Source organism: Belliella baltica DSM 15883 (genome assembly GCF_000265405.1).
GTDB classification, from domain to species: Bacteria; Bacteroidota; Bacteroidia; order Cytophagales; family Cyclobacteriaceae; genus Belliella; species Belliella baltica.
The window spans coordinates 285,856-401,198 of record NC_018010.1 but is presented as its reverse complement, the minus strand read 5'-3'; the positions used below and the strand labels follow the sequence as shown (position 1 = coordinate 401,198).

The 115,343-nt window shown below is 36.9% G+C and carries 118 protein-coding genes, 1 tRNA gene and 1 pseudogene (2 of these 120 only partly in view); 69 read left to right on the top strand and 51 right to left on the bottom strand.

Features of this window, described 5'->3' with window-relative positions; translation table 11 throughout:
- On the bottom strand, positions 1–274 hold the 5' end (the start) of the coding sequence (locus BELBA_RS01905; protein ID WP_157466045.1) for a site-specific DNA-methyltransferase. It extends 1,139 nt beyond the left edge of the window; only the first 274 of its 1,413 coding nucleotides appear in the window; it begins with the start codon at positions 272–274; the stop codon falls past the left edge of the window.
- Between the two features lie 232 nt (positions 275–506).
- On the opposite strand from BELBA_RS01905, the pseudogene BELBA_RS18990 reads away from it, so the two are divergent.
- A pseudogene (locus tag BELBA_RS18990) lies at positions 507–794 on the top strand (DUF2237 family protein); the annotation flags it as partial.
- Between the two features lie 64 nt (positions 795–858).
- Here the strand turns inward: BELBA_RS18990 and BELBA_RS01900 are convergent.
- The 3 genes from BELBA_RS01900 to BELBA_RS01890 form a co-directional block, all read right to left on the bottom strand.
- A tRNA-Leu gene (locus BELBA_RS01900) sits at positions 859–940 on the bottom strand.
- A gap of 69 nt (positions 941–1,009) precedes the next feature.
- A complete protein-coding gene (locus tag BELBA_RS01895) occupies positions 1,010–1,285 on the bottom strand; it encodes a putative quinol monooxygenase (protein WP_014771063.1) in 276 nt (91 codons plus the stop codon).
- A 13-nt stretch (positions 1,286–1,298) separates the two neighbouring features.
- Positions 1,299–2,084, bottom strand: a complete 786-nt coding sequence (locus BELBA_RS01890; RefSeq protein WP_014771062.1) for an SAM hydrolase/SAM-dependent halogenase family protein — start codon at positions 2,082–2,084, stop codon at positions 1,299–1,301.
- A gap of 102 nt (positions 2,085–2,186) precedes the next feature.
- Between BELBA_RS01890 and BELBA_RS01885 the strand changes: the two genes are divergently transcribed.
- The 14 genes from BELBA_RS01885 to BELBA_RS01820 all read left to right on the top strand — a co-directional run bounded on the left by BELBA_RS01885 (position 2,187) and on the right by BELBA_RS01820 (position 14,942).
- Entirely contained in the window at positions 2,187–3,188 is a 1,002-nt protein-coding gene (locus BELBA_RS01885) for a PhoH family protein (RefSeq protein WP_014771061.1), read from the top strand.
- Positions 3,145–3,582 carry a GNAT family N-acetyltransferase gene (locus tag BELBA_RS01880; RefSeq protein ID WP_014771060.1) on the top strand — a complete coding sequence of 146 codons (438 nt, stop codon included), beginning with the start codon at positions 3,145–3,147 and terminating at the stop codon, positions 3,580–3,582. Before BELBA_RS01885 ends, BELBA_RS01880 begins: the two co-directional genes overlap by 44 nt.
- An 89-nt stretch (positions 3,583–3,671) precedes the next feature.
- Positions 3,672–4,220, top strand: coding sequence for a hypothetical protein (locus tag BELBA_RS01875; protein WP_014771059.1), 549 nt, complete (start codon positions 3,672–3,674; stop codon positions 4,218–4,220).
- 87 nt (positions 4,221–4,307) lie between these two features.
- On the top strand, positions 4,308–6,260 hold the full coding sequence (locus tag BELBA_RS01870; RefSeq protein ID WP_014771058.1) for a ComEC/Rec2 family competence protein: 1,953 nt from the start codon (positions 4,308–4,310) through the stop codon (positions 6,258–6,260).
- A gap of 82 nt (positions 6,261–6,342) precedes the next feature.
- Positions 6,343–7,122, top strand: a complete 780-nt coding sequence (locus tag BELBA_RS01865; RefSeq protein ID WP_014771057.1) for an enoyl-CoA hydratase/isomerase family protein — start codon at positions 6,343–6,345, stop codon at positions 7,120–7,122.
- Positions 7,123–9,033: a RecQ family ATP-dependent DNA helicase gene (locus BELBA_RS01860; protein WP_014771056.1), complete on the top strand. Its 1,911-nt coding sequence runs from the start codon at positions 7,123–7,125 to the stop codon at positions 9,031–9,033.
- Positions 9,033–9,620, top strand: coding sequence for a hypothetical protein (locus BELBA_RS01855; protein WP_014771055.1), 588 nt, complete (start codon positions 9,033–9,035; stop codon positions 9,618–9,620). Before BELBA_RS01860 ends, BELBA_RS01855 begins: the two co-directional genes overlap by 1 nt.
- A gap of 6 nt (positions 9,621–9,626) precedes the next feature.
- Positions 9,627–10,178 carry an NUDIX hydrolase gene (locus BELBA_RS01850; protein ID WP_014771054.1) on the top strand — a complete coding sequence of 184 codons (552 nt, stop codon included), beginning with the start codon at positions 9,627–9,629 and terminating at the stop codon, positions 10,176–10,178.
- Between the two features lies 1 nt (position 10,179).
- Complete coding sequence (locus tag BELBA_RS01845; protein ID WP_014771053.1) at positions 10,180–10,629, top strand: acyl-CoA thioesterase; 450 nt, start codon at positions 10,180–10,182, stop codon at positions 10,627–10,629.
- A gap of 33 nt (positions 10,630–10,662) precedes the next feature.
- Positions 10,663–11,373, top strand: coding sequence for a tetratricopeptide repeat protein (locus BELBA_RS01840; RefSeq protein ID WP_014771052.1), 711 nt, complete (start codon positions 10,663–10,665; stop codon positions 11,371–11,373).
- Complete coding sequence (locus BELBA_RS01835) at positions 11,373–12,338, top strand: L-threonylcarbamoyladenylate synthase (protein ID WP_014771051.1); 966 nt, start codon at positions 11,373–11,375, stop codon at positions 12,336–12,338. The genes BELBA_RS01840 and BELBA_RS01835 overlap by 1 nt, the downstream gene beginning before the upstream one ends.
- A gap of 40 nt (positions 12,339–12,378) precedes the next feature.
- The gene (locus tag BELBA_RS01830; protein ID WP_014771050.1) at positions 12,379–13,578 is read left to right on the top strand and encodes a phosphoglycerate kinase; all 1,200 of its coding nucleotides are present in this window, start codon (positions 12,379–12,381) and stop codon (positions 13,576–13,578) included.
- 143 nt (positions 13,579–13,721) lie between these two features.
- Complete coding sequence (locus tag BELBA_RS01825; RefSeq protein WP_014771049.1) at positions 13,722–14,090, top strand: hypothetical protein; 369 nt, start codon at positions 13,722–13,724, stop codon at positions 14,088–14,090.
- A gap of 15 nt (positions 14,091–14,105) precedes the next feature.
- Positions 14,106–14,942: an alpha/beta hydrolase gene (locus tag BELBA_RS01820; protein ID WP_014771048.1), complete on the top strand. Its 837-nt coding sequence runs from the start codon at positions 14,106–14,108 to the stop codon at positions 14,940–14,942.
- Positions 14,943–14,992: 50 nt separating this feature from the next.
- Here BELBA_RS01820 and BELBA_RS01815 read toward each other — a convergent pair whose 3' ends face one another.
- On the bottom strand, positions 14,993–15,739 hold the full coding sequence (locus tag BELBA_RS01815; RefSeq protein WP_014771047.1) for an NIPSNAP family protein: 747 nt from the start codon (positions 15,737–15,739) through the stop codon (positions 14,993–14,995).
- A 6-nt stretch (positions 15,740–15,745) separates the two neighbouring features.
- Positions 15,746–16,792, bottom strand: coding sequence for a proline iminopeptidase-family hydrolase (locus tag BELBA_RS01810; RefSeq protein ID WP_014771046.1), 1,047 nt, complete (start codon positions 16,790–16,792; stop codon positions 15,746–15,748).
- 201 nt (positions 16,793–16,993) lie between these two features.
- On the opposite strand from BELBA_RS01810, the gene BELBA_RS01805 reads away from it, so the two are divergent.
- Complete coding sequence (locus BELBA_RS01805) at positions 16,994–18,538, top strand: amidase (RefSeq protein WP_014771045.1); 1,545 nt, start codon at positions 16,994–16,996, stop codon at positions 18,536–18,538.
- 54 nt (positions 18,539–18,592) lie between these two features.
- Here BELBA_RS01805 and BELBA_RS01800 read toward each other — a convergent pair whose 3' ends face one another.
- From BELBA_RS01800 to pruA, 3 genes are all read right to left on the bottom strand, one after another.
- On the bottom strand, positions 18,593–19,708 hold the full coding sequence (locus BELBA_RS01800) for a DUF4221 family protein (protein ID WP_014771044.1): 1,116 nt from the start codon (positions 19,706–19,708) through the stop codon (positions 18,593–18,595).
- A complete protein-coding gene (locus BELBA_RS01795) occupies positions 19,705–20,889 on the bottom strand; it encodes a 6-bladed beta-propeller (protein WP_014771043.1) in 1,185 nt (394 codons plus the stop codon). The genes BELBA_RS01800 and BELBA_RS01795 overlap by 4 nt, the downstream gene beginning before the upstream one ends.
- A gap of 397 nt (positions 20,890–21,286) precedes the next feature.
- Positions 21,287–22,921, bottom strand: a complete 1,635-nt coding sequence (gene pruA, locus BELBA_RS01790; protein ID WP_014771042.1) for an L-glutamate gamma-semialdehyde dehydrogenase — start codon at positions 22,919–22,921, stop codon at positions 21,287–21,289.
- 176 nt (positions 22,922–23,097) lie between these two features.
- On the opposite strand from pruA, the gene BELBA_RS01785 reads away from it, so the two are divergent.
- The gene (locus tag BELBA_RS01785; RefSeq protein WP_014771041.1) at positions 23,098–23,625 is read left to right on the top strand and encodes a hypothetical protein; all 528 of its coding nucleotides are present in this window, start codon (positions 23,098–23,100) and stop codon (positions 23,623–23,625) included.
- On the opposite strand, the gene BELBA_RS01780 is transcribed toward BELBA_RS01785, so the two are convergent.
- The 4 genes from BELBA_RS01780 to BELBA_RS01765 are packed head-to-tail and all read right to left on the bottom strand — an operon-like array spanning position 23,622 to position 25,945.
- Complete coding sequence (locus BELBA_RS01780) at positions 23,622–24,230, bottom strand: hypothetical protein (protein ID WP_014771040.1); 609 nt, start codon at positions 24,228–24,230, stop codon at positions 23,622–23,624. The two genes, BELBA_RS01785 and BELBA_RS01780, sit on opposite strands and share 4 nt — an antisense overlap.
- A gap of 12 nt (positions 24,231–24,242) precedes the next feature.
- Positions 24,243–24,815, bottom strand: coding sequence for a hypothetical protein (locus BELBA_RS01775; protein WP_157466044.1), 573 nt, complete (start codon positions 24,813–24,815; stop codon positions 24,243–24,245).
- A 44-nt stretch (positions 24,816–24,859) separates the two neighbouring features.
- Complete coding sequence (locus BELBA_RS01770) at positions 24,860–25,555, bottom strand: YjjG family noncanonical pyrimidine nucleotidase (protein ID WP_014771038.1); 696 nt, start codon at positions 25,553–25,555, stop codon at positions 24,860–24,862.
- 6 nt (positions 25,556–25,561) lie between these two features.
- Positions 25,562–25,945, bottom strand: a complete 384-nt coding sequence (locus BELBA_RS01765; protein WP_014771037.1) for an ArsR/SmtB family transcription factor — start codon at positions 25,943–25,945, stop codon at positions 25,562–25,564.
- 167 nt (positions 25,946–26,112) lie between these two features.
- Here BELBA_RS01765 and BELBA_RS01760 point away from each other — a divergent pair, with 167 nt between their 5' ends.
- Complete coding sequence (locus BELBA_RS01760; RefSeq protein WP_052307603.1) at positions 26,113–26,712, top strand: carboxypeptidase-like regulatory domain-containing protein; 600 nt, start codon at positions 26,113–26,115, stop codon at positions 26,710–26,712.
- A gap of 247 nt (positions 26,713–26,959) precedes the next feature.
- Here the strand turns inward: BELBA_RS01760 and BELBA_RS01755 are convergent, their stop codons facing one another.
- Positions 26,960–28,366, bottom strand: a complete 1,407-nt coding sequence (locus BELBA_RS01755) for an aminopeptidase P N-terminal domain-containing protein (protein ID WP_014771035.1) — start codon at positions 28,364–28,366, stop codon at positions 26,960–26,962.
- Positions 28,367–28,568: 202 nt separating this feature from the next.
- Here BELBA_RS01755 and pafA point away from each other — a divergent pair, with 202 nt between their 5' ends.
- Positions 28,569–30,200 (top strand): alkaline phosphatase PafA, encoded by a 1,632-nt coding sequence (gene pafA, locus BELBA_RS01750; RefSeq protein WP_014771034.1) that lies wholly within the window; start codon positions 28,569–28,571, stop codon positions 30,198–30,200.
- A gap of 390 nt (positions 30,201–30,590) precedes the next feature.
- Here pafA and BELBA_RS01740 read toward each other — a convergent pair whose 3' ends face one another.
- Together BELBA_RS01740 and BELBA_RS01735 are read right to left on the bottom strand one after the other, a co-directional pair.
- A complete protein-coding gene (locus tag BELBA_RS01740; RefSeq protein ID WP_014771033.1) occupies positions 30,591–31,538 on the bottom strand; it encodes an IS3 family transposase in 948 nt (315 codons plus the stop codon).
- Positions 31,535–31,933 (bottom strand): transposase, encoded by a 399-nt coding sequence (locus BELBA_RS01735; RefSeq protein ID WP_014771032.1) that lies wholly within the window; start codon positions 31,931–31,933, stop codon positions 31,535–31,537. Before BELBA_RS01735 ends, BELBA_RS01740 begins: the two co-directional genes overlap by 4 nt.
- Positions 31,934–32,038: 105 nt before the next feature.
- Here BELBA_RS01735 and BELBA_RS01730 point away from each other — a divergent pair, with 105 nt between their 5' ends.
- From BELBA_RS01730 to BELBA_RS01675, 10 genes are all read left to right on the top strand, one after another.
- Positions 32,039–32,332 carry a transposase gene (locus tag BELBA_RS01730; RefSeq protein WP_014770860.1) on the top strand — a complete coding sequence of 98 codons (294 nt, stop codon included), beginning with the start codon at positions 32,039–32,041 and terminating at the stop codon, positions 32,330–32,332.
- Positions 32,329–33,165, top strand: a complete 837-nt coding sequence (locus BELBA_RS01725; RefSeq protein WP_014771031.1) for an IS3 family transposase — start codon at positions 32,329–32,331, stop codon at positions 33,163–33,165. The genes BELBA_RS01730 and BELBA_RS01725 overlap by 4 nt, the downstream gene beginning before the upstream one ends.
- Before the next feature lie 568 nt (positions 33,166–33,733).
- Positions 33,734–35,176 carry an IS66 family transposase gene (gene tnpC / locus BELBA_RS01720; RefSeq protein WP_245531119.1) on the top strand — a complete coding sequence of 481 codons (1,443 nt, stop codon included), beginning with the start codon at positions 33,734–33,736 and terminating at the stop codon, positions 35,174–35,176.
- A gap of 69 nt (positions 35,177–35,245) precedes the next feature.
- A complete protein-coding gene (locus BELBA_RS01715; RefSeq protein ID WP_014771029.1) occupies positions 35,246–35,677 on the top strand; it encodes a hypothetical protein in 432 nt (143 codons plus the stop codon).
- A gap of 89 nt (positions 35,678–35,766) precedes the next feature.
- The gene (locus BELBA_RS01710) at positions 35,767–37,575 is read left to right on the top strand and encodes a type I restriction-modification system subunit M (protein WP_014771028.1); all 1,809 of its coding nucleotides are present in this window, start codon (positions 35,767–35,769) and stop codon (positions 37,573–37,575) included.
- Positions 37,575–38,573, top strand: coding sequence for a PDDEXK nuclease domain-containing protein (locus BELBA_RS01705; protein ID WP_014771027.1), 999 nt, complete (start codon positions 37,575–37,577; stop codon positions 38,571–38,573). The genes BELBA_RS01710 and BELBA_RS01705 overlap by 1 nt, the downstream gene beginning before the upstream one ends.
- Positions 38,560–39,882 carry a restriction endonuclease subunit S gene (locus BELBA_RS18985; RefSeq protein WP_014771026.1) on the top strand — a complete coding sequence of 441 codons (1,323 nt, stop codon included), beginning with the start codon at positions 38,560–38,562 and terminating at the stop codon, positions 39,880–39,882. The genes BELBA_RS01705 and BELBA_RS18985 overlap by 14 nt, the downstream gene beginning before the upstream one ends.
- Positions 39,879–41,354: an ATP-binding protein gene (locus BELBA_RS01690; protein WP_014771025.1), complete on the top strand. Its 1,476-nt coding sequence runs from the start codon at positions 39,879–39,881 to the stop codon at positions 41,352–41,354. Before BELBA_RS18985 ends, BELBA_RS01690 begins: the two co-directional genes overlap by 4 nt.
- Positions 41,355–41,592: 238 nt before the next feature.
- Positions 41,593–44,616: a type I restriction endonuclease subunit R gene (locus tag BELBA_RS01680; RefSeq protein ID WP_014771023.1), complete on the top strand. Its 3,024-nt coding sequence runs from the start codon at positions 41,593–41,595 to the stop codon at positions 44,614–44,616.
- 78 nt (positions 44,617–44,694) lie between these two features.
- Positions 44,695–44,994: a DUF6804 family protein gene (locus tag BELBA_RS01675; RefSeq protein WP_014771022.1), complete on the top strand. Its 300-nt coding sequence runs from the start codon at positions 44,695–44,697 to the stop codon at positions 44,992–44,994.
- A 117-nt stretch (positions 44,995–45,111) separates the two neighbouring features.
- On the opposite strand, the gene BELBA_RS01670 is transcribed toward BELBA_RS01675, so the two are convergent.
- Entirely contained in the window at positions 45,112–46,011 is a 900-nt protein-coding gene (locus tag BELBA_RS01670; RefSeq protein ID WP_014771021.1) for a helix-turn-helix transcriptional regulator, read from the bottom strand.
- Positions 46,012–46,103: 92 nt separating this feature from the next.
- Between BELBA_RS01670 and BELBA_RS01665 the strand changes: the two genes are divergently transcribed.
- The 8 genes from BELBA_RS01665 (at position 46,104) to BELBA_RS01640 (ending at position 52,508) form a co-directional block, all read left to right on the top strand.
- A complete protein-coding gene (locus BELBA_RS01665) occupies positions 46,104–46,736 on the top strand; it encodes a hypothetical protein (RefSeq protein ID WP_014771020.1) in 633 nt (210 codons plus the stop codon).
- A gap of 36 nt (positions 46,737–46,772) precedes the next feature.
- Positions 46,773–47,342: a hypothetical protein gene (locus BELBA_RS01660; protein ID WP_014771019.1), complete on the top strand. Its 570-nt coding sequence runs from the start codon at positions 46,773–46,775 to the stop codon at positions 47,340–47,342.
- Positions 47,343–47,439: 97 nt separating this feature from the next.
- On the top strand, positions 47,440–48,351 hold the full coding sequence (locus tag BELBA_RS01655) for a metallophosphoesterase (RefSeq protein WP_014771018.1): 912 nt from the start codon (positions 47,440–47,442) through the stop codon (positions 48,349–48,351).
- Between the two features lie 51 nt (positions 48,352–48,402).
- Positions 48,403–49,494 (top strand): ADP-ribosylglycohydrolase family protein, encoded by a 1,092-nt coding sequence (locus tag BELBA_RS01650; RefSeq protein ID WP_014771017.1) that lies wholly within the window; start codon positions 48,403–48,405, stop codon positions 49,492–49,494.
- Positions 49,495–49,608: 114 nt separating this feature from the next.
- Positions 49,609–49,740: a hypothetical protein gene (locus BELBA_RS20305; protein ID WP_014771016.1), complete on the top strand. Its 132-nt coding sequence runs from the start codon at positions 49,609–49,611 to the stop codon at positions 49,738–49,740.
- The gene (locus BELBA_RS19555) at positions 49,737–49,886 is read left to right on the top strand and encodes a hypothetical protein (protein ID WP_157466043.1); all 150 of its coding nucleotides are present in this window, start codon (positions 49,737–49,739) and stop codon (positions 49,884–49,886) included. The genes BELBA_RS20305 and BELBA_RS19555 overlap by 4 nt, the downstream gene beginning before the upstream one ends.
- Before the next feature lie 253 nt (positions 49,887–50,139).
- Positions 50,140–52,077 (top strand): hypothetical protein, encoded by a 1,938-nt coding sequence (locus tag BELBA_RS01645; protein ID WP_014771015.1) that lies wholly within the window; start codon positions 50,140–50,142, stop codon positions 52,075–52,077.
- A 200-nt stretch (positions 52,078–52,277) separates the two neighbouring features.
- Positions 52,278–52,508, top strand: coding sequence for a beta propeller repeat protein (locus tag BELBA_RS01640; protein WP_014771014.1), 231 nt, complete (start codon positions 52,278–52,280; stop codon positions 52,506–52,508).
- Between the two features lie 255 nt (positions 52,509–52,763).
- On the opposite strand, the gene BELBA_RS01635 is transcribed toward BELBA_RS01640, so the two are convergent.
- Together BELBA_RS01635 and BELBA_RS01630 are read right to left on the bottom strand one after the other, a co-directional pair.
- Positions 52,764–53,927 carry a homogentisate 1,2-dioxygenase gene (locus BELBA_RS01635; RefSeq protein ID WP_014771013.1) on the bottom strand — a complete coding sequence of 388 codons (1,164 nt, stop codon included), beginning with the start codon at positions 53,925–53,927 and terminating at the stop codon, positions 52,764–52,766.
- A gap of 153 nt (positions 53,928–54,080) precedes the next feature.
- Positions 54,081–54,284, bottom strand: a complete 204-nt coding sequence (locus tag BELBA_RS01630) for a CsbD family protein (protein ID WP_014771012.1) — start codon at positions 54,282–54,284, stop codon at positions 54,081–54,083.
- A gap of 249 nt (positions 54,285–54,533) precedes the next feature.
- Here BELBA_RS01630 and recQ point away from each other — a divergent pair, with 249 nt between their 5' ends.
- Positions 54,534–56,669 carry a DNA helicase RecQ gene (recQ, locus tag BELBA_RS01625; RefSeq protein WP_014771011.1) on the top strand — a complete coding sequence of 712 codons (2,136 nt, stop codon included), beginning with the start codon at positions 54,534–54,536 and terminating at the stop codon, positions 56,667–56,669.
- Positions 56,670–57,135: 466 nt separating this feature from the next.
- Positions 57,136–57,993, top strand: coding sequence for a geranylgeranylglycerol-phosphate geranylgeranyltransferase (locus tag BELBA_RS01620; protein ID WP_014771010.1), 858 nt, complete (start codon positions 57,136–57,138; stop codon positions 57,991–57,993).
- 137 nt (positions 57,994–58,130) lie between these two features.
- Here BELBA_RS01620 and BELBA_RS20300 read toward each other — a convergent pair whose 3' ends face one another.
- Entirely contained in the window at positions 58,131–58,265 is a 135-nt protein-coding gene (locus BELBA_RS20300) for a hypothetical protein (RefSeq protein ID WP_014771009.1), read from the bottom strand.
- A 128-nt stretch (positions 58,266–58,393) separates the two neighbouring features.
- Complete coding sequence (locus BELBA_RS01615) at positions 58,394–59,170, bottom strand: prohibitin family protein (RefSeq protein ID WP_014771008.1); 777 nt, start codon at positions 59,168–59,170, stop codon at positions 58,394–58,396.
- Positions 59,171–59,303: 133 nt separating this feature from the next.
- Here BELBA_RS01615 and purN point away from each other — a divergent pair, with 133 nt between their 5' ends.
- The 9 genes from purN (at position 59,304) to BELBA_RS01570 (ending at position 68,202) form a co-directional block, all read left to right on the top strand.
- A complete protein-coding gene (gene purN, locus BELBA_RS01610; RefSeq protein ID WP_014771007.1) occupies positions 59,304–59,861 on the top strand; it encodes a phosphoribosylglycinamide formyltransferase in 558 nt (185 codons plus the stop codon).
- 110 nt (positions 59,862–59,971) lie between these two features.
- Positions 59,972–61,498, top strand: coding sequence for a bifunctional phosphoribosylaminoimidazolecarboxamide formyltransferase/IMP cyclohydrolase (gene purH, locus BELBA_RS01605; RefSeq protein ID WP_014771006.1), 1,527 nt, complete (start codon positions 59,972–59,974; stop codon positions 61,496–61,498).
- 216 nt (positions 61,499–61,714) lie between these two features.
- The gene (locus BELBA_RS01600) at positions 61,715–61,915 is read left to right on the top strand and encodes a hypothetical protein (protein ID WP_014771005.1); all 201 of its coding nucleotides are present in this window, start codon (positions 61,715–61,717) and stop codon (positions 61,913–61,915) included.
- A complete protein-coding gene (locus BELBA_RS01595) occupies positions 61,905–62,237 on the top strand; it encodes a type II toxin-antitoxin system RelE/ParE family toxin (RefSeq protein WP_014771004.1) in 333 nt (110 codons plus the stop codon). The genes BELBA_RS01600 and BELBA_RS01595 overlap by 11 nt, the downstream gene beginning before the upstream one ends.
- A 106-nt stretch (positions 62,238–62,343) precedes the next feature.
- On the top strand, positions 62,344–63,849 hold the full coding sequence (gene cysS, locus BELBA_RS01590) for a cysteine--tRNA ligase (protein WP_014771003.1): 1,506 nt from the start codon (positions 62,344–62,346) through the stop codon (positions 63,847–63,849).
- Positions 63,839–64,819 carry a M28 family peptidase gene (locus BELBA_RS01585; protein WP_014771002.1) on the top strand — a complete coding sequence of 327 codons (981 nt, stop codon included), beginning with the start codon at positions 63,839–63,841 and terminating at the stop codon, positions 64,817–64,819. Before cysS ends, BELBA_RS01585 begins: the two co-directional genes overlap by 11 nt.
- Before the next feature lie 19 nt (positions 64,820–64,838).
- The gene (locus tag BELBA_RS01580; protein WP_014771001.1) at positions 64,839–65,864 is read left to right on the top strand and encodes a LacI family DNA-binding transcriptional regulator; all 1,026 of its coding nucleotides are present in this window, start codon (positions 64,839–64,841) and stop codon (positions 65,862–65,864) included.
- Positions 65,865–65,977: 113 nt separating this feature from the next.
- Complete coding sequence (locus BELBA_RS01575; protein ID WP_014771000.1) at positions 65,978–67,051, top strand: aldose epimerase family protein; 1,074 nt, start codon at positions 65,978–65,980, stop codon at positions 67,049–67,051.
- An 11-nt stretch (positions 67,052–67,062) separates the two neighbouring features.
- Complete coding sequence (locus tag BELBA_RS01570; RefSeq protein ID WP_014770999.1) at positions 67,063–68,202, top strand: galactokinase; 1,140 nt, start codon at positions 67,063–67,065, stop codon at positions 68,200–68,202.
- A gap of 56 nt (positions 68,203–68,258) precedes the next feature.
- Here BELBA_RS01570 and BELBA_RS01565 read toward each other — a convergent pair whose 3' ends face one another.
- The 11 genes from BELBA_RS01565 to BELBA_RS01515 all read right to left on the bottom strand — a co-directional run bounded on the left by BELBA_RS01565 (position 68,259) and on the right by BELBA_RS01515 (position 77,595).
- Entirely contained in the window at positions 68,259–68,843 is a 585-nt protein-coding gene (locus BELBA_RS01565) for a porin family protein (RefSeq protein ID WP_014770998.1), read from the bottom strand.
- Positions 68,844–68,938: 95 nt separating this feature from the next.
- Positions 68,939–69,310 carry a response regulator gene (locus BELBA_RS01560; RefSeq protein WP_041779181.1) on the bottom strand — a complete coding sequence of 124 codons (372 nt, stop codon included), beginning with the start codon at positions 69,308–69,310 and terminating at the stop codon, positions 68,939–68,941.
- Positions 69,311–69,445: 135 nt separating this feature from the next.
- Complete coding sequence (locus BELBA_RS01555) at positions 69,446–70,846, bottom strand: sodium-dependent transporter (protein ID WP_014770996.1); 1,401 nt, start codon at positions 70,844–70,846, stop codon at positions 69,446–69,448.
- A gap of 39 nt (positions 70,847–70,885) precedes the next feature.
- The gene (locus tag BELBA_RS01550; RefSeq protein WP_014770995.1) at positions 70,886–71,815 is read right to left on the bottom strand and encodes an SDR family oxidoreductase; all 930 of its coding nucleotides are present in this window, start codon (positions 71,813–71,815) and stop codon (positions 70,886–70,888) included.
- Entirely contained in the window at positions 71,808–72,644 is an 837-nt protein-coding gene (locus BELBA_RS01545) for a peptidylprolyl isomerase (protein WP_014770994.1), read from the bottom strand. The genes BELBA_RS01550 and BELBA_RS01545 overlap by 8 nt, the downstream gene beginning before the upstream one ends.
- On the bottom strand, positions 72,641–73,576 hold the full coding sequence (hemC, locus tag BELBA_RS01540; RefSeq protein ID WP_014770993.1) for a hydroxymethylbilane synthase: 936 nt from the start codon (positions 73,574–73,576) through the stop codon (positions 72,641–72,643). The genes BELBA_RS01545 and hemC overlap by 4 nt, the downstream gene beginning before the upstream one ends.
- The gene (gene rimK / locus BELBA_RS01535; RefSeq protein ID WP_014770992.1) at positions 73,576–74,484 is read right to left on the bottom strand and encodes a 30S ribosomal protein S6--L-glutamate ligase; all 909 of its coding nucleotides are present in this window, start codon (positions 74,482–74,484) and stop codon (positions 73,576–73,578) included. Before rimK ends, hemC begins: the two co-directional genes overlap by 1 nt.
- Positions 74,481–74,912: an ATP-dependent zinc protease family protein gene (locus BELBA_RS01530; RefSeq protein ID WP_014770991.1), complete on the bottom strand. Its 432-nt coding sequence runs from the start codon at positions 74,910–74,912 to the stop codon at positions 74,481–74,483. Before BELBA_RS01530 ends, rimK begins: the two co-directional genes overlap by 4 nt.
- Positions 74,913–74,921: 9 nt before the next feature.
- Positions 74,922–76,067 carry a DNA polymerase III subunit gene (locus BELBA_RS01525; RefSeq protein WP_014770990.1) on the bottom strand — a complete coding sequence of 382 codons (1,146 nt, stop codon included), beginning with the start codon at positions 76,065–76,067 and terminating at the stop codon, positions 74,922–74,924.
- 9 nt (positions 76,068–76,076) lie between these two features.
- A complete protein-coding gene (locus BELBA_RS01520; RefSeq protein ID WP_041779179.1) occupies positions 76,077–77,276 on the bottom strand; it encodes a GlmU family protein in 1,200 nt (399 codons plus the stop codon).
- Positions 77,277–77,349: 73 nt separating this feature from the next.
- Positions 77,350–77,595: a type B 50S ribosomal protein L31 gene (locus tag BELBA_RS01515; RefSeq protein ID WP_014770988.1), complete on the bottom strand. Its 246-nt coding sequence runs from the start codon at positions 77,593–77,595 to the stop codon at positions 77,350–77,352.
- A 214-nt stretch (positions 77,596–77,809) separates the two neighbouring features.
- On the opposite strand from BELBA_RS01515, the gene BELBA_RS01510 reads away from it, so the two are divergent.
- From BELBA_RS01510 to BELBA_RS01495, 4 genes are all read left to right on the top strand, one after another.
- Positions 77,810–79,501 carry a hypothetical protein gene (locus BELBA_RS01510; RefSeq protein ID WP_041779471.1) on the top strand — a complete coding sequence of 564 codons (1,692 nt, stop codon included), beginning with the start codon at positions 77,810–77,812 and terminating at the stop codon, positions 79,499–79,501.
- Positions 79,502–79,600: 99 nt separating this feature from the next.
- Complete coding sequence (locus BELBA_RS01505; RefSeq protein ID WP_014770986.1) at positions 79,601–81,433, top strand: ABC transporter ATP-binding protein; 1,833 nt, start codon at positions 79,601–79,603, stop codon at positions 81,431–81,433.
- A gap of 34 nt (positions 81,434–81,467) precedes the next feature.
- Positions 81,468–81,833, top strand: a complete 366-nt coding sequence (locus tag BELBA_RS01500; RefSeq protein WP_014770985.1) for a hypothetical protein — start codon at positions 81,468–81,470, stop codon at positions 81,831–81,833.
- 81 nt (positions 81,834–81,914) lie between these two features.
- Entirely contained in the window at positions 81,915–83,453 is a 1,539-nt protein-coding gene (locus tag BELBA_RS01495) for a YifB family Mg chelatase-like AAA ATPase (RefSeq protein ID WP_014770984.1), read from the top strand.
- A 45-nt stretch (positions 83,454–83,498) separates the two neighbouring features.
- On the opposite strand, the gene rlmB is transcribed toward BELBA_RS01495, so the two are convergent.
- The gene (gene rlmB / locus BELBA_RS01490; RefSeq protein WP_014770983.1) at positions 83,499–84,272 is read right to left on the bottom strand and encodes a 23S rRNA (guanosine(2251)-2'-O)-methyltransferase RlmB; all 774 of its coding nucleotides are present in this window, start codon (positions 84,270–84,272) and stop codon (positions 83,499–83,501) included.
- Positions 84,245–85,495 (bottom strand): GWxTD domain-containing protein, encoded by a 1,251-nt coding sequence (locus tag BELBA_RS01485; RefSeq protein WP_014770982.1) that lies wholly within the window; start codon positions 85,493–85,495, stop codon positions 84,245–84,247. The genes rlmB and BELBA_RS01485 overlap by 28 nt, the downstream gene beginning before the upstream one ends.
- A gap of 48 nt (positions 85,496–85,543) precedes the next feature.
- On the opposite strand from BELBA_RS01485, the gene BELBA_RS01480 reads away from it, so the two are divergent.
- Positions 85,544–86,323 carry a class I SAM-dependent methyltransferase gene (locus BELBA_RS01480; protein ID WP_014770981.1) on the top strand — a complete coding sequence of 260 codons (780 nt, stop codon included), beginning with the start codon at positions 85,544–85,546 and terminating at the stop codon, positions 86,321–86,323.
- A 24-nt stretch (positions 86,324–86,347) separates the two neighbouring features.
- Here the strand turns inward: BELBA_RS01480 and BELBA_RS18980 are convergent, their stop codons facing one another.
- The 3 genes from BELBA_RS18980 to BELBA_RS01470 form a co-directional block, all read right to left on the bottom strand.
- On the bottom strand, positions 86,348–86,593 hold the full coding sequence (locus BELBA_RS18980) for a hypothetical protein (RefSeq protein ID WP_014770980.1): 246 nt from the start codon (positions 86,591–86,593) through the stop codon (positions 86,348–86,350).
- Positions 86,594–86,747: 154 nt separating this feature from the next.
- Positions 86,748–86,978, bottom strand: a complete 231-nt coding sequence (locus BELBA_RS18975) for a hypothetical protein (RefSeq protein ID WP_014770979.1) — start codon at positions 86,976–86,978, stop codon at positions 86,748–86,750.
- 222 nt (positions 86,979–87,200) lie between these two features.
- Positions 87,201–90,179: a glycosyltransferase family 117 protein gene (locus tag BELBA_RS01470; protein WP_014770978.1), complete on the bottom strand. Its 2,979-nt coding sequence runs from the start codon at positions 90,177–90,179 to the stop codon at positions 87,201–87,203.
- A 147-nt stretch (positions 90,180–90,326) separates the two neighbouring features.
- Here BELBA_RS01470 and trxA point away from each other — a divergent pair, with 147 nt between their 5' ends.
- From trxA to BELBA_RS01400, 14 genes are all read left to right on the top strand, one after another.
- Positions 90,327–90,647, top strand: a complete 321-nt coding sequence (gene trxA, locus BELBA_RS01465; RefSeq protein WP_014770977.1) for a thioredoxin — start codon at positions 90,327–90,329, stop codon at positions 90,645–90,647.
- A gap of 83 nt (positions 90,648–90,730) precedes the next feature.
- Positions 90,731–92,152 (top strand): MBL fold metallo-hydrolase, encoded by a 1,422-nt coding sequence (locus BELBA_RS01460; RefSeq protein WP_014770976.1) that lies wholly within the window; start codon positions 90,731–90,733, stop codon positions 92,150–92,152.
- 131 nt (positions 92,153–92,283) lie between these two features.
- Positions 92,284–93,183, top strand: a complete 900-nt coding sequence (locus BELBA_RS19945; protein WP_052307602.1) for an OprD family outer membrane porin — start codon at positions 92,284–92,286, stop codon at positions 93,181–93,183.
- Positions 93,120–93,677: a hypothetical protein gene (locus BELBA_RS19940; protein ID WP_052307601.1), complete on the top strand. Its 558-nt coding sequence runs from the start codon at positions 93,120–93,122 to the stop codon at positions 93,675–93,677. Before BELBA_RS19945 ends, BELBA_RS19940 begins: the two co-directional genes overlap by 64 nt.
- An 80-nt stretch (positions 93,678–93,757) precedes the next feature.
- Positions 93,758–94,339, top strand: coding sequence for a YeeE/YedE family protein (locus BELBA_RS01450; protein WP_014770975.1), 582 nt, complete (start codon positions 93,758–93,760; stop codon positions 94,337–94,339).
- Between the two features lie 13 nt (positions 94,340–94,352).
- Positions 94,353–94,835: a DUF6691 family protein gene (locus tag BELBA_RS01445; RefSeq protein WP_014770974.1), complete on the top strand. Its 483-nt coding sequence runs from the start codon at positions 94,353–94,355 to the stop codon at positions 94,833–94,835.
- Between the two features lie 306 nt (positions 94,836–95,141).
- Positions 95,142–96,287, top strand: coding sequence for an MFS transporter (locus tag BELBA_RS01435; protein WP_014770972.1), 1,146 nt, complete (start codon positions 95,142–95,144; stop codon positions 96,285–96,287).
- Between the two features lie 152 nt (positions 96,288–96,439).
- On the top strand, positions 96,440–97,009 hold the full coding sequence (locus tag BELBA_RS01430) for a c-type cytochrome (RefSeq protein WP_425358378.1): 570 nt from the start codon (positions 96,440–96,442) through the stop codon (positions 97,007–97,009).
- Positions 97,006–98,376 (top strand): hypothetical protein, encoded by a 1,371-nt coding sequence (locus BELBA_RS01425; protein ID WP_014770971.1) that lies wholly within the window; start codon positions 97,006–97,008, stop codon positions 98,374–98,376. Before BELBA_RS01430 ends, BELBA_RS01425 begins: the two co-directional genes overlap by 4 nt.
- Positions 98,367–98,699, top strand: a complete 333-nt coding sequence (locus tag BELBA_RS01420; protein ID WP_014770970.1) for a thioredoxin family protein — start codon at positions 98,367–98,369, stop codon at positions 98,697–98,699. The genes BELBA_RS01425 and BELBA_RS01420 overlap by 10 nt, the downstream gene beginning before the upstream one ends.
- A gap of 350 nt (positions 98,700–99,049) precedes the next feature.
- Positions 99,050–99,895 (top strand): RteC domain-containing protein, encoded by an 846-nt coding sequence (locus BELBA_RS01415; protein WP_014770969.1) that lies wholly within the window; start codon positions 99,050–99,052, stop codon positions 99,893–99,895.
- A gap of 245 nt (positions 99,896–100,140) precedes the next feature.
- Positions 100,141–100,500 carry a helix-turn-helix domain-containing protein gene (locus BELBA_RS01410; protein WP_014770968.1) on the top strand — a complete coding sequence of 120 codons (360 nt, stop codon included), beginning with the start codon at positions 100,141–100,143 and terminating at the stop codon, positions 100,498–100,500.
- Between the two features lie 20 nt (positions 100,501–100,520).
- The gene (locus BELBA_RS01405; protein ID WP_014770967.1) at positions 100,521–100,814 is read left to right on the top strand and encodes a helix-turn-helix domain-containing protein; all 294 of its coding nucleotides are present in this window, start codon (positions 100,521–100,523) and stop codon (positions 100,812–100,814) included.
- Between the two features lie 100 nt (positions 100,815–100,914).
- Positions 100,915–101,505, top strand: coding sequence for a DUF4099 domain-containing protein (locus BELBA_RS01400; RefSeq protein ID WP_014770966.1), 591 nt, complete (start codon positions 100,915–100,917; stop codon positions 101,503–101,505).
- Positions 101,506–101,694: 189 nt separating this feature from the next.
- On the opposite strand, the gene BELBA_RS01395 is transcribed toward BELBA_RS01400, so the two are convergent.
- A complete protein-coding gene (locus BELBA_RS01395; RefSeq protein WP_014770965.1) occupies positions 101,695–102,567 on the bottom strand; it encodes an IS3 family transposase in 873 nt (290 codons plus the stop codon).
- A 2-nt stretch (positions 102,568–102,569) separates the two neighbouring features.
- Positions 102,570–102,962 (bottom strand): hypothetical protein, encoded by a 393-nt coding sequence (locus BELBA_RS01390; RefSeq protein WP_014770964.1) that lies wholly within the window; start codon positions 102,960–102,962, stop codon positions 102,570–102,572.
- A gap of 35 nt (positions 102,963–102,997) precedes the next feature.
- On the opposite strand from BELBA_RS01390, the gene BELBA_RS01385 reads away from it, so the two are divergent.
- Positions 102,998–103,909, top strand: a complete 912-nt coding sequence (locus tag BELBA_RS01385) for a DUF3945 domain-containing protein (RefSeq protein ID WP_245531118.1) — start codon at positions 102,998–103,000, stop codon at positions 103,907–103,909.
- A 6-nt stretch (positions 103,910–103,915) separates the two neighbouring features.
- Positions 103,916–105,625 (top strand): DNA topoisomerase, encoded by a 1,710-nt coding sequence (locus tag BELBA_RS01380; protein WP_014770962.1) that lies wholly within the window; start codon positions 103,916–103,918, stop codon positions 105,623–105,625.
- On the opposite strand, the gene BELBA_RS01375 is transcribed toward BELBA_RS01380, so the two are convergent.
- The 12 genes from BELBA_RS01375 to BELBA_RS01325 form a co-directional block, all read right to left on the bottom strand.
- Positions 105,555–105,938 carry an RteC domain-containing protein gene (locus BELBA_RS01375; RefSeq protein WP_014770961.1) on the bottom strand — a complete coding sequence of 128 codons (384 nt, stop codon included), beginning with the start codon at positions 105,936–105,938 and terminating at the stop codon, positions 105,555–105,557. The two genes, BELBA_RS01380 and BELBA_RS01375, sit on opposite strands and share 71 nt — an antisense overlap.
- 242 nt (positions 105,939–106,180) lie before the next feature.
- Positions 106,181–106,975, bottom strand: coding sequence for a cation efflux transmembrane domain-containing protein (locus tag BELBA_RS01370; protein WP_014770960.1), 795 nt, complete (start codon positions 106,973–106,975; stop codon positions 106,181–106,183).
- Between the two features lie 5 nt (positions 106,976–106,980).
- Positions 106,981–109,152 carry a TonB-dependent receptor gene (locus BELBA_RS01365; RefSeq protein WP_014770959.1) on the bottom strand — a complete coding sequence of 724 codons (2,172 nt, stop codon included), beginning with the start codon at positions 109,150–109,152 and terminating at the stop codon, positions 106,981–106,983.
- An 87-nt stretch (positions 109,153–109,239) separates the two neighbouring features.
- A complete protein-coding gene (locus tag BELBA_RS19220) occupies positions 109,240–109,551 on the bottom strand; it encodes a hypothetical protein (protein WP_014770958.1) in 312 nt (103 codons plus the stop codon).
- An 81-nt stretch (positions 109,552–109,632) separates the two neighbouring features.
- Complete coding sequence (locus BELBA_RS01360; RefSeq protein ID WP_014770957.1) at positions 109,633–111,669, bottom strand: heavy metal translocating P-type ATPase; 2,037 nt, start codon at positions 111,667–111,669, stop codon at positions 109,633–109,635.
- Between the two features lie 115 nt (positions 111,670–111,784).
- The gene (locus tag BELBA_RS01355) at positions 111,785–112,336 is read right to left on the bottom strand and encodes a ZIP family metal transporter (protein WP_014770956.1); all 552 of its coding nucleotides are present in this window, start codon (positions 112,334–112,336) and stop codon (positions 111,785–111,787) included.
- Positions 112,337–112,351: 15 nt separating this feature from the next.
- Complete coding sequence (locus BELBA_RS01350) at positions 112,352–112,531, bottom strand: hypothetical protein (protein ID WP_014770955.1); 180 nt, start codon at positions 112,529–112,531, stop codon at positions 112,352–112,354.
- A gap of 58 nt (positions 112,532–112,589) precedes the next feature.
- A complete protein-coding gene (locus tag BELBA_RS01345) occupies positions 112,590–112,946 on the bottom strand; it encodes a SpoIIAA family protein (protein WP_014770954.1) in 357 nt (118 codons plus the stop codon).
- Between the two features lie 63 nt (positions 112,947–113,009).
- The gene (locus BELBA_RS01340; protein ID WP_014770953.1) at positions 113,010–113,354 is read right to left on the bottom strand and encodes a four-helix bundle copper-binding protein; all 345 of its coding nucleotides are present in this window, start codon (positions 113,352–113,354) and stop codon (positions 113,010–113,012) included.
- A gap of 294 nt (positions 113,355–113,648) precedes the next feature.
- Positions 113,649–113,987: a P-II family nitrogen regulator gene (locus BELBA_RS01335; protein WP_014770952.1), complete on the bottom strand. Its 339-nt coding sequence runs from the start codon at positions 113,985–113,987 to the stop codon at positions 113,649–113,651.
- A gap of 103 nt (positions 113,988–114,090) precedes the next feature.
- Positions 114,091–115,314: an efflux RND transporter periplasmic adaptor subunit gene (locus BELBA_RS01330; RefSeq protein ID WP_014770951.1), complete on the bottom strand. Its 1,224-nt coding sequence runs from the start codon at positions 115,312–115,314 to the stop codon at positions 114,091–114,093.
- A gap of 16 nt (positions 115,315–115,330) precedes the next feature.
- Positions 115,331–115,343, bottom strand: the final stretch of a protein-coding gene (locus BELBA_RS01325) for a CusA/CzcA family heavy metal efflux RND transporter (RefSeq protein WP_014770950.1). It continues 4,403 nt past the right edge of the window; the window shows 13 of its 4,416 coding nt (coding positions 4,404–4,416); the start codon falls outside the window, past its right edge; it ends in the stop codon at positions 115,331–115,333.

The following is a 115,343-nucleotide window of genomic DNA, read 5'->3' as shown; positions in this document are numbered from 1 at the left end:
TTTCAGAATAATGCTTTTGAAGCAACTTGAGCGCATCTAGATTATCTCCCTCGATGAAAATGTTTTCAGAGGATTCAGAGTCAAGAGACTTTTCTTCATTCAAGATGAGTTTGGAATTAGAAGGTAAATAGGCTTGATTTTTAGCAGCCACTTTACCATTCCATACTAATCCAGATTTATTTTGATTTTCGTATTCAAAAATTTGAATTAATTTTCCTAGATCAAGTTCATTATTTAAAAATACTTGAGGATAATTTTTTTTAAGTATGTTCAAAAGATATTCAATAGATGGTGGAGTCATTTTGATCAAATAAGTAATTTGAAAATTTGAAATTCAATTTGCATAAAAAATCACATAAATTCATGTTATCTCAAAGTTTAAGTAGGTTTGTAAAAATGATGTTTAGAATATTTGTCTAAAGTCTTTTTTAGAAAAATCAATCAATAAGACTCTGGGTTATAAAAGAGAGCATTGAAAAATTTGAGTTACGGCAAAAAATGTATTTGGTGAAGAGTTGATGCTTTGTAGTTCTGAACCCTTAACAGGATATTATAGAAATGGCTGTTGCGAAACAGGCGAAGATGATTTGGGAACTCATACTGTCTACGCAGTCATGTCAGATGAATTATTGAGGTTTAGTTATAACAGAGGGAATGATTTGATTACGCCAAGTCCGGAATACGCATTCTCAGGATTGAAAGCTAGTGATAAATGGTGTCTATCTGCTTCAAGATGGATGGAAGCCTACGTCGCTGGCTGTGCGCCAAAAGTAATATTGAAAAAATATATTTCTACTATAATTTCAGATTGTAGTCTCATAAAAAAGCTCCATCTAATGAAAGAAGGAGCTTTTTTTGTACCCAGGGCCGGAGTCGAACCGGCACGCCCGAAGGCATTGGTGTTTGAGACCAACGCGTCTACCAATTCCGCCACCTGGGCAGGTGAACTAGCCGTTCCTTGCTGAACGGGATGCAAATATGATTACTATTTTTTTTCTGTGCAAGCCACTCAAGGGAGTTCAACCATTTTTTTTGCACTAAAAGCACTCGGTTTCTCTGCAAATAGAGGCTTTGTTACAGCCCATACGGACTTAAACAATTCAGAATCACGATATTGATTTAAAGCGGCCTCATCTTCCCAAAAGCTATATGTCATGAAAATATTTTTAAAATTTTCATCTTGCCACAATTCTAAATGATGGCAACCTGGGAAGTTTCTGATTTTTTCTTTGTTTTGATGAAAGTTTTCTAAAAATGCCTCTACCTTATCTTCTTGAAAGGTCATTCGCACTATACGTTTAAGCATTTTGTTCAGTTGTTTCAAAGTTGATGTAAATTGGGCTGTCTAGTCTTAGCCCCAATAAATCTGAGCCATGGCCATGATTGATTCCAATTTCCAAAAGATCAAGGCTATTGAAGAAAGCGAAGCAATCTCCTGGTTCCACATTATCGTAAGATTTGTTGATTTTGGTCAGACCTTCTCTACTAAATTCGATCACAAATTTGCCAGGATTAAGTTTCTCAAAAACATCCTTTCTGATATTGGTGATTAGGTTTCCATAGTTATCTACACGCACCACATGTCCCACGATTTGCTTGCGAGTGGCCTTAAATTGTCGTGACATCATTTTCTTCATTTGCATCAAAGGACCACCAAAATCATGGATTGCAGCTCCCGAGGCTACTTTCGCCGCTATTGGCGCTAAGATGTCTTTTGCTGGAAAAGTACTGTCCTTGATATGAATATCAGCAAATTGAACGACTATTCCTGGATTATAATCTGCCAAAAGGCTCAAAACACCATTGTTTGGACCAATAAATATATGTTCTTCTAGTTTGATGCCGATAAAGCCATCTGTCATATTGCTCGTTCCGTTGAGTGCTACTAGGTGTACTGTTCCTTTCGGGAATTCCTTGAATACCGCCCTCAAGATAAAAGCTGCATGAGCAATATCATAAGTATCAACTTTATGTGAAATATCAATAATGTTCAACTGGGGGTTGATGGATAACATTTTCGCTTTTACTGCTGGAACATAATAGTCCCCGTCTCCAAAATCTGAAATGAATGTTATCAGTGCCATATAAGCAAGTCGATTAAAATTTATATTTTTGTAATAGGTGTGAACAAAAATAGGGATTTTATCCTTACACCATAAACAAACTCTTAAATCAAATTCAATAGATTGGTAGAAAAAGTAATTACTTTAGAAAATATTTCGCTGCTGGACTTTTTAGGCTCAGAAAACGAGAATATCCGACAGATTGCTGCTGCTTTTCCACAAAGCAAAATTGTATCCCGAGGTAATGAAATCAGGATTCAAGGTCGTGCACCTGAGATTTTGAGGATAAATGATGTGATCAACATGTTGCTTCAACATTTCAATAGATTTGGACATATTACACCTGACCATGTGAAAGAGTACATTACACTTGAAGGTGTTCCATTTGAAGAAAATCAAAGAAATGATGTGATCGTTTATGGAAATAAAGGATTAGTGGTAAAGCCAAAATCTGCTAATCAGCGAAAACTTGTGGAATCAGCTTTTAAAAATGACTTGGTTTTTGCACTTGGACCTGCGGGAACAGGGAAAACGTATATCGCCGTGGCTTTGGCCGTCAGAGCATTGAAAAACCGTGAAGTCAAGAGAATCATAATCACAAGACCTGCTGTAGAGGCAGGTGAAAATCTTGGTTTTTTGCCTGGCGATTTACAGGAGAAATTAGATCCATATTTGAGACCTATTTATGATGCTTTGAGTGATATGGTTCCCTCGGAAAAACTTAAATTTTATCAAGAAACACGTGTAATAGAAATAGCTCCTTTGGCTTATATGAGGGGAAGGACATTGCATGATGCTTTTGTCCTTTTGGATGAGGCACAGAATACGACAAGTGAGCAGATTAAGATGTTTTTGACGAGAATGGGGCCAAATTCTAAGGTAATTATAACTGGAGATCAAACTCAAGTCGATCTTCCAAAAAGACAAAAATCAGGGTTGAGCGAGTCATTACACGTTCTTAAAGATGTAAAAGGAATTGGAGTGGTAAACCTAAGCGGTAAAGATGTGATACGACACAAGTTAGTCAAATCCATCATAGAAGCTTATGAAAAAGATGAAACTGCAAAAATTCAGAAAAGAGATGAGTATAACAGTAGAAAAAGCCAAGACCAAGGAACAGCTTGAGTTGGTTTTTAAAATACGTCGAGAAGTTTTTGTACTTGAACAAGGTGTAGATCCATCTGATGAATCTGATGAATTTGAAGAATCGTCCAATCAATTTTTGGCGCTTTTAAATGAATCTCCTGCTGGGGCGGCTAGGTGGAGGGTCACCAAAAATGGGATCAAACTTGAGCGATTTGCAGTTTTGAATGGAATTAGAGGTCAGGGTGTAGGTCAAGCTCTTGTGAAGGCAGTGCTTGAAGATATTGCTAAAATTGAAGAGAATAAAGGAAAACTGATTTATTTGCATTCTCAATTACCTGCGATTTCACTTTATTTGAAGTTTGGATTCGAAAAAATTGGCGAGATGTTTGAAGAGTGCAATATCAAGCATTATCAAATGGAAAGATACTTGTAATAAAAGAATAGTATATTTGAAACTGAAAGTTTCGCCTTTCGTTTTAGCGTTTTGAAGTTATTTAATAAAGCATCTAAATTTTATAAATCATGAAAAAAATAGTACTATCTACATTAGTTTTTTTTCTAATCGGTGCAACGGTGTTTGCACAAACTGAGATGGAAAGAGATCACAGCATTGGAGAAGTGAAGTTGAATTTTCTTAATACGATCCTTCTAGGGTCGGTAGAATTTGGCTACGAACACTTTATCGCAAAAGATCAATCTATCGGAATTGAAGCTCATTTCAATGATAGATTTGCCTATGTGAGAACGAGCGATAGCAAGGAATTTGATGCAACGTCGATTTTGGCATCTTATAACTTTTATTTCGAAGGAGATGAAACAGGTAAGCTTTATATTTTTCCATTTGTCAAATATAGATTTGGAGAATATACTGAAATTTCAGACGGAATTTTGAACACTGTAAATATGAATAGTTTCTTGCTGGGGCTTGGAGGAGGATACAAATGGGTATTTAATGATAAGTTTGCTTTCGGACCTTATGCTTCAATTGCAAGAGGATTTAGTGAAGAAGTAAACGATCAATTTGCAGCAGTAGAATTTAAAGCTGGATTCTCTGTAGGATATAGATTCTAGAAATAAACGTTTATTATACTCGTAAAGGAGTCATTTATGACTCCTTTTTTATTTTTCTTGACTAAATTGAAGTAAACTTTTAGGTTTATGAAGTTTAGCGAATTTCCATTTTTGAGATATGTTCTCTTCTTTCTGTTAGGTGTATTGTTGTACACCAAATTGAATCTTTTCCCTTTAGAGGTTTTATTACTTATTTTAGGAATTTCTTATTGTCTCTATTGTTTTTTAGTTATTCGAAATAGGATTTTCAAAATATATCAATTCAAATTTTTTATTCCATTTTTAGCTTATATGCAATTAGTTGTTTTGGGCTTAGTTTTTAACTATCAAAGAGATCTTCAGAATCAACAAGATCATTTGATACATCATCAGAGGCACGGGGAGATGTATTTGGCAGCAGCATTGGCTAATGATGAACCCAAGCCTAACTCGATAGCTAATCGTGTTAAGTTATTAGCATTAAAAGATTCTGTCGGTAATATATATAAGAACAAAGGAGAGGTTTTGATTTATCATAAATTGGATGAAAGCATCCTTCCGGGGGATTTGTTAATAATAGGTGGAAATCCTGAGCGAATCCCAGTATCTCAGAATCCAAAAGAATTTGATTATGCGAGCTTTATGGAACGACAACAAGTAACACACAGTCAGTTTGTCAATACTAAAGTTTTGAAAGTTGGGAAGATCGCTATTCAGCCGATTGAAGACTTTTTTCTAGGGTTAAGGGCATCGATAATGAATGGAATGGATCAAATGATTTTAGATACTTATGCCAATCAAGTTGCTAAAGCTCTTTTATTAGGACAAAAGAAAAATCTCGAAAAGGAAGTCAATGATGCTTATGTCACAGCAGGTGCAATGCATATTTTAGCTGTTTCTGGCTTGCATGTAGGGATTATCTATGGATTCTTTTTTCTTTTTGTCAAGCCATTTAGACTCAAGTTAGCTAAAAGGGTGCTTTACCTTTCCATTATTATTCTTTTGATTTGGAGCTATGCTTTGCTAACTGGGTTGTCCCCGTCTGTGATGCGTGCTGCGACCATGTTTTCGATTATGGCCTTGGCACAGATGAAGTCAAGAAGTCCTTCCATTTTCAATGCAATTGCGCTTTCAGCTTTAATTTTATTAGTTTATGACCCTTTGTTAATTTTTGCTGTTGGATTTCAATTATCATATTTGGCACTTATAGGGATTTTGTTGATTCAACCTGTTTTGGTGAAATTATGGATTCCAAAGTCAAAGGTGGTGGAGTACATTTGGCAAATCAGTACTGTGGGTATCGCCGCACAACTGATGACTTTCCCTATTTCTGCTTATTATTTTCATGTTTTCCCATCATACTTTATTCTTTCCAATCTTGTAGCCATCCCTGGAGCATTCTTGATCATGTCTTTTGGTGTTCCTTTTATGATTTTTGCTCAGATCCCATTTCTTGCTAAGCCTCTAGCATGGATTACAGAATGGCTGATAAGAATAGTCAACCAGTTGATTTTTAGTATTCAAGAATTGCCTTTTGCGAAGATTGAGGGGATTTTTTTAAGGCCTGATTTCATGTTGGCGTACTGGCTTATTTTGATTTTAGTATTACTGCTTGTTATTCAGCCAAGAAAGTGGCATTTGTATGGAATTGCTTCAGTTTTATTGCTTTTTGGTTTTATAGGAATAGATAAAATATTCAAAAATGAAAATTCTGATTTGATGATTTATAGCTTGAACAAAGGCTTCTCTATTGATTATAAAGAAAAATATTACTTTGATTATGAAGTTCCAGAGTCTGATTTCAATTATAAGGTCATCCCCAATAGGCTGGCTTCTTTTAGTCGAGAAAAATTTCCTTTAATTGCTTTTTCGGATAAAAGTGACTTGTATATTTTTCTTCCAAATTTAGAAAAACCAATAGTATTGAAGCATATGAATGTATTGGAAATTAATCAAAGCATTCATAATGTGCAAGTCTATAATCAAGGAGAATGGAGACTTCAAGAGTCTTTTCTGGATTATAAGTTGGGTGATAGAGCTCTTAAATTAGTATTTAAGTAATTTGGTTTTGGAAGAGCAAATGTTCTGTGTTATCTTTCTATATAAGCCAGTTTATGATTAACCCTATTTGATTAAAATTATTATGATGAATCAACCTGTTCATAGTTTTGTCCAAGAAAGGATCGGCTATTTGGTACTCAACCGCCCCGAAAAAAGGAATGCACTCAATGCAGAAATGGTCGCAGCAATGAAAACTATACTTAAGGATTTTGAGAGTAATGATTTGGTAAAGATCATTGTGATCAAAGCTGCTGGAAAAGTATTTTGTTCTGGAGCAGACTTATCATCGCTTCAAGATTTACAAACGAATTCCTATGAAGAGAATCTCCAAGATAGTAGGAATCTAAAGGATTTATTCTATCAAATTTATACCTCACACAAAGTAATTATTGCACAAGTTCAAGGTCATGCTTTGGCAGGTGGATGTGGTTTGGCAACAGTCTGTGATTTTGTTTTTTCCGTTCCTGAGGCCAAATTCGGATATACTGAAGTCAAAATTGGATTTATCCCTGCGATCGTAAAAGTGTTTCTTTTGAGAAAAATTGGCGAAGGAAAAGCGAAACAATTACTGCTTGATGCAGATCCAGTATCTGCCAAGGAAGCAAAAGAGTTGGGTCTGATTAATTTTATAGTCGATGAAGAAGATTTGGGAAAGACTGTTTTTGATTATGCACAAAAATTAGCAACACAAAACTCAGGAACAGCTATGGGACTGACCAAGGAAATGATTGCAAGAGTTCAAGAGAGAACACTTGAAGACGGTTTAGAATATGCAGCTTCAATGAATGCCAAAGCTAGAAATTCAGCAGATTGTAAAAGTGGTATTGCAGCTTTTTTGAACAAAGAAAAGCTTAGCTGGTAAATGAAAACACAAGCAATACAAATTCTTCAAAAGTTTTTTGGATACGCCGACTTCCGGCCATCCCAATTGGAAATCGTACTCTCGGCGATGGAAGGGAAGGATTGTGTTGCTTTATTACCAACTGGAGGCGGTAAGTCTATTTGCTTCCAAGTTCCCGCATTAGCACAGGAAGGAATTTGCCTTGTAGTCAGTCCGCTTGTGGCTTTGATGAAAGATCAAGTGGACAATCTTCGAAAAAGGGGAGTGCTTGCTGCAGCAGTTTATTCTGGAATGCAAAAGCGTGAAATCGACACGATTTTGGATAATTGTGTTTACGGAAATTATAAATTTCTTTATGTTTCTCCCGAAAGGTTAAAAACAGATCTGTTCATAGAGCGCTTCAAACGGATGAATGTAAATTTGATTGCTGTTGATGAAGCGCACTGTATTTCACAATGGGGATATGATTTTCGACCGCCTTATTTGGAGATTGCGAAAATCAGAGAATTCCATCCAAATGTCCCTTGTATGGCTTTGACTGCCTCAGCTACATTGAAAGTCAAAGAGGATATTATTTCAAAATTGGAACTCAAAGACCCAAATGTTTTTGTAAGATCTTTTTCTAGGAAAAATCTTAGTTATTCGGTTCGATTGGTTGAAAATAAGATCGAAAAAGCAATACAAATACTTCAAAGAATTCCTGGTTCAGCAATTATTTACTCAAGAAATAGAAAAGGCACTAAGGATATTGCTAAGGAGCTTTATCAACTGGGAGTTTCAGCTACTTTTTATCATGCTGGCTTGGATAGTGCAACCCGTGAACTCAGACAGCAAGAGTGGAAAGCAAACAAAATTCGTGTGATGGTTGCAACCAATGCCTTTGGGATGGGAATTGATAAGCCCGACGTAAGGGTGGTGATTCATTTGGATTTGCCGGAAAATCTAGAGAATTATTATCAAGAAGCGGGTCGTGCAGGACGAGATGAATTGAAGGCTTATGGGGTTTTGTTGACTAACGAACAGGATATTCAAAAGCTTACAGAGCGAGCGGAATTGGCTTATCCACCGATCGATTATCTTAAAAAAGTTTATCAGTCACTAGCCAACCAATATAGGATTGCTGTAGGGAGCAGCTTGTTTGTGAGTTATGATTTTGACCTAACTGACTTTTGCTCTACCTATCAATTAGATGTTTTGATGACTTATAATGCCATGAAGGTACTTCAAGAGGAAGGATTTGTTGAATTGAATGAAAGTTTTTTTGCCCCATCTACTATTCATTTTCTTGTCAATCAATCCAAACTATATGAATTCCAAATTGCTAATGCTAGGCTAGACCCATTGATCAAGGCACTCTTGAGAACTTATGGAGGCGAATTATTTATGGAATATATTAAAATTCAAGAGCCAAAATTAGCGAAAAGTCTAAATCTTCCTGAGGGAGAATTGGTGAAGCAATTGGAATTGCTTGATCAATTTGGAGTCTTGGCATATCATAAGCGAAAAGAAAAACCCCAAGTGACTTTCCTAACCCCGAGACATGATGCAGGAAAATTACCTTTAAACGCCAAAAGAATTACTGAAAGAAGAGATAACTCGATCTCAAAAGCTGCATCTATGGTGACTTATATTCAGAATGCCGTACTTTGTAGGGCTAATCAGATTTCGCAATATTTTGGGGAGGAAAGTGATGACTATTGTGGGATTTGTGATGTATGCGTGGAGCGTAAAAAAAAAGCAGATAATAAAGTGAAGCAACTTAAATCAAAAATCCTTCAAACTTTAAGTGAAGGCAAGACGTTTTCTTTGCAGTCACTTCCCATAGATGCTGGAATTAGTGATGATCAGCAGACCCTTGATGTTTTGAGGGGAATGGAAGACGAAGGTCAGATAGTATCTGAACCGGACGGTACATACAAACTCAATAACTAATGGCTTCATTTATAGATGATATTTTTGGTAAACTTTTCCCTAATAAAAAGACCCCTGTCAAGCATAAAGAGAATTTTATCCAATCAGAAGAGGCTATCGCGTCTACTTCGGCTTGGAAAGAGTCTAGAGAGGGTAAAATATTAATAAACTTAGTTCAAAAAAATTATCATTTCAAAACATCAGGGATGAATGCAAGCCCTGAGGTTCATATTTTAAAATCTCCTTATGCAAATGGATTTGCAATAACTTTTGAAAGTCCCTTTGACAGTAAAAGTTTTTCACAACTTTTCTTTGCTTTTGGGCAGCGAATGTTAGATTTGGGATATCAAAAAATCAGTTTAGACAGAAAAATTGAAGAAATCAATGATAATGTCAAGACTACAGAGAAGCAATATTTTAAACCACCTTTGAGCAACATTGATTTTTCTCAAAAGATCGATCAGCTATATGGAAATGTAAGTATTGAAAAGATTAGCATAAATGAAAAACCGAGCTTTATGAAAGTGTTGGTGACAGTTTATTCGGATCATCTTTATCAGACAGCGAGACCTTTTGAGCAATTTATTGATGACTTATTTGAAAATTAATATCCGATGGATAGAAAACTACTGAGACAAAGTCTCGAGAATTACAGAACACCATTTGAAGAAGAAGCAAGCTTTATCGATGAATTTATTGATTTAACGCATGATGATTCGGCTTTTTTAAGATCAAGGTTAGAGGGACATTTTACAGGTTCGGCTTGGATTGTGAACAAAGGGAGAACGCATACTTTATTGACTTTACATAGAAAACTCAATCGTTGGTTACAGTTGGGAGGACATGCTGATGGTGTCGAGAATCTTTTAGAGGTAGCGATGATGGAAGCAAGAGAAGAAAGTGGTTTGATGTCACTGAGAATTGTTGGAAATGGTATTTTTGATATTGACAAACATATTATTCCGCAAAAAGGAGATATTGCCGAGCACTTTCATTATGATGTAAGGTACCTGATAGAAGCTGAGATTAATGAACCTCTAGTTATCAGCAATGAAAGTAAGGATTTGGCTTGGGTTTCTTTCGAATCCGTGGAAGATTTAGTGGGATATAATCCATCAATTCTACGAATGTTGGAAAAAACAAGTCGATCAGAATACGCCCTTTAATATGAAAAAATATTCGATTGAGGAGGTTAAGGCTTCCTTTTCTTTTTCGGTGCCTCTTCAAGTTAGGTTTTCAGATATTGATGGGTATATGCACGTGAATAATGGGATTTATTTCAATTACTTTGAACATGCCCGTGCACAATATCTTTTTCAGATATGTAATTGGAATATCATGGATGTGGGAACTGTGGTGGCGAATGTGAATTTAGATTATTATAGTCCAATTCATGCATTAGACTTACCTGTAGCTTATGTGAGAGTTTCTAAAATTGGTAATACTTCTTTCACAATGGAACAAGTAATTTTAGGGAAAACAGGACAAGGGGAGGAGATAGTTTTTGCATCAGCTACTGTGACCATGGTGTCTGTAAATATGAAGACAATGAAACCTGTGCCTGTACCTGAGGAGTATGTGTCAAAAATGAAAAAAAGCACCCCTTCAGCAGGATAAATTGTTATCTTTGCTCCTTAAATGAAAAGAAAAGTGAAGCATATTTTCCTAGGAATATTAACGATCATATTGATGGCAGGCTGTGGGGCATCAGAACAAGAATTGTTTGATGAAGGAGTGAAATCCCTTGAATCAGGAGATTTTTCAAAGGCGGTTGAGTATTTTGATCGAGTAATTGAAAAAAATGAATCAAATACCTCAGCTCATAATGCAAGGGGTGTGGCCTTTTTTCAGCAAGGAAAATTCGATGAAGCCATTGTCGCCTTTACTAATTCCATCAGAATTGACTCGACATCTTACAAACCATTCTTTAATAGAGGGAATGCTTATTTGGAAAAAAAGGCCTTCAAAGAAGCCGTTCGGGACTATAATTATGCAAATGGACTAGATCCACAGCAAACTGATATTTATTACAATAGAGGCTTGGCACTTCTTGCAACAGAAGATTACGAGGATGCCATAATTGACTTTGATCAAGCACTTCAAATAAATCCAAATCAAGGCCTCGTTCATTTCAATAAAGCAAAAGCACAATTGGGGAATAATGACCCACTTGGTGGCATTCAATCCTTAATCAACACGGTGAATTTGGATGCGGAAAATGCAGCAGCTTATTACCTTTTGGGAGTGACACAAATGAGTGCTTTGAGCCAAAAAGAAGAGGGTTGTGCCAATCTTAAAATGGCTTTGAGTTTGGGTTATGCAGATGCACAAACTTGGATAGATGATTTCTGTCAAGAATAATGGCTGAAATAGGAAAAGATATTGAGAAGGCTAAGCATATTTTAGAAGCTGGAGATCTGGTTGGGATTCCTACAGAAACCGTGTATGGACTTGCTGGAAATGCATTGAATGCGGATGCAGTTGCCAAAATTTTTGAGACGAAAAATAGACCGAGTTTCGATCCTCTAATTTTACATACTTCTGAAGCAGCTCGCGTTTTAGATTTTGTGATTGAAATTCCCGATGAATTGAAACCTTTGGCTGAAGCTTTTTGGCCAGGTCCTCTTACTTTGTTGCTTCCGAGGAAATCAATCGTCCCCGATCTTGTGACAAGCGGACTAGATACTGTAGCCGTGAGAATTCCTTCTCATCCGCTGACAGGAGATCTTTTGGCGGCTTTGGATTTTCCTTTAGCAGCGCCAAGTGCAAATCCATTTGGGTACATCAGCCCAACCCAAGCGAGCCATGTGAATGATCAACTTGGAGGAAAAATTGACTATATCCTAGATGGCGGACCATGTGAAGTGGGATTGGAAAGTACGATTGTTGGACTTGAAGATAGGCAAGTGACGGTCTATAGACTTGGAGGTTTAGATGTCAAAAAGATAGAAGAAGTGGTAGGGAAAGTGCGAGTAATGACATATTCCTCAAGTAACCCCAAAGCGCCAGGTTTGCTTAAAAGTCATTATGCTCCTTCGAAACCATTTATTCTTGGCAATTTGCATCAGCTAATTCAAGAACACAAAAAAAAAGGGGTTCAGTTTGCAGTATTAAGTTTTAATGAATCTTACAAGAATATTCTTGGAGACAAAAATTTCATTTTGAGTCCAACTTCAGATTTGTTGGAAGCTGCTAAAAATCTTTTTGCAGCAATGAGGATTTTGGATAGCATGGATGTTTCCGTAATTTTAGCAGAGCTTTTGCCTGATACAGGATTGGGAAGAGCGATAAATGATAGACTCAAAAGAGCAGCCGTACGTGAATAAAGTAATAAGAATTAATTGAACCTAATAAACACTATAAATCATGAACAAAAGAATCAAAAACGTAGATAACCTAGATTTTTCAGGCAAAAAGGCCCTAATTCGAGTTGATTTTAATGTCCCTTTAGATGAGCACTTGAACGTAACTGATGGTACAAGAATTAGTGCAGCAATTCCTACTATCAAGAAAATATTGAATGATGGAGGGTCAGCAATTTTGATGTCCCACTTGGGTAGACCTAAAGATGGCCCAACGGATAAGTACTCTTTGAAGCATATTGTTATGGACTTACAAAAACTTGCTGGTACATCAGTCAAATTTGCTCCTGATTGTATTGGTCAAGAAGCTGTGCAGTTAGCTGAAAGCTTAAAGCCAGGGGAGATTTTATTGTTAGAAAATCTTAGGTTTTACAAGGAAGAAGAAAAAGGTGATGACGAGTTTGCTAAGAAACTAGCAGCTTTAGGCGATGTTTATGTCAATGATGCATTTGGAACAGCGCATAGAGCGCACGCTTCTACAGCTGTGATCGCCAAGTTTTTTGACACTAAAGTCAGTGGATATTTGCTTCAGTCTGAATTAGAAAATGCGGACAAAGTAATGGAAAATCCAGAAAGACCTTATACAGCAATCATGGGTGGAGCTAAAATTACTGATAAAATTTTGATTATAGAAAGGTTGTTGGATAAGGTTGACAATATGATCATTGGTGGCGGAATGTCTTATACTTTTGCCAAAGCCCAAGGGGGTTCGATTGGAGACTCCTTATGTGAAATGGATAAATTAGATTATGTATTGGAGTTGATGGAAAAAGCTAAATCCAAAGGAGTGAATTTGATTTTGCCAGTTGATACTGTGATTTCCAAAGCTTTTGCAAATGATGCAGAGCAGGGAATGGCTCAGAGTGGGGAAATTCCAGATGGCTGGATGGGTTTAGATATCGGGCCTGAGACGAGAAAATTATTTGCTGATGTAATCAAGAACTCAAAAACTGTTCTTTGGAATGGACCAATGGGTGTTTTTGAAATGAGCAGCTTTGTTCATGGAACAGTTGCTATCGCGGAAGCAGTGGCAGAAGCTACTGAAGACGGTGCTTTTTCCCTGATTGGCGGAGGTGATTCTGCTGCCGCGGTGAATAAGTTTGGTTTCACAGATAAAGTATCTTATGTCTCCACAGGCGGTGGAGCACTTCTGGAACATATGGAAGGAAAAGTTCTTCCTGGTGTTGCAGCATTGGAGCCATAAAATATTTTATTAATGAATAAAAAGAGGCGGTCCCTTAAACAGGGGCAGCCTCTTTTTTTCTTGCTATAAGAAATAGTTTTTCAATTATATGCTTGATATTCAAGTCATTTTTCTATTTTTGAGTTGAAATGAGCAGATTCTGTATGAGTAGATTTTTAGTATTGATTGGGCTTTTGTTGACTTTCAATGGGTGTAGTTTTCTTCAAGAATTTGAAGAAATAGATGGTCCATGTATAGTCTATTTATCTGAAATAGATGACTCTGGTATGCAAGCCTCCTATGTGATCGATCAAGATTTAAGACGAAATAAAAAAACAGGTGTTTTTACTTATAGAGTATTAGAAGAAGATGGCTCCTCCAAATTGTGGTCTATTTCCAGAGCTTTAGAACCTGAAGAGGATGGGACTTACAAGTATTTTTCCAAAAGCCAAGATGGTACTTCAATAGAAGTTGATAGAATCGAATGTGGAAATCAGGTATATCTGAAGAAAGATGATCCTGACGGAGATTGATTAAATAAAAAGAACATGAAATTATCTAAATCGATACTGTGTCTGTTAATTTTAATTTCTAGTATTACTTCTGTTTTTGCTATAAATCCAGATAGAGAGTACATTCGAACTCCAGATTCTCTTGGTTTAAAATTTGAATCAGTGTCAGTGCAAACTCCAGATGGGTTTGATATCAAAGCTTGGATATACTCAGCCAATGAATCAACAGATAATGGTAGGCTTTTAATTTTAGCTTACCCCGATGCAGGAAATATGTCCTATTTCGTTTATCAATCTGCTATTTTATCTAGTCAAGGATTTACAGTTGTTACATTTGATTACCGTGGCTTTGGAAAAAGTTCTGATTTTGATATTGAGAGAAATATGCTCTATTACGATGAGTTTGTAACTGACTTAATATCGATAGGTGAATTTACTAAACAAAATTTTCCTGATAAGAATATAGGAATTTGGGGGATGTCTATGGGTACGATAATAGCGGTGAAGGCTATGACATCTTTGAAAGGAAAAGTTGATTTTTTAGTTACTGAGGGCTTTATTACAAATACAGAGTTAATAGTTGAAAGGATATTTAAGGATAAGGAATTAAATATTTCTTTACCTAAAAATAGTACTGATTATTTAAAGTGTTTAAATGATTTAAGTGTGCCAATTTTGATTTTTTCGGCTAGTAAAGATAATATCACTCCATTTGAAGATGCTTTGAATTTCAAAAGAAATAGGATATCTGGAATTTGTGAAATTGTTAATTTTGAAGGTGACCGACTCTCCGGATTCAATTTTGGAGACGGTGAATGGGGGACATTTTACATTAATAAAATCAATCAATTCATAGATGCTGCAGAAGCTTAATAATAACTTTAGTGCTTCAATATTTTTCTAATATTAATGATTAAAATAAATCACTTCATTGGTGAAAATGAAAGCGCTTTAAGATATTTCGAATCAACCTTTTTGACAATTGGGCCATCCATTTCTGAAGCATCTCGAATCTTGTTCCAATCTGCATCTTCAGCAAATCTAGAGAAAGCATACTGTGCTCTTTTCTCGTTCTTATGGGCTAGTAGATAAACTAACTTTGGCTGAGAACCATCTTTTTCAACGGTATACCAATACATCACATTGGTCATGTCATATCTTGAAAATAACTCTCGGGTATAGTCTCTGAATCTTGCGTTGATCGCTTCTACTTTTCCTGGATGAAGATGATATGTTCTAAGTTCAAATATTTTCTTTTTTGAATTGAGTTTGCTCACCACCGGACTCAAATCGCCAGCGATTTTCATAAAAATTTGATCCACATTGGCGACCAATTTCCCATTAGCTTCAGAGGCTTTGGCTACTTCTTTCCATTCGGAATCATTGATAAACTTGTTCCACAATTCATCCCTTGATTTTTCATCTGGATAAGCCAAAATAAAAGTCAAAGTATAATCTGTAGGGTCTGTAGGAATAAAATAAGCAATATTTTCTATGCCGTTTTTTTCAAAAAGATCTAAAGTATGATTTTCAAATCTACTGATCAAATCTGACCTTTTGCCCTCGTGGGCAGTATAAGTTCTCATCTCAAAATACCGAGTATCCTGAGCTGATAAAGAAAAAGTAAGTGAGAATAAAAATAGGAGAATGCTGGATTTTAAAATGTTCATAATCTGTTAGTTAGTTAGGTTTTGATCTACTTCTTTGATGAATTTAATCAATCCATCAAAGAATACTTTTTGATCATCGTATTGGGAAAGGTGACTTCCATCTGGGCAGAATAAATATTGACCGTTTTTAACTTCTGTGGACATCCACTCCATATGTTTTGGATCCATGGTGTCGTGACCTGCGCCGATGACCAAGGTTGGAACTTCGATCTTTTTCAAATCATCTTTTCTATCCCAACCTTTTAACGTTGCTCCAGAAGTTATGCCAAACTCTGAATAGCCTTGCATAAAAACATAAACATTTGGATTGACATGTTTCAATGTTCTTAAAATCGCTTCAGGCCATTCTGCAAGTGGTTTGCGAAGAACGTGGTATTGATAATGATGCTCCATCAGCAACTCTTCATAGCGAGGATTTCCAAAATCTCCCTCTTCTTCAATCTTCATTATTTCCTGAAATACCTCTTCCGGCATTTGTGGTCCGAGTACTTCTTTCGCATACTTTTCATAGTCATCCAAACTGGACATCATGTTGGAAATAATTAGCCCTTTTAACTTATCTTGGTGTTTCAAAGCATACTCCATAGCGAGCATTCCGCCCCAAGATTGTCCAAAAAGATAGAAATTATCTTTATCAAGTCCCAAAGCGACCCTCACTTGCTCCACTTCATCTACAAATCTATCGATGGTCCATAATTCCTGATCTTCAGGCTGATCAGAATAGTAAGATCCAAGTTGATCATAATAGATATATTCTATGCCTTCAGCCGGAAAGTACCCATCAAAACATGAGTACAATTCATGTGTCATTCCTGGTCCTCCATGAAGTAAAAGCACCTTCATTTTTGGATTATTTCCTACTCGCTTCGTCCAAACTTTGAATTCGCCTTTTGGAGTGGTGATTGGAATCATTTTTATTCCTCCTTCATACTGATCTTCTCTTTCAGAAAAATCAAGATAGGAGTTTGTTTGAATGGTTTCATTTTGCGGAGAAGAAGTGCATTGCAGAAAGAAAATGGCAACGACTAGGAGTAGAATCGATGATTTTTTCATAAGGATTATTGGTGGTGTTTAAAATTGACTGGGTATTCAAAATAATAGCTGAATGTACTCATAATAGTGCTTTTATCCAATGTCAAAATCTGGACTGCAATTATTTAAGATGTACCAGAAATTTAAATTTCCTTCAAAATAAGTAGGGCATTCATATCTAAATATTAATTTAACGCTTGATTATTCATTCCTCCAAAAAATATGGTTTTACTAAGGTTATTTTTGAGTGTTATTGTGATGCTTTCAGTTCTTGTCTCTTGTCAAGAAAAAAAGGGAAAAGAAATTGATTTGCATGAATTGACTATTTCTGAAATTCTCGCTGCTTATAAAGCACAGGAATATAGCAGTGAGGAACTTGTCAAAGCTTATATCTCACGAATCGAGCAGTTCGATGCCGAGATCAATTCGATTTCAATTATTAATCCTGAAGCTGTCTCGATTGCAAAAGCACTTGACAAGGAATTCGCTAAAATCGGGAAATTGAGACCATTACATGGGATTCCGATCATTGTCAAAGACAACATCAATACCAAAGGTTTGCCGACTTCAGCTGGCGCATTGGCTTTGAAAGACTTTATTCCTGAGGAAGATGCATTTATTATTCAGAAGATAGTAGATGCTGGTGCAATTATTCTTGCCAAATCAAATATGGCTGAATGGGCTTTTAGTGCTATGCATACCGAAAGCTCTACTGTGGGAACTACAAGAAATCCATATAATTTAGATCATGTTCCTGCTGGTTCGAGTGGAGGGACAGCTGCTGCGGTTGCCTCTAATTTCGCCACAATTGGTTTGGGTACAGACACCGGAAATTCCATTCGAGGACCATCTTCGCATAATGCTTTGGTGGGTTTTAGGACTACGCTAGTATTGGTAAGCAGGTCTGCCATTGTGCCATTGTATTTGAGAAATGATGTGGTCGGCCCAATGGGTAGGACGGTAGAAGATGCGACGAGAATTTTGGAAGTAATAGTGGGGATAGATGCTGAAGATCCGATTACGCGATATTCTGAAGGGAAAACTCCAGACAATTACCTTCAATTCTTAGATGCAGATGGGCTAAAAGGAACTCGGATTGGGGTTTTTAGAACGCTAAGCGAGAGAAATGTTGACCCTGAGATCAAGAAGATTTTTGATATGGCGCTTGTCGATATGCAGAGATTGGGAGCAGATATCATCGATGATGTTGAAGTCCCTAACTTTGAAGAATTGAGAAAAGATCAATGGTGCGCTACTTTCAAAGAGGATTTAGAGGATTTTTTGGTGAAATATGTGAAGAACGACACCATAAAAACACTAGAGGATGTGATTAGAATTGGGAGTAAGTCAGAGTTTGCAAAAACAAGGCTCGCTACTTTTCAGGAAAATCTAGGAAGATGGGAGGATGGAGATGTTTCATGCGGAGATGCATTTACAGATCCAAAAAGAATTGCTTTTAGAGAAGCATTCGAAAATACGATGGATTCTTTGAATCTTTCTTTTATGGTCTATCCAACATGGAATCAAAAAGCTGCTCGGATCGAGTTTTTTCAAGAAGAATATAAAGGAGACAACAGTCAGATCATTGCACCACATACCGGAATGCCTGCATTTACTGTCCCAATGGGTTACACAGAAGGGAATCTGCCAGTAGGGATACAGTTGCTAGGGCGGATGTTTGACGAGCCAACATTAATCAAAGCAAGTTTTGCTTACGAGCAAGCTACGCAACATCGAAAATCTCCGAATCAAGATCTAAAGAAATAGAATGGATAAAGAAAAAATTCTTAAGCATTATTTTGAAAGAAAGGTCAAAGAAGTTTAGAAATTAAATCTGACATATCCTTCTCTATCATCTGATTCTTGGCTCCCCATTTTGAGATAAAACCCATTGGGTGTACTGAATCCCAAATTATTGATTTTTCTGTCAGAAAATTTCACTTCTCCGATTTTAGTAAGTGATTCATCGAGGAGGATAAAGCTATTTTTAGAAAAAGTAGTTCTATCATCTTGTCCTTGCTGAATAATAAGGTGTCTTAAAATCAATCCCTGATAAGGGTCGTGCATCATCCACTTGTATCGGCTCGTTTCTACGCTAGGCGAAAACACCGTGTATTCTCCTCTTGCTTCAGTAGTTCCTTTTTTGAATTCGAGGTTTTCATTGCTCCCCGCATAAGCTTTAGTTCTTTGATCAACATGGATCACCAAAAGAGAATCAGAAGCAGGAAACCCGATGAGGTGTTGGTTTTTATCTTTTAGAAACAGATGAAAGTAAATTCCCAATTCAGGATCGTCTAAGAATTCGCTATATGGCTCTGGAAATTTAAACTGCGCTGCAACTTCCTTTTTCTCTTGTTTAAAATCAAACTCCCAAATCCAATCTTGATAATTTAAAATGGGTTCCTTAAGTAAGAAAGGTACATCAGTCACCATCAAGGTCTGACGCGCTGAATTCCAGTACATTTTATTTCCTTGTTGAGCGCTGAAATTAGCTGCCATCCTATTTTCAGTCGTCATCGGAAGTGAGATTCTTTTACTGACTTTGCCATCAAAGTCAATATGAAGGACTTCCTTTTGATTTGAGATAAAGAAAATCCCATCACTGGTGATTAATTTCCCGGAAAAGTAACCCCCAATTCCATCAGGGCCTTCTTTTTCGAAAGTAGTATTTGATATCAGTTTTCCTGATGGATATTCATATTTTAAAAGATTGAAGCCTGACATGCCGTAAAGAAATTCTTTGTCTCCTTCTTTTTGGTAAGTGAATTCCAGCGGAAGAGATTTTGTGGTCAAGTCTTTTTCAAAGTAAATGGTATCTATAGCGTAGTCTGCCAAGTCACCTTCAATGGTTGCTGATTTTAGATTTTCTTCAGAAGAACAGGAAAAAAAGATAATTGAAATAAAAGACAGTAGGGTAAAACTTTTCAATTTTCTCATTTTACTTTGACGTTATATTTTAAGAGAATAGGATCTTCTTCATCTTCAAGGTTTTCCATTGCTGCTTCGAGCTGTGCAGTGTATTTTCCGAAGTAATTGCTCTCAAGATAAGCTAAAATATTTTCAGCGAACAGCACTTCATAAAAGAAGCCATCTTTTGTATAACCTTTTCCTCCAAATGCACCGAAAGCTTTGGTGACTTTATATTCCAAACTTGGGTATTGAATATACAGGTGCTGAATTGGAAATGTGTTTAAATCATCTTGGTTAAGATTTGTTGATTTTTTTATACCAAATATTCCAACTTTTAGAATGTCATTTGCAGCTAAAGCAGTGCCGACATTGAAGCTATAAGTTTGGTTAGCAAATATGTTTTCAAAGAAATTTTCTGGGTCTAATTTCTCATTTTCAGGGGCGTTGTTATCCGCTAGATTGAGTTTGATCCAAGGTCGAAGACTATCGTTTTTATAATGATAGATTGTGTCAGATGCTCCATAATTCAAAATGTAAGACTTATCAGGCATTTCAGCAATTTGACCTTCGATAATGTTTGAAGTTATTACTCTGGCTTTTGGAGAAAATGTTTTTATCTCCTCAGTTTTTTCATCCAAAAGTTGGAAAACTGGGTAATAGCTTTCTTCATCGACTTCTCCGCTGTAATCATCCACCAAAATCCATTTTCCATCACCTAAAGATTGATAAAAGGGAATGAAATCAATGTCGACGCCAGCTAGTTTTTTGACACCTTCAAAGTCAAAGTTTGTTTTATTATAAAGCTTGAAGGTTCCTCGTTGATCCCAAATTGCTAATTTGTCGTCAATCATGTCAATTCCATTGATATAAGGATATTCTTCCGGACCATCACCTTGTTTTTTGAAAGTTTGTTCATACTTCCCATTGAGTTCAAAAACATGAATGGAAGCATCTCTGAAATCACCTACCGAGAAATAAATTTTATTATCAATTTCCAGATGTGGATCGTTTGCTGAGAGTTTCAAAGGGGTGTCTTCTGGAATCACAAATGGAATAAATTCGATTTCATTGACTACTTCTTCAAAAGAAATGATGTCGGACTCTGTGATTTTTATTTCCTGAAAACCTATGTTCTCCTCAGTGGAAGAGTTGCAGGAAAATAATAAACTGACTAAAGAAAATGCTAGAAAATGATAAAAGTACTTCATGATTGATTTTGAATATAATTAAAGATAAAGTCCAATTAAGGTCTTTGGTTAGAAACTAAAAGCCAATTGCCAAGAAAATCAAGGATTTAAAAAGTTTTTCAATCAAAAAAACACCCCAAGAAATTAATCTTAGGGTGTTTTAATTTAATTGATAAAGCTTTTGGCTACTAACCGATAATTAGTTCAACCCCATTTGGGGTTGACCAGTCCATTGCTCACTTTGATCCCCGGGTAGGGCTCCGCCACGGCGAACAAGTTATTCAAGGTTTAACCCTTTCAGGGTTATTATTTTAGGATGCAATACTGGGGTATTGTTTTATCTTTACTTTTTTTCAAATTTAAGTAACGTCTTGTTTCTTGTATCTCGCTTCTCAAATCTATTTTCTCGCTTCTTCAATCAATCTTCCCCAAGGAATGGATATTTGTAATCCACTGGAGATACGAAAGTTTCTTTGATTGTTCTTGGAGAAACCCATCTGAGTAAGTTGATCATGGATCCTGCTTTGTCATTGGTTCCCGAAGCTCTGGCTCCACCAAATGGCTGCTGACCTACTACCGCACCTGTCGGCTTGTCATTGATATAGAAGTTTCCTGCTGCATTTCTCAATTTTTTGGTAGCCAATTCGATAGCATACCTGTCGGTAGAGAAGATTGCGCCAGTCAAGGCATAAGGAGAAGTTTGATCTACTAATTCCAAAGCAGTCTCAAAATGCTCAGCATTGTACACATAGATCGTCAATACAGGACCGAAGATTTCTTCTTTCATGGTCGTGTACATTGGGTCTGTTACGACCAAGACTGTAGGTTCGATGAAGTAGCCTTTTGACTTGTCAAAATTTCCTCCAGCGATAATCTCTACTCCTTCAGCTTTTTTGGCGTCAGTGATGTATTTGCTTATTTTATCAAATGACTTCTCGTCAATGACTGCATTGATGAAGTTGGTGAAATCTTCCGTTGGTCCCATCTTCATGTCAGCAAGATCTTCAAGCAAATATTTTTTCACATCATCCCAAAGGTTGCTCGGGATATAGGCTCTTGAAGCAGCAGAACATTTTTGTCCTTGGAATTCAAATGCTCCTCTGGAAAGTCCTACTGCTACAGCTTTTGGATTGGCAGATTTGTGTGCCAAGACAAAGTCTTTTCCGCCAGTTTCTCCGACGATTCTTGGATAAGACTTGTACTTATAAATGTTCTCTCCAATAGTTTTCCAAATGTGTTGGAACACACCTGTAGAGCCTGTAAAGTGGATTCCTGCGAAATCAGCGTGATTGAAAATGATATTTCCAGCTGTTGGTCCATCGACGTAGATCAAATTGATCACACCATCAGGAACGCCAGCTTCTTTGAAAACATCCATCAAAACTTTTGCTGAGTAAATCTGCGTGTAGGCAGGTTTCCAGACGATGGTGTTTCCCATCATGGCAGCAGAAGTAGGAAGGTTTCCTGCGATCGCTGTAAAGTTGAATGGGGTCAATGCAAAAATAAAACCCTCAAGTGGTCTTTGTTCCAATCTATTCCAAACGCCATCTCCTGAAACAGGTGGCTGCTGTGCATAGATTTCAGTCATGTATTGCACATTGAATCTTAAAAAGTCAATGAATTCGCAAGCGGCGTCGATTTCAGCTTGCATGGCATTCTTAGATTGACCAAGCATGGTTGCCGCATTGATTTTTGCTCTGTATGGTCCAGCAAGAAGGTCAGCAGCTTTCAAGAAGATAGCAGCTCTTTGTTCCCATTCCATGGATTCCCAAGCTTCTTTTGCTCCCAAAGCCGCATTGATTGCCTGCTCAACGTGAGACGCATCGCCTTCATGGAAATAGCCAAGGATGTGCTGATGGTCGTGTGGAGGAGACATTGGTCTTTTCTTGCCTGTTCTTACTTCCTCAGAACCGATATACATCGGTACATCAACTTCTTGGGCTCTAAATTCTTTAAGTGTTTTTTGTAATTCTATTCTTTCCGGAGATCCCGGTGCGTAAGCCTTTACCGGTTCGTTTTTCGGTGTAGGCACATTGAAAAAACCTTTAAGCATATTATTTGGATTTTATTTGATTTCTGAATGTGACAAATATAAGAAACTAGGCTTGGAATGCCTTTTTTATCCTGTTCTTTTATCAATGTTATATATAGGTCAATAGAAAATTGGCTTTATACCCGTTTAAATGAAATGGGATTACTCAGTAATATATTTAATATAAAAATAGGATTATGAAATATTTATTTAGTTTTGCATTCATGTATTTTACGAGGATATTATTTATAGCATCAGTTCTAATTTTGACACTTCCATTCTCAGGCATTAGTCAAAATGAAAACAAAAGAGAGGCGATTTACCTTGAAGGTTTGGGGTCTGGAATTTTTTATTCCTTCAACTATGATTGGAGATTCAAAGATCAGGCAAGTGGCTTGGGAGCGAAAGCAGGGCTGGGCTACACTGCAATAGATGGATTTAGGGTTGCAACCATTCCATTAGGGGTTAATTATCTCTTGGGTAAACAGAGAAACTTTTTAGAATTAGGACTTGGGGCTACAATGATTTTATTGTCTCAGACCAATTCAACAGGAGCAACTTCAGATCCTAGAGTTTCAGGAACTGGTCTGATGCTAAATGGAATTCTCGGATACAGAAGAGTTTCTAAGTCAGGATTTCTTTTGAGAGCAGGCTTAACACCATTTTTCACTTCTGACCCTGCTGAGCTTATTGCTCCTCAAGTATCAATTGGATATTCTTTTTAGAGAAAAATGCCAGCCTTTGGACCAATGAAGATACCTCTTGTGTTTAGATTCTTGTCAAAGAATGCGCCTCCTTCTAAACCTAAATAGACTTTATTAGAAAAGATTTTTTTAAGTGTATAGGAAACTGGAAAATGCAGACCAGCTTCGATATCTCTGTTCCAAGAAACACCTCTATAAAAGTTTCTTTCTTCGTCAAAAGCTACAGCAACTAAGTATTCGTTGTTTTCTACATATCCACCGATCCCCAATCCAAAACTTCCCTCCAGATTGAATGGTAAAGAAATTTTCCTTCGAAGTATGAAATAAAGATGATCGGAATTGACTCTGCCTCCTGTTCCAAAAGTACCTAATGATACAGGAGTTCCAGCAAGTGATTGTCTGTCATAATTAAAGACTGAATGATTGATAGCAGTTCCCATCTCCCATTTATCATTGATTTGGTAAATCAATCCAAAATTCATGTTAAAACCAGCTCTTGGCAATTCATACTTTACTTGATTAGGTACTCTATAACTACCAAAACCTATATTGAAATCAAGTTTTTGTGCTTTCAATGGAGAGTAACCTAGTATGATTATCAAAAATGTCAAAAATATGTTTTTCATAACTAGTGAAATTTAAAATCTATAACTTATTTCTGGACCAAGATGAAATCCTCCAAAAATATAAAATGGAGTGAGAAAGACTCCTGACTTGATTCCAATGACTAAATTTTCATTCACCTGCTTATTAAAATTAACTTCTATGGGCATTGTAAAGTCTCTTTTATATCGTTTTATTCCAGATAAATAATTCTTTTCTCCCTCCCAATGCTCTAAGAAGTAGCCTACTCCTGTTCCTGCATGAAACTCCCAGTTGTTTTTCAATTTGAATTTTCTCAAGAAAACAAAAGACACCGCATTGTAAGTAGCTCTAGACCTCTCTCTTCCAATTCTCTGTCCATTTATTCTTTCCTCTGCGCCAGCTGGTGAAAAGTGAAAATATCCGTGAAAATAATTTGAAGAAAGTGTAAGCTTTTCGTTGAAATGATAATTGAATTTTATCCCTGTACTGGCTCCTATTTCGCCATCTACATAATACCAAAAGTCAATTGGCGTAAATACACCTCCATGGATGCCGATATCATAACTTTGAGCTGAAACCGAAAATGAGGAGATGATAAAAAGTAAGATCAGGATTTGTTTTTTCATGATTTGGATAAATTCCCCTAAAACTAACATCAACTTATTTCTAATCACAGAAATTTCTCCAATTCCTTCAAGTGCTTGATCGTATGGGTTGGTTTCATTTCTATTCCTTTGCTATGTGGATCAAAATAGACTTGATCGATATTGGCATTGATGGCTCCGAGAATGTCTGAATTTGGGTTGTCGCCAATCATGATGACATCCTGATTGTTGATTCCTAAATTATCAAGTGCATATTGGAATATTCTAGGATCAGGCTTCTTGTGACCTGTAGTCTCAGAAGTGACGATCAGATCAAAATAAGGACTCAATCCTGAGGCATTGAGTTTTTTAGCTTGACTTTCGTTGAAACCATTGGTGATGATATGCATCGGATATTTGGGTTTCAGGTACTCCAAAATTTCTATTGCATAAGGAAGAAGGTAATTCTTCGAGGAAGTTCGATGCATAAAGTCAGGCTCAAAAAGTTCAGGTACACTTTCTGGATCAACTCCCGCGTTTTCGAAGACTAACTTAAAACGGGTAGCTCGAAGGCTATCTCTGTCTATTTTACCGACATCATACAATGCCCAAAGCTTGAAATTGACATTATAGAATGCCTGAATTAGCGCTTGAGCGTCTTTTATTCCAAGTCCATTCAGTTGATGAACATCATGCAGTTCAGTGAGTGATTCCTGAACATTGCGGTCATAATCCCAAAGGGTATGATCTAAATCGAAGAAAATGTGTTGATATTTTTTCACTAATTTTTATTTGCGGTAGGGGTTGTTTTGGATTTTGTTGATGGCCAACTCCCGGTTAGAATGTAAAATTTCATAGACCTCCTGATCTTTGATCAAGCTGATGTCTTTTTGTATAAACTTAAAAATCTGATTAATGATTTCGATTGCCTCTTCCAAGATGTAATAAAAAGTCCATTGATCCACTCGTCGGCTACCGACTAATCCTGCATTTTTGAGATAAATCAAATGTCGACTTGTCTTGGTTTGGGTGAAATCAAGAATATGTTCCAAATCGGAGATGGATAACTCTTTGTTTTGAATCAAAAGATGGATAATTCGTACTCTAGGCTCTTCTGAAAGTGCTTTGAAGACCCTCATTCCATAATTCAAACTTATATTTTTGAGTCTCATTAATAACTTTTAACGAATAAATCGGGTTGAATATTGAGTAAATCAGCCGAAAATAGGCTATTATTATACCGTGATTTAAACATAGGCTTTTCTAAGCCGTAATTAAAATAAAAGCAAAAAAATTGACACGCAATAAAAAATATATAGCCTCACTTGTCTTTTCCTTGATGCTCTTGCTATTTTTTCAAAATCTACAAGCGCAAGATCAAAAGGAGAGAAGAGTGATCCAACTTTCTGGGATCATCTTAAATGCTGACAGTACAGATGCTGTGCCTGGAGTGAACGTATACGTTCCCAAAAAGGGTAGGGGGACGAGTTCTGGAAGATTTGGATACTTTTCTATGCCCGTATTAGAAGGTGATTCTGTTGTATTCACTTTTATCGGTTTAAAGAGGCAAACATTTACCATTCCTGAAAATTTGGAAGAAGATAAAGTCAGTCTTATCATCACCATGCAAGAGGATGAAATAGTATTGAAAGAGATAGAAGTGATGCCTTATCCTTCTGAAGAAGAATTTAAGCGTGCTGTGTTGGCAATGAATTATGATGCTCCTAACACACGAGGGAACATGAGTCCAGAAACACTTTTAAGATGGGCTGAGAATATGCCAGCTTCAGGGAATGAAAACTTCCGTGGTGTGCAGCAAGGACAGATGATGCAAATTCAAGATCGTTATGGTCCAAGGCCTTTCAGACTACTTGATCCATTCGCTTGGTCACAGTTCATCCAATCTATCAAGAGAGGGGATTTGAAGAAGAAAGACTGAGGAAAGGATGAATCGCACGCAGATCCTCCCAGAGAGAGGCAGGTGCGTGGATTGCGCAGATTTTGTTCATGAATGATTTTGAATTAATGCCAGTTTGATACCTATCTGTAGAACAATGCTCAAGTTTGGAGTAAAAAAAAACCGCTGAAATTTAAAGATTCAGTGGTTTTTTTATGACTCATTCAAGAGAATTTTAATAAGTAGGTGTCTTGGTACATTGTACATGGTACTTAGTACAATATAATCACTACATCGACTTCATCAACTTCTGCAAAATCCCTTCTTCTTTCATGGTTTTCTCAATATCAGCGATAGTTCGAGGGACGAATTCACTTAGGTTTTCATAGCCATTTTCAGTGATCAAGATATTGTCTTCCACACGAATTCCTATTCCCCACCACTTCGGATCGCAATCTGCACCTTTTGGAATATAAATTCCTGGCTCGATAGTGAAGACCATTCCTGGTTCAAAAGCTCCATATCCACCTCTGTCATGTACATCCAAACCTAAGTGATGACCAATGCCATGAGGGAAATAAGGGTGTCTTGCTCCGGCTTCGATGATTCCTAAATCGGCTAAGCCTTTGTCGATAATTTCTTTGGAAATCGCACCGATTTCTTGGAAACTAGAACCTGGCTTACTTGCTTTTGTACTCTCTTCCAATGCTTTTAGGACGATTTCATATATGGCTTTTTCTTCAGCAGAGAATTTGCCTTTTACAGGTACTGTTCTCGTAATATCTCCTGAATAGCCTCTGTACTCTGCACCTATATCCATCAGCATCACACCTTCTTTTAGGTCTCTAACACTGTTGTAAACATAATGTAGAATCGTACTGTTGTTGCCAGCTCCGGCGATAGAACCATAGCCCACGTATTCTGCACCCATGGCTTTATGCACAAATTCATGGACACCTTGTATGGCTCTTTCAGAAACTCCTGGTTTGATGGATTTGAAGGATTCAATATGTCCATGTCCAGAGATTTCGATTGCTTTTTTCAAAAGAACTAATTCCTCTGATGTTTTAACCGCTCTCATCTGATTCATGATCTGGCTGAGCACCTGATCTGCAGGTCTTGCTGGACTTGTATTTACGGCTTTGAAAGCCTCTGTCATGGCTCTTAATTCTGCATTGTGTCTGCCCCCTTCAATCTCAGGTAAATTGAAAGATAGAATCTGTGTAAATGCTGAAAAATCAAATACTGGGTTTTTTAGAAAATCTGCATTTAAGAAGACTGATTTAAATCCTAACTTTTCTTTAACACCTTCGATTCCCAATCTTTCACCTTCCCACTGTTCTGTTCTTGGATCTCTTTTTTGAACAAAGATCACTTCATTCACTTCTTGCCCATCGATCATTTGAGGAGTTTTGAACACGATCAAAGCCGAATTCGGCTCTCTGAAACCAGTCAGATAGTAAAAGTCTGAATTTGGTCTGTATTCAAAATGGGTATCATTTGATCTGTTTTTGACCGGGTTGTTGAAAAATACAGCTACAGCATTTTCCGGCATTTTTTCTCTGAGCAAATCTCTTCTTCCTTGATGAAATTCAGGACTCAAGCCATCATCAAACCAAGACTGTGCAAAGCTTGGCGAAAAAGCAGTAGAACTGAATAAAATGATGGCAAATAAATAAACAAGCTTTCTTTTCATGATTAGGTATATTTTGACTGAAATGAAAAGGAAAGATACGTTTCATTTCCGAAATTCAGGAAACCATTGGTCAAAATCTAATTCTAATGTTTTTTTAATCATCCAAATAGACTTGTTTAAAAGCAATTTTACGATTTAACACAAAGGTCATTTTGGCTTCATTATGAATCCCTATATTTGTAGCAATAAATAAAAAGAAACAATGAAAAAGACATTTGTACTTTCCTTATTTGCAATGATCATTTGTTTTTCTGCTTTTGCGCAGGAAAAATCAAAACCCAAGCTTGTTGTTGGAATTGTGGTCGATCAGATGAGACAAGAATATTTTTATAAATACCAAGATCGCTTCAGTGAAGGTGGTTTCAAAAGGTTGATGAATGATGGTTTTGTGATGAAAAATGCCCATTACAATTACATTCCAACCTACACAGGACCTGGGCATGCATCTGTTTACACTGGAGCTACTCCTGCCACACATGGTGTGATTGCGAACAATTGGTTTGTAAGAAGTCTGGGAAGAAGTATTTATTGTGCTGAAGACAGTACAGTGATAGCAGTTGGAGGTTCTGAGGGAAATGGTCAGATTTCACCAAGAAATATGCTTTCTACGACGATTTCTGATGAATTGAGATTTTCTACAAATAAGCGTTCAAAAGTAGTTGCCCTTGCGATCAAAGATAGAGGAGCGTCTTTGCCTGCCGGACATTTGGGAGATGCTTATTGGTTTGATAGTAAGACTGGTAATTTCATGACATCGACCTACTATTACAATGAATTGCCAGCATGGGTGAAAGCCTTTAATAATAAAAAATTAGCAGAAAAGTATCTTTCTGACAAGTGGGAGACACTTTTTCCAATTGAGACTTATGTACAAAGTATTGCTGATGACAATGAATTCGAAGGGCCGTTTATTGGAAAAGACAATACAGCATTTCCTTATGATTTGAAATCATTGATGAAAGATAATGGAGGATTTGGCTTGATTTCTACCACTCCTTATGGAAACTCCATTACTTTGGATATGGCCTATGCGGCTTTGGAAGGTGAGCAGTTGGGAAAAAATGGGGAGACAGATCTGCTAGCAGTGAGTTTTTCTTCTCCGGATTATATTGGACACAGGTTTGGACCAACTTCTGTAGAAGTGGAAGATAATTACCTTAGACTAGACAGGGAGTTGGAGAAGTTTTTTGCTTACCTGGATAAAGAATATGGGAAGGATGAATATTTAGTTTTCTTGACAGCAGATCACGCTGTAGCCGATATTGTGGATTATATGAAAAGTGAGCATATTCCTGCTGGTAATTTCAATAATAGATTTATCCTGACACAAATGAGAGGGTTTACTTCGGAGAAATTTGGTGAAGGAAATTGGATCTCGAATTTTTCAAACGAGCAGGTATTTATCAATCATACTTTAGCCAAAGAAAAAGGAGTAGCCGTAGAAGAAATCCAAAGATCCTTGGCTGACTTCCTTCTTGGTTTTGAAGGAATCAAAGAAGTGTATACCGCTACTGATATGAAGAAATTTGAGTATACCCAAGGGAAAAAATCTTTACTTCAAATGGGTTTCAATCACAAAGCTTCAGGAGATTTATTATTGATTTTGGAGCCCGCTTGGTTAAGTAGTTCATATAAAGGTACCACGCACGGAACAGGTTATACTTATGATACCCATGTGCCGATTGTATTTATGGGATGGGGAGTTAAAGCAGGCAGTAGCTCAAGATATGTGACAGTTACCGATATCGCACCGACCTTATCTATTATGCTTGGTACCCGTCTTCCAAATGGAGCCACAGGGCAGCCGATTTTGGAGATTGTGGATGGGAAATGAGACTAATTTAAGAGACAAGAAGCAAGAGTAAAGATACAAGAGATTAAAAACCTCTTTTCCCTATTTAGGGCGTGCTGAAAAACGCCAATTAGAGAATAATCAAATGAAGTCCAATTATTTAGAGTTGTCTTTTTAAGCAGGTTCAAACTTATTAATGGGTCTAGCTTGATTTGCATGCATTTGAAAATTTCAAAGTTCGAAATTTTCAGGCTAGTCTCAGGCATACCATCTTCTTCATTGGGCTCATTTGAAGTATAAACATACATCTTTATTCGCCCGCTTTGAAGCTGGCATACCGATAGGAAGAATAGATAATAGACGTGAGATATGAGACGTGAGATAGAAGAGGCAAGAAGCATGTACTTCCCTAAATAGCGTTGACCGTTTGGTTCAACATTCATTAAGTATTTCCATCGGGCAATCATGAGCCAGAGGTTCTTCTCTTGGGCAAACTTCGTAGGGGCTCGACGCCCCTTCGAAGTTTTTCTTTCCTTCGGTATAAACAATCACCGTCGGTCTTTCTTGGGCAGATAAATGTACTAATTTTTGATAAAATCCCATAGGAGTAAATTTCATTTTGAAAGCTCTGTGTAGTCTTTTTGTATTGTAGTGTTCAACTGCTTTTCCCACTTTTTTCTTCAGGTCTTTTAAGTCCTTAATCTGCCATCTTTTGAGGTATTCATTTTTAATAATTCCGTTGATTCGTTCAGCATAAGGGTTTTCCCATGCAACTGTTCCCATACTGATGTGAATATGGTTTTCTTTTAGTAAACAGGTATATTCCTTACTACTATACTGGGATCCTCTGTCTGAATGATGGATCAAGCCCCAAGACTGGTAATTCATTATCTTGAGAGCCATTTTCATAGCCGCTATATTTCCTTCTGTCCTCAGATTTTCGTTGACTGCATATCCTACTACCAATCTGGTATAAACGTCAATGATAAACACCAAATAATAATGCTCACCGTTTAAGTGAAAATAGGTTATATCGCTTTGGATTACCTGAAATGGCCTTTTTATTCCCATCCCCTCTATCAGGTTGGGATAAATATAAGCCCCGCTATAAGTAGTTCTATGATAATTACTTACACGTTTGACTCCATAACCTAATTCCATGAAAATCTCACAGAACTGATCCCTACCCATAAAGGATGGGCGCAATGTATAATACATCTTTTCAACCCCACAATCAGGGTGTTCTTCCTTGAGCTTATCTGCTAAGATTACCAATTCGGAAACCTCAAGATCAAAGGCTTCCTGTCTTTTCTTAGCCTGATGAACAGCTTGCTTGCTCACGCCTACGACCTCGTAAAGTGAATTGAGTGAATAACTCATAGCTTGTCGGTTGTCTTGGAACCACCAGAGTGTGGGGTGTTGGAGTTTTTTTTAATATCAATCGAATAGTTCTCCTTGGCCAGATCAATCATCTTCTCTAAGTAATCAATCATTATCTGCTTCTGACCTACTGCGCGTTCCAATTCCTTGACCTTTTCTTCCAGTTCCTTTAGCTTGTTTGTCTGACTATCTTTCATCTCAACTATCCTAACATTTTTTTCATTATACGTCGAATACTTATAAATCCAATTGTAGATAAGACCATTTCTAATATTATAAAAACGCTCCATCTGAGCAACAGACATTATCCCTTTCTCATAATCATCAACCAATTTACGTTTAAACTCTTCAGAAAATCTCCTTTGGGAATTAATCCTTTTTCCAGTCTTTAACATCTAATTTAAGGGTTAAAAACGGTCAACCTATTTCAGGGAATGTATAATACTCCCCAAAATTGAGACCAGAGGTTAAGTTAAAAAAAACCGTTTAAATTTAACCTTATGAACAAGCAAACAAGACGAAAGTTTTCTCCTGAGTTCAAGGCAAAAGTGGCCCTTGAAGCAATCAAGAATCAGTTTACATTGGCTGAATTGTCCAAGAAGTTCGATGTTAGCCCTGTGATTATCTCCAAGTGGAAGGGTGAGTTTTTGGATAATATGTCAGCTGTATTTGAAAAGGATCATTCAAAGAAAAAGGAAGAAGGCCCTGCCCTTGAGCAGCTCTATGCCCAGATCGGAGAGCTAAAAGTAGAGAATGACTTTTTAAAAAAAAGCTGCAAGAAACTGGGGATATGAAAGACCGGGCGACATTGGTTTGTTCCGATTATAAGGGGCTTTCTATAAGGAAACAGTGTGAAGTATTGGAGGTTCCCCGAAGCAGTCTATATTACAAACCAAAAGGGGAAAACGAGATCAATCTGAAACTGATGGGAATCATGGACAGGCATCTTACCGATCACCCTACTGAAGGCGTTGTGTCGATGGTCTATCTGTTGACAGGACTGGGCTTCGTTGTCGGCCCAAAGCGCATCAGGAGGCTTTTCAGGCTGATGGGCAGGGAAACCCTTTACAGGAGGAAGAACCTTACCAAATCCGGTTTGCGTGAATATATCAGGCCTTATCTTCTCAGGAACTTAAAGATTGAAAGGCCCAACCAAGTGTGGGTAACCGATATCACCTACATTCCGATGCAGAAGGGGTTTATGTTCCTGACCGCAGTCATGGATGTTTACAGCAGAAGGATACTGTCATGGGGTATATCCAACAGTCAGGACGCCAAATGGTGTAAGCAGGTAATCGAAGAGGCCATCAGAGAAAATGGTAAGCCAGAGATAGTCAATTCCGATCAGGGAAGCCAGTACACATCAGCCTTATGGATCAATTACCTTGAAGGGCTGGATATCAAAGTATCAATGGACGGAAAGGGAAGGGCTTTGGACAATGTATATATTGAAAGGTTCTGGAAGTCGATCAAGTATGATTACATCTATCTGAACCCAAGCGAGGACGGTTATGACCTGCTCAAAGGTGTCAAATGGTATATTGAATATTACAACCAAAAGGTTCATCATACCACTAGGGAGAAGCCTGGGGAAAGATATTATGGGCCAACCCGAAAAGCAGCATAAAGTAAAAGTTAGTTGTCCTATTTCCCAAGGGTACCCTTGGGAAATAGGACAACTAAAGAAGTATTAACAAATAAATAAATTAACTTAGCAACTGATACTTTTGGTCCAACAAATGGGGAGTGTTATAATGACATGGCCACTAATTTCACGAATTGAACGAATTTAGACTTAAGGGATTTGGAAGGTGATTATGTAAAAGTATGGATGAAACGATCAATAGCTTACTGAATCTTAATGGGATTGAGGAAGAAGAAGTGGATTTTGATTGATATTCTGAATATAAAGAATTCTGTCATAAGCCAAACAATAAAGTCGTAACCAATAACAAAACATTGATTGTAGTTTTTCAATGGGATTAATTATTAAGAGTAAAAAACATTGAAACTATAATGCAAAATAGTTTTTCCTTAATATTATTAAATTAATTTTGGTGTAACTACTCAGGTACATTATTTACTGACCGATATTCAAGTATTTGGAGTCTTGTTGCCCTCTGTGGTGTATTGATGCGTATTTGTATGTGAATGTACGAAAATCAGCTTTAAAGTTGGTTTATCCACATTTTTTTGTGGGGAAAAACAGCGTGGATTATTGGTATTCATGGGATTATGTGCTGATATTCAGGAAACATTTCTATAGTATATTGGACCACAGGGATACGCTTATTCAGGAACTGATCAAGATGAACCTCCAGCTTATGGAGCAGGTCAAGTCTTTAAAATCTAGGGTATCCGATTTGGAAAATGAGCTTGCCCGTTACCGTAATCCCAAAAACAGCCGCAACAGCTCGGTTCCCCCTTCAAAAGACGAGAACCGCCCCAAAAAAAATCAGAGTCTCCGTCAGGATACAGGGCGCAAAACCGGCGGTCAGCCTGGACACAAAGGCCATACCCTTGAAATGACATCCTCCCCGGACATAATAGAAAACCACATCCCTTTATTCTGTACCTGCTGTGGTGGTGATCTGTCGGCGGTTCCAGCAGAACTGTCCTCCAAAAGACAGGTCCTGGATCTTCCTGTGATTAAAGTGGTATGTACCGAGCATAGAATCTTTTCCAAAAACTGTTCCTGTGGAGAAAAGATCAGTGGGTCATTCCCTGACAATATCAATGCCCCCATACAGTACGGGAGCGGTGTTGAAACCATTGTCGGTTATCTGCATGCCAGACAGTATGTTCCCTATAGAAGGATGAAAGAACTTCTCAGGGACTGCTTCGGTATTAATCTCAGCGAGGGGAGTATCGATAACATTATCGGTAGGTTTGCCCGCAAGTCTGCACCAATATATGCAAAGATAAAGACGGCAGTCTCTAAAAGTCCTGTGATAGGAGCTGACGAGACTGGGGCTAAAGTGGATGGAAACAAACAGTGGGTCTGGACTTATCAGACCGAGGAACTCACCCTGTTAGCTATATCTGAATCACGTGGACTTAAGGCGATGAATACACATTTTCCCGATGGGTTCGGAAAGGCAGTATTGTGCCACGATGCATGGAGGGCATACTTCAACTATTCGGAAAACCTGCACCAGCTCTGTTGTGCACATCTGCTTAGGGAGCTCAACTACATTGTTGAACGCTATAAATCTAAATGGGCTGACAGCCTTAGGGCCCTGTTCAGGGAAGCTATCTCACTGAAGAGAAAACTCAAAAAACTACCAGATCCAGAGAATAGCAGGAGTATTGCTTCCATTGAAGAGAAGATGGATAACCTACTCGCCCAACCTGTAGAGTCAAAACATAAAGAAGCAGTATCCCTACAAAAAAGACTCCTGAAATACAGAAAGTCACTTTTTACTTTTCTCTATCACCAAAAAGTACCACCGGATAACAATGCCTCTGAAAGAGCCATACGCAACATCAAGGTGAAACAAAAAATATCAGGACAGTTCAAATCCAACAATGGAGCTGAAAACTTCAGTGTTATAAGATCCGTCGTGGATACCCTGATCAAACGTTCGGGAAATATCTTAGAAAATCTAAATCATATAGCTAATTTACAACCTGAGTAGTTACATTTTGGTAAAAGGAAGTATGTGAAAACATTTAATTTGGATTGTAACTTTTGAATCACATCAACTATGGAAATTAAATATAATAAGTTTAACTTCTATGAACCTCCTTATCCAAATAAGGAAGGTTTTATAGAATTAAAAAAGAATATTTTTAATAGCCCAAGACTTGAGTTAGGACCTGAAAATGATTTTATATCAAAGTATGGAATTGAATTTATATTATCCATTGTTTGTCTTTTGTTTGGTATAATAGGATTTTCTGTTTCGCATGAAACTTTTAAGACAGTAACTCTAATCATAGCTGCACTGATCTTTTTACCCTTAGTGATTTCAGGAAGACTCAATACTATGCAATCCTATTTTTGGTTTAATCTTAAAAGAAGCTTCTATTACAACCGACTTAAAAGAAGCATTGTAAAGGCAGAAAAATATGAAGATTTTATAAAACTGATGAAGAAGAGCAGTTTTATGGAAGACTTTTCAGGGATTTTTCAATAAAAAATAAATAATTGACAATACATAAAATACATATTTACATAGAGATTCATTTCTATTGAAATTACATTTAAAAAGAAGCAATAATCAATATGAGTATAAACACACAAAACTTACAATCTATCATCAACTTCATTTGGACAGTTGCGGATGATGTATTAATAAATAAATTTCTTGAAAATCAGTATCAAGATGTTATCCTGCCAATGACCGTTTTAAGGCGTTTGGACTTGGCATTGGAACCGACCAAAGACAAGGTGCTGCAAACGCACAACGAGTTTAAAAGCAAGATTGACAATGTTTCTGGACTATTGACCAGCGAATTGCATGGCAGTGGTTTGGCGTTTTACAACACTTCGCCATACACAATGAAAAAGCTCTTGGATGACCCCAAAAATATTGATGCCAACTTTTTGGATTACCTCAATGGCTTTTCAGAAAATGTACAGGATATTATTTCTAAGTTTAAATTCCGCAACCAGCTAAATACTTTTGAGGAAACAGGTATCACTTTTTCATTAATTGAAAAATTTTGTAACCCTAAAGTTGAACTCAGCCCCGACAAAATATCGCCAATGGCAATGGGCTATATGTTTGAGGACTTGATTCGCAGATTCAATGAAAAAACCAATGCAGCCGCAGGGCGACATTTTACACCAAGAGAAATTATTGAGTTAATGACACATTTGGTCTATTTGCCTGTAAAAGACAAAATCCAAAAAGGCACATTCTTGGTGTATGACCCTTGTGCGGGTTCGGGTGCTATGCTTACCCAATCCAAACTTTTTGCTACCAACCCCGAAGGAGAAATCAAATCAACGGCTACTTTCCATTTGTACGGGCAAGAAAACACAGGAGAAATGTACGCCACTTGTAAATCGGATATGTTGCTGAAAAATGAAGACCCCGACAAAATCAAGTTTGGTTCTACGTTGAGCGAATACGGTTTTGACCCTGATTTGAAATTCAACTTTATGCTTACCAATCCGCCTTACGGCACTACTTGGAAGCAAGACCAAGAAAATTTGAATGTAGGCACAGGCAAAAAAGTAGAGATTAAAGACAGACGTTTCAACCTAAAGATTAAAAACTTTAAAGGTGAATTGGAAGAAACCTGTTTGACTTCCCGAAGCAATGACGGACAGTTGATGTTTATGCTCCATATGCTTTCTAAAATGAAAGACCCTAAAGACGGTGGTAGTCGTATTGCTTCCATTCACAATGGTTCGGCTTTGTTTACCGGAGATGCAGGCAGCAGCGAAAGCGGTATTCGTCAATACATATTGGAAAATGATTTGTTGGAATGCATCATTCAGTTGCCCAATGATATGTTTTACAACACAGGAATCACTACCTATATCTGGCTATTGACCAATGTCAAAGAAGAACGCAGAAAAGGTAAAGTGCAGTTGATTAATGCTTCTTCAGAGGGCTTTTATCAAAAAATGCGAAAAAGTTTGGGTAGTAAACGAGTGGAATTAACTGCTAACCACATCCAAATCATACAGGAAATGTGTTTTGCTTTTGAGGAGAACGAATACAGCAAGATTTTCGACAATGAGGATTTTGGCTTTTATCAAATCACGGTGCATCAACCTGAAAGAGATGAAAAAGGCAATATCATCAAAGACACCAAAGGAAAACCTAAAAGCGATAGCACTTTAAAAGATACAGAGAATGTGCCAATGAAAGAAAGCATAGCTGATTATTTCAAAAGAGAAGTTTTGCCCTTTGCTCCAGGCGCTTGGTATGATAAAACCAAAATGAAAGTTGGTTTTGAGATCCCATTCACAAAGTATTTTTATCAATATGAACCTCTAAGGGCCTTAAGCGATATTGCTGCGGATATTATGACTTTAGAGCAAGAAACAGAAAATCTTCTCAAAGAAATTGTAGAATAATGGAATTACAGCATCAATTTGAACATATAACTCAACTGATTGTAAATGCCCGAAGCAAAGCTTTTAAAACAGTCAATCAAGAATTGGTGATGTTGTATTGGAGCATTGGTCAATATGTGAGCGATCAGGTAGCAAAAAAGGCTTGGGGTGAATCTGTCGTACAAGATTTGGCAAACTATATCCAAAGCCGTGAACAAAACATCAAAGGCTTTTCTGCTCAGAATATCTGGAGGATGAAACAGTTTTATGAAACATATAAAAGCAATGAAAAACTCGCCACATTGTGGCGAGAATTAAGTTGGTCTCACCACAAGCTGATTGTGCCTTGCAAAACTGAAGAGGAACGAGAGTTTTATTTGCGCTTTGCGATAAAAGAAAAATGGAGCGTCAGAGAACTTGAAAGACAAATTAATACTGCTTGTTTTGAAAGAGTGATGTTGGGCAATGCAAAACTCTCGTCACTGCCGAGAGAATTACCCCAAGACATCACCAACACCTTCAAAGACTCTTATGTTTTGGAGTTGCTCAATATCCCAGAAAGCCATCAAGAAAGTGATTTACGGAAAGGGATATCGGAAAATATCACCAAATTCTTATTGGAGTTTGGGCGTGACTTCGCTTTTATGGGTGAGGAATATCCCTTGCAGGTAGGCAATCAAGATTTTGCGGTGGATTTGCTGTTTTACAATAGGAGCTTGAATTGTATGGTGGCAATAGAATTGAAAATAGACCGCTTTAAACCTGAGCATTTGGGGCAACTTAATTTTTATTTGGAAGCCTTAGACTGCGATATTCGCAAACCTCATGAAAACCCCAGTATAGGTATTTTACTTTGCAAAGGCAAAGATGATACGGTTGTAGAATATGCAATGAGCCGCAACCTAAGCCCCGCAATGATAGCTGAGTACCAAACCCAACTACCTAACAAAGCCTTGCTCAAAGCCCGCTGGGAAGAAATTATTGATCATTTAAGCCCTGAGTCAGATGAAGAATTATAACTCCTATGATACATATAGATATAGTAGTATTGCATGGATAGGAGATATTCCGGAGCATTGGGAGGTGAGGAAACTGAAGTATATTTTTCAAATCCAAAAAAGAATTGCAGGTGAATTAGGTTTAAATGTTTTGTCAATAACTCAAAAGGGAATAAAAATAAAAGATATCACTTCTGGAGGCGGACAACTTGCAATGGATTATTCCAAGTACCAAAGAATTTACACTGGTGAATTTGGGATGAATCATATGGACTTACTCACTGGGTATGTTGATATTTCCAAATATGACGGTGTAATTAGCCCAGATTATCGTGTTTTTGCTCAAATAGATAACGAGTCTGATAAAAATTACATGCTTAGACTTTTGCAAATGTGCTACAAGCAGAAAATTTTCTTTGCAGAAGGTCAAGGTGCGGCTCAATTAGGTAGATGGAGAATGCCATCAGATAATTTCAAAAACTTTCTTTTTCCTGTTCCCCCCAAAGAAGAACAAACCGCCATAGCCCGCTTTTTAGATTACAAACTGGCAAAAATCAATCGCTTTATCCAAAAGAAGAAGCAACTACTTGCTTTGTATGCTGAAAGAAGAAAGTCATTAACGAAAGAACTGGTAAATTCCCAAAATGTAAAATATCTGAGACTGTCATCGGTTGCAAATCTTATACATAGACCAATTGAGCGACTTGAAAATGAATTATACACACCAGTTGGATTGTATAATAGAGGTCGAGGATTGTTTCATAAGGAATCTATCCTTGGAAAAGAATTAGGAGATTCTAGTTTCTTCTATATAAAGAAAGGTGACGTGATATTAAGTGGTCAGTTCGCTTGGGAAGGTTCGGTTGCGTTAGTTGATTTAGAAGATGATGGATGTGTTGCTTCTCACAGATATCCAGTTTTAAATTGTGATTTAAATGTAATTATCCCAGAATATCTTTTTTCATTTTTTACAATTTCTGAAGGTCATTTATTATTGGATTATCATTCAAGAGGAGCAGCAGGAAGAAATCGTCCACTAAACCCTAGGTATTTAATTAAAGAAAAAATCCCTGTGCCAGACATTTCGCTACAAAAAGAACTAATTAAATTAATTGAAAGAGAAAATGAGTTAAAAGCAATAATCAAAAAAGAAATTTCTCTAGTTGAAGAATACAAAACGGCTTTGATAGCCGAAGCGGTTACGGGTAAAATTGATGTGAGGGGGTATGATGTGCCTGAAATATCGGAAGAGGAAACTTATGAGGAAATAGAAGAAGAAATCAGTATGGCGGCAGAGGATGGAGAAGAATATCAAACGATAGAAGAATGAGTAAGAAGCAATATACACACAAGGAATTGATGCAATTAGCCATTGACGTAATGAATAAAAGCGTTAATGAACCTAGAGAAGATGGTAAAGTACCACCTAAGGTTGGTGCTGTTTTGCTTTTTCCTGATGGTCGTGTTGAAACAGCCTACAGGGGTGAACTTCGTGAAGGTGACCACGCTGAATTTACTTTGTTAGAAAGAAAATTGGCGAATGAAAATGTAGCAGATTGTATTTTATACACCACCCTTGAACCTTGCGTAGAACGCAATCCACCCAAAGTGCCTTGTTGCCGAAGAGTAACAAATGCAAGAATCAAAAAAGTATTTATTGGTATAGAAGACAAAGACCCAAAAGGCAATGGCATCAGACATTTGGAAAAACACAGTGTAGAATACAAAATGTTTGACCGAGAGTTTCAACGAATTATTGAGGAAGAAAACAAGGTATTTTTGAAACAAGCACTACAACGTAAAATAGAAGCTGAGCAGGAAGAGGATTTACGTACCCCATTTGAACTGCCAGTTGCCAACTATGACAGTAGTAAGTTTTCAGATGAAGCTCTTCGAAAGTTCATCAAAGAAGCCAATTTGGATTTCAAGCCTACAGACGAAGCTTTTCTTGAATACTTATCTGATTTTGGAGCAATGGAGTTGGACAAGGAAAAGAAGAAGTATGTCCCTACAGGCTACGGAATACTCCTTTTTGGTAAAAACCCACGTGCTAAATTCAAAAATGCAGTGTTAAAAGCCCACGTGAGCTACGGCAGTAGTAAAATTGAGCCGAAAGATTTTGATCAGGCATTAGTGCTTTTACCCGACCAAATTGAAGAATGGTTGAAAAAAGTATTACCACTTTCAAAAGACACTAGTGGCTTCAAACGAAAAGATGTTCCGGACTTTCCTATTGAAGTTTTACGAGAAGCTATTGTCAACGCATTAGTGCACAGAGATTATGAAATTGAAGGTGCCAAATGCGAAATCAAAATAGATGAAGATAAAATAATAGTAACGAGTCCAGGCAAACCGCTTCCTGCGATTTCACTAGAAGAACTAAACACCTTTGAAGCTCCTTCATTGAGCAGAAATCATATTATAACCTATGCATTTAGCTTGATGGATTATGTGGAGGAGAAAGGATTTGGAATGAAAACGTTTAAGTCTTTGAACAAAGAGCACGGTTTGCCAATTCCAAAATATACGTTCAAAGAACCATTTTTGACCTTGACCTTTCCAAGAACTATTGAAGGCGTGAAAGAATTGTCGATAGTTGGTGAAATAGAAGAGTTAGATGATCAGGAATTAAGTTTATTTGAACTGTTTAGAAACAAAAAGTATTACTCTAAATCGGAGTTTGTTGAACAAACAGGAATTGCGTCACGTACCGCTGAAAGGATGCTGAAACGATGGGTGGAGTTAAATTTACTTAGGAAAGAAGGTGGTGGGAAATATTTAAAATATGTTATTAATGAATAATCACTCGCCACATACTCGCCAAAGTGGCGAGATAGAATACTGCCAGAGAATAAAATCATTCTTGCTCGCCACTTGCTCGCCATTTTGGCGAGATATAAAAGTGATTAACTTGAATTTTAACTTTATCTCGCCAAATACTCGCCAAAGTGGCGAGATAGCTGACTTGCGTTTGAAATTATGGATTGAGGGAATAACTGATGGAGTAATTGAGGGAATAACAGAGGAATAAATAAGAAATATGACAACAGACACCACAGAAAAAGGATTAGAAACCCACATTGCCCAATACTTGGTCAATGATAATGGCTATTTACTTCGTGAAAATACCGCTTACGATAATGTGGCTTGTTTGGATAGTGCCTTATTGTTTGAATTTTTAGAAGCTACGCAACCTAAATCAGTCGCAAAACTCAAAACCTACCACAAAGACCTTTACGAGCAAAAAATAATCAAACGCTTGAATGACCAAATACAAGCGAAGGGGGTGATAGAAGTATTGCGAAAAGGCATTACCGACGGCTTTACCGATACTAAGCTCCATTTGTTTTATGATAAGCCTGTTTCCAATTATAATGTTTCAGCTAGTATCTTGTATCAAGCCAATTCATTTTCGGTCATGAGGCAAGTTTATTTTTCGCCACAGAATAAGAAGTCTTTAGACTTGATGCTTTTCATCAATGGGATTCCAATTATTTCTTTTGAGTTGAAGAATGAGCTGACCAAACAAAATGTACAGCATGCCATTAAGCAATATAAAACAGATCGAGACCCAAATGAAGAACTGTTTCGCTTAGGTAGGTTAATGGTGAATTTTGCAGTGGATACCGAAGAAGTTTGGATGTGTACCCAACTCAAAAAAGAGAAATCATACTTTTTGCCTTTCAATAAAGGATATAACAATGGAGCAGGAAATCCACCCAACGGAGGCATAAAAACAGATTATTTGTGGAAAGAGGTTTTGACTAAAAGCAGTTTAACGGACGTTATTCAGAATTTTTGTCAACTCATTACCGAAGAAAAGGAGTACTTAGATGAAAAGGGTAAAGTCAGAACCCGAAAGGAAAAGAAACTGATTTTCCCACGCTATCACCAATTGGTCGCTGTTCGCAATTTATTGGCAGATGCACAAGAAAAAGGTTCAGGACAAAAATATTTGATTCAACATTCTGCTGGTTCGGGCAAGTCCAACTCCATTTCTTGGTTGGCTCATCAGTTGGTTGGTTTACACGACAAATCAGGACAAAACAACATTTTTGATACGGTAATTGTAGTAACAGACCGCAGAGTGTTAGATGCTCAAATCAGGGAGAACATCAAACAGTATCAGCAAGTAAAAGGTGTAGTTGAAGCCATTACCGAAGGCAGTAAACAACTGAAACAAGCTCTCGAAGAAGGCAAAAAAATCATCATTACCACCATTCAGAAATTCCCTCACATTGTAGAAGATATAGGGGATTTGCCAGGGAATAATTTTGCCATCATCATAGATGAAGCCCACAGTAGTTTGAGCGGACAAATGGCAAGAAAACTGAACGAAACCCTTTCTTCATCAGTACAGACAGGGCACGCCCTGTCTCAACATCTCAAAGAAGAAGAAGAATTTAAAACCGAGGATGGTGATACCCTAACTGGCGAAGATTTAATTGCAGAACTAATTAAATCTAGAAAGCTATTACCAAATGCCAGTTACTTCGCATTTACTGCCACACCAAAGAATAAAACCTTGGAATTATTCGGTGTTCCGTATCAAGATGACGGCAAAACCAAATTCAGAGCCTTTCATTTGTATTCAATGAAACAAGCCATTGAAGAAGGTTTTATTATGGACGTATTGCAGAATTACACTACCTATCAGAGTTATTATGCCTTACTGAAAAAGATTGAAGATGACCCTGAATATGATAAATTGAAAGCACAAAAGAAACTCAAACATTATGTAGAGAGCCACGAACATGCCATAAAAAAGAAAGCCATTTTAATCATTGAGCATTTTATGGAAAATGTAATACGTAAAAAGCGAATAGGAGGTTTTGCAAAAGCAATGTTGGTAACGAGTTCCAGAGCCAATGCAGTAAAATACAAAAAGGCATTTGACGATTATTTACTGAAAATCAATAGCCCATTTTTATCAGTGGTAGCATTTTCAGGAGAAATTGACGGACAAACAGAAGCCAGTTTAAACGGATTTTCAAGTGCAAATATTCCAAGCGAGTTTAAAAAAAATGAATATCGATTTTTGTTGGTAGCGAATAAATTCCAAACAGGTTTTGATCAACCACTTTTGCATACCATGTATGTAGATAAGAAACTAGGAGGAGTGAATGCTGTACAAACACTTTCGAGGTTGAACAGAAGTCATCCTTTAAAGAAAGATACGTTTGTTTTGGACTTTGCAAATTCCGCAGAAGATATTGAAAATGCATTTAAGCCTTATTTTGAGAGTACGATTTTAGGCGAGGCCACTGATCCCAATAAACTCTTTGATCTTCAGGATGCTTTAGACAATTTTCAAGTCTATACGAATGATCAAGTCTATGAATTTTCGGAGAAGATACTTGCAAATGTTCCAGTTGATCAATTACATGCCATGCTGGATACTTCAACAGAAATATTCAGAAAAGATCTTTCTGAAGAGCAACAAGCTGATTTTAGAGCAAAAGTAAAAACGTATGTTCGACTTTATATTTTTCTTTCTCAAATCGTACCATTTGAAAATCCATACTTGGAACGACTCTATATTTTCCTCAATCATCTGCAAAGTAAATTAGGTGGTGATACGCCGATAGACTTAGCTCAAGGGATTTTAGACAATATTGATATGGATAGTTACCGTTTGCAGTTGGAAGCTACTACCAGTATAGTAATGGAGCAAGGTCAAGATTTGAATCCTATTCCAACCGATATGCGAGGAGGTTCTAGTGATGCTGAAAAGGACAGGTTATCCAATATTCTTAAAACCTTTAATGATCGATATGGAACTCAATTTGAAGATGCTGACAAAGTCCGGCAAATGGCTGAAAACATTGCTACTGATGTTGCTAAAAATAAAGAGCTTATAAGTTCCATTCAACATTCGGACGATCAAAATGCAAGAATTACCAGTGACAAAGTAGTGGGGGAAGAGCTCCTCAAACACATCACTACCAATTTTGACCTTTATAAACTCTATTCCGACAACAAAGAATTCAAAGAGGACTTTACAGCTATGATGTTCGGTGTTGTTAAGGAGTTAATTAATAGAGGGATTAATGCGCAGAAGTAGGTAATAAGTATTGTAAATAAGATTAGGCTTTGATTATTTGCTCAATTTTCAAAAGACTTTTAAAAGAGAGATCTAATAATGAATTTCATAAATACTATAAAAGTTATACTTTCAATTCTATTCCTTTTATGTCTATTAGATATGCCTTATGGTTTTTATCAACTCGTAAGATTTATTGGAATGTTGGGTTTCGCAATACTTGCATTTAATGGTCATGAACAAGGTAAATCGACTGAAATGATTGTTTATGGTGGACTTGCTTTATTATTTCAGCCATTTTTCAAAATCGCACTTGGCAGAGATATTTGGAATATTGTAGATGTGGTTGTAGCAATTGGGCTGATAGTTTCAATATTTTTAAAGCCAAAGGAACGTTAACTCTGAAATAATGTCAGTTGTAAGAATTGATTATTCCATATCGGAATATGGAATAATGTATTCATGGTATATTGAAATGAATGCTAGCGTTCAATCTTAAAATGAATAATTCAGGGCTTACCCAATCTTACCATCAACAATATTCCTCGCCTTCCCTCTCACTATCTCCTTTAATTTCTCTGGAGCATCTACTCTGACCTCGTCACCGTGTGAAAGTATTTCAGCAATAAGTTCATATTCGATTTTTACTTTGAGGCGAATGGTTAAAATATTGTCTTCATCTACCAAGATCTCCTGACTTGCATGCAATGGAAGAGATTTAATATAGCGACCTTTGAATTCTGTGAAAGTTAGGACGACATCTTCAACAGGGTTGCCAGGTGTATTAATAATGCCAAACAGATCCTGGAAATAGACCTCAAAATCAATCTGTCGATTGACTGTAAATCTTTCTTTGGTTAAGCTTATCTCGTGAACCCGATCTAGCGCAAAGACTTTGAATTGATCATTTTCGTCTAAAGTCAGCAAGTACCAACGCTGTTTGAATTCTTTCAGGGCTAGTGGTTTTAGAATTCTTTCTTCTGTTTCCCATTTCCAATATTTACCATAAGTAATCTGAATCTTTTTGCTATGTTCTATGGCCTTGATGATGGTAGAAAAGTGCTCTGTGCCTTTGGCTACTTTCTGCTCCATAAAAACATAAGGAGGTACTTTTCCTCTTTTACTAAAGAGTTGAAGGGTATCAAAAACTTCTAAAAGCTGTATGTTTTGTTCGCTGCTTCCTTCGGTATCGATGGCATATTGGCCGGATTTGAAATCAAATTTGATGGAGATGCCAAAAAACTCATTGATCTCTGCCAAATCCCGGTTGAATGTCCGCTTGGAAATGATCAATTCCCTGTCAAGGTCTTCTTCCTTCCTTGCCAAGTGATTTTCAAGAGTTTCCCAGTCAAAAGCCTTTCTTCTGGCTAATTTGATAATTTCCGCCTGTCTAATTAAAGAATCTAACTTGCTCATGTTTTAAAGATAAGCATAAGCTTCGCCAAAATACGTCGGAGTTATATTTTATTAAGACATATTTTGGCAGAGGTTCAATAGATCTTTGGAATATGAAAAGAAGAGATTTTGTGAAATCGCTGCCAATATTGGCGGTTGCGCCTTCTATTTTGAGTTATACTCAAAAAGAAGAAATCCATTTAGTAGCCTTAGGGACTGCTGCTTCAAAAATGATCGGACGAAGTAGTGATAATCTGAAAGTTGATAGCATCACCTTTATCACTGATAAAAGGCCCCGTACATCAAAGATGAATTGTGAGTTTATCCAATTTACACCACCTCATTCGGCTTACGATTATTATGGTGGTCATAGGTTTTTGAAAAAGGAAGTACCAATGCAGCTGGAGCTATCAGATCAGATCAAACAACAACTGTACAACTTGCAAGGAAGGATTATTCTTGTTGCTGCACTAGGGAGGTTTACAGGGACCTTCATGTACTCGCCAATCACAAATTACTTAGATTCTAAAGGTTTGATAACTGAAGGCTTGTGTTCATTGCCCTTTGAGTTTGAAGGGGATTTTTGGAGAAAAGCCTCAATTAAAACGGCTAACTGCTTTCAAGGCAATCAAAAAGTATTGGACTTTGAACAGCTGAGAAAGCAAAAAGGAAATCTTTCTCTTCGCTCTGCTTTTAAAGAAGCTGATGAATGGTTGATGGGGGAATTGATGGAAAGATTGGGATGATCTGAAGGGAATTATTAAAGATTAAACAGATAAAAAATGAATTATTGGTTACACAGAATTTCACACCATCCTGAATTATCTTATCCGCTACTGGAAAATGGATATCTATCAATCGGTTTTTCTGATATGATAAATAATGAAATCATCGACAAAGTATTGTTAGATGACTGGGACTATTTTAATGAGCTATTTCAAATGACTTGGAGTTCAATTCCCAAAACAAGGTTTAACCTCTGGAATTTTTTAAAAATGGCAAAAGGAGACTTGGTGATTGTTCCAAGCTGGGGAACCTTCTTTGTCTGTCAGATCAAGGAAGAAAGACCAGTGAAAATTGGAGATGCTTTTTTTGATGGATTAAAAACATGGCAAGGGATGCCGGTTACAAGACATGAAGACAGACTCATTTCAGAATCCGGAAATACATTTGATCTTGGTTTTGCTTGGAGTGTAAATGTACTATACAAGCATATCCCAAGAGCTAAGTTTGCCGACTCAAAACTTACTTCAAGGATGAAAATTAGGCAAACAAATGCTAACATCTCAGATTTAAAGGAGAATATTGAAAGTAGTATTAAATCTTGGATTCTATGGAAAGAAATATCCTAGCTAATTTTTTCCTGAGAAAGGAAATAAATTTCTTGACAAAGACACAGTTTGGCGGAGGGTAAGTTTATCTTAGGGATATAGTAAATTTTATAAAAATATGATAGATTTTATTGGTGACATACACGGACATGCAGACAAACTTGAAGCTTTACTTTTAAAATTAGGCTATTCCAAAAGAAACGGAATCTATTCACACCCTGAAAGGAAAGCCTTGTTTGTAGGAGATTATATAGACAGAGGCCCTCAAATTAGAGAGACACTTGAAATCGTGAAGAGTATGGTTGATAGTGGAAACGCCATCGCCTTAATGGGAAATCACGAGTATAATGCCATTTGCTTTCATTTCGAATCACCACAAGGCGGGCACTTAAGAAAGCATTCTCTCAAAAATATGATTCAGCACCAGGCAACAATACAACAATTTCAAAATAGGCAGAGCGAATATGAAATGTATCTTGAATGGTTCAAAACACTGCCAATTTTCTACGAGAATGAACAATTCCGAGCTGTACATGCCTGCTGGGATGAAAAAAGTATCCAATACCTTAAAGAAAATCTCATCAATGGTAGATTAAATGATGAGCTTATTTATCAATCTGTTAAAGAAGATTCTCTGCTTCATCAGGCGATAGAGACAACTTTGAAAGGAAATGAATTGAAAATGCCAGAAGGTTTATTCTTTACCGATAAAGATGGAACCAAGAGAACAGAAATTAGAATAAAATGGTGGGAAGACCCTTCTACCATGACCTATAAATCTATCAGTATAGAACCCTTTGAAAATTTGCCTGATAAGCAAGTTCAAATTGGAGGAATAAACTCATTAAACTATTACCCAGCTGATGACAAAAAAGTGTTTTTTGGGCATTATTGGTTAAAAGGAGAACCTTCTCTTTATAAAGATAATATCTGTTGCTTAGACTACAGTGTTGCAAAAGGTGGGAAACTTGTAGCCTATAGAATGTATGATGAGTTTCCCTTACAGAGGGAAAATCTTCTTTATGTTTAATTTTCTCAATCTTGAAATCAGAATTAATCCACAACTTAAGCATTTTGAACTATGAATAATCTTGATAAAAAAGACAAATACCTAGGCTGCATTTTAGGAGGAGCTATTGGTGATGCTTTGGGTGCGCCAATCGAGTTTTTGAATCACGAATCTATTATCAGCAAGTATGGTGACTCGGGTGTCCAATCTTATGTAGAATATCCAAATGGCAAGGGTGAATTTACAGATGATACGCAGATGCTGCTATTTACAGCGGAAGGACTATTGAGAGCTAAGCACAGGGCTGTTTTAAAAGGCATAGGTGGTGCACAAACTCAAATCACCTATTATTCATACCTGAGGTGGCTGAATACGCAGGGTTTGAAGATTTCTAAAATGAATGATCTTTCCGGTTTTGAGGAAGGCTGGTTGATTAAGAGAAAAGAGCTCTATAAAAGAAGATCTCCAGGAGGCACTTGTATTTCATCTCTTCAAAGTGGGGAAATGGGTACTTTTGAAAAGCCAATCAATGATAGCAAGGGATGCGGCACCGTGATGCGAATTGCTCCCGCTGGATTGATCTTTAGTCATGACCGAGAGGTTGCATTTGAAGAAGGTGCCAAAATATGCGCTATTACTCACGGGCATACATCTGGCTACTTGAGTGGGGGACTTTTATCTGCTATAATAGCAGACATATCTAATGGTTTGGATTTGCAGGCGTCCATTTCAAATGGACTTGAAATCCTAAAAAGATGGAAAGGGCACGAGGAAGTTTACGATAGTATCAAGTTGGCGCTTGATATCCACAGAAGCTATATAAACAAGGATATTTCAAACCTTGAAATTAAAATGATTGGAGAAGGTTGGGTAGCTGAAGAGGCATTGGCTATTTCCTTACTTTGTTCCTTACACTATCAAAACGACTTTAAAAAAGCTGTTGTTACAGCAATCAATCACAGTGGTGATTCAGATAGCACAGGAGCTATTACGGGAAACATCGTAGGACTTATAGTTGGAAAGAATCAAATACCACAGGACTGGAAAGATAATCTGATGTTCAAAGATATTGTTGAAGAGATAGGGGTTGATTTAGCTATTGGCTGTAAGAGTTATTATGATTTCCCTGACGAGAAATGGCATTTGAAATATCCAGGGTATTAAAAGAAAAAACCAGAGGAGCTAGTGATCGATCAACTGTTGGCTATAAATTTTATAATTTTAGTGTCACTAGATCAGGAATTCTTATTAAACGGATACACACATAAATAAAATCTTATGAAACATTATCAAGACGTAGTAGATGAAATATTTGGAAATTTATACAGGCATAGAACTTTGAGGACCTTGTTTGATCCAAATTCATCAGAATGGAATGAGACCACAATCGAAAAAAACATGAAATATTGAAGAGGATTCTAGAGAGTAATAAAATCACTTTTCAACAGCTTATTTCAGGTTACAAAAACTTCTACAAAAATGAACTTGCTAATAAAGGACATGTCTTAAATTCACTTGAAGATGGAATTTTGATTTTACTCCAAGAAGCCTTGTAAGTCAACTATTCCTGACAAAAAGTTTATTTAACTCTGTTTGTGATTCAAAATAGAAAGGGAAGAGAAAGATAATTCAGTATTAATAGAAATTATGTGCAGGCTAATGATTTTTAAAACACTAAAAACTAGTTAAAATATTATTTTTATTACTAAATTTTAGTATATAATTTATAAGTTTAACTTGTGAATAACTTATATCATGATTGAAGATCTTTCATAAGAAAACTATTTTAAAACTTACACTTTACAAATAATGGATATTAAAGAAATTTTAAGAGAAATAGCAGAATTGGAAGGTGCTATTGATGTTTACGTAGATCCAATTTCTGAAAATCTTTTAATAAGCGCCACGAATGAACATCAAATTGATGAAGAAATAGAAGTTTTATTTTTAGGGGAGCATAATAGTGATTCTTTGTTGATGACGATTCATTATATTTCAATAATATCTACTGATTATAATAGGATCATTAAAATATATTGGAGCGATGTAAAAAGGTTTTACTTTGATACCAAAAACTACACGTTTATTTTGTCATTTAATGACGAGGAAATTGAAATTCCCGAAAGAATATTTGGATACTCTCGACTTAATGCACCAAAAGAGAATAGAAGAATTATAGAAAGGTATATTAATCAGATCATTGAGAATTACCTAGAATTAAAATTTACATATTTTTTACAACAGTTAGGGGAAGAACCCGATCTTGAAGAAGACAAGCAATTATGGCTGGAAAATGTTTTATTACTTTGTGACCTTTTTTTGAAAGATGCTGACACAGAAAATGCGTATGTCCGATACATTATTTCATTAGTTTTTATCGAGAAAAATCAGTTTAAGAGAGCAATTAAGGAACTAAACATTATAATTGAAAATAGAATTGATAACGATGAATCAAACTATCATGTATATTATCATTTGAAAGCTCAATGTCTTTTAGAAATAGATGATATTAATGGTGCAATATTAAATTTAAAAGCCGCTATAAATTGCTGTAAAGAAAATTCAAAAATATTGGAGTACACTAAAAAATTAGAGGAAAGTAACAAAAAGTTAGAAAAAGTATTTGTCGATTTACCATATAATAAAAGAAAACTAATTCTTTTTAGTAGGCACGAAGAGAAAATTGATATTTCCCAAACCTTCTTAGTTTTAAATTCAAATAGAATACCTCATTCTCTAAAATTCCCGGTTGGACATCCTAAAGAAGATCAATTGTATGTTGGTCATCCATGTCTTAATAATCAGTATATCCCTTTTTCTGAATACGATAATTTTTTGGTAGAGCATAGATTTCAGGAGTTTAACCAGCTAGTACAAGCATTAGGTGCTAAGTCAATGAAAATCAAAAAAGAGTACGGTAACCAAAAAGATCTAAATAAAAACTCGAAGTTAGATATTGATGCTTCAATTGGAGTAGGAAAAAGTGCAATCAAAAATAAAGGGGAACTTAGTTTAAAAAAAGAAATAAATCATCAAAGGAATGATGATTTATCTGAGTCTCGGACTCTTAAACAGAGTTTTTTACCAAAAAAAGCACCATATATCCCAGAAGACTTAATTTGGTTTGATCACGAATCTTCTTGGCAAATGTTATATAAACAAAGAGCTAACGGTGATTTGTTGTCACATCACGAAATTATTAACTCTAGGAATTCTTTTACTATAAGCGATAATGAAAGAACAAATGTGAAAGCGGCATTCAAAACTTTCTTTGTAGATGCGGGTGTAGGAGTAGATTATCTAGTAGAAAATTCATTTGGTCAGTCTGAGTCAATAAAATATGAAGTTGAGATCGAATTTGAATCTGTAGATAATCTTAAAGAAATCTATAATCCTAAACCTAAAGAGCTTTCTAAAGAAGAACTTCATTATTTGGATGAAGTTAAATTTATGCTTGAGGATGGGGTTATTGATCAAGTAGAAAGGAATGCACTAGAAAGATTGCGCCAAAAACTTGGGCTTTCCATGAATAAAGCAATTGAACTCGAAAATAACTTGATAGGCAACTTCAATCATGACTCTTCTGAATTAGAATATATAAAAGAGTACAATGAAATACTTAAGGATGGTGAATTGTCTGAAAATGGTTTAAGAATCTTGAACCGATTAGCTTCTAGGCTTGGAATATCAAATAATAGAGCCCAAGAAATTCTTGAAGAATTAAATAGTAAAAGGCTAAAAGGTTAAGTAATTAAAGTTCGTATTTCACTGAAAGAGGTGGAATATTAACCCATAACTGTAAATTTTTTAAAGGACTAATTCAAGCCTTTAAAAAATTAGACAAAGATTGTAGAAAGACATATTTTGGCTAAAGGTCAATTGATTTTTGTCAAAAACAGGGATGCTGAAAACTGTAAAGAGTAAGCAAAAATTAAGACTTAGATGAAATGGGATTTATGATTAATAGGGGGAAGGAACTAATTAGAATTAGTCCTACCCAACCCAATAAAATTGAATATTCAACGAGTAGTGGAAGAAGTTGGATGACCCGCTATGTTGGGAGCACTTGTGGCGATTTCTTAGACCTGATAGATAATGGCAGGGAAATATTAGGCACTACAACCAAAGGTTTATATTATTCAACAAGTGATGGCAGAAGCTGGATGAAAAGAAGTTGAAAATCGTCAGCAGTCAACGGCTAACGGTCCACACTTGTGCGCCGCAGCTTAGCAGTCCAAATATAGTATTTACTCCGTTTTTACTGGCGACTGGTGTGAAAGCGGATGTACTGTTGAAATGATTTATTTCTAGCACGGAGTGCCCCCGATTGCAGTTTATACTTGCTTTATAAATAGAAAAAGAAACGTTTTCGGCGTTTCTTTTTCTATTTTAACATCATTTATGTTTCCTGCATCAGCCACAAAATAAGAGTTTTACTCCGTCCAACTCATAGGATAATTTGGATCTACGAATTCTAGGCCTTGGGTGGTGACAAACATGGGTTTGAATGTGTCTAGCATAACTGCAAGTTCTTCGGTGGCTTTTGCTCCGATTGATTTTTCAACTGTTCCAGGATGTGGGCCATGTGGCAATCCTCCCATGTGTAAGGTAAACGAACCTCTGTCGATTCCTTTTCTACTCATAAATTCACCTTCGGCATAATATAAAATCTCGTCAGAGTCTATGTTGCTGTGATTGTATGGTGCTGGAATGGACAGTGGGTGGTAATCAAATAATCTTGGCACAAAAGAGCAAATTACAAATCCCCAGGCTTGGAAAGTCTGATGTACCGGCGGTGGCTGATGAATTCGTCCAGTAATCGGTTCAAAGTCATGGATCGATAGTGCATAAGGGTAGAGATAGCCATCCCAGCCTACGATATCCAAGGGGCTGTGCCCATAGGTGTAGGGGTGAAGCATTCCCTGTTTCTTGATCTGTATGAGATATTCTCCTTTTTCACTTTCTGTGTGCATTTCATGCGGTGGACGGATGTCACGTTCACAATAAGGAGAATGCTCTAACAGTTGTCCGACCTCATTTCTATATCTTTTGACAGTTTCTATAGGTCCTTTTGACTCGATAACCAAAATACGAAGCGGTCCTTCTTCTTTGAATTCAAATCTATAGATGGTCGTCCTTGGAATGACAATATAATCTCCTTGTCGAACTTCCAATTTCCCAAACTGTGAATACATGACCCCTTCACCGTCATGAATGTAAAGCAATTCGTCACCATCTGCATTTTTGAAAAAATAATCCATCTTTCTTTGCTCCGGTGAGCAAATTCCCATCATCACATCATTGTTCATCATCAGCATTTTTCTCGCACTCAGGTAATCTTTCCCTGTAGTTCCTACACCTGCTGTTTTGAGATGCGTTTGATTTAATCCATGTTCTTTGGCTATTTCCCAATCAAATGGAGTGGGTTTACCGATCTTCTGTACATTATTTGGATTGTGGATATGATATAAGTTTGAGTAGATTCCTGAAAATCCCTTTGAGCTCACCAATTCCTCTTTATACAAGCTGCCGTCTGGCTGTCTGAATTGCGTATGTCTTTTGGGAGGGATATTTCCAAGTCTATGATAGTATGCCATTTTCCTTTGGGTTTATATTATATGTATCAAATTTAATGAAATCAAACGAAATTCCACTGAAAGTGATTTTGCTAATTTGAATTCGATAAGAATTAGAAAAATATCAAAAAAAAAGCCCGGGATTAACCGAGCTTCTTAATTTCTAATTTTATTCTATTTAACATCTCCATCTTTGTCGAAGAGGAACTTGCTTAATTCTTCTTTAGCGGCTCCAGTTTTCTTCTGAAGTTTACCTAGCAGTTGATCTTCCTGACCTTCTGCGTAAGCTAAATCATCATCGGTTAACTCTCCGTATTTCTCTTTGAGTTTACCTTTCATTTCATTCCAATTTCCTTTGATTTTCAAGTTTAAAGACATAACAATATATTGGTTTAGTTGAAAATAAATTATATTAATAAGTATGCAATTTCTATTCCAAAGTCCAATAATCTTATATTTAGCCAGTTAAAAAGTATAAATAAGCATATTTTTTATTCAAATAGGTAAAAAATGAAATGAAATATCTTATCCAAGAAGTACTTATTTAACTATGAATAAGCGGAGTTCTTTTTCTTGAATGCTGTAGATTTATTAATTTCAATTTTCATTTTTACTTACCAATAAGCCATGAACCAAGCTGAATCAGTAGTTAAGTCAGAAGGAATACTAAAGGAATTTTTTGGGTATTCTGAATTTAGGGGAAATCAGAAGCAGATTATTCAATCAGTTCTTTCAAAAAAAGACACCATTGTCTTGATGCCGACAGGTGGAGGGAAATCTGTATGTTACCAAGTTCCTGCAATGATTTTTGATGGATTGACATTGGTGATTTCGCCTTTGATCTCTTTGATGAAGGATCAAGTAGATGCTTTAAATGCGAATGGAATTCCTGCCGCTTTTTTAAATTCCTCTCAAAGTCAAAGTGAGCAGCGCTTTATTTCTTCACAGATTCAATCAGGAAAAATCAAGCTTTTATACATTGCTCCGGAGCGCTTGTATAGAGGTGATTATCCATTGATAGACTTTTTGAAAACCGTGAATTTATCTCTCGTCGCTATAGATGAAGCACATTGTGTTTCCCAATGGGGACATGATTTTAGGCCTGAATATTTGAAAATTGGCGAGTTGAGAAAATCATTTCCTCAAATACCCTTTATCGCATTGACGGCTACGGCGGATAAGTTGACTAGAAAGGATATTGCTGATAAGTTGGGGTTAAAAACGCCACAGTGGTTTATTTCCTCTTTTGACAGAAGCAATATCACCTATCGGGTTACTGCGAAAAGAGATGCAATGGGGAAACTGTTGGAATTTTTGGATTTCCATAAAAAAGACTCAGGTGTAATTTATTGTCTTTCTAGAAAAAATGTAGAAGAAACCGCCTCCGAATTGCAAGCCCGAGGATTATCAGCTTTGCCTTATCATGCGGGGTTGCCAAGAGAGGAGCGGGAGAAAAATCAAGAACTTTTCATCAAAGATGAAGTGAAAATCATGGTGGCAACCATAGCTTTTGGAATGGGGATAGATAAATCAAATGTGCGATTTGTTGTTCACATGAATATGCCCCAGAATGTAGAAGGTTACTATCAGGAAACAGGAAGGGCAGGTCGAGATGGCCTGCCGAGTGATGCCTTGCTTTTTTACTCAGGTCAAGATGCCAATACCTTGGGCAGAATGCTGGATCGGGGAGATAATCAGGAGTTTGCCCATGTGATGCAAGAGAAGCTGGAAAAGATGAAATCATTCTGTCAGACGAAAATTTGTCGGAGGAAATTTTTATTGAATTACTTTGGAGAAGACCATACAGGAGATTGTGGCAATTGTGACATTTGCTTCCAAAAAGGGAATAGGCAAGACATGACTATTCCCTCGCAGATGTTGCTATCCACCATTGCAAGATTAGGAGAAAGTTTCGGGATTGGCTATGTGTTGTTGATCCTCCGAGGCTCCAAATCCGCCAAAGTACAAGAAGCACATCAAAGCTTAAGTGTTTATGGGATTGGGAAAGACAGGCCTGAGTCCTTTTGGAAGGATTTGTGCGACAAACTGGTTCAAGAGGATTATTTGGCAGAAGCTGGAGCACAGTTTCCAACCCTGAAACTCACAGAATTCGCTTGGCAAAAGTTAAAGGCTAAAGAGAAAATTTTGCTGCCGATGGAAGAGGCTTTGCCAGAAGTCTCCAATAAACCGAGTACATATCATGAAGAATTGTTAGATGAATTGAAAGCATTGAGATTTTCGATTGCACAGAAAAGTGGCGTACCTCCTTATGTGGTTTTTGCTGACAGTTCCTTGGTTGAGATGGCTACTTATTTGCCGATTGATGAACAATCATTCTTGGAGATTTCTGGTGTTGGACAGGTGAAAGCACAGAGTTATGGAAGTGATTTTATGAAAATAATTGCTGACTATGCGGAGAAAAACAAGCTTACTCCCAAGCGAAAGATTCTAACCCAAAGAACCAAACCACTTCGGAATTCGCAGTCTGAGTTGATGACGATGAAACTTTTCAATGAAGGAAAAAATATTTATCAAATCGCAGAAGCAAGAGGGATGACTTTCAATACTGTGGAAGATCATTTGGTGAATATGGTCAAGAAAAAGGAACTTGATGCGGAGAAATTTCTTTCAAAAGATGATCTTCTCAATATTCGATTGGCTTACAGACGACAGGGGACACATTTTTTGAAGCCATTAAAAGAGCACTTTGGAGAAAGGTATTCTTATTTTCAGTTGAAAGTTGCTTTGGCGGAGGAAAGGTAAAGGGTTCTCGCAAAGGAAGGGGAGGAGCTAAGTTTCGCAAAGATATTTTGTTTGGATTTTTGGCTAAACCCCCTCCTTATCATCATAAATTATTATTTTATCCTCCAGCTAAAGCAGGAGGCAATTCAGAAGGAGGAATCTAGGAAAGACGAGACCTCTCCTAGCGTCGAGGTGACTTGGTTGTCGATAAAGCATAGCTTTGATAGCAGAGAGTTGAAGAATTTGTCCGCTACGCCATAGGCACAGGCGTGTCGGATTGGAAAATTGGAAAACTGTAAGATTAAAAAAAATCAATATTTTAGTGTTTTCAATTGGGATGGTGCTTTAGCCCATCCTTACCAAGCATCTTTATATATTTAAGGTTTTAGCCAAACATTTTTATTTCAGCATCTACAATCTAAATTACCCTTCTTCCTTCCAATGCCAGATTCTTGTCTTATTTTTACATTGTAATCCAACTACATACATGGCTCAATCATTTTCTTTTTGGAGTTTATTCAAAATCAGCCGTCCTGCTAATTTGATCATAGTTGCTTTTGCGCAACTGATGACTGCTTATTTTTTGGTGGAGACAAGTAGGCAGGGTTTGCCTGTGGTTCAGGATGTCAATTTATATTTATTGGTTTTCTCTACGGTGATCATTACCGCTTCTGGATATATGATCAATGATTATTATGATGTGAAAATTGATTATATCAATAAGCCTGATGAGGTGATTATTGGAAAGGGTGTTAAACGTAGGATGGTGATTTTTTTTCATACAGTTTTAAATTTCACGGGTATTGGGATTGCTTGGTATGTAAGTCCTCGGGTAGGAGTGATTACTTTTGTTTCGGCTTTCCTACTTTGGCTTTATAGCAATCAGCTGAAGCGCTTGCCATTTATAGGCAATTTTGTTGTGGCATTATTGACTGGTGTAGCGATATGGATTGTAGGGTATTACTATCAGCAATCGGAATTACTGGTGCTAACCTATGCGATTTTTGCATTTTTCATCAACTTGATCCGTGAGATAATCAAGGATATAGAGGATAGGCAAGGGGACAGGAAGCATGGTTGCAAGACATTACCGATTGTGCTTGGGTTTCGAAATACCAAAAGGGTGATTTTTGTGATCGCAATTGCTTTTGTTTGTGCTATAATGACGGTCACTTTTAAGATTAATAGTGCTTCCCTATTCTATTATTTTGGGGGGATGAGTTTCTTATTCTTTTTATTTATGTACAAGATTTACAATGCGGATCGCAAGGAGCACTTTACACAGTTGAGCATTTTATCCAAGCTGCTGATGTTGACTGGGATTATTAGTATGGGGCTGTTGTAGAACGCTGATAACACAGATTTTCCGGGTGATCACAGATGAAAAGATCGATCATTCTGGTTTCAGCAATTTTCAAAGGCTATGGGATAGGCTATTAAAAAAAAAATGTAAAAGTCATTGCCATCTTGCTTGGCTAAAAATCATGGGAGAAGTTTTCTTTTGTTCAGACCTTTTTCGATTTTCTGAATTACTATCAGTTGTTCAACCAAATCATCAAGTGAAAATTCCTCTGGCAGATTTTTTAATTGCTTTTTAACTTCCGCTTGAGTCAACATAATCAAATTTTTTAATTTAATTTCAATTTGCAGTTTTATCTAAAATAAAACGAAAAATAAGCAAGTCTTTTTGGATGACTCATCACTAAAGATCTGCTTGATCAATTATATTTATTTTTTTTCCGCCCTTAATCCTTCTGACTATTGATCAGATAAGGAGTTTTGCCATCGGTGATGATGATTTTGGTATTGGGTGAGTTGGCAAGTTCACGGAAAGCTTCGATACTTCTTAATTCTATGATCTCTCTGACCAAACCTTCAGCAAGAATCATTTGAGCATTTCGGGTTCCTTCCGCTTCAATGCGTCTTCTTTCTGCTTCCTGTCGTTCTCTATCGAGTACATATTGCATCTGCTGAGCTTCCTGTTCCGCTTGAAGTTTTCTTTCTATAGCACGACTAAGTTCTACAGGAAGTTGGATGCTTTTCATCAATACTTTTTCTATGACAAACCCTCTTTCTAAAAGGGATTCATGCATGCGATCTTTTATTTGATTCTCGATTTGTCCACGCATACCCGAGTGCATGTCTTTAGCCATATATTGAGCGGTCACATCTGCAGCGGCAGATCTGAAAACGTTCATGATCAGTACCCTTTCATAATTTGTGCCCACATCTTCAAGGATAAATGGGACTTTATCCTTTTCGATACTGTAGAGGATTGAAATTTCTGATTCTATTGTCAATCCTTCTTTGCTCGGAAGATTAAGTTTAACTTCTTGATTGACGGTTCTGACAGGGACTTTTATCACTGTAGTGGTGAAGGGATTGTAGCTGATAAGTCCGGCATCAGAAATGTTGCTATTTAATTTACCGAATTTACGTTTGACTCCGACCTCACCTTGTCTTACAACAGTACAGGATGAAATCATTAAAGCAAGGATGGATAAAAACAGGAGATTTCTCATATAATTTAGTATTAGTTTCAGATAGCTTAACGGGGAAAATACCACTAAAGGTTGCCCAATGAATCTGGAAACATTTAAATTCTTCTTGAGAAATCTGTAATTTTACTTTTCCAAATCTAAAAAGCTAATCACCTTGAAAAAAATAGCAATTCTTGCCTCAGGAAGTGGATCCAATGCTGAAAAAATCATGGAGTATTTTTCTAAAACTGAAAAAGCCCAAGTTTCCTTGGTAGCATCAAATAAAAAAGAGGCTTTTGTACTAGAGCGGGCCAAAAAATATAATGTTCCTTCATTTACTTTTTCAAAAAAGGAGTTAGAATCAGGAATGCTGACAGCTAAATTGCTCAGTTTAGAAATAGACTTGGTTGTGTTAGCAGGGTTTTTACTTAAGATTCCTGATGAGTTCATTAAGAATTTTCCGGATAAAATAGTGAATATCCACCCGGCCTTACTTCCAAAGCATGGAGGGAAGGGGATGTACGGGATGTATGTTCATCAAGCAGTAAAAGATGCTGGAGACAAAGAAACAGGAATTACTATTCACTTGGTGAATGAAAATTATGATGAGGGGAAAGTGATTTTTCAGGCTGGAGTGGAGGTTTTGGAAAAAGACTCTCCAGAGGATATAGCCAATAAAGTTCATGAATTGGAGCATAAATACTTTCCAAATGTAATAGAAAGCCTGCTTTAATCCCTTGGTTTTCCTACCTTTGCGACTTGAAAAATTATTCACCAAAAAATATAGCTACAGCAATTAGATTTATCCATTCGTGAAAAATCTCCCTGTAGTAACCAAAAAACATGGCTACCAAAAAAATCCAATCCGCTTTAATTTCAGTCTTTTACAAAGACAATCTTGAACCTATAATCGCTCAGCTTAAAGCTCAGGGAGTAAAAATTTACTCTACAGGAGGCACTCAAAAATTCATTGAAGAGCAAGGTGCTGAGGTGATTCCTGTTGAAGAATTGACAGGATATCCATCTATTTTCGGAGGGAGAGTTAAAACTTTGCATCCAAAAATCTTCGGTGGAATTCTTCACAGAAGAGATCATGATGGCGATATTTCTCAAGCTACGGAATTTGATATACCTGCGATAGATTTGGTAATAGTGGATTTGTATCCTTTTGAAGAAACTGTGGCTTCGGGTGCGTCAGAGGCTGATATAATTGAAAAAATTGATATTGGAGGTATTTCTTTGATTCGTGCAGCCGCTAAGAATTTCAAAGATGTCACCATCATCGCATCCAAAGCGCAATATGGTGAGTTGGAAGAAAGATTGAAAGCGCAAGATGGTGCGACTACTTTGGAAGATAGAAGGTACTTTGCAGCTCAAGCTTTCCAAGTTTCATCAAATTATGACACACATATTTTTAATTACTTCAATAGAGCAGAAGGAATTCCTGCTTTAAAAGTATCCGAATCAAAAGCAAAAGCTTTGAGATATGGAGAAAATCCACATCAGGCAGCACATTTTTATGGTGACTTAGAAGAGTTATTTGATCAATTGAACGGTAAGGATCTTTCTTACAATAATTTGGTAGATGTTGACGCAGCAGTTGCTTTGATCGCTGAATTTAAGGGTGAAACTGCTTTTGCAATCTTGAAGCATACCAATTCCTGTGGCGTTGCGATAGCTGATTCGGTGAAAGTGGCGTACCAAAAAGCATTTGAAGCAGATACGACTTCTGCTTTTGGCGGGGTATTGATTACCAACCAAAATGTAGATTTAGCCGCAGCGGAAGAAATGAATAGCCTTTTCTTTGAAGTGTTGATCGCGCCATCATTTGATGAAGATGCTTTGTCCTTGTTGAAAGGAAAGAAAAACAGAATCCTTTTGAGACAGAAAATCCAGATTGAAGGAACCAAGCAAATCAAAACCTTGCTTAACGGGATCATTGAACAAGACAAAGATTTGCAAACTGAGACCAAAGCTGATTTCAAAGTAGTTACAAAAGTAGTTCCTACTGAAGAAGAGCAAGATGCGTTAGTTTTTGCTGCGAAAGTATGTAAACATACCAAATCGAACACGATTATCTTGAGCAATAGCACGCAACTTTTTGCATCAGGAGTTGGACAGACTTCCCGTGTAGATGCATTGAGGCAAGCGATTGAAAAAGCCAAGTCTTTTGGTTTTGAATTGAAAGGAGCAGTGATGGCATCGGATGCATTTTTCCCATTCCCTGATTGTGTAGAAATCGCTTCCAAAGAAGGAATCTCAGCTGTAGTTCAACCAGGAGGGTCTATCAAAGATCAGGATTCAATTGATTTTTGTGATGCAAATGGAATGAGTATGGTGATGACAGGAGTGAGACATTTCAAGCATTGAGTGAGTTGAAAAGTATAAATAGCTAAATCAAAAAGGTCTGGACAAAATTATGTTCAGACCTTTTTTATGATAAATATTTATTTTTAAGGGTTAATTTAAGAGGAAAGAAACGTTTTTGAAATTGACCTATTATTAATGTAAATTTGTTTACTGAGGAAACAGATTTACAAGAATGAAATCAAATAGGCTCAAGTGTAAATTTATTTTGGAAATAATATGAAACAGCTAACTTTAAATATCTCGGAAAAAAAGTACAATACTTTTCTTGAATTCATCAAAACACTTGATTATGTGAAGGTTGAAGATGTCGACGAAGACACTCTGAATAATCTAAAAGTTAGTCTTGCTGAAGTTAAGCTTATCAGAGAAGGTAAATTACCGAAGCAAACAGCTAAAGACTTTTTAAATGAGCTTTGAAGTAGTAATCACTCCAGTATTCAAAAAGCTTTTTAAAAAATTAACGAAGAAATATCCTTCTTTAAAAAATGAACTTGAAGTACTGATTGAAAAGCTTTCGGAAGAACCTGATTTTGGGATTCCCTTAGGTCAAAATCTTTATAAAATCAGGATTTCAATTTCTTCTAAAAATAGAGGTAAATCTGGTGGTGCTAGAGTGATATCTTTTATGTTGAGAAGAGAAGAGGAAGTCTATTTAGTTTACATCTATGATAAAAGTGAACTTGACAACCTCACAAAAGATGAAATAAATAGTATAATCATTGAATTAGGATTAAAATAAGCTTAAAACTGCCCAGTTTCTTCGCAAGATAAATTCTAAAAGCTAATTTGCAGACTTATTTTATTCTTTATAGTATTTTAGTTTGCTCGTTCAGGTAAACTGCAAGATGATAATTATGACACATCACTCCCAATTGAAAATATACAATACCCTTTCAAGGACAAAGGAAATCTTTGAACCAATCAATCCACCTTTTGTAGGAATGTACGTGTGTGGTCCTACAGTCTATGGTGATGCGCATCTTGGGCATGGAAGACCTGCGATAACATTCGATACTGTATATAGATACCTATCACATTTAGGAATGAAAGTTCGCTACGTCAGGAATATTACGGATGTGGGACATTTACAAGGTGATGCGGATGAGGGGGAAGATAAAATTGCCAAAAAAGCAAAGTTGGAGCAGCTCGAGCCAATGGAGGTAGCGCAACAATATACAGATTCTTATCATAGAGATATGTTGGCTTTGAATACCATCAAGCCAAGTATTGAGCCTAGAGCGACGGGACATATTCCTGAGCAGATTGCGCTTGTTCAAGCGATTTTGGAGGAAGGTCTAGCTTATGAAGTAAATGGATCAGTGTATTTCGATGTCTTAAAGTATAATGAGACGCAAAAATATGGGAAGCTATCAGGGAGAGTTCTTGAAGAGTTAGTTTCTGGTAGTCGGGATTTGGATGGGCAGACCGAAAAAAGAAATGCAGTTGATTTTGCATTGTGGAAAAATGCAGCACCTGAGCATTTGATGAAATGGGAATCACCTTGGGGAGTTGGGTTCCCTGGTTGGCATTTGGAGTGTACTGCGATGAGTTCTAAGTACCTTGGGAAGCATTTTGATATTCACGGAGGAGGGATGGACTTAATGTTTCCACATCATGAATGTGAAATCGCCCAAGGAAATGCCTGCAATCATCAAGATCCTGCCAAATACTGGATGCATAACAATATGATCACGATAAATGGTCAAAAAATGGGTAAGTCTTTAGGAAACTTTATCACTCTTCAAGAGTTATTCACAGGAAAACATGATTTGTTAGAGCAAGCATATAGCCCGATGACTATTCGGTATTTTATTCTGACGGCGCATTACAGATCGACATTGGATTTTTCTAATGATGCTTTGAAAGCTGCTCAAAAGGGATACAAAAAGATTATCAATGGTCTGAAAACTGCAAAAAACCTTGTGTTTGAACTAGACAGTGAAGTGTTAGTTGATGAAAAGCAAGTTCAGCAAATTGAGCAAATCATTAGCAATGCTTACAGAGCAATGGACGATGACTTCAATACAGCTCAAGCAATAGGACATCTTTTCAACTTATTGAAAAAAATCAATTCACTTTATACAGGACAGTTAAAATCAGCCGAATTGGGTAAAGAGGTTTTTGAGAAAATGATTCAGACTTATGTTCTTTTCATTGAAGAGATATTAGGTCTTGAGGAAGAAAAGCCAGACCATCAACAAGGTTTATTGTCTGTTTTATTGAAGCTTTATGCTGATGCAAAATTGGCTAGAGATTATGATAAAGTGGATGAAATTAGAGGAGGGTTAAAAGACATGGGTATTATTGTCAAAGACATGAAAGATAAAATTGATTGGGCTTATGAAGAATAGTATCATTCTTGGATTTTTACTTTTGGTTAGTTTTTGGGCTTGTGATTCCAAGAAATCCTTTGATCAAGTTGTCGAACAAATCACTTACAAAGAAGTTCCTGAATTTAATGCTGATTCAGCCTATCAGTTTATTCAAAAGCAAGTGGATTTTGGTCCACGAGTACCCATGACTATTGGACATCAGCAGACAAAAGAATGGATTATTGCTAAATTTCAAGAATTTGGATTAGAAGTTCAAACTCAAGAATTTCAAGCCAAAACTTATGACAATCAAACTTGGGATTTGACCAATATTATTGCCTCATATAACCCATCTGCCCAAAAACGAATCATGATCTCTGCACATTGGGATACAAGGAGAATAGCAGATAAAGATACTCAAAGAATCGATGAGCCAATTGACGGAGCAAATGATGGAGGTTCGGGTGTTGGTGTAGCTTTAGAGTTAGCAAGGATAATTACTTCTTCGAATTTGAAGCCAGATGTTGGGATAGATTTTATATTGTTTGATGGGGAAGATGATGGAGAACCAGAGCAAACCAACCTGAGAAATAATTCTCAAACATGGTGGTGTTTAGGCTCCCAACATTGGTCAAAAAATCCTCACGAGAATGGTTACAAAGCCTTTTATGGGATCTTACTTGATATGGTAGGTGGAAAAGGAGCTAGATTTTATAGAGAAGGCTACTCCATGTATTTCGCAAAAAACATTGTGAATAAGGTGTGGAATTATGGAATAGAATTAGGATATTCGGACTTATTCATTTTAAAAGATACAGGTGAAATCACCGACGATCATTTCTTTGTCAATAAAGATGCCGGTATCCCAATGATTGATATCATTGAATTTTCTCCCGAAATTGGTTTTGGGAGATATCATCACACCCATGATGACAATATGGATTTGATTGATAAGCGAACTTTGAAGGCAGTTGGACAAACAGTATTATTCACTTTATATCAGGAGTAATTTAAACTAAAGAATTTCAATGAAAAGAGGCCATCAGGTAACAATGAAGGAGATTGCCAAGAAGCTGAATGTTTCTGTCTCCACAGTTTCCAGGGCATTGAAAGACTCCCCCGAGCTGCATCCGGATACAAAAAAGCGTATCGTTGAAATGGCTAAAAGTATGAATTATCAGCCTAATCTTCTAGCTCAAAGTCTCAGGATAAGTAGAAGTAAGGTCTTGGGTGTTATTGTTCCTGAATTAGAGTCCCATTTTTTTTCAAGTAATATATCAGGAATCCAGGATACTGCCTATAAAAGAGGGTATAATGTCATGATTTGTCAGTCCAATGAATCCTATGTTCAGGAAATTTCCAACATCAGAGTTCTTGTAGCTAGTCAAGTTGATGGATTATTGATTTCTCTGAGTAGGGAAACAAAAAACTATCAACATTTACAAGACCTCTATGATAGAGAGATTCCATTTATCATGTTTGATCGTGTTACCGAGGAAATTCCAGTTTCCAGAGTGACTGTCGATGATGAACATGGAGCTTATCAAGTGACTCATCATTTGTTGGAGCAAGGGTGTAGGAAAATTGCTTTTATATCTGGTCCTCAAGACTTATACATCAGTAAGAAACGGAAAGAAGGATATCTCAAAGCTTTGGCAGAATATGGAATTTCTGAAAAGGATAGTCGAGTTTATATTTCTGATCTGAATCAAGAATCAAATCGTCAGATTGCCTACAAAATTCTTGAAGAAGAAGATCGTGCAGATGCTATTTTTGCGATGATCGATCCAGTAGCAGTTGATGTGATGTTGATTTTGAAGGAAAAAGGAATTAGAATTCCAGAAGAAATTGCCTTGGCGGGTTTTACAAATAACCCAACATCGGCGGTTGTAGAACCCGCCTTGACGACTGTCTCCCAGCCAGGTTATGAGATGGGGCAAATCGCTGCTAATCATCTTTTGGATCAATTGGATGATATTGTTTCTGATGAGCCACAGTCTTTTGTATTGGGTACAACTTTGATCCCAAGAAATTCTACTTTGAAGGTGAAGTAAAGTTATTGAAGTTTTTTTCTGGCTGAAAATCAAATATTATCAATCTATTTGATGTAGAATTGGGTAATATGATTTTCAGCTTTTATTTTTAGACTTCAAACCTATTATAACTGATGTCAAGTCAACCCACTATAAAATATGAGCCATTTGGTGTTGCGCCAAATGGTGAAGAAATTCAACTTTATACTTTAGAGATTCCAGGTATCATCAAAGCTTCTGTGATGAATTATGGTGCTACTTTAACCCATCTATATGTTCCTGATAGACATGGAAAAATGGAGGATATCGTTTTAGGTTTCGATGATTTTGAAGGATATCTGTCCGAAGATTATCAAGAAAATTATTGCTATTTAGGTTCTACAATTGGTAGAATAGGGGGTAGAATCAAAGGTAATCAATTTGATTTAGAAGGTATAAGCTACAAGTTGGAGCCAAATCAAGGTTCAACTCACCTTCATGGTGGCAAACATGGGTGGGATAGAAAAGTGTGGAAGGCCAAGCTTATTGAAAACGAAAAGATCCTTGGCATAGAGTTTTCTCTGATAAGTCCCGAAGGAGAGGAAAACTATCCCGGAAATATCAAAATGCAAGTGATTTATATGATTAGTTTTGATGGTGACTTGACTCTTGAATATCATGGAAAAACAGATAAGACAACAATCTTAAATCCTACAAATCATTCCTATTTCAACTTAAGTGGGGATTTTTCTAAAGACATTTTAAATCATCAACTCCAGATTGCAGCAAAGCATTTTTTACCTGTTGATGACAAGAGTTTTCCGACAGGTGAGTTGAAATCTGTGGGAAATACGCCATTTGATTTTCTGGAAGAGAAAGAAATTGGAAAGTCCCTTGAGCAGAATGATAGGCAATTGAAATATGGGAATGGGATAGATCATTCATTTGCATTAGACATTCATGAAGATTGCCTTTCTCTTTACGAGCCAAAAAGTGGAAGAGCCTTGAAACTTTCCACTACAGAGCCTGGCGTTCAGATTTATACTTCAAACTATCTTGACGGAAGTATCAAAGGAAAAAATGAAACCTCGTATAAGAAAAATGCCGCAATCTGTCTAGAAACGCAGCATTTCCCAGACAGTATCAATCAAAAAGCTTTCCCTTCCGTTGTGTTAAGGCCAGAGGAAGACTTCTTTTCAAAAACAACTTTTAAATTCTCTACCCGCTAAACCCTAATATCATGTATCAATCAATAAAAAATACATTTATAGACATTTTCGATCAAGAGCCATTGCTGGTTTATTCTCCAGGAAGGATTAATTTAATCGGAGAACACACAGATTACAATGGTGGATTTGTACTTCCTGCTGCGATAGATAAAAAAATGGTAGTTGCGATTGCAGAGAATGATTCTCAAAAAGCGAGAGTTTACTCTGTTGATTTTGAAGAAGAATTTTCATTTGATATCTATTCATTTTCTCCCAAAATAGGCCATTGGGCAACGTATGTGATGGGAGTGGTTTCTCAGCTTCAGCAAGCTGGCTATACTGTGAAAGGATTTGATATGGTATTTGGTGGAGATATTCCGGTGGGAGCTGGGTTATCCTCATCTGCAGCTCTTGAATGTGCGGTTGGTTTTGCTTTGTCAGAGTTGTTTGGGTTTGATATTCCCAAGAAGTCCTTGGTTCATTATGCACAAAAAGCAGAGCATACCTTTGCAGGAGTTCAATGTGGAATCATGGATCAATTTGCTTCTGCAATGGGAAAAAAAGGTTTTGCTATCAGACTGGACTGTAGAACATTGGATTTTGACTATTTCCCGATCAATCTTGGGGAGTATAAAATACTCCTCGTAGATAGTCAAGTAAAGCATTCTTTAGCAGATAGTGCATATAACAAAAGGAGATTAGAGTGTGAAGAAGGAGTGAAAGCTGCTCAACAAATTCAGGCCGATGTTCGAGATTTGAGAGATGTGAGTATAGATTTATTGGATCAGTTAAACTTAGATGCTGTAGTTTATGACAGATGTAAATTTGTCATTGAAGAGAATCAAAGAGTTTTAGATTCTTGTGAGTTATTAAGTAAAGGAGATTTAGAAGGCTTTGGGAGAAAAGTTTATCAATCACATCAAGGACTGAGCAAACTTTACGAAGTTAGCTGTGAAGAATTAGATTTTTTGGTGGATTTCACCAAAGAAATACCTGAAGTTTTGGGAAGTAGAATGATGGGAGGGGGATTTGGCGGTTGTACTATAAATATTGTACACCAAGATGCAGTAGAAAAATTACAAAATGAGATTTTGGAGGCTTATCAGAAAAAATTTAATAAAACGCCTAAATTTTATATTGTTTCTCCAGAAGATGGGACGGGGTTTTTATAGCGGATTTCAGAGAAAAGGACAAGTTTTGAGAAGCTTTGCCTTTTCTCTTTATTTTTTTAAAACAATCTAAATCCAGCAGAAAGGACAAGCTGGGTTTGCCTTTGGTCAGTTTCAAAACCTGCTACACTACCGGCTATTTTACCTAAAGAGCTTTCATATTTGGCATCTAATATAAGGTTTCCCAAATCCAATCCTATTCCAGCTTGATAACCTATTGTTGAGCTTCTGTAATCGATATTTTGAGTGGCAGCTATTGGATCATCGCCAAAAGATTGGTCTAGTAATATACTTGCAATTGGGCCAGCTTGTAATCTAAAAAATTTTAAAACTTTAAAGCCAACCATCATTGGGATATCTAGTCGATTAATTGTTGTTTCGATTGTTGCATTATTGTTTTCATCTATAATAAAGCCACCAGTACTCGTATAAAGAAACTCAGGTTGAACAAAAATTGATGCGCCGCCCATTCTGACAAACAGCCCAACATGGTAGCCCATTTTATCATCTCCTGCTTTAAATCCATCTCCATTAACCTCAATGTTGGCTTGGGAAACTCCGAATTTTGGGCCAATAGAGAAGTCTTGAGCACTCAATGAACCTGCCATTAGAAAGACAAAGATCAAAATGATGATATTTTTCATAATTCAATTAGTCAAATACTTTTATGTAAGCACCTTTTACTAAGGTAATTTATAACCATTTTATGTATAACGAAATAAAAAGCCCTAATTGTTTATCAATTAAGGCTCTTATTTACAAATCCATGCGCTATGTCATATAATTCATAGAAATCCATTGGTTTTGGTAGTAACCTATCAAAAGCTATTGTACTTATTTGACGAAAGTAATCAATATCTCCAGCTGTAAAACCGATAATTGGGATTCTGCTAATTTTATCATTTAGCTTTATTTCTGCCAAGAGCTGAATACCATCCATCTCAGGCATCATTATATCTGTGATTACAATATTAAAATCACTTTCATCATTCAAAAGCTGCATTGCTTCACAGCCATTTTGTGCTGTCTTTACAGTGTTATTTTCTTTTTCAAAAAGCTTCTGAAGAATTAGTCTATTTATTGCATCATCATCAACAACAAGAACTTTCATATATATTGGTCGGGTGAACTTTGCCAATATCACAAAAAATTATTTAAAAAACATATATTTATATATAAAATTAAAAGGTCATCTCAAAAACACTTTAAGATGACCTTTTAATTCATTGATTTTCAAATTTTTATATTAACCGCCTGTTTCTGGTGCGCCAAACACTCCGAATAAGTTTAATAAAACAAGACCAATTACGATAGGACACACATATCTGATAAAGAAAGCCCAGATATTTCCAGCACTGAGGCCAAAGAATAATTTTTTCTTGAAACTTGGAGAACCGATAGCAATTTCATCTACCAATTCACTCGTCTTAAATGACCATCCTGAGAATATGGCAAACAATAGACAAAGAACTGTAACAGCTAATGTTCCAAATGTCCAATCCATGATGTCAAACCAGCCTGTCTTCGAAATAGAGCCGATTTTCATAGTCACCGTATTGAATACATTGCCATCGATAGAGCTTAGTATTGCAGGAATTGAGATAAGCATTGCAGCTATTCCAACTCCCCAAGCAGCTTTCTTTCTAGAGACTTTCTTTTCATCGATCAAGTATCCAACTGGAACTTCTAGCATAGAGATGGTAGAGGTAAGAGCTGCCACCATCAAAAGTAGGAAGAATGCTGCTCCAACTATCGATCCGCCTGGGATTTGATTGAAGACTTCAGGTAATATTTTGAATACTAATGAAGGACCTTCATCTGGCTTTAAGCCTAATGCAAATACAGCTGGGAAGATCATTAATCCACCAAGAAGAGCCACAAAACTATCGATAGCACCAATCCACAAACCACTACTCACCAAATTGGAGCTTTTAGGAAGGTACGAGCCGTATGTTACCATAAGTCCCCAACCAACACTCATCGAGAAAAAAGCCTGTCCCAAAGCAGCTAAAATTACACCGCCATCGATTTTAGAGAAATCAGGTTGTAAATAATATTTGATGCCTTCACTAGCTCCTTCCAAAGTAACACTTCTTCCAGCGATCAAGATGATGAGAATAAATAAAACTGGCATCAAAAGCTTTGATGCTTTTTCAATTCCTCCTGATACACCTCCTAGGATTACCAAAATAGTGATCACCATAAAAAAGAAGGTCAGAGGAATAATATACTCAGGTGTTCTGATGAAAACTTCAAAATCAACGGGAATATTGATTAACTCTGTGATGATGTAACCAACAGTCCAGCCCGCAATGACAGAATAGTAAGTCAAAACCATGAAACAGATTACAACACTCATGATGCCAGGAATCATCCAAAGTTTATTTTTTGAAGCTATTTTCATAGCTCCGATTGGATTTTTACCAGTGAGGCGCCCGATCGCTAGTTCATTGAATAATAGTGGAATCCCAATAAGAATGACACAAAGTATATAAACAAATACAAACGCGCCACCACCATTTTCTCCAGTGATATATGGGAATCTCCAAATGTTTCCTAATCCGACCGCAGAACCTGCTGCTGCCATAATAAATCCTAGACTAGAGCCCCATTGACCTCTACTTTCAGTATCGGGTTTTACTGCCATACTTATCGAATAATTAGTTTTTGATTGATTATTGAAATGTTAAGAATTGGCTAATTTAAGTTGTTTTGATAAAATACCAATTCCATCCATAAAACTTTTGGGAGAATACCCCAAGTTGTTGATGGCTTTGTCGATGATAAAGCCAGTTTTCATTGGCCTTTTGGCCTTTTGAGTAAATGCCTTAGAGTTAGTTTTCTTAATCTTTGATTTATCTAAATTAAAATAATCTGCGGTAGCAATAGCCATATCATATGGCGTAAGTAGATCTTTTCCTGATATATTAAAGACTCCTTCAGCTTGTTTTTTGATTACTAAAAGGCAACCTTCCGCTAGGTCTTCCGCTAATGTTGGTGTTCTGAATTGGTCATTTACCAGCTGTAAGGTTTCGCCCTTTTCAAGGGAATTCTTCACCCAAAGTATAATATTAGATCTACTCATGTCATTGGCAATTCCATAAACAAGAACAGTTCGGATGATAGACCATTTTATTTTTGCATTCTTTATATTTTCCTCGGCTTTCATTTTTGTCCAGCCATAATAATTTACTGGGTTTGGAGCATCCTCTTCGGAATATGGACCAGCTTCTCCATCAAATATAAAATCCGTAGATAAATGAACCAGATGGCTTTTAAGTGTCTCACAAGCATGAATTAAATTATTTACGCCATAGATATTTAATTTAACACAGGTATTTTTTTCTGCTTCGCAAATGTCCACATTTGTCATAGCAGCTGTATTGATGACAAAATCCGGTTTGAAACTTTCAAAAAGGTCTAAAACTTCATCTCTATTAGTGATGTCCAAAGATTTCCATCTGTCTTTGGCTCGTAAATCTGTAATGCGACAGTCTCCTAGGCCTGTAGGTATGACAATAAATTGATCCTCTTCAAGTATTTGGAGAACTAGTTTTTGTCCTAAAAGTCCATTTGCTCCTGTGATCAGGATGGTTTTTTTACTGGATTCATTCATAAGTGTACCCAAATTCCTTGGTGATTTTCTTTTTGTTGATGTGGGAAACACTCACTTTTATGTAAACAGGCTCTAGGGGTTTGTCTTGCAAGCCAGTTTTCTCTTTTGCTATCGTTTCCATTACATCAAGGCCTTTTATAATTTTGCCAAAAACAGTGTATTCGTTGTCCAAATGTGGCGTCCCTCCATCAGTAGTGTAAGTTTCAATTTGCTGAGGGGTCATTTTTTTATCTAAATTAATATTGTAAAAATCTTCCAAGAGAGTTTTGGTGCTCAGCATTACTTTATTCATCGAATCTAATTCTTGAGCTTGATAAAGTTGGTAATAATTTTCTCTTAATTCTTTATTGCTTTCTAAGCTAATGTACTGATTGAATTTTTGCCCTAATAAGCGCATGTCAGTTACCAGCTCCAACTTATCATAGACTTTTCCTTGTACGATGTAAAATTGAGATCCGCTTGAGGCTCTTTCTGGATTTACATTATTGCCCATTCTAGCAGCAGCAATCATTCCTTTCCCATGGATTAATTCAGGATTGATTTCTTCTGGGATAGTGTACCATTCATCTCTGGGTAGATTTTCTTTTCCAAAAACATCTCCACCCTGAACCATAAAGTTTTCTATCACCCTGTGGAATTGGGTTGAGTCAAATCTTCCATTTTCTGCTAATTCTATAAAATTACTCTTGTGTTTCGGTGTTTCATCAAAAAGTAAAGCATACATATCACCATGACGGGTCTCGATTTTGATCAAATAATCTTTTTCAACAGAACAGCTGGAAAAAGCTAAAATGGATAGTCCAATCAAAAATAGGTTTCTTAGTTTCATTTGTTTAATGTAGATTTTATGTCATTTAATATTTCCAGTCCTCCAGATTGGAACACTTTTTCTGCTAAGGATTTGCCGAGTTGCTCAGCATTTTTAGCTTCACCTGATAGCTGATGAATGATTCTTTTTGAGCCATCTAGGCTTACGATTCCACCTTTGAGTGTAAGTGTGTTTTTTTGAATATCTGCTAAGGCAAATACGGGAATGCTACAGCCACCCTCTAATACTCTCAAATAAGCTCTTTCAGCTTGGAGTCTAAAATTCGTTTCTTGATGATTTGTTGCAGCGATGATTTTAGATTTAATTTCAGGGTTCATCACAGTTGCGGCTTCGATGGCAACACTGCCTTGTCCTACTGCGGGAGTGAATTCATCCAAAGATAATTCATGCCTAATCAAATCATCATAGCCCATTCTATGAGCACCTGCATAAGCAAGTAAAAGGGCATCGCAAACACCTGATTCCATTTTAGCAATTCTTGTTTGCAAGTTACCTCGAACCTCTACTGTTTGAATATGAGGATAATAGTGTTTTAGTGTGGCCACTCTCCTAGTTGAGGAGGTGCCAAGGATTAAAGGTTTTTTTGGGTTTTTATAATCAATATCTGTATGGTGGCTTAGAATTATGTCATTCACTTTTTCACGTTCTGTAAATGCGATTATTTCAAATCCATCAGGTAAAGATGACTGCATGTCTTTGGCACTATGTACAGCAATATCAATTTGTCCGCTAGCTAATTGATCTTCTAGCTCCTCTGTAAATACTCCTTTGCTACCTATTTTAGCAATTGAAACGTCTAGAATTTTGTCACCTTTAGTATCAATAATGACAATTTCACTATTTATACCATTTGATTTCAAAAGATCGGCGACATGATAAGCTTGCCAGAGAGCCAACTTACTTCCTCTAGTCCCTATTTTGATGTTTTGCATTATTCTTTAATTTTTCTTTTCGGTGATTTATTGTTGACAGACTCTTCTATGAATTTGACGATCTCACCTGCGATATTTATTCCCGTTGCTTTTTCTATTCCCTCAAGTCCTGGTGAACTATTCACTTCCAAAATCAATGGGCCTCTTGAAGATTGGAGCATGTCTACACCGGCAATATCCAACCCTAAGACTTTAGCAGCATTCAGGGCTGCTTGTTTTTCGGCACGAGAAAGTTTGATGATTGTAGCCTTTCCACCTCTGTGAAGATTTGATCGGAATTCACCTTCGGCACCTTGCCTTTTCATAGCACCAACCACTTTGCCATTGACAATAAACGCCCGGATATCAGCTCCCTTTGCTTCTTTGATGAATTCTTGGACAATGATCCTCGCTTTTAATCCATGGAAAGCCTCAATTACGGATTGGCCTGCCTTTTTGGTTTCTGCTAAGACCACTCCAAGTCCCTGAGTTCCTTCCAATAGTTTGACAATCAGTGGAGCACCACCTACATGTTCAATCAATGTTTTTTCACCACCTTTTGAAAAGTTTGTAAAAGCAGTTTTAGGCATTCCTAAGCCAGCTTTGGAGAGGATTTGTAAACTTCTTAGCTTATCTCTACTTCTGACTATAGCTTGAGATTCTACTGCGGAAAAGGTACCCATCAATTCAAATTGTCTCACTACTGCGGTGCCATAAAAGGTAACCGAAGCACCAATCCTTGGGATGATTGCATCAACTCCAACTACTTTCTCTCCTTTATATATGATCGACGGACCTTCTTGCTCAATGATGATATCACATAAGGAATGGTCAATGATTTTTGCTTCATGTCCTGCAGCTTGTATTTCCTCTAGGAGTCTCCTTGTAGAGTATAAATGCGAATTTCTCGAAAGTATGACAATTTTCATATTTTTGATTTTTGGGATAAATTGACTTCAGATACATCTACTAAAAATCTCCCTTGAATCATTTTTCTGCCCAAGAGTATGGTATTTCTCATTTTAGATCTATCAGTGAGTGTGAATTCGGCTTCGAATTCTTCATCAAACATAATCACTTTTGTTTTCACTTTATATCTTACTTCAGCTTGACCAAAAGAATTTTTAACCTTTTTTTGTGTGTAGTCATTTGTATGATGAATGATGTCTTTGTATTTCCTGTCTGTAGAGCCTAATACCCTATAAAATAGGATCATTTCACCGTCTATTTTTCGTTCCTCTACAAATGTACAATGAATAGAACTTGTATAAGCACCTGTGTCAACTTTGGCGGGAATCATCCTTAATTTCCAGTCAGGAAGTGTGATTCTTTCTCTCCTTCCGATTATTTTCTTCATAGTCTTTGCTTAATTTTTCTTTCGCATTATTCTAGCAAGTTGAAAAGATAAATCTGTGAAGAGGATTTTTGGGCTTGCATTTCTTTCCAAATGATAGTGGGCTTCATTCATCAGCCGATACATAGACAGGATTTTATCTTCATCAAGGACGTGTACTCCGAGATTTTCTATAAAACCTCTGTCTTCAGGTACACTTCGCATCAGTCCTGTAAGTTGCGATTTGCTTAAAATGACTTCCCTGAGGACATTAATTCCGCTTAACAAAAGTGATTTTTGACCTTCTTTGTCTCTTTTTGCAAAATCCTCAGCTTGAGCTATAATCTCGCCGGTCTTTAAAGAAAAACAGAGTCTGTACCAATCTCGAACCTGAGTAGTGTTTTCATCGACTACTTGATCTACAAGTCTAAAGGCCTCACGCATATTTCCATCTGCTAATGGAGCAATTTGCTCAGATGCTTCTCTGGAGCAAAGCTCTTCCTTAACCAAGTGATCTTTGATTTCTTCATCTGTAAATGCCCTAATCATTACCTTTTGAGTTCGGGAGAGAATTGTTGTCAGCAATTGCTCAGGTTGTGTTGTTAAAAGTAAGAAAAGCGTCTTTGGTGGAGGTTCTTCTAAGACTTTCAAAAGAGAATTTGCAGACTGGATATTCATGTATTCCACTCCCCAAATCAACATGATTTTGTAGCCGCCTTCAAAGGACTTTAGTGAGATGGTGTTCAAAATAGTTTTTGCAGCAGCTCTGGAAATATTCAATTGCTTCTTTTCAATATCATTGTGATAGATCCAATCAGAGATATTTCCATAAGGGGTGTTCAAAGCAAAATTTCTAAATGATGCCGTGAAATCGATTTTAGTTTCTTTTTCTTCATCCTCATCCTCTTTTTTCTTGGTGAGAGATGGGATTGGAAGTGCAAAATTTAGATCAGGGTGAACCAATTTTGCCATTTTAAGACAAGAGGCACATTGCCCACAAGCATCGTCTTCTAGTGGGTTTTGGCAATGTAAAAATGTAGAAAGTGCCAAGGCCATTTTAAGATTTGCAGAGCCTTCTGGGCCATGAAAAAGCAATGCGTGAGCTAAGTGGTTATTCTTAACTGCCTGAAGAATTTTTTCTTTGACATCTTGAAGACCTGGAATCGACGAAAATAGCATAATTACAGATTAAAGTGTTTTGTCCCAAATACGGTAATGCTTGGTCAATTCAAAAACTTTTTGAATGATTTCTTTTTCTACTTCATCATATTCTAGTCCTCGTCTTTTCATAACAGCTTTAGCAACCTCTTCAAATTTATTCACTTGGAAAGTGCTAAATCCAGCAGCACCACCCCACGAAAAAGAGGGAATAAAATTTCTAGGATAACCATCTCCAAACACATTCGCGCCAACTCCCACCACAGTTCCTGTATTGAACATGGTATTGATGCCGGATTTGGAATGGTCTCCCATCATTAAACCGCAAAATTGCAGCCCAGTATTCGAAAAGCCACCTTTGATGTAGTCCCAAACTTTTACAGCAGCATAATTATTTTTTAAATTTGATGTGTTTGTATCTGCTCCCAAATTACACCATTCACCAAGGACAGAATTGCCCATGAATCCATCGTGTCCTTTATTGCTAAATCCAAATATTACGGAATTGGAAACTTCGCCGCCGATTTTGGAATGTGGGCCTACAGTTGTGTCACCTCGCATTTTCGCTCCCATGTTCACTGTGGAGCCTTCGCAAAGAGCAAATGGCCCTCTGATCAAGGCGCCTTCTTGGATTTCTGTATTTTTGCCTATGTAAATAGGCCCATTTTCAGCATTAAGCACAGCTGCTTTGATTTTCGCACCTTCTTCTACGAAGATTTGACTTTCATTGTAGATTATTGTGTTGGGATCGCTAATGCCAGCTGACTTTCTACCTGAGGTAAGTAGATCAAAATCAGCTCTGATTTCTTTTGCATTGAATTCAAAAATGTTCCAGGTTTTTTGGATCAAGGTAAACTCTCCCTCGAACTCAACTCTTTGCTTTTCTTTCGCAATGTCTTGATCAAAGTTGGAAGGATCACCTGATTGAACTGCAATCAAGGTTTGATTAATCCAAAGTGCTTGTTTGTGATCAAGTGCAGAGATTGCTTTCCACAATTGTGGATTAGGGCAAAAGGCGCCATTGATTAGAATTGCTTCGCTTTTCTGATAAGTAAATTTCTTGCTGAGGTAATTTTGTGTTAAAAACCCCGGCTTTATTCCAGCATATTTTTCCCATTTCTCGCTGATTTTCAGAATCCCAACTCGGATGTCTGCGATAGGTCGGGTAAAAGTAAAAGGTAATAATGATCCTCTGATCCCAGAGTCATCGAATAAAATTACATTGTCCATGTCACAAAAATAAAAAAGTCTCTCGGAAAACAACTTCCAAGAGACTTTTAAAACTTTTAATAAATAATGAAGCTTATTTCTTCGCGTATCTTCTGTTGAATTTCTCAACTCTACCAGCAGTATCCAACATCATTTTCTTACCAGTGTAGAATGGGTGAGAGTTAGAGCTCACTTCAATTTTGAAGAGAGGATACTCTTTTCCATCTTCCCACTGAATAGTTTCAGATGTTTCGATAGTAGATTTTGTTATGAACTTATATTCGCTTGAAGTATCATAAAAGACCACTTCTCTGTAGTTTGGATGGATATCTTTTCTCATTGTATTGTTATTTATCTTAAATGCCTTTTTCGAAATAGTTTGCAAAGTTATTCTTTTTTGAAAAACCATCCAAATCAAATGTGTGAATTTATTTGGCTCTCTGAGCAAATCAAGAATAAAACTCGCTTAAAACCTTTAAAAATGAACAAGAGTACATTTTTTATTTGATGGCTTTTTATAGATTTACAAATCTAAGTCTTTTATTTCAATGATTATGAGGAAGTTTTTACTGCTTTTGGTTTTGTGTGGTCTGATCAAGGTGAGTTCTTGGGCTCAAGGTGCATATGCTCCTTATAATAGAGATTATTATCATGCATTAGAACGTTATGAAATTTTGAAAGGAGAGATGAATCCCATTTTTCATACAGGATTCAAACCCTTTCGAAGAGATAAAATCGCAAATTACTTAGAATCTTACTTAATAGATTCTGCATCCGGGATCTTTCAAGGATCAAAAGCCGATCAATTTAATTTCTATTACCTCAAAAATGACAATTGGGAATTTGCTAAAAGTGAAACAGAGGGTTCTAACCGACCTTTTCTAGGCAAACTGTATAGAAAACCTTCTGATTTCTTTCATTATAGAGATGAAACTTTTGATATTCATATTAATCCAGTACTCTATCTCTCAGGTGGGAGGGAACAAGGAGAAGATGCTTTTAGATTTAGAAATTCTCGAGGCTTAGAATTGAGGGGGACTATTGATAGAAAAATCGGATTTTATACTTACTTAACTACGACACAGACAATCTTCCCCTCTTGGATAAGAGATTATATAGAGCAAAACGGGGCTGTTCCTGGAGAAGGATTTTGGAAAGATTACGAATCTGAGGGTTATGGTTATTTTTCAGCGATGGGACATTTGAGTTTCAATGTGAGTAAAAATATCGAGGCACAATTTGGTCACGATCGCAATTTTGTAGGAGAAGGATACCGATCGATGATTCTGTCTGACTTTTCAAATCCCTATGTTTTTTTTAAGTTGAACACAAAAATTTGGAAATTTAACCTGACTAATCTTTGGTCTCAGATGACCGCTGATGTCATTTATAATGGTCGTAGACCGACGGATGGCCGCTATCCTCAAAAATGGTTTTCACATCACCGACTTGGAATCAACATCGGCAAAAATTTGAATATTGGTGTTTTTGAATCCGTTATGGCGAATCAATTTGATTGGAATTACTTGAATCCTGTGATTTTCTACAGATGGATAGAACATCAATTGGGCACACCAGATAAAGTGATGCTGGGATTTGATGGAAAATGGAATTTCACACCTGGCATGCAGCTTTATGGACAATTTGCGCTGGATGAATTTGTGTTTAGCGAGTTTTTTGGAATTGATGGGAAAAATTCAAGCAGAAATAAGCATGCCATTCAGGCAGGTTATAAATATATCAATGCTTTTAAGGTGTCAAACTTGGATTTGCAGTTGGAATATAATCAGGCTAGACCTTACACGTATCAAGAAAAGTTTGAAAACCAAGCGTATACCAACTACAGAACGCCGCTGACGCACCCGAGGGGAGCAAATTTCCGGGAAGCCATTGCTATATTAAGGTATCAGCCTATACCTAGACTGACTGTAAATGCAACTGGATTCTATCAGCTTTTTGGGACTGACCCAAGTGATGAAGTTAATTTTGGAGGAGACCTTTTGAAAAATAGGTTGGTGACAAATACTGGACTAGGTCTTTTCGGACACGAAATTGGTCAAGGAGTAGAGAATAAAGTCTTGATGGGGACATTGAATTTGAGTTACATGCTGAAGCATAATCTGTTTGTTGATCTGAGTCAAAGCTATAGAAGGAGGACTGCTCAAAATCTAAACGCGCCTGATGTCGATAATTTTACACAACTATCTTTGAGGATGAATATCGTAAGGCAGGAATTTAATTATTGATTACTAAGGACAACTTCGTTTAGAATGCGAAGGTGGTTTTTGAATTTAACAGATATTTAAAATTAACTAACTTGCGGATTCGAATTCACAATCGCTTTCATGAATACCTATTTTAGAATACTTTCCTATGCTCGTCCTTTTAGAAGATATATACCGATATATGTGGTATATACACTTTTGGCGATAGTTTTTGGATTATTGAACTTCACTTTACTCAAACCTCTTTTTGATGTGATATTTGAGCAAAGTGGGCCAGTTGATGTATCAAAATATCTCGAAAAGCCAGAATTTGCATTTTCGATAGATTATTTTCTTCATGTTTTTAACTTTTATTTTTTACAAATCTCTGAGGAATTTGGGAAGTTTGGAACTTTAGTTTATGTCTGCATCATCATTGTGATTTCAGTTTTTCTAGCCAATCTTTTCACTTACTTATCTGGAGTAGTTTTGGCAAAAGTAAGGGCTGAAGTCATCAGAAAGATGCGAATGGATATTTTTGAACATGTAGCTCAGATGCATATAGGATACTTTTCAAATGAAAGGAAGGGTGATTTGATGTCCAAAATGACTAACGATATTCAAGAAGTGGAAAACAGTATTGTACAGTCATTGCGTGTTGTTTTCAGAGAGCCTGCTACCATCATTTTATATTTTGCGGTACTCTTTTTCATGTCTGTCAAATTGACTTTATTCACAATTTTAGTCATTCCAATATCTGGAGCGATTATCGGAGGGATCACTAAAAGGTTGAAGAAAAAAGCTGTAGAAAGTCAAGAGTCATTAGGTCGTATAGTCAATATTCTGGATGAAACGATTGGCGGAATGCGTGTGATCAAAGCATTTGGAGCAAAGAAATATATTACAAAGAAGTTTGATGATGAAACTGGATATTATTCCGATGTGAATGTGTCCATGGCTAAGAAAAATGAATTGGCTTCCCCAATCTCTCAGTTTATGGGGGTATCTGTCGTTGCTGGGATTTTAGTATATGGTGGAAGTCTGGTTTTGAACAATACCTCAGATTTGAGTGCCAGTGATTTTATCACCTATATCATCATCTTCACGCAAGTACTCAATCCTGCGAAAGAAATATCAAGGGCAGCAAGTGTAATCCAGAGGGGTTTGGCATCAGCAGAGCGGATTTTCAAAGTGGTAGATACAGAAAGTGAGATTCAAAATATTTCCAATCCGAGATCCCTTACATCTTTTGAAAATCAGGTTTCTTTCGAAAATGTGTCTTTTGGTTATGAAAGAGAGGAGGTTCTGAAGAACATCAATTTCAATCTTCAAAAAGGAAAAACGATTGCTTTGGTAGGTCCTTCAGGTGGAGGGAAATCAACTATTGCAGATCTGGTGCCTCGGTTTTATGATCCTACAAAAGGTCAAATCAGCATAGATGGAATCAATTTAAAAGAATTAGAATTAACACAGTTGAGATCTTTGATGGGGATTGTAACCCAAGAATCCATCTTGTTCAATGACACCGTATTTAATAACATCGCCTTTGGTTTGGAAGGGATTTCTGAAGAGAAGGTGATCGAAGCAGCCAAAATCGCCAATGCACACGAGTTTGTCGTTCAATTAGAAAATGGCTATCAGACCTCTATCGGGGAGCGAGGTTCCAAGCTCTCGGGTGGTCAAAGACAAAGGCTCAGCATCGCACGTGCAGTATTGAAGAATCCACCCATCCTGATTTTGGATGAAGCTACCTCCGCTTTGGATTCTGAGTCAGAATTATTGGTGCAGGAAGCGCTCACTAAGCTAATGACCAATCGAACGACTTTGGTGATCGCGCATAGATTGAGCACTATTCAGCATGCTGATGAGATATTAGTGATTCAAAGTGGTGAAATCGTCCAAAGAGGAACACACCAAGAACTGATGCTTGAAGAAGGTATTTACAAGAAACTTTCCACAATGCAGTCTGTTTAGTATATTTAAACGCTTAACCCAAAAAGAGAAATTTATGAAAAAGTTTAATAGTATCATGCAGTTGCTTTTGGCGCTGTTTTTTGCGCTCAGTTTGGTTTATTTTCTGGCATTTGAAAGTGTCAAAGGAGTATTTGGGGTAACTGAACTGTATTCTGGAACAGTCGTGACCTTTTTACTTGTTGGTTTGATTTTGTTTTTGGCAACATGGGCAACAAGTTCCATGGCTATGAAAAGTTTAGAAAGTAGTCTTTCCAAAAAAGAATTAGAAAAGAATGAATTGAAAGCCAAGCTTTATGATCTGGAGCAGGCTTTGAAGTTGAAAAACATTGACAGGAAAATTGACCAAATAGAAGAAGATAAAGAAAGTTCTGTAATCAAGCCAAGGCAGAATTTTAAGTAGGTAAATTTTCAAAATACTTTTGAATTTGGTTATATTAGGAAATCTTTTAGGTTTCCTTTTTTAATTTCAACGAATCAAATTATGGTAGCAAAGACTTTTGGAAGTGCTGTATCAGGTGTTGATGCAAAGCTCATCACAATAGAAGTAAATGTGGGTCAGGGTACCAGTTTCTTTATGGTGGGTCTTCCCGACAGTGCTGTGAAGGAAAGTCAACAGCGCGTGGAGTCTGCTTTGAAATATTTTGGCTATAGGATGCCACGCCAAAAAGTCGTGATCAACCTTGCCCCTGCAGATATTAGGAAAGAAGGTTCAAGCTATGATTTGCCTATTGCATTAGGGATTTTGAAAGCTTCCGAACAAGTTTTATTTCCTGAATTAGAGAAATATGTAATTATGGGAGAATTATCTCTTGACGGTAAGTTAAGACCAGTCAAGGGTGTGTTACCGATTGCCATTGAAGCAAGAAAACAAGGTTTCAAAGGTTTTATCTTACCGAGAGAAAATGCAGCAGAAGCTTCTATTGTCAATAGTTTGGATATCATAGGAGTAGATTCCTTGGAAGAAGCAATTAACTTCTTAGAAGGGAATTTGGAAATAGAACCTGTGGTAACAGATACTCGGGATATTTTCTACAATTCACTTGAGCATTATGAATTTGATTTCACGGATGTGCAAGGTCAGGAAAATATCAAAAGAGCCATGGAAATCGCCGCGACAGGTGGGCATAATGTGATCATGATAGGCCCTCCCGGAGCAGGAAAGACCATGTTGGCAAAAAGACTTCCATCAATCTTGCCTCCACTTTCTCTGCAGGAAGCATTGGAAACCACAAAGATCCATTCTGTTGCTGGAAGGTTAGGAAGAAATGCATCGCTGATTGCTCAGCGGCCATTCCGATCTCCACATCATACGATTTCTGATGTCGCCTTGGTTGGTGGTGGGGGAAATCCACAGCCAGGAGAAATCTCACTTTCGCATAATGGAGTTTTGTTTTTAGATGAATTGCCTGAGTTCAAAAGAACAGTTCTTGAGGTGATGCGTCAGCCTTTAGAGGAAAGGAAAGTGACGATTTCAAGAGCGAAAATCTCAGTTGATTATCCGGCAAATTTCATGCTGATAGCAAGTATGAACCCATGCCCCTGTGGTTACTACAACCACCCCGAAAAGGAATGTGTTTGTGGTCCGGGAATCGTGCAGCGTTATTTGAATAAGGTCAGCGGGCCACTTTTGGATAGGATTGACTTGCATGTGGAGGTGACGCCTGTGAAATTTGATGAAATGACTTCTAGCAGAAAAACAGAGACGAGTAAAGCGATTAGAGACAGGGTAATCAAAGGAAGAGAACTACAAGTAGAAAGATTCAAGAACTCTCCAGAAGTGTTTTGTAATGCCATGATGCCATCTCACATGGTCAAAGAAGTCTGTCAGATTAATGAAGCGGGAAAAGCACTTCTCAAAACAGCAATGGAAAGATTGGGGTTGTCAGCGAGAGCTTATGATAGGATTTTGAAAGTAGCGCGAACGATCGCTGATCTTGCATTGAGTGAGAATATCAAAGTAGAACACCTGGCTGAGGCCATTCAATATCGAAGTTTGGATCGAGAGGGTTGGGCTGGATAAAAATAGGTGAATCAAAAAAGGCGGTTTTTAAACCGCCTTTTTTGATTATTTCCTCTGTCTGATCGCTTCGTAGATGACTACTCCTGCGGCAACAGATACGTTTAAACTATCGATATTTCCTGAAAGAGGGATTTTGACAAACTCGTCACTGATTCCCATGATCTCTGGAGAGATTCCATCTTCTTCTGATCCTAATACCAAAGCCGTAGGAACGGTGAAATCGGCCTCGTACATGGCTCTTTCTGTTTTTTCCGTAACACTTACTACGCTCAAACCCATTTTCTTCAAGTCTTTCACTGTATAGTAAAGATTTTTCACTCTACAAACTGGAAGAAAATTCAAGGCTCCGGCTGAAGTTTTTACGGCATCAGAATTGATCTGAGCACTTCCTTTTTCAGGAATAACGATCGCATGAACACCAGCACAGTCAGCAGTTCTTGCCATGGCACCAAAGTTTCTCACATCTGTGATTCTATCCAAGACTAAGATAAGTGGAGCAATGCCTTTGCTAAAGCATTCGTCAATTACATTGTCTAAAGAAGCATACTGAATCGCCGAAATATGGGCAATTACACCTTGGTGATTTTTTCTTGTTGTTCTGTTAAGCTTTGCTTCAGGTACACGGACCACGGGAATTTTTTCTTCCTTGGCGAGTGAGAGCAATTCTTTGATAAGCTCGTTGTTGAGGTCCTTATTGACAAGGATTTTATCTATATCTTTTTGAGCATTTATGGCTTCCATCACTGCTCGTGTACCAAAAATAAAATCTTTATCCTGTTCGCCGCGCTCAATTAGAAATCCATCTTTCCGCTTCTCCATAGTGTAATGCTTTTGAACCATTCAGGCTGCAAAGCTCTAGAACGGTTGAGTGTATAATAATTAGGAGTCAAAATATTTTTGACGCGTGCAAAGGTAAAGTTTATTTTGGAATTTGAGTTAAGATCGCCGTAAGTCCATATTTCTGCATTCTGTCTAAAAGTGACACCATTTGGAGGACCCATGACCGTGTAGACCATTCCTTTGTCTGTTTTCCAGCCTTCCTTGAAGTCGGTAAAAAGGATATTAGCGAACTCGATTTGTCTGAAATATTCCCGAATTAAGGTCTTGGCTGTTTCTTCATTTTTTGTCAAACCAATCCAATATTGATCCAAGGCAATTTTTTTATCTTCAGCCTCCAAAAGTGCCTCGTGCTCTCTTCGGGTAGAAATATACACGACCATATCTACCATTTCTTCCCAAGATTCTACTCTTGGAAATGCTTGAGGTGCAGTTTTGATCATCAATCCTTCAGTAGAGTTGGTGTCTGATTGGATGAAATAATACCCTTTTTTTTCAAAATCTTTTGGGATATTTGCCAAGAAATCACCTTCATCGATTACTTCAATCTCGCGGGGCACAGGTGAAGGCTTGATCTCCATAGGAGGATATGGTGCCTCAAAACTTGCTGGATAAAAGTAGCTGTGTAAGCTCGCAGGCCCTTTTGTTTTAAAGAGCAAAGCTTCTTCTTGAATCAAAAATGACTGATCAAAAGGAATGTTGTTACCGAAATATGCGCCAAAATTTGGGTGACCAAGTACAAAAGGGCTAATCAAATCCATGTGGTAATAGTATTCATCACCTTGTCTTGTATCTACTACTTTTAAGAAAGCAATGGCAACTTGCTGCTCATCAGGAACCCTGATTCTTTGCTCAAAATAGAAATGATTTTGAGTATTCAATTTCAAATCTGACTCGCTTAGAGTAGTCAGATTTTCATCTGTAAAAGGTTGATTGTAGGAAGATAAAATCGTGAATGAAAAGGTATAATCAGAAAAAACTGCATTTTCTTCTAATTTCTCAATCGGTATTTGCAGAATAAAATTTCTTGGGCTTTCTTGAACAGGGATGATTTTCAAGGAAAGTCTTGAATATCTCGAGTACCGAAGTGCTTGATTGGTAGATTCTAACGTCTGCTGTCCTACTACTTCTATCGAAGAAAATACACTGAGCAAAAAGATACTCAGAAGGAACGGAATTTTTTTGGTGATTGCTTTTGTTATCATTTGGTTCAAAAATTAACCTTATTTTTGCTCAAATTAATAAAATTTTAAATGGCTACCTATACAACGGAAATTGCATCAGATAAGTTGGTAAGTGATAATCCTATTCACCAACGACTCCTCAAAGCATATATTGCTGCTAGACCCATGGTGAGTGGCGATCTATTGGAAGTGGGTTGTGGCGAAGGACGAGGGGTAGAAGTTTTGTTGGAGAAAGTAGATTCTTATCTTGGATTAGACAAAATCGAAGAAGTTATTACTTCTTTAAGAGCAAAATTTCCAAATGTAGCATTTCAGCAAGCAGTCATTCCACCTTTTAAAAATATCGCTTCAAATACGTATGATACGGTGGTGAGTTTTCAAGTGATCGAGCATATAGAGGATGATAAATTATTTTTGGAAGAAATCTATCGCGTACTCAAGCCGGGAGGGAAAGCAATCATCTCTACTCCGAATATCCGACATACCTTATCGAGAAATCCTTGGCATATCAGAGAATACACCTCCAAAGAATTGATTACACTTTGTGAAGAAATTTTTGATAAAGTAAATGCAATGGGAATAGGTGGAAATGATAAAGTTTGGAGCTACCATGAAGAGAATCGCAAGTCAGTCAATAAGATCATGCGATTTGATGTGCTCAATTTACAGCACAAACTGCCTGCTTCAGTTTTGAGATGGCCTTATGAAGTACTGAATAGAATGAATAGGAATAAACTTCACAAGAAGCAGGGAAATGCTGTGACGGATATCAGCCATGAAGATTATCTTTTGGTAGATCATCCTGATCAGGGGCTAGATCTATTTTATGTATTGGAGAAAAAGAGGTAAAATCATCATTTAATCAGTTTTTCTCTATTTCAAAAATATAGTGAAACCAACCTTAATTCCTATGTTATAAAGTTTGCTAGAGTAAAGATTATCTTCATTTCCATTGAGGGTGAATGAATTATAAGAAGCTAATATATCTAGTGCGCTTCTTTCTCCAATTAAGATTGCTATGCCCAAACCGCCACCAACATTTGTAATTGAATACTTATACCCGATTGTTGATGCACCTACCTCACTTTCTTGATTTCTTACTCCAAATAGAGAATTCACTTCTAAAAATGGCTTGATTTTTTCGCCAGAAAAGTAGTGTCTAGCAAATGGTCCAATTGCGAATAGATTCGTTTTGTTTAATGAAGTATTTCCTATTTGATTATTCTCTCCTTTTGAAAAAAAAGCAGCAAAATCAAGCCCTGCAGCGAAGTTATCAATAAAGAAATAACCAACTTTTGGAGCTAAATATACTTGAGTTCTTCGTTTCTATAGTAGTGCCATCACTTAATACTATAGTGGAAGAAGATCCAAGTGACATATAGCCATTAGACTCTCCAACTGAAAAGCTAGTGCCAGCACCCAATAAAAACTTTCCTTTTTCTGTTTGAGCATTTGAAAAATATCCAAGACTCAATAATGCGATCATTAAAACTAATTTTTTCATAAAATAAAATTAAAAAGTTTTTTTAAATATCAGAGATGTTTCAAAAAGTAGATTTAAATATTTTTTTAGTTTTTGGAATTTGTTAATTCTTGCCATTAATGGTCCACTAGGGTCACAAAGTTTTATTAATTGAATCAAAAGCAAAGAGCTCCATGTTTATACACGGAGCTCTTCGTTTGAATTGTAACATTCGCTTCGTCTATGAAGCTCTTTATTAGCTACTTATCTTCTGTCGAGTCTATTGTCTCTCGAAGTTCCCACGAATCTTTCTAGGTCTCTTTTCAACTCAGCAGCCAAATCATTGTATCCTTTTTCTTCAAGAAGAGGGACAAAGTAGCGAAGCATTTCAAGAGAAATTATTGCTTCTCTGTCATATTCCCGATTTGTTTTGGAGTAGAACTCTAGAAGTTGAATTGACTTCACAGTCATTTTCTCAACGATATCTAGCGCTTTTTCATCTTCACCAACTTCGAAGAACAAAGGAACAGATTGTCCACTTGCTAGATCGTAGGCAATTGCTTCATTTGGCATCTTGGCGATACCAAAATTTAAGATTTCTGCAGCTTTTTCAATTTCATCTTCATCTAGAAGTGCAATAGCGATGCTATTCAAAGCACTCCTGTGATTTGAAGTAAATCTTCTGAATTCATCATCAAAGTAATTGTCTGGATTATCCATTCCTCGGAAGGCAAAATCTTCCATGACATGTTTGTATGATTTTTCAGCATTGACTAACTCTGCTCTGAAATTTTGAGGCTTTCTCACAGGAAGTAATCTATAAGTCAACCCTTCCATTACCACATACTCTTCCAAATCTAATCCGATTGTGGCTAACGAGGTATTGTTGAAGTAGATTGGTCTCTCCCAATTATTGGAAGTGATCAAGTCAAGTAACATCATATTTCCTTTAGTGAGGTATTCTCCTTTTACCCTAAGGTTCATCTGATCTGTTACCAAGGCTTCCATACCTTCTGGAATCAACCCTTGATTATAGACTTTTTCTACATCAATATCCAAAATGATATTTCTGGCAGGAACCATGTTGATGGTTATCTTATTTGAACCTTGAAGTTTGAGTAAATCACTTTGGTTTTTGAGTAATCTCAAATATTCCTTAGCTGAGATTGCCTCAAGTCCTTCTCTTTCATATAAATATAGAACATCATTGGTTCCTTTTCTGTAGTTTTCATAAGTCAAAGAGAAAGGTAAAGCTTCAGAATCGTAAGCTTGACGTGTCATTTGATCTACATACCAGTCTGTATCAAAATAACTCAAAACGACTACTCTGACATCAGTTCTAAAGTTTTCAACAGCTTGAACGTACCAAAGTGGGAAAGTGTCATTGTCACCTCCTGTAAATAGAATTGCATTTGGTTCGCAGGAAGCCAAGAAATTCCTTGCAGAATCTACAGAGAAATATCTTCCTTGTCTATTGTGATCATCCCAGTTTTGGGTCGCCATCAATAAAGGGATAGGGAAAGTGATCAAAGTTGCAAGTATACCCGCAACTGCTAGGTTTTTATTCAGTTTTCCAATCCAATGCGACAGTGCCAAGACTCCAAATCCTACCCAAATGGCAAAAGCATAAAAAGAACCTACGTAGATATAATCTCGCTCTCTAGGTTCCACGGGTGGGGAATTAAGATAAAGAATCAATACCACTCCCATCATCAAGAATAAACCTAAGGTTACGTAGAAGGAATTAGGATCTTTTTTCGCTTGGAAAAACATACCGATCAATCCTAGAATTAAAGGAAGCATCAAATAATTGTTATGCGCCTTATTTTCTTTGATATAATCTGGGAATTTGTCACTGAATGCATCTGCGATTCCTAACCAAGGAGCATCTGAGTAGTCACTTTCTCGGCCAGAGAAATTCCACATAAAATACCTCCAATACATATGTCCCAATTGATGGGTTAGCATAAAGTAGATATTGTCACTGAATGTCGGTTCTTGACCTTGACTCAATCCAAGTTTTGCTCGATAGATTTGTTTGTGTCGTTCTTGTGTAGAGTAAATTCTAGGTAAAATAGTGGTTTTACTCTTTTCATATTTTGTAATAGTATTGTAATCTACGATTTCGTATTTGTCTTTTCCTTTGAGGTAAATTGGAGCTCCATCTTCTTGAGATTCAACTTTAGCAGTGAAATACTGTCCATGAAGAAGCGGTCTGTAGCCATATTGTTCTCTTTTTAGATAGGAGACATAACTGATGATATCGCTGGGATTGTTTTCATTGATTACAGGATCCTGATTTGCTCTGATGACAATCAGCGCATAGGAACTGTATCCTATCAAGACAAAAGTCAATGAAAGCAAAATGGTATTGAGGATGACTTTCTCTTTTTTGATACTGTATAAAATTGCATAAATCAAGGAGCCTAAGAAAACCGCAGAAAAAAAGACAATCCCTGATCCAAACGGCAAACCAATGCTGTTCACAAAGAAAATCTCAATCGACCCAGCAAGACTTGGTAGTCCTGGGATGATCAAGTTATTGATGATAATCAAGGCAACTCCACCACAAAGTAAAGCAATTGCTCCCCCTTTGATATTTGGGTTTTTGTACTTTTTGAAATAATAAATCAAAGCCAATGCAGGCAGCGTAACCAAATTGAGCAAATGGACACCGATCGAAAGGCCAACCAAATAAGCGATAAAAATCAACCACTTGTTTTCTTCCCTTGGATCTTCGATGACATCCCATTTCAGAAATGCCCAAATCACGATGGCGGTAAAGAAAGAAGACATGGCGTACACTTCAGCTTCTACAGCTGAAAACCAAAAGCTATCTGAAAAAGTATAAACTAATGCGCCGATAATACCAGCCCCCATTAAGCTGATTGTCTCTCCTTTACTTTCCTGACCTTTTTTCATCTTGAAAAGTTTTCTTCCAAGCAATGTGATAGACCAGAATAAAAACAAAATTGTAAATCCAGAAAATAAAGCACTTCCCACATTCATCCAATAAGCCACTTGAAGTCCATCGCCCATTGCAAGGAATCCGAACATCCTGTAAATCAGTAAGAAGAAAGGAGCTCCTGGAGGGTGGGGTACCTGAAGTTTGTAAGCAACTGCGATAAATTCTCCTGGATCCCAAAAGCTGGCGGTCTGTTCTACAGTCAAAATGTAAACTAAAGTGGCGACTAGTGCAACCAGCCATCCTGTCAGATTATTGACCTTTTTGTAATCAAGCATTGTTTTTGAAATAATAGTGTCGGGCGAAAATAAACAAATAATCACTAATCTTTGGAATTTTAACACGTTTTAAGCTTCTGTGATAAAAATTACTGTCACTTGAATCGAGGAATTCTAATTTTGTGATGTAATTTAAAGGTAAAGATCATGAGCACACAAGCCAAAACATTCAATGAGTTGATATCTGGAGACCAACCTGTCTTGGTTGATTTCTTTGCCACTTGGTGTGGACCTTGTCAAATGATGCAACCCATTTTACAAGATACAGCTAAGCAAGTCGGTGATAAAGTAAAAATCATCAAAGTAGATGTGGATAAAAATCAATTGGCAGCAAGTAATTTTCAAGTAAGGGGTGTTCCTACTTTAATACTTTTCCAAAAAGGAAAAGTATTGTGGAGGCAGTCTGGAGTGGAACCTGCGCATCAATTGGTGAATATAATAAATCAAAATATTCCTCAAACAGTCTGAATGTGATGAAAGTCATGCTGTAATTTCACGTTGCAACTTATGTTTGTTGCATCTTTAATGTTAGAAATAATTAAAAATTGAATATGAAAATAGAACAAATTTATACCGGCTGTCTAGCTCAAGGTGCATACTACATCGAATCAAATGGTGAGGCGGCAATTATTGATCCATTGAGAGAAGTACAGCCCTATATCGATCAAGCTCAAAAAAATAATTCGAAGATTAAGTATGTCTTCGAAACCCACTTTCATGCTGATTTTGTATCAGGACATCAAGATTTGTCTGCAAAAACAGGTGCGCCAATAGTTTATGGTCCTACGGCAATGAAATTAGGCTTTGATGCAATTATTGCAGAAGATGGACAGGAATTCAAAGTAGGAAACTTAAAAATCAAGCTGATCCACACTCCGGGTCATACGATGGAGAGTTCTTGCTATTTATTATACAATGAAGAGGGTAAAGAAGAAGCTATTTTCACGGGAGACACTTTATTCATTGGAGATGTTGGACGTCCAGATTTAGCCCAAAAGGTAATAGCAGATTTGACTCAAGAGAAACTTGCTGGTCACCTTTATGATTCATTAAGAAATAAAATCATGCCTCTTTCAGATGATTTGATCGTCTATCCAGCTCACGGAGCAGGTTCTGCTTGTGGTAAGAACATGAGTAAGGAGACATCTGACACCTTAGGGAATCAAAAGAAGACAAACTATGCGCTTCAGGAGATGACCAAAGAAGAGTTTATCAAAGAAGTTATTACAGGACTTACACCTCCGCCTGCATATTTCCCACAAAATGTCATGATGAATATCCAAGGATATGACAGCATTGACGAAGTTTTGAAAAGAGGGGTGAATCCACTTTCTCCAGCGGCTTTTGAAGCAGCAGCAAATGAAACTGGTGCAGTTGTTTTGGATACGAGAGATGCTCAATCATTTGCAAAAGGATTTATCCCTAATTCTATCAACATTGGTATAGAAGGAAGTTTTGCTGTGTGGGTAGGTGCAATGATTCCTGACTTAAAGCAAGAGATTCTTGTGGTAGCAGACAAAGGAATGGAAGAAGAAGTCATTACAAGACTTGCTCGTGTTGGCTATGATTATTCCATTGGATATTTAGATGGGGGATTTGACTCTTGGAAAGAAGACGGAAGAGAAGTCGATACACTTACTTCTTTGACAGTAGATGAATTTGCTGAATTACAAAAAAATCAAGGGGATGTAAATATCCTCGATGTTAGGAAAAACAGTGAGTTCCTCAGTGAGCATATTATTGGAGCTGAAAATGCTCCTTTGGATTATATTAATGAAAGCATGCTTCAGGTGGATAAGAACAAGACTTACTATGTTCATTGTGCTGGAGGATACAGATCAATGATTTTTGCATCCATTCTTAAGGCAAGAGGATATGATAACTTGATTGATATCAAAGGTGGATTCAAAGCCTTGAAGGAATCTGAGAAATTCAATGTGAGTGAGTACGTTTGTCCTTCCACTCTATTGTAAAAGAATTTGCTTTATTAGAGTTGATTAAAATCACCAAATGGCAAAGCTTCGGCTTTGCCATTTTCAATTTATAAAAGTGATTAAGTGATTTTTGTCACTTTTTCACAAGCTTGAATTAGTCAATTTTGAATATGAATAGAGTTTTGATAGTGATCTTTCTGTTTATGCAGAATGGGATTGCCTTAGCAAGTTCTTTCAGTAATGATGAGGATAGTATAAAAGTGGAAAAGCCATCTTTAAAAGAAGATTTGAAAAATGGAAAGTTTGATTTTCATTTCAGATCCTATTTGATGTCCACAATGAATAGTGGCGAGATCGTAGATTATGCGACACTTGCTGCTGGCGCAGGTATTGGATACACTAGTCCTGAGTGGAATGGGCTTCAATTTAGATTCAATGGATTCTTTACCTATCAAGTATTTGAAAATAACATTAGAATTGCTGACCCTCTTACTGGTGGAGGAAATAGGTATGAAATATTGCTCTATGACATGAATGATATAAGCAATACCAATAAGTTGGATAGACTTGAAGAGTTCTATTTAGCTTACAGTAAGAATCGTGTCAAGTTTGTTTTAGGTAGGCAAAAAATAATTACGCCGCTTCTTAATATTCAAGACAATCGGATGCGTCCTAATGTATTCCAAGGACTATCAGTTACCTATTCGGGCCTAAAATTAAAAGCTACTGCAATGTGGATCAATCAAGTGACGATCAGAGGTACGGTAGATTGGTATGATGTAGGTGACTCGTTTGGAGTGTATAGCTTTGGTAGAAATCCATTTGGAGAGCCATCCAATTATAAAGGTAAGATTAGTTCAAAAGGAATTGGTTTGTTGGGTTTGCAATATCATGATCAAGGATTGACAGTGCAAACATGGAATTATACTGCCGAAAATGTGTTTAATATGAGCTTTGGACAAGTTGATTATACATTCAACTTACCTCAAAAAGCACAAGATTGCACTTGGGAGTTCAAGGATTCCATCAATTTGCTATTAATGAAGGAGGAAATCCCGATAATCAATTAGCTTATATCCTTCCAGATGAAAAAGCCTCAGGAGTCGGTGCTAAAGTTGGTTTCTTCAAAGGAAGTCATAACCTTTCTTTCAATTATCTTGGGATTAATGATAAAGGGAGGTTTCTTTTCCCACGAGAATGGGGAAGGGAGCAGCTTTTTGCAAGTATGCCTAGGGAGCGGTACGAAGGCGCAGGAGGAATGAATGCTTATGTAATCAAATATGACTTAGTCACGCCGGTAGATGGTTTGTTTGTGCAAATGGGAGCGGGTCTAGTTAATCACTCGTCCATGACTTCGTTTACCACAAATAAATATGGGATTCCATCCTATTATCACTTTACTGGCATGCACGAGTATAGATTTAAAAATTCTTTAGAAGGGCTCAATTTGCAATTTTTAGCAGTCAATAAATCTGCTAAAGAAAGAAATAGCCTTTCAGATATTAATAAGATCAATAGAGTAGACATGTGGAACTTAAACTTCATTGTTGATTATAGGTTTTGATACTTAGGATGATGCAGTAGTTAAGTTCAAATGATAAAAATCAAATAAAAAAAACAAATAACTAAAATTAATAAAGTAAAATGGAACAATTTATTGAATGGATTTCCCAGCCTTGGCCATGGTATGTGGCAGGTCCACTGATCGGGCTGACAGTGCCAATCTTATTGCTAGTAGGTAATAAATCATTTGGGATTTCGTCATCTTTGAGACATGTGTGTGCCATGTGTGTGCCTGCAAATATCCCTTTCTTTACTTACAATTGGAGAAAGGAAATGTGGAATATCGTATTCGTGGTAGGAGTACTTTTGGGTGGTTTTTTTGCAACAACTTTCATTTCAAATCCAGATGCTATCGTAGTAGCGGAATCAACCCAAAGAGATTTAGCTGCTTTAGGAATTACGGATTATTCAAAGTTATTACCTGCTGAAATTTTCTCTTGGGAAAATTTATTGACTGGAAAAGGCCTACTTTTCTTCGTATTCGGAGGCTTTCTAGTAGGTTTTGGAACCCGGTACGCTGATGGATGTACCTCAGGTCATGCAATTATGGGAATTTCATCTTTACAATGGCCATCAGTTGTAGCTACGATCTTCTTTATGGTGGGTGGCTTCTTGATGACTCACGTATTGTTGGAACCTTTGATGAAAATGGTAGGATTTTAAAATTTGAATGAAAATGAAAGTAGCAGAAAATATAAAAAATACACAGCCTGTAGAGTGCGAAGCGCCTAATATGCAGGAAAGTAAAGATGGATTGTTGAAATACTTGATCATTGGTATTCTATTCGGAACTGTATTCGTCAAAGCTGAAATTGTTTCTTGGTTTAGAATTCAAGAGATGTTCAGATTGCAATCATTCTTTATGTATGGAGTGATTGGATCAGCGATCGCAGTTGGAGCCTTATCCATCTTTTTGATCAAAAAATTCAATATCAAAACGATGAAGGGTGAAACCGTAAATATCCCCAAAAAAGAATTTAGAAAAGGTCAGATCATTGGTGGATTCATCTTTGGACTAGGCTGGGCATTGACTGGTGCTTGTCCAGGGCCATTGTTTGCTCAGATAGGTAGTGGGTTCACCGTCATCCTAGTTACCCTTTTAAGTGCGATTGCAGGTACTTGGGTATATGGGAAGTTTTCTGACAAGTTGCCAAACTAAACGATTTTAAGCTTAAACAAATATGTGAAAGCCACTCTAATTTTTGGAGTGGCTTTTTTTAGCCAAACACTCTTTTGATCACTACTCTGATTAATAAAATAGCTGCTAATACGATGCTTCCTGCGATTATAAATTCCATTGTATAGTAACTTTGCTGATTTATTTTTGTTCTTAAAAACCTTCCATCCATGCATTTGCATTTTTTCAATCGATTGAAATACCAAGAGAAAATTAGACAAATTTATTTATCTATTCTCTTAGGATAAAGTAGTAAATTTCAATTGGAAATTCACCCTATCCAGACCTATGACTTTATTGCAGAAGAGAAGAGCCGCTTTGGGCAGTTTATTTTTTTTGGCAGGCCTATGCTTTGCTTCTTGGGCCTCTCGTATTCCCGATGTACAGGCCAAATTCGAACTTTCAGAATCTCAATTAGGTACACTTTTGTTAGGTCTTCCAATCGGATCTTTGATGGCATTGCCTTTAGCGGGGTGGCTCGTGCATCGCTACGGGAGTAAAATGGTGATTGTATTTGGTGCTGTGGGTTATATGATTTTTCTTCCACTGATTGGGTTCAGCACCACCATTTGGACTTTGATCCCTGTTATTGTGGTTTTTGGAATGATAGGAAATTTGATGAACATTTCTTTGAACACTCAAGCTCTTGCCTTGGAAGATATGTATGGGAGGAGTATTTTGGCTTCTTTTCATGGTTTGTGGAGTCTAGCAGGATTTACGGGAGCAGGAATTGGAGCAGGAATGATATATTTTGATATTGTGCCAAAATTCCATTACCTGCTGGTATCATTTATGGTACTGCTTATCATTGTTATTTCTCAAGGTTTCTTGGTCAAAGAAGAAAATCCAAAAGCTGATGGAGGTTTAGTACTGAAGAGACCTGATAGTCTCCTGTTGAGAATTGGTGCAATTGCTTTTCTTGGGATGTTGGCAGAAGGATGTATGTTTGATTGGAGTGGAGTGTATTTCAAGAAAGTAGTCGAAGTTCATCCAAGTTATGTAGCTGTTGGCTATGTTTCATTTATGGCAGCGATGGCTTCAGGAAGGTTTATCTCAGATCGTTTGAATAATAAATTTGGGAGATTAGTGATCCTTCGCGGAAGTGGGATTTTGATCTTCTCAGGATTACTAATTTCTGTTTTTTTTCCAATTACTGGGCCTGCTATCATTGGTTTTCTACTCGTCGGACTTGGTGTAGCCTCTGTGATACCTGTTTCTTACAGTGTTGCGGGAAGGTCTGAATTATATTCACCTGGGGTGGCTTTGGCCATAGTCTCTACCATTTCTTTCTTTGGGTTTTTGATCGGACCTCCGTTGATTGGTTTTATTGCTGAACTATCAAGTTTGAAAACATCATTTATTTTGATTGCTTTGACTGGATTGGGAATTACCTTATTGGTCAGTGTTCGTGTTCAAGTTTTTGCGAAGCTGTAAAGTGATTTATGTTTTGCTTTTGTCCCAATTTGATTTGGAAATATTATCTTAATCAAGTAAAAAATTTTTAACTTCAATGGTTTCATGTGAGAAATATCACATTTTTCGAATCTTGAAAAATGCAATTATGTAAGCATGATAACCTCGAAATTATGAACGAATCATTCCAACCTTTTATTAAGCTAGTCACTTTAATGGTAGCTTATATGGAATGGCTTGGAAAAGGTGTTCCAAAAGGAGAATCTCCTAAAGGTGTTGGGATATATGAGTTAGCATTCCTTGATAGACCAGCAAATCCAATTGCAGGAAAAAGAGTTTATGATAACCAATGTGTTTCTTGCCATATGGAAGATGGTCAGGGTATGCCGAGGTTTGATGGTTTAGGTTATACCTATCCGCCACTTTGGGGAGACCAGAGTTACAATGATGGAGCGGGACTTTATAGAATGTCAAGATTTGCAGGATATGTGAAAGCCAATATGCCGCTAGGTGCTACCTATGAAAGGCCGATGTTGACTGATGAGCAAGCATGGGATGTAGCAGCTTATGTCAACTCCATGGCTAGACCAAAGAAAGATATTACCAATGATTGGCCTGATATCAGTAAGAAACCGATAGATCATCCTTTTGGGCCTTTTTCGGATAAATTTACAGAAGATCAACATAAGTTTGGTCCATTCAAGCCCATCAGAGAAGCTAAAGCTGTGGCTGTTTTGAAATGAAAAAACTTATTTTTTTCATAGGCTTATTGTGGAGTTCGGTATCGATTGGTCAAATTAATTCAGATTCACTTAAATCCAGCCAAAAGCTCAAGTGGACTTTAGGAACGAGAAGTTTCTTTATGTCCACATCGTACTATGATGATTTCAAAAATGACTTTGCTTGGGCACAATCAGCATATGCAAAAGTGCAAACACCAAAATTCAAAGGATTTTCCTTTGCTGGGAGGTATGCTGTTTTTGGGAAAATATTAAGCTCTGATTTGATTGCAAGAGATCCTGTTACAGGTGGTAGGAATAGGTATGAGTCTGGTTTATTAGACGTTACGGACTTAGAGCGTAACTATTTCGGAAGGTTAGAAGAATTTCAATTCAAGTTCAATACCGAGCTTTTATCCATTGCCGCTGGGAGGATGCCAATTAATACAGCCTTAATCAATCCTCAAGATGGTAGATTGTCTCCAACATTTGTTGAGGGGCTTATTATTAATTTTATTCCTGATAAATTTAATACAGCTACGCTAAATTATATTTCTAGGATTTCCCCTAGATCTACTGCATCATGGTTTGGGATAGGAGAGTCGATAGGTTTGTATCCCATAGGATTGGATACTGACGGGAATCCATCGGCATATCAAGGTAAGGTGAGTAGTGATTTTGTGACAGTATTTGATTGGAAACATGTAGTGGAAGAAGATGCTTTTTCTTTTGAATTTAATCATACATATGTACAAAATATTTCAAGTACATTTCTTACTCAATTCCAAAGAGACTGGAAATTGACAGACTCAAAAAAGTTGGTCTCTGGACTTCAAATCATGTTCCAACACGGAATTAAAAATGGGGGGAATGAAAATCCAGCATTAAGATACAAAGATCCTTTTGACGAAAATTGGATTGTAGGTACGCGAATTGGAATGAAAAATCCGAAATCTAGTTGGCATCTTAACTTTACCTATATCGGGGGCAAAGGGAGATATCTCAGTCCAAGAGAGTGGGGTAAAGACCCATTTTTTACCTTTATCCCAAGGGAACGGAATGAAGGATTTAGCGAGGTTACTGCAATGACGGCCTATTACGAGAAGGTATTTAGAGAGAAAGGATTGTTACTTTATGGACATGCTGGAATGCATTTTCTTCCTAGACCCAACACATTTTCAATTAATAAATATGCTTTCCCTTCCTATACCCAAGGAAATATTGGAGCTAAATATACTCCCAAATCATGGGGGGCAGGATTAATTTTTCATGCACTAATTATGACTAAATTAGCATTACATAATGATCAGCTACGCCCAGGATGGGTTTATAATAAAGTTAACCTAGTCCATATCAACTTGATCGCTAACTATACTTTTCAATGGAAATAACAGAAAAAATATCAATGGAAGAATTTCAAGCATTACTTGAAAATCATCCTGCTACGCTAATTTACTTTTATCAAGACAAATGTGGTGTTTGCAAAACCCTTTTCCCAAAGGTCAAGGAATTGCTTGAGCAAGAATTTCCCAAAATGGAGATGCTCGTCCTCGAGGCTGAGCAAAACAGAGCATTAGCGGCACAATTGAGAATGCTTTCTGTGCCAGGAATCATGGTTTATTTTGAAGGGAAAGAGTTTTTTAGATCCAATGGGCTTGTTACTATTGGGGAGCTTGACCATAGATTAAGGAGGCTTTATGAGATGTTTTTTTAATTTAAAAAGATTAATGTCGCAAAAAGTAGCTTAAATAGAGGGGTTTACACTGTTGGAAATCGTTGCAAGTAACGATTTAGTAATGGTGCTCATTGCATTCATTTTTACTTAATTTCCTTGTAAATCACTAGCAAATATAATAAATCTATGTGATTTAAAACTCCTTTTCACGACCTAACTATTATAATTTTTAGGAATTTTGATGGTTCTTTTGTCTTCATCGTTAGAAAAAATTTCTCCCCAGTGGGGTGAAACTGTGGAATTATTATCATTAAATGTTTGAAATTTTGTGAATTAATTAGATGTAAACCAAATCTCAAATTTGGCAAGCATCACAAAATTTATTAGCTATGAAATATTCTTTAGACAAAATCCTTTTAGAAATTCACAATAAGGAGGATAAGATTTTATCACAAAGCAAAAGATTGATTGATGAGGCTTACGAAATGACCCTGTATCTTCAGGATCTTTTAGGTTCAGTTAAGAAATACCTTATTGAGGAAGGGTTTAAAAACGATGAGGAAGAAATCCGTTTTTTTCGTTCTATTAAACCCCAAATACTTGGTAAGCTGATTTACTATAATAAGATATATCGCATTGAAACCACTTGCCCTGTTAGTAACGGTAAAATGTATTATAATTATTTTTCTGGACAGTTGGCAAATCTTAAACGGGAATACACTGAACACCTCTGCAATTCGGATTTTTACAGATATTACCGCTCAGGACGGACAGACCGTGATGATACTTACTTCAAACGTGGAAACATTAACTACCACGATGGGCTTAACAGCATCGTATTTGAAATAGATCCGGAATTCTCGACTTTCTTCGATTATAAAACTGCAAGGATTATCTCCAATGAATTGCTCTACACCTATCTGCTAACAAAAATTAATCCCGATGAAAATCCCGATGTGATATTGCAAAAGCCGGAAAGTTCCAAAGATATATTTTGGACCGACACCAAAAATGCTATAATCGAATTGATATATGCCCTTTATGCTTCGGGTGTAATTTCTCACGGAAAAATCGGTATCCGAAAAATTAGTCTGATGTTTCAAATACTTTTCCGTATTCCTCTCGGCGACCTGCACCACGCTTTCCATAGAATGAAAACCCGAAGTGGTTCCAGAACTTCATTTTTAGACCAGCTTAAGTTTTCTCTTGAAGAATATATGGATAAAGACCTTTAGTTTAATTGAGCTATCATTTCAAAGCAGTACATCATCGTACTGCTTTTTTTTTGCCCATATCAGCCAATTGGTAAAGTTTGCAAAACACTATTGTTAAACAATCAAAATCCCCTAAAATCCTTTACTGATAAGGCTTCCCCTAATTGTAAAAATTTTTAAAAAACCGCCAAACCAATTGGCAAGGCTTGGCAGACAAACTCTGCCACTCTTTTCAACTTTGCATAGTAAACTTTAAAAGTTATGCAATGAAAATAATAACCATTGAAGAAGAAGCTTGGGATCAGCTAAACAATCGTATCACTGCTATTGCTGACTATCTGAAAAGATTGGAAGTGACCAATTATGATGACCTGTGGCTCAACAACCACGAGGTATGCCAATACCTACACATAAGCGAGAAAACCTTATGGCGCATGCGTACCAAAGATGAGATTGCTTATTCAAAAATCTATGGACAATACTTTTACACTATTGGTTCTATCAAAGATATGCTCAATGCCAATGCAGTACAAAGCAGTGATGAGTATGTACACGAACTTATAGCAAAAGGCAAAAGCTATATCGAAAAAGGCAGAAAACTAAAGACAGATAAAAAAATAGGTTAAACCCTTAAAATTATATTCCGATGAATATTGACAGAATGGAATTTTTGGCGTGGATGGAACGCCTAATGGACAGGCTTGATATCCTTGGCGACCATATTGAAGACTTTCAAAAGAAACGAAATAGTATTGATGGCGAGGAATTGCTCGACAATCAGGATTTGCTTCAAATGCTTAAAATCAGCAATCGTTCATTGCAACGTTACCGCTCTAACGGGAAACTGCCTTATTATACCATAAGCGGAAAATTGTATTACAAATTGTCGGATGTTCATCAATTTATAAGAGAGAGTTTTAATCCTCCGACACCTAAATAAAATGCCATTAAACGACAAATACTGCCTTTGAATGCCACTTAGTGCAATGCAGTAGACGCTTCTTTTATTTTCGGCATTGAAATCTTAAAATTTTCAGATTATGAGCGAAGAAACTTCAAATAAGCAAGAAGAGCCCGAACAATTATCGGACATATTGTTGGTGCTGGATAAAGAAAAAATGAAAATCCAAGCTGTAAAAAGCATCGACAAAAACGGAAAAATGGAAACCGTTGATCCCACAAAAAAGAACCAAAGCGAATTTATGCGGGTGGACAAACAGGGTGATTTGATTTCTAATTTCTTCTCAAATTTTTACAGACAGCTAAAAGATCCTACCAAATTTACATTCTTCAAAGTACCAGCCGATAAAGCTTTAGAGAAAGCAAAAGAATTTCAGAAGCAGGTGGATCATCCTACTCCAGAAGGCGAAAAACAAATGAAAAAAGATGAAGTGAAAGTTGAGCCTGAACATAAACAAGAAAATCAAAATAATATGGAAACAACACAAAAAGCACCGGAAAATAACGAATACCGTTACAAGCCGGAACAAATTGATTGGGAAACAATGAACAATCTTGGATTAGGCAAAGAACGCCTTGAAAAAATGAACCTACTTGAGCCTTTATTGAAAGGTTTTAAAACCAATGAATTGGTACCCGTAAGCCTAAATCTCGGCACTGTCTCGTCCTGAAAATGGTTGACACTTTTATTGTTCAAATATAGTTAGTATTTCAATTTCTAAGAAGTTTGGGATAACTTACAATACCACGATGAAGCGGAGGCAAGCTCTGCTGAGGAGCAACTTGCCAAGGAATAGTCGTTTGGTCCGATAGTGTTGCTATTTTCAGACCGGATCTTAACAGGTTCGGTCTTCTTTTTCCTAGCTGTACTTATTCCCAATAACGCGTTCGGTATCATGCCTTAGAAAACCTTCGTCATGTACTTGGTTTGGCGTAAGATTACTCCCCAGTCCTTCGTGCGGTCTCATATCATTATAGATTTTGATGATCTGACTTATATATTTTTGTGCATTGACACCTTGTTCTCTAGCAATATCATCCAACCACTCTTCTTTAAGAATACCGTTTACTCTTTCTGCTATGGCATTTTCATGTGGGGAGGCAGGCTTCGTCATACTGATCCAGACTTTTTTCTTTTTTAAAAGGTCCGTGTAATCATAACTGCAGTACTGTACCCCACGGTCTGAGTGATGAATCAGGGAGTATGGTTCAATGTATTTCTGAGATTGAAAAGCCATTTTTAGGGCATCAAGCGCCGATTCAGCCTTCAGGTCAAAAGAAAGATTCCAGCCCACTATTTTCTGGGAATAAGCATCTGTAATAAGATACAGATACATGACTTCCCTGTTAAGCTCGACATAGGTAATATCGGAGACCCATAACTGGTTGGGTCTTGAGACAACCATATTTTCAACAAGATTATGGTACTTCCTTAGCCAATGATGGCTCTGGGTAGTGAAAAACCTCCTTTTTCTCTTAGTAACTAATAATCCGTTCATACGAAGCAGATCAAACAGTTTATCTCTGCCTATCTTGATTTTATGTAGGGTTAAATCTTTCTTTATCAAAGAATACATTTTTCTCAACCCCCACCTGGATGTTTTAGCCTTCTTCCTGATCTTGAGAACAAAACTTAGCACCAAATCTTCCTCAAATGCCTCTTTACAAACATTATTGATACCTTTATAGTAACCTTGTCTGCTCTTGCCAAACAATCCACAAAGTTGAGCCAAGCTTATCCTTGGCTCTTCTTCTTTGAGTCTTTGAACTGCTTGGCACCAGACTTTTTTTCAAGATCCAGCCCATATTCTTCTTTGGCAATATCGACCATGATCTGATATGCCCTGCCCTTTAACTGGCTAAGCTTCAACTCTTCTTCAAGTTGCTTAATACGAGCTTTTAACTCGTTGTTGGAATCCTGTTTTTCTGACATGTTTCTTAATATCGGAAGAGGGTCCTTAGGAACTCTCCTTTCTAAACCAGCAAAAATCCTCATCCATTCCAAGATAGCGGATTTACTTTTAATTCCATAAACATGCCTTGCTTGTTCTTTAGTCAAAGTACCTGATAGTACTTCCATAACAATTTTTCTCTTTGCCTCCTCAGAGAATTTTTCTGTCTTTCGCATTTTGTCCGATTATAGGTTTACAATTTCTAGTAAAATTGTGTCAACCTATTTCAGTACACGACCGCACTGCCGTTACCCGAATGGATGCCCGTCTTTCCTTGCAACACAATGACGAAGGTAAGGTAGTGGTCGCCATACACGGTATCCGTAAAGAACCTAACTTAAACTTTGAGTTTTTTGGACACAAGTTTACTGATGAAGACAAGAAAAACTTACTCGATGCAGGAAATATGGGACGTGTGGTTGATTTGAAAAACCCCAAAACAGGCGAAACCATTCCGTCAATTATTAGTGTGGATAGGTTAACCAATGAATTGATTGCACTGAAAATAGAATACATAAAAATACCCGATGAAATAAAAGGGGTAAAACTGAATGATGAGCAAAAACAAACTTTAATGGACGGCAAACCACTTCATTTAGAGGGAATGATTTCTAAAAAGGGAACTGATTTTGAAGCTACGGTTCAGTTCAATGCAGACAAACGCTATGTTGAATTTCTGTTCGATAGAGGCAATTCCAATCAGCAAACGCAAAGCAACGGACAAAATAATCAGCAAAATAATTCGCAGGAAGTTCCGAGAACTTTTAGAGGTAAGGAATTGGATAATGAGCAATATGATAAGTTCAAAGACGGTCAGACTATTTACATCAGTGGCTTGACAGACAAGCAAGGTAAGCCGTACCAAGGTTATATCACTTTGAATAAGGAAACCAACAAAACCAATTTTTCTTTTCAAAATCCCGATAAGCTTAAAGAACAGGTGAAACCTACTGAAGCTCATAAAACGCAAACTGCGGTTAATTCGGATGGTAAAACCAATGAAGCAACAAAGAATATCAAAGAGCCTTTGCAACCGAAACAACAAACGCCAAAAGATAAAAAACAGCAAGAGCAACAGGAAAAACCTCAAGCACCTGCTAAATCTAAAGGCAGAAAAATGTAGTAAATTATGAAAGCAATAATTGCAGAAAAACCAAGCGTAGCAAGAGAAATAGCCAGCTTGTTGGGTGCTTCCGAAAAAAAGGATGGATACCTGACAGGCAACGGCTATTGTGTTACGTGGGCATTTGGACACCTAATTGGATTAGGAATGCCCGAAGATTACGGAATATCAGGTTTTCAGAAAGCCTCGCTTCCGATACTTCCCAACCCATTTTTATTAATCGTTCGTAAAGTAAAAAAGGACAAAAGTTATGTAGCTGATACGGGTGCATTAAAGCAATTGAAAATAATTGAGCAAGTATTTAATCAATGTGATAGCATAATTGTAGCTACTGATGCAGGTCGTGAAGGCGAACTCATCTTTCGGTACATTTATGAATACCTCAAATGCAACAAACCTTTTCAAAGATTATGGATAAGTTCACTTACTGAAAAGGCGATTAAACAAGGCTTTGATAACCTGAAAAACGGAAAGGAATTTGTCGGATTGTATCAATCTGCACAAGGCAGAAGCCGTGCCGATTGGCTTGTAGGAATTAATGCTACGCAGGCATTGAGCATTGTTGCAGGAAATGGGATTTATTCGCTCGGAAGAGTACAAACACCAACACTTGCCTTGATTTGCAAACGTTATCTCGACAACAAAAAATTCTCAATAAAGAAATATTATCAGATACAATTGTTGCATCACAAAGAAATGATTGGTTTTAAAAGTCTTTCCACAACCAAATGGGATGATAAAAAGCTGGCAGACGATGCATTGAGAACTATCGAAAGAAACGGAAATACTGCAACGGTTACATCCGTAGAAATCAAAAGCGTAACGGAACAACCGCCTTTGCTTTTTGACTTGACAGGCTTGCAAAAAGAAGCCAATAAAAAGCTGAACCTTTCTGCCGAAGAAACGCTGAACATTGCTCAAAGCCTTTACGAAAAGAAATTCATCACTTATCCTCGTACCGGAAGCAAATATATTCCCGAAGATATGTGGGCTGAAATCCCCAATCTTGTAAGAGCGTTACAAGACAGGGAAAATTGTAAACAAGCCTTGTCTAAAATAAAATGGGGACGTTTCAATAAACGCATCGTGAACGATTTGCGTGTAACCGACCATCACGCATTATTGATTACCGAAAAAATTCCATCAGCATTAAATGCAAAAGAAAATGCAGTTTACGATATGATTGCTTTTCGACTGCTGGAAGCGATTTCTCAAGCTTGTACGAAAGAGATTACCGACGTTGCTTTACAAGCTATACATTATGATTTTACTGCAAAAGGTTGTAAGATAACCGAACCAGGTTGGCGCTCGATAAAAGGAAGTTTCGCAGATGATGACACCGAACCTTTGCAGGATTTACCCGAACTGAAAAAGGGCGATGAACTTAAAATAAAAGAAGCCTCCGTTTTGGAAAAACAAACTAAACCGCCTGCATTATATACTGAAGCTGGGCTTTTATCAGCTATGGAAACTGCCGGAAACGGGATAGAAAATGAAGAAGAACGTAAAGCTTTGCAAAATATTGGTATTGGCACACCTGCAACACGAGCATCAATAATTGAAACACTATTTACTCGAAATTATATCCAACGGGAAAAGAAATCTTTAATCCCGACTGAAAAAGGATTGCAGGTTTATGAATTGGTCAAAGACCAAAAAATTGCTGACGTAGCAATGACTGCCGAATGGGAATTAGCCTTGCAAAATACCTTTTAAGTTTTCTCAATTCATCATTAAGGTATTTTTTAATAGGTTTTGAACCGTAAGGCTTTTTTGTTTCGATTTTATAAATGGTATTATAATAAATTAGTTTTGAAACGATAGTAGGTTTTTGATATTTAAAAAAATGGATTTCTTCCCCAATATTCTTAAATCCTCTGTTTAGAACATATTTCTTTACTTCCGACAAGTATTTTAGAATGATATCTATAAAGGCTTCTATCCGTTGTATAGAGTGATCGGTTTCAATCTCCAAATCGTTGATTTCTGTTTCCAGCTTGTGTAGTGTTTCTGTATAAAATTTGTTCATCTGGCTATTTTGAAGTCTATATTTGAGTTAGTGAAAAAAAATAAACTGTGTAATTTGTAGGCTATATCACATCTAATGATTTTTTTTGAAATTATTATAGAGCCTATTTGCAATAGCTTAGCTTCTTCCATAATCGGTTAAAAGATTTCAGGAATGTTTATTAGAACAATTCCTGAACACTCTTTTTTTATTTCTATTATCTCCTATTCTTCTAAGATAAAGGCAACTATAGATATAGGGATTTACTTCGCTAACTTCAATATTCTGTAAGCTCCCCTTGCTACAATTACAAATACAATAGCCCCAATAATCAAATCAGGATAACTTGAATTGAGCCAATTAACTAAAAGACCAGCAACAATAACTCCCGAATTGATAATGACATCATTTGATGTGAATATCATCGAAGCCTGCATATGCGCTTCTTTACTTTTGTTCTTTTGTAAGAGATAAAGGCAAAATACGTTTGCAATCAATGCTAAAACTGAAACGACAATCATTGTTTTGAAATCGGGCATAGCTTCAATTCCCATAAAACGCCTGATCACTTCAACGAAACCTATAATAGCCAGTAAGACTTGGAAGTATCCTGCAAATCTGGCGATGTTCTTTTTTAGGGCGATTGTTCCACCAACAGCGATTAATGCCAATGCGTAAACGACACTGTCTGCAAGCATATCCAAGCTATCGGCTATCAATCCCATTGAACCTGAAAAAATACCGAATAACATTTCCAATCCAAAGAACAGGAAGTTGATAATCAACACGATCCAAAGTAATTTCCGTTGCTTGTTGCTTGTATCTGTTTCAACAACAAAATTGCTTTTTTCAGTTGAAACCAATGTCGTATTTAGGTTCAGTGTTCCCAAAGCCAAAAAAATTGGCTCTGGGTTTCCATCGTGATAAACGTCTAATTTTCTATTGGCTATATCAAATTCCAATCCTTTTACCGTATCAAAGTCTTGCAGTTTCATACGGATTAATTGCTCCTCGCTTGGGCAATCCATTTTAGTTATATTGAATATGGTTTTTTCCATTTGTTTTAAAGCTTGAATTTTATTCCTCCGTTAATCACAAATCCGTCCAAAGGTGCATAAATGTCTTTAAAAACCGGATTGGTTATTGTTCCTGTATAAATGCTACCAAAGCGTGTTTGTCGGGTGTCAAGGAAGTTTTCAAAGTTGATGTACAGAGAAAATCTTTCCCAAATCTTTTCAGCCATAAATCCGGTAATAAAGTAACCTTCGCCCGTAGTTCCATTATTCAGTTTTTGAGGACTGAAGTAATAGGCTTCCAGACCAACTTTCCATTTGTCTTCTATTTCATACATCAGGATGGAATTAATGCGGTGTTTTGGCGTTAAAGGACTTTCTACAGTCGTTCCATTTTGGTTTAATCGAGCATCTGTATAAGTGTATCCCAAAAATAATTTCAAATCATCGTAACCAATTTTAATATTGGTTTCTGTTCCTTTGGTATGGATGTAGCCCGGAGAATTAACGAACTGATACAGATTTGCCGAGGAATTTTCAAGTAACAAAGGATTATCCAAATAGGTGTAAAAGAATAATTGGTTTATGCTAAATGACCAATCTTCTCCAATATAGGTGCGGTAATTGATGTCTGCATTTGCTCCATAACTTTTTTCCAATTTATTGGTCTTGTCGTCAATAGGCATTACATTTTGATATTGTAAGCGTTCACTTTCTTCTGTAAAAATGGTTGGTGTTTTATACCCAAATCCACCTCCAATACGTGAAGTCAATCCGTTTGCAATCTTAAACAATGCCGATACTCTTGGTAAAAATACAGCTCCGTAATCTATCACGTAATCCGTTCTTAAACCTGCTTCTAATTGAAGCCAATCAGTAGCCTTAAAAGAATTTTGAACGAAAGCTCCGAATGTGTTTTGGCTGTAATCCCTCAACGGAAATGCAGTAATCTGCTTTTCTTTAAAATTGTCCGTCCAAATATTAACCCCTGCTACCCATTCCGATTTTTCTGTACTGTTGGTGTAGTTGGCTTCGGTAAAACTTGCGGTTTGTGTTCCCTCAAACTGATAGCTTGGAATGGTTGTATTTCGATTAAAATAACTCACGCTATTTTTAATTTGAAAAGAACTTTTTTCATTAATTAAGTGGTCGAAAACAAATTGAGTGGAATAGCGTTGTGTTTTATTTTCCTCAAAATATTGGTTTGTATTATCTCCGTTTCCTTTAATGTAAAGCATATCACCTCCCAAACGGTTTTCGATAGTTGTATTGACACCGAAATTCATTTTTGTTTTATCATTGAAATAAACAAACAATTTAGGGTTCAGTACAAAACGTTCAAATTTTGGAATGGCAGAAAAACCAATTTTTGCAGGGTCGTAAGCGCCGTTTCTATTATGCGAAGCAAATATGGTTGTTCCGATTTTCTTAAACTTCTGTCCGTAAAAACCGTTGATGTCTAAACCTCCGCCTGATGTTCCGTTTAAATGAAAACGCAAATCCCTTTCTTCCGTTGGTGTCTTGGAAATCAGGTTTACCAAACCTGCTATTGCTCCACCACCATACAGCGTAGATGTAGAACCTTTGATAACTTCAACCTGCTTTAAGTCAAGCGGTGGAATTTGCAACAAACCTAATCCGCTTGAAGCACCCGAAAAAATAGGGAAGCCGTCTTTCAAGATTTGCGTATATCTTCCGTCAAGTCCTTGAATACGGATACTTGCATTGGCACTGGTAGGCGAAGTGGTTTGTACGTGAATACCTGTACTTTCCGCCAAAAGCATACGAATATCTCCTGGTTTCATATTACCTTTTTCGCCCAATTCTTCACTTCCGATAAATTCAATACGAGTAGGAATATTTTGTATGCTCCTTGTACTTCTTGTAGAAGATATAACCACTTCATCCAACTCCTCTGAACTTTCTTTGAGTAAGATTTCAATAACGCTGGTGTCCTTTAATGGAAATTCCAATGTATCAATACGTTCATTAAAGCCTACGTAACTAAAATGTATTTCCTGTACACCGTCAGGAACATTTACTATTATGATTTGACCGTTTTCGTTTGATGTAGCGGCAAGCGAGGTTCCTTTTATAGATGCCGTCACACCAATCAAAGGATCTTTGTTTTCACTGTTTCTAATAACAGCATTTAAATTGTTTTGTGCAAATACACAGAGATTTAGTGTCATAAAAAATGACATAAAGAGTATTTTTTTCATTATATGAAAAATTATTAATGTTTGAAAAATAAGAATTGACGGTTTGTAGCACCGCAATTTGTTATTGTGCCGAAGGCACTAAAAACATTAATTAATCTTAGGCGGTTGCCAAATGGAAGAGAGGAAGTCTGAAACAGCTGACGTAGTTATTACACTTAATTTCTTTTCAGGTTGTTGGGCAGAATTTGTCGTTAAAGCATAAAAAGAAGTAATTACAAATCCGGTACAAGTATTGCATTTAGAAAAAGGCGAGCAACATTCCATACCGCAACCGTCGCTATCTTCTTCCTGACTATTTGTTGTTTGATGTATGACGTCAAAGCATTTATCTTCCATAAAGCCTGGCAAGGTCGATAAGACCAAGACTATTAATGCTAATATGAATGATAAATGCTTCATTTTACAAATATATTAAAAACTACGTTACAACTTCTCCCTCAATTAAAATCACTCCCTATTTTTCATAAATTGACTTGTCCGTTAAAATTTCATCCGTTGTATGCGTACAGCGTTTAAAATTGCCAATAATGCAACTCCCACATCAGCAAAAACGGCTTCCCACATTGTAGCCAAACCACCTGCTCCCAGAACTAATACAATTCCTTTTACTACAAATGCCAAAGTGATATTCTGCCAAACAATTTTCTTAGTTTGTTTACCGATATTGATTGCCATTGGTATTTTACTCGGCTTATCGTCCTGAATAACCACATCAGCAGTTTCTATGGTGGCATCGCTTCCTAGACCGCCCATTGCAATTCCTACATCGCTCAAAGCTACTACTGGTGCGTCGTTCACTCCATCGCCTACGAATGCTACGGTTTCGTTTTGGGCTTTTATTTCTTTTACTTTATTTACTTTGTCTTCGGGTAATAAATCGCCAAAGGCATTATTAATTCCTAATTTATCGGCAACAAATTTTACTACGGTGCTTTTGTCTCCGCTTAGCATTGTGGTTTTTACGCCTAATGCTTTCAGTTTGTCAATTGTAAGCTGTGCATCTTCTTTGATGCTGTCTGCAATGGTAATATATCCTGCAAATTTTCCATCGTAAGCAATGGCAATTAAGGTATAAACAATTGTGGCTGGGTCTAAATCATATTTGATGTTAAATTGATCCAGCAACTTAAAATTCCCTACCAATAATTCTTTTCCGTTTACATTGGCTTTCAAACCGTGACCTGCAATTTCTTCGGTATTATCTAACCTTATTGAGTTATCAATTTCGCCTACGTATTGATGAATAGCGGTCGCGACCGGATGTGTACTTTGGCTTTCTAAAGCGTTGACCATTTTCAGGATTTCATCTTTATTAAATTCAGATTTTAATACCACTTCTTGTACCTTGAAAACGCCCTCGGTCATTGTACCCGTTTTGTCCATCACTACGTTTTTAATATCGGCAATGGCATCTAAAAAGTTGCTTCCTTTAAACAAAATTCCATTTTTGGAAGCTGCTCCAATTCCACCAAAATAACCCAAAGGAATACTGATAACCAAAGCACAAGGACAAGAAATAACCAAAAACACCAATGCTCTGTACAACCACTGACTAAATACATAATCGCTCACAAAAAAATAAGGAATTATGGTAATTAGCACTGCCAACAATACAACAATCGGTGTGTATATTTTTGCGAATTTTCGAATGAATAATTCTGTTGGTGCTTTTTGTGCAGTGGCATTTTGTACCAATTCCAAAATTTTAGAAAGTTTGCTATCAGTATAAGCAGTCGTTACTTTTACCTGTGCAACGGTCGTTAAATTTATCATTCCCGCCAATACGGTTTCACCTTTGGTTTTGGTGTCGGGCTTACTTTCTCCTGTTAGTGCTGCTGTATTGAATGAAGCGGTTTCGGATAATAATTCTCCATCTAGTCCTAATTTTTCTCCGGGTTTTAATTGAATTATATTGCCAATACTTGCGGTTTCTGCTTTTATGGTCTTAGCTTGATTATTTTCTAAAATAGTTACTTCATCTGGTCTTTGATCGAGCAACGTTTTAATGTTAGCTTTCGCTCTTGTTACTGCCAAAGTCTGGAATACTTCGCCAACGGCATAAAACAACATTACAGCAACACCCTCAGGGTATTCGCCAATGGCAAAAGCTCCGATGGTGGCAATACTCATCAATAAAAATTCTGAAAACACATCGCCTTTTCTGATGCTTTCAAATGCTTCTTTAATTACGGGTAATCCAACAGGTGCATACGCTACTGCATACCAAACAATTCTTACCCAACCTGTAAACCAAGATTGAGGAAACCAATTATCGAAAGCAATGGCTATTATCAATAATACGAAACTGATGATAGCAGGTAAAAACATTTGAAAGGTAGATTTATCGGTACTTCCGTGGTTATGACCGTCATCATCGGTGTGTTCGTGGTTGTGTCCATCATCGTCGTGATGTTTTTCCAATAGCATTTTAGCATCGGCATCGGTATATATTTTTTCTTCTTGAGGTGTGCAACAAAGCTGTTTGCCTTGTGCATCATATTTATGTTTGTGTTCCATTATAGTAATCTTTTAGTAGTTTGTTTATAGGATAAATATTCTTGTCCGTGTTGTTTTTCTAAAAATTCTTCTTCTAATCTTATCTGAATTTGGATAACAATATAAGTGGATAGCATCAGGAAAAATGTAATTGCATTGGGCAGTATGAAAAATATTCCGGTAACGCTATATACGTGAACGTTTTCAATTTGGTGATGCTTTTCTTCCTGAAAGCAGTAGCTGTGGCTAATCCGAGAGAAAATAGCTCAATTCCGATAGCAAGGGTAAGTAATAAACCTTCCTTACTACCAACTGAAAAGGCAATACCCACCAGCAATCCATCTATGAAAATATCAATGGCTACGCCTACAAAAAGGGTAGCCGGAAAGTTATTTTCCTCAGTTCGTTCAGTTTTAGCCGCTAATTTTTTGATGATTGATTTTATAACCAGCATCAAAACCACACCTACAACAAAGCCTGAAATAATTTGAATGGGGCGATGAATTCGGATAACATCTGGCAATAATTCAACGGCTACAACAGAAAACACCACACCTGCGGCAAAATGTAAAACTGTGCTTTCTACGCCCTTGCTAAGCCGAAAGAAAATCGCAGCTAATCCCCCTAATAAAACCAAACCCAGAGGTATCAAGCCAATCAATAAAGAATGTTCTATAGATTTCAACATATTATTTAAATGTTACTATCCTTCTAAATCAAAGAACCATTCCTCTGCTTGTTTAATACCTTCTTTTAAAGCATCTTCTTTGGAAATACTTTTTTCTGTTAATAATTTGCCTGCAATTTCCAATGCTTTTTCCTTGACGGCTGGTTTTAAGTCCGCTAAATTTGACTGGTTATCATCAAATGCATCTTGATTCATATTTTTCGCTTTTTAGGTATCAGATACGGATTAATTGTGGTTTGAACTTATTTAAGTATTATGATTTAATCCACGCTAATGCTGTGTCTCTTTCTTCCGAATCAAAATATTTTATCTCTGCATTGGTAAAAGGCCTCATAAAAATAGCCATCCATTCCTGCCATTTCTTTTCGCCAACCATTGCTATTTTCTCAAAGTCATTTGCATGTTTAAGGTCAAACTTAGCATCCTGCCAAAATGCTTTCAGTTCCCAACCCTTAAAGTTCTCCATTTCAAAATACCACCGAAGCTTGTTATAATTCCCAAGCCTGTTTGTCAAAATAGGAAGAAGGATATTATAATCTGAAGTTGCCAATTTTTCAATGGCTTTCGTGGCAATTACGTTGCCTTCAGTTTGTTCTAATATTTGTATCATCGTGATTTTTCTTATCCGCTTAATAAAAAAGTATGCGCTGTTGCGCATACCCACTATAAGTTCCTAATCAATTTTAACATTACCATGATGCTCATGGCAAGCATCTGCACATTCTTTGCAAGCCTGAGCACATTTTTTGCAATGTTCATGGTCATGCTTTCCACACTCCTCGGCGCACATACGACAAGCTTTTTCGCAGATAGCCAAAAATTCATGCGAAATTTCTGACCCTCTTTGCAATAAGCGGGCACTAAGCATGCAGATATCTGCGCAGTCAATATCCATTGGGATGCATTTTTCCATCATTGCGCCATGTGCTTCTTTAAAACCTTGTGCCGCACAATTTTCACAAGCTAAGGCGCAGTTCAGTAATTTCTGAATTAATGCCTGATGATTTTGATTTTTCATAATTTTATTTATTAGATATATGTAGATTTATTTCTACCAAGGTTAAAAAATGTTTATTCTTCTTCGCTGTTTTCATCTTAGATAGCAAATCATATGTCCTTTTTAAAACAATGTATAGTTCACATACAACTTATTTAGCAGTGTTTGTGGCATCATCGACTTGCCGTACTATGTCTTTTTCTCGAAGGTCTTTCATAGTTTTATTTGAAAGCAATCATGTAAAACTTTTAGAAATATTTCTCAATGCTGACAGGTCTTAAAGCTGATTTCTCCTTAAACGAACTTATCTGTTCCTTAAAAAGAATTAAGTTTTAGCGATTCCCCCGTTTTAATCTGGAAGGCATCTTCCACGTTCGAGATATAAATAATCCCGTCTCCAGGCTCGTTGGTTTTTCCATTTTCCATAATTAGTTCAATTGCAGCTTGCGCTTCTTCGTTTTGGCATACCAGCTCCAATTTAACCACAGGGCTATCTGTAACGTGAAAGTCCAAAGAGGGCTTTGCTCCCTTGGCTTTAAATGCACCTGTGCCTTCCGATTGGGATAAGGTCATGCTTTTAAAGCCGTTGTCGGTAAGAGCCTCAATTATTTTTTGAATTCTATTCGGTTTTACGAACGCTTTTATTTCTTTCATATCTGTATGTTTTTAATTCATTTTAACACTTTGCACCAAGCCCCCGAGAATAACAAAGCCTTCGAATGCAGTATTAGAGGCTGGCATAAAAGTTTTAAGTTTATTAGTGTCCGTGTTCCAATTCGCCTTTTACCATTTCTGATGAAAGTGTGTATGCCCCTTTTGTTACAACTTTAGCGTCCTGTTTTACGTCTGTAGGAAGATTGACTTCAACAAAACCTAAATCAGTAATACCAACCGTTACGGGTATCATTTTGAATTTCATTTTGCCCGCTTCCATTTCTTCATCTTCATCTTCATCCAAAATGAAAATGAAGGATTGCTCGCCTTCTTTTATGATGGCAGCTTCAGGAATAGCGAAACCTTTTTTCTCGCCCTGCACTATTCGCCCTTCCACGTACATACCTGGCAATAGGTTTTTATCCTTGTTTTCTATATCTGCCAAAACTTCCAAAGCTTTTGGGTCGGTGTTGAAAGTTTTGCCTATAGATCGAACAGTTGCTTTAAGCAGTTCATCTGGGTGCGAGGCCGTGGAAAAATATATCTGTTGTCCTTTCTGGATTTGCTTTATGTCCTTTTCATAGACTTTGAAGTTTACATAAATTTTTGAATTATCGCTTATCGAGAACATTTTGGATTGTTGTGCCACGTAATCGCCAAGGCTAATCATTACTTCATCCACATAACCACTTATGGCTGTGGTAATGGGAACAGCAGAATATATCTGTCCTTCCGCCACTTTGTCCGGGTTAATTCCCAACAGTCTCAATTGGGACCGCAAACCATTGACGCTGGATGTGGTAGCACGAAATTTTGATTGAGCCATTTGAAATTCCTTTCCCGAAGAAACGCCTTTGTCATAAAGCGTCTGCTTGCGTTCAAAATCCTGTTTCAAAAAGACCAGTTCATCATTTTTTTCCTGATAATCCTGTTGCATTGCAATGATATCCGGGTGTTCTATATATGCCAGCACTTGACCTTTGCTTACGTTATCTCCGGGTATTACTTTTATGGCACTCACATTTCCACCAATAAACGGGCTTATGTTCGCCTTGTCCTGCGGGAAAAGCTCCACCGTTCCTGTTACCTTAATGTTGTTCCCTAAATTGCGTTCCTCCAAAGGTTTCATTTCCAAACCTATGGTTTCGGCCTGTTGCTTTGTGAGTTCCACCACGCCTTCTTCTTCGCCGTGTGCATCTTCTCCACCTGCTTCGGTTTTTGATACCCCTTCGGCTTCATTATGCCCAAGTTCAGATTTTTGGGCATCATTACAACTCATAAACATAAGTGTAAATAATACGGTACTTACTAATAGTATATTCTTCATTTTTCTTTTTTTAAGGTTATAAATTGCCC

What these genes read in the sequence shown, in the direction of transcription:
- BELBA_RS01895 (WP_014771063.1), bottom strand. Translation starts at nt 1,285, where the DNA reads ATGACCTTTCAAGAAGATAAGGTAGAGGCATTTTTAGAAAACTTTCAT.
- BELBA_RS01890 (WP_014771062.1), bottom strand. Translation starts at nt 2,084, where the DNA reads ATGGCACTGATAACATTCATTTCAGATTTTGGAGACGGGGACTATTAT.
- BELBA_RS01880 (WP_014771060.1), top strand. Translation starts at nt 3,145, where the DNA reads ATGAGTATAACAGTAGAAAAAGCCAAGACCAAGGAACAGCTTGAGTTG.
- BELBA_RS01875 (WP_014771059.1), top strand. Translation starts at nt 3,672, where the DNA reads ATGAAAAAAATAGTACTATCTACATTAGTTTTTTTTCTAATCGGTGCA.
- BELBA_RS01870 (WP_014771058.1), top strand. Translation starts at nt 4,308, where the DNA reads ATGAAGTTTAGCGAATTTCCATTTTTGAGATATGTTCTCTTCTTTCTG.
- BELBA_RS01865 (WP_014771057.1), top strand. Translation starts at nt 6,343, where the DNA reads ATGATGAATCAACCTGTTCATAGTTTTGTCCAAGAAAGGATCGGCTAT.
- BELBA_RS01860 (WP_014771056.1), top strand. Translation starts at nt 7,123, where the DNA reads ATGAAAACACAAGCAATACAAATTCTTCAAAAGTTTTTTGGATACGCC.
- BELBA_RS01855 (WP_014771055.1), top strand. Translation starts at nt 9,033, where the DNA reads ATGGCTTCATTTATAGATGATATTTTTGGTAAACTTTTCCCTAATAAA.
- BELBA_RS01850 (WP_014771054.1), top strand. Translation starts at nt 9,627, where the DNA reads ATGGATAGAAAACTACTGAGACAAAGTCTCGAGAATTACAGAACACCA.
- BELBA_RS01845 (WP_014771053.1), top strand. Translation starts at nt 10,180, where the DNA reads ATGAAAAAATATTCGATTGAGGAGGTTAAGGCTTCCTTTTCTTTTTCG.
- BELBA_RS01835 (WP_014771051.1), top strand. Translation starts at nt 11,373, where the DNA reads ATGGCTGAAATAGGAAAAGATATTGAGAAGGCTAAGCATATTTTAGAA.
- BELBA_RS01830 (WP_014771050.1), top strand. Translation starts at nt 12,379, where the DNA reads ATGAACAAAAGAATCAAAAACGTAGATAACCTAGATTTTTCAGGCAAA.
- BELBA_RS01825 (WP_014771049.1), top strand. Translation starts at nt 13,722, where the DNA reads ATGAGTAGATTTTTAGTATTGATTGGGCTTTTGTTGACTTTCAATGGG.
- BELBA_RS01820 (WP_014771048.1), top strand. Translation starts at nt 14,106, where the DNA reads ATGAAATTATCTAAATCGATACTGTGTCTGTTAATTTTAATTTCTAGT.
- BELBA_RS01815 (WP_014771047.1), bottom strand. Translation starts at nt 15,739, where the DNA reads ATGAACATTTTAAAATCCAGCATTCTCCTATTTTTATTCTCACTTACT.
- BELBA_RS01810 (WP_014771046.1), bottom strand. Translation starts at nt 16,792, where the DNA reads ATGAAAAAATCATCGATTCTACTCCTAGTCGTTGCCATTTTCTTTCTG.
- BELBA_RS01805 (WP_014771045.1), top strand. Translation starts at nt 16,994, where the DNA reads ATGGTTTTACTAAGGTTATTTTTGAGTGTTATTGTGATGCTTTCAGTT.
- BELBA_RS01800 (WP_014771044.1), bottom strand. Translation starts at nt 19,708, where the DNA reads ATGAGAAAATTGAAAAGTTTTACCCTACTGTCTTTTATTTCAATTATC.
- BELBA_RS01795 (WP_014771043.1), bottom strand. Translation starts at nt 20,889, where the DNA reads ATGAAGTACTTTTATCATTTTCTAGCATTTTCTTTAGTCAGTTTATTA.
- pruA (WP_014771042.1), bottom strand. Translation starts at nt 22,921, where the DNA reads ATGCTTAAAGGTTTTTTCAATGTGCCTACACCGAAAAACGAACCGGTA.
- BELBA_RS01785 (WP_014771041.1), top strand. Translation starts at nt 23,098, where the DNA reads ATGAAATATTTATTTAGTTTTGCATTCATGTATTTTACGAGGATATTA.
- BELBA_RS01780 (WP_014771040.1), bottom strand. Translation starts at nt 24,230, where the DNA reads ATGAAAAACATATTTTTGACATTTTTGATAATCATACTAGGTTACTCT.
- BELBA_RS01775 (WP_157466044.1), bottom strand. Translation starts at nt 24,815, where the DNA reads ATGAAAAAACAAATCCTGATCTTACTTTTTATCATCTCCTCATTTTCG.
- BELBA_RS01765 (WP_014771037.1), bottom strand. Translation starts at nt 25,945, where the DNA reads ATGAGACTCAAAAATATAAGTTTGAATTATGGAATGAGGGTCTTCAAA.
- BELBA_RS01760 (WP_052307603.1), top strand. Translation starts at nt 26,113, where the DNA reads ATGCTCTTGCTATTTTTTCAAAATCTACAAGCGCAAGATCAAAAGGAG.
- BELBA_RS01755 (WP_014771035.1), bottom strand. Translation starts at nt 28,366, where the DNA reads ATGAAAAGAAAGCTTGTTTATTTATTTGCCATCATTTTATTCAGTTCT.
- pafA (WP_014771034.1), top strand. Translation starts at nt 28,569, where the DNA reads ATGAAAAAGACATTTGTACTTTCCTTATTTGCAATGATCATTTGTTTT.
- BELBA_RS01740 (WP_014771033.1), bottom strand. Translation starts at nt 31,538, where the DNA reads ATGAGTTATTCACTCAATTCACTTTACGAGGTCGTAGGCGTGAGCAAG.
- BELBA_RS01735 (WP_014771032.1), bottom strand. Translation starts at nt 31,933, where the DNA reads ATGTTAAAGACTGGAAAAAGGATTAATTCCCAAAGGAGATTTTCTGAA.
- BELBA_RS01730 (WP_014770860.1), top strand. Translation starts at nt 32,039, where the DNA reads ATGAACAAGCAAACAAGACGAAAGTTTTCTCCTGAGTTCAAGGCAAAA.
- BELBA_RS01725 (WP_014771031.1), top strand. Translation starts at nt 32,329, where the DNA reads ATGAAAGACCGGGCGACATTGGTTTGTTCCGATTATAAGGGGCTTTCT.
- BELBA_RS01715 (WP_014771029.1), top strand. Translation starts at nt 35,246, where the DNA reads ATGGAAATTAAATATAATAAGTTTAACTTCTATGAACCTCCTTATCCA.
- BELBA_RS01710 (WP_014771028.1), top strand. Translation starts at nt 35,767, where the DNA reads ATGAGTATAAACACACAAAACTTACAATCTATCATCAACTTCATTTGG.
- BELBA_RS01705 (WP_014771027.1), top strand. Translation starts at nt 37,575, where the DNA reads ATGGAATTACAGCATCAATTTGAACATATAACTCAACTGATTGTAAAT.
- BELBA_RS18985 (WP_014771026.1), top strand. Translation starts at nt 38,560, where the DNA reads ATGAAGAATTATAACTCCTATGATACATATAGATATAGTAGTATTGCA.
- BELBA_RS01690 (WP_014771025.1), top strand. Translation starts at nt 39,879, where the DNA reads ATGAGTAAGAAGCAATATACACACAAGGAATTGATGCAATTAGCCATT.
- BELBA_RS01680 (WP_014771023.1), top strand. Translation starts at nt 41,593, where the DNA reads ATGACAACAGACACCACAGAAAAAGGATTAGAAACCCACATTGCCCAA.
- BELBA_RS01675 (WP_014771022.1), top strand. Translation starts at nt 44,695, where the DNA reads ATGAATTTCATAAATACTATAAAAGTTATACTTTCAATTCTATTCCTT.
- BELBA_RS01670 (WP_014771021.1), bottom strand. Translation starts at nt 46,011, where the DNA reads ATGAGCAAGTTAGATTCTTTAATTAGACAGGCGGAAATTATCAAATTA.
- BELBA_RS01665 (WP_014771020.1), top strand. Translation starts at nt 46,104, where the DNA reads ATGAAAAGAAGAGATTTTGTGAAATCGCTGCCAATATTGGCGGTTGCG.
- BELBA_RS01660 (WP_014771019.1), top strand. Translation starts at nt 46,773, where the DNA reads ATGAATTATTGGTTACACAGAATTTCACACCATCCTGAATTATCTTAT.
- BELBA_RS01655 (WP_014771018.1), top strand. Translation starts at nt 47,440, where the DNA reads ATGATAGATTTTATTGGTGACATACACGGACATGCAGACAAACTTGAA.
- BELBA_RS01650 (WP_014771017.1), top strand. Translation starts at nt 48,403, where the DNA reads ATGAATAATCTTGATAAAAAAGACAAATACCTAGGCTGCATTTTAGGA.
- BELBA_RS20305 (WP_014771016.1), top strand. Translation starts at nt 49,609, where the DNA reads ATGAAACATTATCAAGACGTAGTAGATGAAATATTTGGAAATTTATAC.
- BELBA_RS01645 (WP_014771015.1), top strand. Translation starts at nt 50,140, where the DNA reads ATGGATATTAAAGAAATTTTAAGAGAAATAGCAGAATTGGAAGGTGCT.
- BELBA_RS01640 (WP_014771014.1), top strand. Translation starts at nt 52,278, where the DNA reads ATGGGATTTATGATTAATAGGGGGAAGGAACTAATTAGAATTAGTCCT.
- BELBA_RS01635 (WP_014771013.1), bottom strand. Translation starts at nt 53,927, where the DNA reads ATGGCATACTATCATAGACTTGGAAATATCCCTCCCAAAAGACATACG.
- BELBA_RS01630 (WP_014771012.1), bottom strand. Translation starts at nt 54,284, where the DNA reads ATGTCTTTAAACTTGAAAATCAAAGGAAATTGGAATGAAATGAAAGGT.
- recQ (WP_014771011.1), top strand. Translation starts at nt 54,534, where the DNA reads ATGAACCAAGCTGAATCAGTAGTTAAGTCAGAAGGAATACTAAAGGAA.
- BELBA_RS01620 (WP_014771010.1), top strand. Translation starts at nt 57,136, where the DNA reads ATGGCTCAATCATTTTCTTTTTGGAGTTTATTCAAAATCAGCCGTCCT.
- BELBA_RS20300 (WP_014771009.1), bottom strand. Translation starts at nt 58,265, where the DNA reads ATGTTGACTCAAGCGGAAGTTAAAAAGCAATTAAAAAATCTGCCAGAG.
- BELBA_RS01615 (WP_014771008.1), bottom strand. Translation starts at nt 59,170, where the DNA reads ATGAGAAATCTCCTGTTTTTATCCATCCTTGCTTTAATGATTTCATCC.
- purH (WP_014771006.1), top strand. Translation starts at nt 59,972, where the DNA reads ATGGCTACCAAAAAAATCCAATCCGCTTTAATTTCAGTCTTTTACAAA.
- BELBA_RS01600 (WP_014771005.1), top strand. Translation starts at nt 61,715, where the DNA reads ATGAAACAGCTAACTTTAAATATCTCGGAAAAAAAGTACAATACTTTT.
- BELBA_RS01595 (WP_014771004.1), top strand. Translation starts at nt 61,905, where the DNA reads ATGAGCTTTGAAGTAGTAATCACTCCAGTATTCAAAAAGCTTTTTAAA.
- cysS (WP_014771003.1), top strand. Translation starts at nt 62,344, where the DNA reads ATGATAATTATGACACATCACTCCCAATTGAAAATATACAATACCCTT.
- BELBA_RS01585 (WP_014771002.1), top strand. Translation starts at nt 63,839, where the DNA reads ATGAAGAATAGTATCATTCTTGGATTTTTACTTTTGGTTAGTTTTTGG.
- BELBA_RS01580 (WP_014771001.1), top strand. Translation starts at nt 64,839, where the DNA reads ATGAAAAGAGGCCATCAGGTAACAATGAAGGAGATTGCCAAGAAGCTG.
- BELBA_RS01575 (WP_014771000.1), top strand. Translation starts at nt 65,978, where the DNA reads ATGTCAAGTCAACCCACTATAAAATATGAGCCATTTGGTGTTGCGCCA.
- BELBA_RS01570 (WP_014770999.1), top strand. Translation starts at nt 67,063, where the DNA reads ATGTATCAATCAATAAAAAATACATTTATAGACATTTTCGATCAAGAG.
- BELBA_RS01565 (WP_014770998.1), bottom strand. Translation starts at nt 68,843, where the DNA reads ATGAAAAATATCATCATTTTGATCTTTGTCTTTCTAATGGCAGGTTCA.
- BELBA_RS01560 (WP_041779181.1), bottom strand. Translation starts at nt 69,310, where the DNA reads ATGAAAGTTCTTGTTGTTGATGATGATGCAATAAATAGACTAATTCTT.
- BELBA_RS01555 (WP_014770996.1), bottom strand. Translation starts at nt 70,846, where the DNA reads ATGGCAGTAAAACCCGATACTGAAAGTAGAGGTCAATGGGGCTCTAGT.
- BELBA_RS01550 (WP_014770995.1), bottom strand. Translation starts at nt 71,815, where the DNA reads ATGAATGAATCCAGTAAAAAAACCATCCTGATCACAGGAGCAAATGGA.
- BELBA_RS01545 (WP_014770994.1), bottom strand. Translation starts at nt 72,644, where the DNA reads ATGAAACTAAGAAACCTATTTTTGATTGGACTATCCATTTTAGCTTTT.
- hemC (WP_014770993.1), bottom strand. Translation starts at nt 73,576, where the DNA reads ATGCAAAACATCAAAATAGGGACTAGAGGAAGTAAGTTGGCTCTCTGG.
- rimK (WP_014770992.1), bottom strand. Translation starts at nt 74,484, where the DNA reads ATGAAAATTGTCATACTTTCGAGAAATTCGCATTTATACTCTACAAGG.
- BELBA_RS01530 (WP_014770991.1), bottom strand. Translation starts at nt 74,912, where the DNA reads ATGAAGAAAATAATCGGAAGGAGAGAAAGAATCACACTTCCTGACTGG.
- BELBA_RS01525 (WP_014770990.1), bottom strand. Translation starts at nt 76,067, where the DNA reads ATGCTATTTTCGTCGATTCCAGGTCTTCAAGATGTCAAAGAAAAAATT.
- BELBA_RS01520 (WP_041779179.1), bottom strand. Translation starts at nt 77,276, where the DNA reads ATGGACAATGTAATTTTATTCGATGACTCTGGGATCAGAGGATCATTA.
- BELBA_RS01515 (WP_014770988.1), bottom strand. Translation starts at nt 77,595, where the DNA reads ATGAGAAAAGATATCCATCCAAACTACAGAGAAGTGGTCTTTTATGAT.
- BELBA_RS01510 (WP_041779471.1), top strand. Translation starts at nt 77,810, where the DNA reads ATGAGGAAGTTTTTACTGCTTTTGGTTTTGTGTGGTCTGATCAAGGTG.
- BELBA_RS01505 (WP_014770986.1), top strand. Translation starts at nt 79,601, where the DNA reads ATGAATACCTATTTTAGAATACTTTCCTATGCTCGTCCTTTTAGAAGA.
- BELBA_RS01500 (WP_014770985.1), top strand. Translation starts at nt 81,468, where the DNA reads ATGAAAAAGTTTAATAGTATCATGCAGTTGCTTTTGGCGCTGTTTTTT.
- BELBA_RS01495 (WP_014770984.1), top strand. Translation starts at nt 81,915, where the DNA reads ATGGTAGCAAAGACTTTTGGAAGTGCTGTATCAGGTGTTGATGCAAAG.
- rlmB (WP_014770983.1), bottom strand. Translation starts at nt 84,272, where the DNA reads ATGGAGAAGCGGAAAGATGGATTTCTAATTGAGCGCGGCGAACAGGAT.
- BELBA_RS01485 (WP_014770982.1), bottom strand. Translation starts at nt 85,495, where the DNA reads ATGATAACAAAAGCAATCACCAAAAAAATTCCGTTCCTTCTGAGTATC.
- BELBA_RS01480 (WP_014770981.1), top strand. Translation starts at nt 85,544, where the DNA reads ATGGCTACCTATACAACGGAAATTGCATCAGATAAGTTGGTAAGTGAT.
- BELBA_RS18975 (WP_014770979.1), bottom strand. Translation starts at nt 86,978, where the DNA reads ATGAAAAAATTAGTTTTAATGATCGCATTATTGAGTCTTGGATATTTT.
- BELBA_RS01470 (WP_014770978.1), bottom strand. Translation starts at nt 90,179, where the DNA reads ATGCTTGATTACAAAAAGGTCAATAATCTGACAGGATGGCTGGTTGCA.
- trxA (WP_014770977.1), top strand. Translation starts at nt 90,327, where the DNA reads ATGAGCACACAAGCCAAAACATTCAATGAGTTGATATCTGGAGACCAA.
- BELBA_RS01460 (WP_014770976.1), top strand. Translation starts at nt 90,731, where the DNA reads ATGAAAATAGAACAAATTTATACCGGCTGTCTAGCTCAAGGTGCATAC.
- BELBA_RS19945 (WP_052307602.1), top strand. Translation starts at nt 92,284, where the DNA reads ATGAATAGAGTTTTGATAGTGATCTTTCTGTTTATGCAGAATGGGATT.
- BELBA_RS01450 (WP_014770975.1), top strand. Translation starts at nt 93,758, where the DNA reads ATGGAACAATTTATTGAATGGATTTCCCAGCCTTGGCCATGGTATGTG.
- BELBA_RS01445 (WP_014770974.1), top strand. Translation starts at nt 94,353, where the DNA reads ATGAAAGTAGCAGAAAATATAAAAAATACACAGCCTGTAGAGTGCGAA.
- BELBA_RS01435 (WP_014770972.1), top strand. Translation starts at nt 95,142, where the DNA reads ATGACTTTATTGCAGAAGAGAAGAGCCGCTTTGGGCAGTTTATTTTTT.
- BELBA_RS01430 (WP_425358378.1), top strand. Translation starts at nt 96,440, where the DNA reads ATGAACGAATCATTCCAACCTTTTATTAAGCTAGTCACTTTAATGGTA.
- BELBA_RS01425 (WP_014770971.1), top strand. Translation starts at nt 97,006, where the DNA reads ATGAAAAAACTTATTTTTTTCATAGGCTTATTGTGGAGTTCGGTATCG.
- BELBA_RS01420 (WP_014770970.1), top strand. Translation starts at nt 98,367, where the DNA reads ATGGAAATAACAGAAAAAATATCAATGGAAGAATTTCAAGCATTACTT.
- BELBA_RS01415 (WP_014770969.1), top strand. Translation starts at nt 99,050, where the DNA reads ATGAAATATTCTTTAGACAAAATCCTTTTAGAAATTCACAATAAGGAG.
- BELBA_RS01410 (WP_014770968.1), top strand. Translation starts at nt 100,141, where the DNA reads ATGAAAATAATAACCATTGAAGAAGAAGCTTGGGATCAGCTAAACAAT.
- BELBA_RS01405 (WP_014770967.1), top strand. Translation starts at nt 100,521, where the DNA reads ATGAATATTGACAGAATGGAATTTTTGGCGTGGATGGAACGCCTAATG.
- BELBA_RS01400 (WP_014770966.1), top strand. Translation starts at nt 100,915, where the DNA reads ATGAGCGAAGAAACTTCAAATAAGCAAGAAGAGCCCGAACAATTATCG.
- BELBA_RS01390 (WP_014770964.1), bottom strand. Translation starts at nt 102,962, where the DNA reads ATGCGAAAGACAGAAAAATTCTCTGAGGAGGCAAAGAGAAAAATTGTT.
- BELBA_RS01380 (WP_014770962.1), top strand. Translation starts at nt 103,916, where the DNA reads ATGAAAGCAATAATTGCAGAAAAACCAAGCGTAGCAAGAGAAATAGCC.
- BELBA_RS01375 (WP_014770961.1), bottom strand. Translation starts at nt 105,938, where the DNA reads ATGAACAAATTTTATACAGAAACACTACACAAGCTGGAAACAGAAATC.
- BELBA_RS01370 (WP_014770960.1), bottom strand. Translation starts at nt 106,975, where the DNA reads ATGGAAAAAACCATATTCAATATAACTAAAATGGATTGCCCAAGCGAG.
- BELBA_RS01365 (WP_014770959.1), bottom strand. Translation starts at nt 109,152, where the DNA reads ATGAAAAAAATACTCTTTATGTCATTTTTTATGACACTAAATCTCTGT.
- BELBA_RS19220 (WP_014770958.1), bottom strand. Translation starts at nt 109,551, where the DNA reads ATGAAGCATTTATCATTCATATTAGCATTAATAGTCTTGGTCTTATCG.
- BELBA_RS01360 (WP_014770957.1), bottom strand. Translation starts at nt 111,669, where the DNA reads ATGGAACACAAACATAAATATGATGCACAAGGCAAACAGCTTTGTTGC.
- BELBA_RS01355 (WP_014770956.1), bottom strand. Translation starts at nt 112,336, where the DNA reads ATGTTGAAATCTATAGAACATTCTTTATTGATTGGCTTGATACCTCTG.
- BELBA_RS01350 (WP_014770955.1), bottom strand. Translation starts at nt 112,531, where the DNA reads ATGAATCAAGATGCATTTGATGATAACCAGTCAAATTTAGCGGACTTA.
- BELBA_RS01345 (WP_014770954.1), bottom strand. Translation starts at nt 112,946, where the DNA reads ATGATACAAATATTAGAACAAACTGAAGGCAACGTAATTGCCACGAAA.
- BELBA_RS01340 (WP_014770953.1), bottom strand. Translation starts at nt 113,354, where the DNA reads ATGAAAAATCAAAATCATCAGGCATTAATTCAGAAATTACTGAACTGC.
- BELBA_RS01335 (WP_014770952.1), bottom strand. Translation starts at nt 113,987, where the DNA reads ATGAAAGAAATAAAAGCGTTCGTAAAACCGAATAGAATTCAAAAAATA.
- BELBA_RS01330 (WP_014770951.1), bottom strand. Translation starts at nt 115,314, where the DNA reads ATGAAGAATATACTATTAGTAAGTACCGTATTATTTACACTTATGTTT.